The organism is Mycobacterium sp. NGS49 (assembly GCF_059812565.1).
Window position 1 is genome coordinate 114,007 of sequence record NZ_JCALCX010000004.1, and the last position, 111,759, is coordinate 225,765.

General features: G+C 66.9%; 103 protein-coding genes, 5 pseudogenes and 1 riboswitch (2 of these 109 cut by a window edge). Of the genes and pseudogenes, 60 read left to right on the forward strand and 48 right to left on the reverse strand.

Features of this window, described 5'->3' with window-relative positions; genetic code table 11:
• Together AC5Y7D_RS05315 and AC5Y7D_RS05320 are read left to right on the forward strand one after the other, a co-directional pair.
• Positions 1–218 carry the 3' portion of a Zn-ribbon domain-containing OB-fold protein gene (locus AC5Y7D_RS05315; RefSeq protein WP_499922269.1) on the forward strand. The gene continues 196 nt to the left of window position 1, outside the view, so 218 of the gene's 414 nt are visible here — the last part of the coding sequence; its start codon lies beyond the left edge, outside the window; it ends in the stop codon at positions 216–218.
• A pseudogene (locus AC5Y7D_RS05320) lies at positions 215–487 on the forward strand (MarR family transcriptional regulator); the annotation flags it as partial. The gene AC5Y7D_RS05315 and the pseudogene AC5Y7D_RS05320, both read left to right, overlap by 4 nt.
• 67 nt (positions 488–554) lie before the next feature.
• Here AC5Y7D_RS05320 and AC5Y7D_RS05325 read toward each other — a convergent pair.
• Positions 555–1,391: an alpha/beta fold hydrolase gene (locus AC5Y7D_RS05325; protein WP_499922270.1), complete on the reverse strand. Its 837-nt coding sequence runs from the start codon at positions 1,389–1,391 to the stop codon at positions 555–557.
• Between the two features lie 65 nt (positions 1,392–1,456).
• Between AC5Y7D_RS05325 and AC5Y7D_RS05330 the strand changes: the two genes are divergently transcribed.
• The gene (locus tag AC5Y7D_RS05330) at positions 1,457–2,062 is read left to right on the forward strand and encodes a TetR/AcrR family transcriptional regulator (protein WP_499922271.1); all 606 of its coding nucleotides are present in this window, start codon (positions 1,457–1,459) and stop codon (positions 2,060–2,062) included.
• Positions 2,063–2,077: 15 nt separating this feature from the next.
• On the opposite strand, the gene AC5Y7D_RS05335 is transcribed toward AC5Y7D_RS05330, so the two are convergent.
• Positions 2,078–3,013, reverse strand: a complete 936-nt coding sequence (locus AC5Y7D_RS05335) for a LysR family transcriptional regulator (RefSeq protein ID WP_499922272.1) — start codon at positions 3,011–3,013, stop codon at positions 2,078–2,080.
• A gap of 90 nt (positions 3,014–3,103) precedes the next feature.
• Here AC5Y7D_RS05335 and AC5Y7D_RS05340 point away from each other — a divergent pair, with 90 nt between their 5' ends.
• From AC5Y7D_RS05340 to AC5Y7D_RS05350, 3 genes are read left to right on the forward strand one after another with little or no spacing between them, the layout of a single operon-like run.
• Positions 3,104–4,216: a hypothetical protein gene (locus AC5Y7D_RS05340; RefSeq protein WP_499922273.1), complete on the forward strand. Its 1,113-nt coding sequence runs from the start codon at positions 3,104–3,106 to the stop codon at positions 4,214–4,216.
• Between the two features lie 19 nt (positions 4,217–4,235).
• Positions 4,236–4,799, forward strand: a complete 564-nt coding sequence (locus AC5Y7D_RS05345; RefSeq protein WP_499922274.1) for a UGSC family (seleno)protein — start codon at positions 4,236–4,238, stop codon at positions 4,797–4,799.
• The gene (locus tag AC5Y7D_RS05350) at positions 4,796–5,959 is read left to right on the forward strand and encodes a CaiB/BaiF CoA transferase family protein (protein ID WP_499922275.1); all 1,164 of its coding nucleotides are present in this window, start codon (positions 4,796–4,798) and stop codon (positions 5,957–5,959) included. Before AC5Y7D_RS05345 ends, AC5Y7D_RS05350 begins: the two co-directional genes overlap by 4 nt.
• A gap of 48 nt (positions 5,960–6,007) precedes the next feature.
• Here the strand turns inward: AC5Y7D_RS05350 and AC5Y7D_RS05355 are convergent, their stop codons facing one another.
• Positions 6,008–6,550, reverse strand: a complete 543-nt coding sequence (locus tag AC5Y7D_RS05355; protein ID WP_499922276.1) for a DUF3558 domain-containing protein — start codon at positions 6,548–6,550, stop codon at positions 6,008–6,010.
• On the reverse strand, positions 6,547–7,350 hold the full coding sequence (locus AC5Y7D_RS05360; protein ID WP_499922277.1) for a PaaX family transcriptional regulator C-terminal domain-containing protein: 804 nt from the start codon (positions 7,348–7,350) through the stop codon (positions 6,547–6,549). The genes AC5Y7D_RS05355 and AC5Y7D_RS05360 overlap by 4 nt, the downstream gene beginning before the upstream one ends.
• Positions 7,351–7,426: 76 nt before the next feature.
• Between AC5Y7D_RS05360 and AC5Y7D_RS05365 the strand changes: the two genes are divergently transcribed.
• Complete coding sequence (locus AC5Y7D_RS05365) at positions 7,427–8,635, forward strand: aromatic ring-hydroxylating oxygenase subunit alpha (RefSeq protein WP_499922278.1); 1,209 nt, start codon at positions 7,427–7,429, stop codon at positions 8,633–8,635.
• On the opposite strand, the gene AC5Y7D_RS05370 is transcribed toward AC5Y7D_RS05365, so the two are convergent.
• On the reverse strand, positions 8,622–9,434 hold the full coding sequence (locus tag AC5Y7D_RS05370) for a polysaccharide deacetylase family protein (RefSeq protein WP_499922443.1): 813 nt from the start codon (positions 9,432–9,434) through the stop codon (positions 8,622–8,624). The two genes, AC5Y7D_RS05365 and AC5Y7D_RS05370, sit on opposite strands and share 14 nt — an antisense overlap.
• A gap of 264 nt (positions 9,435–9,698) precedes the next feature.
• On the opposite strand from AC5Y7D_RS05370, the gene AC5Y7D_RS05375 reads away from it, so the two are divergent.
• Positions 9,699–10,172 carry an SRPBCC family protein gene (locus tag AC5Y7D_RS05375; RefSeq protein ID WP_499922279.1) on the forward strand — a complete coding sequence of 158 codons (474 nt, stop codon included), beginning with the start codon at positions 9,699–9,701 and terminating at the stop codon, positions 10,170–10,172.
• A gap of 1 nt (position 10,173) precedes the next feature.
• Here AC5Y7D_RS05375 and AC5Y7D_RS05380 read toward each other — a convergent pair whose 3' ends face one another.
• Positions 10,174–10,731 (reverse strand): pyridoxamine 5'-phosphate oxidase family protein, encoded by a 558-nt coding sequence (locus AC5Y7D_RS05380; protein ID WP_499922280.1) that lies wholly within the window; start codon positions 10,729–10,731, stop codon positions 10,174–10,176.
• A 122-nt stretch (positions 10,732–10,853) separates the two neighbouring features.
• On the opposite strand from AC5Y7D_RS05380, the gene AC5Y7D_RS05385 reads away from it, so the two are divergent.
• Complete coding sequence (locus AC5Y7D_RS05385) at positions 10,854–11,459, forward strand: TetR/AcrR family transcriptional regulator (protein WP_499922444.1); 606 nt, start codon at positions 10,854–10,856, stop codon at positions 11,457–11,459.
• Positions 11,460–11,465: 6 nt separating this feature from the next.
• On the opposite strand, the gene AC5Y7D_RS05390 is transcribed toward AC5Y7D_RS05385, so the two are convergent.
• From AC5Y7D_RS05390 to AC5Y7D_RS05400, 3 genes are all read right to left on the reverse strand, one after another.
• Complete coding sequence (locus tag AC5Y7D_RS05390) at positions 11,466–12,182, reverse strand: cutinase family protein (protein ID WP_499922281.1); 717 nt, start codon at positions 12,180–12,182, stop codon at positions 11,466–11,468.
• 106 nt (positions 12,183–12,288) lie between these two features.
• Positions 12,289–13,236 carry an LLM class flavin-dependent oxidoreductase gene (locus tag AC5Y7D_RS05395; protein WP_499922445.1) on the reverse strand — a complete coding sequence of 316 codons (948 nt, stop codon included), beginning with the start codon at positions 13,234–13,236 and terminating at the stop codon, positions 12,289–12,291.
• Positions 13,237–13,238: 2 nt separating this feature from the next.
• Complete coding sequence (locus AC5Y7D_RS05400) at positions 13,239–13,901, reverse strand: TetR/AcrR family transcriptional regulator (protein WP_499922282.1); 663 nt, start codon at positions 13,899–13,901, stop codon at positions 13,239–13,241.
• A 139-nt stretch (positions 13,902–14,040) separates the two neighbouring features.
• Here AC5Y7D_RS05400 and AC5Y7D_RS05405 point away from each other — a divergent pair, with 139 nt between their 5' ends.
• The 5 genes from AC5Y7D_RS05405 to AC5Y7D_RS05425 all read left to right on the forward strand — a co-directional run bounded on the left by AC5Y7D_RS05405 (position 14,041) and on the right by AC5Y7D_RS05425 (position 20,927).
• Positions 14,041–14,682, forward strand: coding sequence for a TetR/AcrR family transcriptional regulator (locus AC5Y7D_RS05405; protein WP_499922283.1), 642 nt, complete (start codon positions 14,041–14,043; stop codon positions 14,680–14,682).
• A gap of 66 nt (positions 14,683–14,748) precedes the next feature.
• A complete protein-coding gene (locus AC5Y7D_RS05410; RefSeq protein ID WP_499922284.1) occupies positions 14,749–16,548 on the forward strand; it encodes a flavin-containing monooxygenase in 1,800 nt (599 codons plus the stop codon).
• Positions 16,549–16,565: 17 nt separating this feature from the next.
• A complete protein-coding gene (locus AC5Y7D_RS05415) occupies positions 16,566–18,101 on the forward strand; it encodes a flavin-containing monooxygenase (protein WP_499922446.1) in 1,536 nt (511 codons plus the stop codon).
• Positions 18,102–18,180: 79 nt separating this feature from the next.
• Complete coding sequence (locus AC5Y7D_RS05420) at positions 18,181–19,902, forward strand: PE domain-containing protein (protein WP_499922285.1); 1,722 nt, start codon at positions 18,181–18,183, stop codon at positions 19,900–19,902.
• Between the two features lie 20 nt (positions 19,903–19,922).
• Positions 19,923–20,927: an FUSC family protein gene (locus AC5Y7D_RS05425; RefSeq protein WP_499922286.1), complete on the forward strand. Its 1,005-nt coding sequence runs from the start codon at positions 19,923–19,925 to the stop codon at positions 20,925–20,927.
• A gap of 6 nt (positions 20,928–20,933) precedes the next feature.
• Here AC5Y7D_RS05425 and AC5Y7D_RS05430 read toward each other — a convergent pair whose 3' ends face one another.
• Together AC5Y7D_RS05430 and AC5Y7D_RS05435 are read right to left on the reverse strand one after the other, a co-directional pair.
• Positions 20,934–21,755 (reverse strand): SDR family oxidoreductase, encoded by an 822-nt coding sequence (locus tag AC5Y7D_RS05430; RefSeq protein ID WP_499922287.1) that lies wholly within the window; start codon positions 21,753–21,755, stop codon positions 20,934–20,936.
• A complete protein-coding gene (locus tag AC5Y7D_RS05435; RefSeq protein WP_499922288.1) occupies positions 21,752–24,910 on the reverse strand; it encodes an ATP-binding protein in 3,159 nt (1,052 codons plus the stop codon). The genes AC5Y7D_RS05430 and AC5Y7D_RS05435 overlap by 4 nt, the downstream gene beginning before the upstream one ends.
• 68 nt (positions 24,911–24,978) lie before the next feature.
• On the opposite strand from AC5Y7D_RS05435, the gene AC5Y7D_RS05440 reads away from it, so the two are divergent.
• A complete protein-coding gene (locus AC5Y7D_RS05440) occupies positions 24,979–25,584 on the forward strand; it encodes a class I SAM-dependent methyltransferase (protein ID WP_499922289.1) in 606 nt (201 codons plus the stop codon).
• Between the two features lie 12 nt (positions 25,585–25,596).
• On the opposite strand, the pseudogene AC5Y7D_RS05445 reads toward AC5Y7D_RS05440, so the two are convergent.
• From AC5Y7D_RS05445 to AC5Y7D_RS05455, 3 genes and pseudogenes are all read right to left on the reverse strand, one after another.
• Positions 25,597–26,031 (reverse strand): annotated as a pseudogene (locus AC5Y7D_RS05445) (nuclear transport factor 2 family protein); the annotation flags it as partial.
• A gap of 46 nt (positions 26,032–26,077) precedes the next feature.
• Entirely contained in the window at positions 26,078–26,482 is a 405-nt protein-coding gene (locus AC5Y7D_RS05450) for a DUF302 domain-containing protein (RefSeq protein WP_499922290.1), read from the reverse strand.
• A gap of 21 nt (positions 26,483–26,503) precedes the next feature.
• Positions 26,504–26,776, reverse strand: coding sequence for a metal-sensitive transcriptional regulator (locus AC5Y7D_RS05455; RefSeq protein WP_499922291.1), 273 nt, complete (start codon positions 26,774–26,776; stop codon positions 26,504–26,506).
• 77 nt (positions 26,777–26,853) lie between these two features.
• On the opposite strand from AC5Y7D_RS05455, the gene AC5Y7D_RS05460 reads away from it, so the two are divergent.
• The 7 genes from AC5Y7D_RS05460 to AC5Y7D_RS05490 all read left to right on the forward strand — a co-directional run bounded on the left by AC5Y7D_RS05460 (position 26,854) and on the right by AC5Y7D_RS05490 (position 30,731).
• Complete coding sequence (locus tag AC5Y7D_RS05460) at positions 26,854–27,228, forward strand: carboxymuconolactone decarboxylase family protein (protein WP_499922292.1); 375 nt, start codon at positions 26,854–26,856, stop codon at positions 27,226–27,228.
• An 83-nt stretch (positions 27,229–27,311) separates the two neighbouring features.
• On the forward strand, positions 27,312–28,085 hold the full coding sequence (locus AC5Y7D_RS05465) for a DUF2127 domain-containing protein (RefSeq protein ID WP_499922293.1): 774 nt from the start codon (positions 27,312–27,314) through the stop codon (positions 28,083–28,085).
• A gap of 7 nt (positions 28,086–28,092) precedes the next feature.
• Positions 28,093–28,539, forward strand: coding sequence for a PaaI family thioesterase (locus AC5Y7D_RS05470; RefSeq protein WP_499922294.1), 447 nt, complete (start codon positions 28,093–28,095; stop codon positions 28,537–28,539).
• Between the two features lie 77 nt (positions 28,540–28,616).
• A complete protein-coding gene (locus AC5Y7D_RS05475) occupies positions 28,617–29,138 on the forward strand; it encodes a PaaI family thioesterase (protein WP_499922295.1) in 522 nt (173 codons plus the stop codon).
• A gap of 12 nt (positions 29,139–29,150) precedes the next feature.
• Positions 29,151–29,615 carry a winged helix-turn-helix transcriptional regulator gene (locus AC5Y7D_RS05480; protein WP_499922296.1) on the forward strand — a complete coding sequence of 155 codons (465 nt, stop codon included), beginning with the start codon at positions 29,151–29,153 and terminating at the stop codon, positions 29,613–29,615.
• Positions 29,616–29,739: 124 nt separating this feature from the next.
• Complete coding sequence (locus tag AC5Y7D_RS05485; protein ID WP_499922297.1) at positions 29,740–29,952, forward strand: hypothetical protein; 213 nt, start codon at positions 29,740–29,742, stop codon at positions 29,950–29,952.
• Positions 29,953–29,957: 5 nt separating this feature from the next.
• Positions 29,958–30,731 carry a 5'-methylthioadenosine/adenosylhomocysteine nucleosidase gene (locus AC5Y7D_RS05490; RefSeq protein WP_499922298.1) on the forward strand — a complete coding sequence of 258 codons (774 nt, stop codon included), beginning with the start codon at positions 29,958–29,960 and terminating at the stop codon, positions 30,729–30,731.
• Here AC5Y7D_RS05490 and AC5Y7D_RS05495 read toward each other — a convergent pair.
• Positions 30,719–31,237 (reverse strand): CGNR zinc finger domain-containing protein, encoded by a 519-nt coding sequence (locus tag AC5Y7D_RS05495; protein WP_499922447.1) that lies wholly within the window; start codon positions 31,235–31,237, stop codon positions 30,719–30,721. The genes AC5Y7D_RS05490 and AC5Y7D_RS05495 overlap by 13 nt on opposite strands.
• Before the next feature lie 123 nt (positions 31,238–31,360).
• Between AC5Y7D_RS05495 and AC5Y7D_RS05500 the strand changes: the two genes are divergently transcribed.
• Positions 31,361–32,053: an SDR family oxidoreductase gene (locus AC5Y7D_RS05500; RefSeq protein WP_499922299.1), complete on the forward strand. Its 693-nt coding sequence runs from the start codon at positions 31,361–31,363 to the stop codon at positions 32,051–32,053.
• A gap of 35 nt (positions 32,054–32,088) precedes the next feature.
• Positions 32,089–32,895 carry an SDR family NAD(P)-dependent oxidoreductase gene (locus tag AC5Y7D_RS05505; protein WP_499922300.1) on the forward strand — a complete coding sequence of 269 codons (807 nt, stop codon included), beginning with the start codon at positions 32,089–32,091 and terminating at the stop codon, positions 32,893–32,895.
• Positions 32,896–32,902: 7 nt separating this feature from the next.
• On the opposite strand, the gene sigC is transcribed toward AC5Y7D_RS05505, so the two are convergent.
• Entirely contained in the window at positions 32,903–33,469 is a 567-nt protein-coding gene (gene sigC, locus AC5Y7D_RS05510; RefSeq protein WP_499922301.1) for an RNA polymerase sigma factor SigC, read from the reverse strand.
• A gap of 103 nt (positions 33,470–33,572) precedes the next feature.
• Between sigC and AC5Y7D_RS05515 the strand changes: the two are divergent.
• Positions 33,573–35,862: pseudogene (locus AC5Y7D_RS05515) on the forward strand (heavy metal translocating P-type ATPase); the annotation flags it as partial.
• Here AC5Y7D_RS05515 and AC5Y7D_RS05520 read toward each other — a convergent pair.
• On the reverse strand, positions 35,812–36,519 hold the full coding sequence (locus tag AC5Y7D_RS05520) for a zf-HC2 domain-containing protein (protein WP_499922448.1): 708 nt from the start codon (positions 36,517–36,519) through the stop codon (positions 35,812–35,814). The pseudogene AC5Y7D_RS05515 and the gene AC5Y7D_RS05520 sit on opposite strands and share 51 nt — an antisense overlap.
• 56 nt (positions 36,520–36,575) lie before the next feature.
• Complete coding sequence (locus tag AC5Y7D_RS05525; RefSeq protein ID WP_499922302.1) at positions 36,576–37,385, reverse strand: class I SAM-dependent methyltransferase; 810 nt, start codon at positions 37,383–37,385, stop codon at positions 36,576–36,578.
• Positions 37,386–37,563: 178 nt separating this feature from the next.
• On the opposite strand from AC5Y7D_RS05525, the gene AC5Y7D_RS05530 reads away from it, so the two are divergent.
• The 6 genes from AC5Y7D_RS05530 (at position 37,564) to AC5Y7D_RS05555 (ending at position 46,685) form a co-directional block, all read left to right on the forward strand.
• Entirely contained in the window at positions 37,564–38,985 is a 1,422-nt protein-coding gene (locus AC5Y7D_RS05530; protein WP_499922303.1) for a PPE family protein, read from the forward strand.
• 233 nt (positions 38,986–39,218) lie between these two features.
• Entirely contained in the window at positions 39,219–40,088 is an 870-nt protein-coding gene (scoE, locus tag AC5Y7D_RS05535) for a (3R)-3-[(carboxymethyl)amino]fatty acid oxygenase/decarboxylase (RefSeq protein WP_499922304.1), read from the forward strand.
• A complete protein-coding gene (locus tag AC5Y7D_RS05540) occupies positions 40,085–40,648 on the forward strand; it encodes an FcoT family thioesterase (protein ID WP_499922305.1) in 564 nt (187 codons plus the stop codon). Before scoE ends, AC5Y7D_RS05540 begins: the two co-directional genes overlap by 4 nt.
• A gap of 26 nt (positions 40,649–40,674) precedes the next feature.
• A complete protein-coding gene (gene fadD10, locus AC5Y7D_RS05545) occupies positions 40,675–42,291 on the forward strand; it encodes a fatty acid--CoA ligase FadD10 (protein WP_499922306.1) in 1,617 nt (538 codons plus the stop codon).
• Positions 42,284–42,529, forward strand: coding sequence for an acyl carrier protein (locus AC5Y7D_RS05550; RefSeq protein WP_499922307.1), 246 nt, complete (start codon positions 42,284–42,286; stop codon positions 42,527–42,529). Before fadD10 ends, AC5Y7D_RS05550 begins: the two co-directional genes overlap by 8 nt.
• A complete protein-coding gene (locus AC5Y7D_RS05555; RefSeq protein WP_499922308.1) occupies positions 42,516–46,685 on the forward strand; it encodes an AMP-binding protein in 4,170 nt (1,389 codons plus the stop codon). The genes AC5Y7D_RS05550 and AC5Y7D_RS05555 overlap by 14 nt, the downstream gene beginning before the upstream one ends.
• A gap of 28 nt (positions 46,686–46,713) precedes the next feature.
• Here the strand turns inward: AC5Y7D_RS05555 and AC5Y7D_RS05560 are convergent, their stop codons facing one another.
• The gene (locus AC5Y7D_RS05560) at positions 46,714–47,343 is read right to left on the reverse strand and encodes a DUF5134 domain-containing protein (protein WP_499922309.1); all 630 of its coding nucleotides are present in this window, start codon (positions 47,341–47,343) and stop codon (positions 46,714–46,716) included.
• 126 nt (positions 47,344–47,469) lie between these two features.
• On the opposite strand from AC5Y7D_RS05560, the gene AC5Y7D_RS05565 reads away from it, so the two are divergent.
• Positions 47,470–49,377 (forward strand): cytochrome c oxidase assembly protein, encoded by a 1,908-nt coding sequence (locus AC5Y7D_RS05565; RefSeq protein WP_499922449.1) that lies wholly within the window; start codon positions 47,470–47,472, stop codon positions 49,375–49,377.
• Here the strand turns inward: AC5Y7D_RS05565 and AC5Y7D_RS05570 are convergent.
• From AC5Y7D_RS05570 to AC5Y7D_RS05585, 4 genes are all read right to left on the reverse strand, one after another.
• Complete coding sequence (locus AC5Y7D_RS05570) at positions 49,374–49,592, reverse strand: heavy-metal-associated domain-containing protein (protein WP_499922310.1); 219 nt, start codon at positions 49,590–49,592, stop codon at positions 49,374–49,376. The two genes, AC5Y7D_RS05565 and AC5Y7D_RS05570, sit on opposite strands and share 4 nt — an antisense overlap.
• A gap of 54 nt (positions 49,593–49,646) precedes the next feature.
• The gene (locus tag AC5Y7D_RS05575; protein ID WP_499922311.1) at positions 49,647–51,920 is read right to left on the reverse strand and encodes a heavy metal translocating P-type ATPase; all 2,274 of its coding nucleotides are present in this window, start codon (positions 51,918–51,920) and stop codon (positions 49,647–49,649) included.
• Between the two features lie 86 nt (positions 51,921–52,006).
• Positions 52,007–53,380 (reverse strand): bifunctional lipase/adenylate cyclase LipJ, encoded by a 1,374-nt coding sequence (gene lipJ, locus AC5Y7D_RS05580; RefSeq protein WP_499922312.1) that lies wholly within the window; start codon positions 53,378–53,380, stop codon positions 52,007–52,009.
• A 2-nt stretch (positions 53,381–53,382) separates the two neighbouring features.
• The gene (locus AC5Y7D_RS05585) at positions 53,383–53,967 is read right to left on the reverse strand and encodes a TetR/AcrR family transcriptional regulator (RefSeq protein ID WP_499922313.1); all 585 of its coding nucleotides are present in this window, start codon (positions 53,965–53,967) and stop codon (positions 53,383–53,385) included.
• Between the two features lie 118 nt (positions 53,968–54,085).
• On the opposite strand from AC5Y7D_RS05585, the gene AC5Y7D_RS05590 reads away from it, so the two are divergent.
• On the forward strand, positions 54,086–54,994 hold the full coding sequence (locus AC5Y7D_RS05590; protein ID WP_499922314.1) for an oxygenase MpaB family protein: 909 nt from the start codon (positions 54,086–54,088) through the stop codon (positions 54,992–54,994).
• Here AC5Y7D_RS05590 and rpsR read toward each other — a convergent pair.
• Genes rpsR through rpmB form a run of 4 tightly spaced genes read right to left on the reverse strand, consistent with a single transcriptional unit; the run spans position 54,991 to position 55,948 of the window.
• Entirely contained in the window at positions 54,991–55,197 is a 207-nt protein-coding gene (rpsR, locus tag AC5Y7D_RS05595) for a 30S ribosomal protein S18 (protein ID WP_499922450.1), read from the reverse strand. The genes AC5Y7D_RS05590 and rpsR overlap by 4 nt on opposite strands.
• 44 nt (positions 55,198–55,241) lie before the next feature.
• Entirely contained in the window at positions 55,242–55,547 is a 306-nt protein-coding gene (gene rpsN, locus AC5Y7D_RS05600; protein ID WP_499922315.1) for a 30S ribosomal protein S14, read from the reverse strand.
• Complete coding sequence (gene rpmG / locus AC5Y7D_RS05605) at positions 55,548–55,712, reverse strand: 50S ribosomal protein L33 (RefSeq protein WP_499922316.1); 165 nt, start codon at positions 55,710–55,712, stop codon at positions 55,548–55,550.
• A complete protein-coding gene (gene rpmB / locus AC5Y7D_RS05610; protein ID WP_499922317.1) occupies positions 55,712–55,948 on the reverse strand; it encodes a 50S ribosomal protein L28 in 237 nt (78 codons plus the stop codon). The genes rpmG and rpmB overlap by 1 nt, the downstream gene beginning before the upstream one ends.
• A gap of 82 nt (positions 55,949–56,030) precedes the next feature.
• Here rpmB and mrf point away from each other — a divergent pair, with 82 nt between their 5' ends.
• From mrf to AC5Y7D_RS05630, 4 genes and pseudogenes are all read left to right on the forward strand, one after another.
• Positions 56,031–57,227, forward strand: coding sequence for a ribosome hibernation factor-recruiting GTPase MRF (gene mrf / locus AC5Y7D_RS05615; RefSeq protein ID WP_499922318.1), 1,197 nt, complete (start codon positions 56,031–56,033; stop codon positions 57,225–57,227).
• Complete coding sequence (locus AC5Y7D_RS05620; protein ID WP_499922319.1) at positions 57,224–57,484, forward strand: type B 50S ribosomal protein L31; 261 nt, start codon at positions 57,224–57,226, stop codon at positions 57,482–57,484. Before mrf ends, AC5Y7D_RS05620 begins: the two co-directional genes overlap by 4 nt.
• A 107-nt stretch (positions 57,485–57,591) precedes the next feature.
• On the forward strand, positions 57,592–58,479 hold the full coding sequence (locus tag AC5Y7D_RS05625; protein ID WP_499922320.1) for an SDR family NAD(P)-dependent oxidoreductase: 888 nt from the start codon (positions 57,592–57,594) through the stop codon (positions 58,477–58,479).
• Positions 58,476–60,035 (forward strand): annotated as a pseudogene (locus AC5Y7D_RS05630) (AMP-binding protein); the annotation flags it as partial. The gene AC5Y7D_RS05625 and the pseudogene AC5Y7D_RS05630, both read left to right, overlap by 4 nt.
• Before the next feature lie 12 nt (positions 60,036–60,047).
• On the opposite strand, the pseudogene AC5Y7D_RS05635 reads toward AC5Y7D_RS05630, so the two are convergent.
• Both AC5Y7D_RS05635 and AC5Y7D_RS05640 read right to left on the reverse strand, forming a co-directional pair.
• Positions 60,048–60,508 (reverse strand): annotated as a pseudogene (locus tag AC5Y7D_RS05635) (DUF222 domain-containing protein); the annotation flags it as partial.
• 85 nt (positions 60,509–60,593) lie between these two features.
• Positions 60,594–65,417 (reverse strand): cation-translocating P-type ATPase, encoded by a 4,824-nt coding sequence (locus AC5Y7D_RS05640; protein WP_499922321.1) that lies wholly within the window; start codon positions 65,415–65,417, stop codon positions 60,594–60,596.
• A 322-nt stretch (positions 65,418–65,739) separates the two neighbouring features.
• On the opposite strand from AC5Y7D_RS05640, the gene AC5Y7D_RS05645 reads away from it, so the two are divergent.
• The 4 genes from AC5Y7D_RS05645 to AC5Y7D_RS05660 all read left to right on the forward strand — a co-directional run bounded on the left by AC5Y7D_RS05645 (position 65,740) and on the right by AC5Y7D_RS05660 (position 67,515).
• Positions 65,740–66,195, forward strand: coding sequence for a hypothetical protein (locus tag AC5Y7D_RS05645; protein ID WP_499922322.1), 456 nt, complete (start codon positions 65,740–65,742; stop codon positions 66,193–66,195).
• Positions 66,196–66,197: 2 nt separating this feature from the next.
• Positions 66,198–66,698 carry a hypothetical protein gene (locus AC5Y7D_RS05650; protein ID WP_499922323.1) on the forward strand — a complete coding sequence of 167 codons (501 nt, stop codon included), beginning with the start codon at positions 66,198–66,200 and terminating at the stop codon, positions 66,696–66,698.
• Positions 66,699–66,772: 74 nt separating this feature from the next.
• Entirely contained in the window at positions 66,773–67,018 is a 246-nt protein-coding gene (locus AC5Y7D_RS05655; protein WP_499922324.1) for an alcohol dehydrogenase catalytic domain-containing protein, read from the forward strand.
• Between the two features lie 266 nt (positions 67,019–67,284).
• A complete protein-coding gene (locus AC5Y7D_RS05660; protein ID WP_499922325.1) occupies positions 67,285–67,515 on the forward strand; it encodes a zinc-binding dehydrogenase in 231 nt (76 codons plus the stop codon).
• Between the two features lie 5 nt (positions 67,516–67,520).
• On the opposite strand, the gene AC5Y7D_RS05665 is transcribed toward AC5Y7D_RS05660, so the two are convergent.
• The 6 genes from AC5Y7D_RS05665 to AC5Y7D_RS05690 form a co-directional block, all read right to left on the reverse strand.
• Positions 67,521–70,256: a helix-turn-helix transcriptional regulator gene (locus tag AC5Y7D_RS05665; protein ID WP_499922326.1), complete on the reverse strand. Its 2,736-nt coding sequence runs from the start codon at positions 70,254–70,256 to the stop codon at positions 67,521–67,523.
• A 16-nt stretch (positions 70,257–70,272) separates the two neighbouring features.
• Entirely contained in the window at positions 70,273–71,196 is a 924-nt protein-coding gene (locus tag AC5Y7D_RS05670) for an NAD-dependent epimerase/dehydratase family protein (protein WP_499922327.1), read from the reverse strand.
• Positions 71,193–71,966 carry an SDR family oxidoreductase gene (locus tag AC5Y7D_RS05675; RefSeq protein WP_499922328.1) on the reverse strand — a complete coding sequence of 258 codons (774 nt, stop codon included), beginning with the start codon at positions 71,964–71,966 and terminating at the stop codon, positions 71,193–71,195. Before AC5Y7D_RS05675 ends, AC5Y7D_RS05670 begins: the two co-directional genes overlap by 4 nt.
• A gap of 193 nt (positions 71,967–72,159) precedes the next feature.
• Entirely contained in the window at positions 72,160–72,384 is a 225-nt protein-coding gene (locus AC5Y7D_RS05680) for a hypothetical protein (protein WP_499922329.1), read from the reverse strand.
• A 41-nt stretch (positions 72,385–72,425) separates the two neighbouring features.
• Positions 72,426–73,139: a hypothetical protein gene (locus AC5Y7D_RS05685; protein ID WP_499922330.1), complete on the reverse strand. Its 714-nt coding sequence runs from the start codon at positions 73,137–73,139 to the stop codon at positions 72,426–72,428.
• Complete coding sequence (locus AC5Y7D_RS05690) at positions 73,139–74,833, reverse strand: multicopper oxidase family protein (RefSeq protein ID WP_499922331.1); 1,695 nt, start codon at positions 74,831–74,833, stop codon at positions 73,139–73,141. The genes AC5Y7D_RS05685 and AC5Y7D_RS05690 overlap by 1 nt, the downstream gene beginning before the upstream one ends.
• A 184-nt stretch (positions 74,834–75,017) precedes the next feature.
• Here AC5Y7D_RS05690 and AC5Y7D_RS05695 point away from each other — a divergent pair, with 184 nt between their 5' ends.
• The 3 genes from AC5Y7D_RS05695 to AC5Y7D_RS05705 all read left to right on the forward strand — a co-directional run bounded on the left by AC5Y7D_RS05695 (position 75,018) and on the right by AC5Y7D_RS05705 (position 77,080).
• Positions 75,018–75,605, forward strand: a complete 588-nt coding sequence (locus AC5Y7D_RS05695; protein WP_499922332.1) for a hypothetical protein — start codon at positions 75,018–75,020, stop codon at positions 75,603–75,605.
• Positions 75,606–75,723: 118 nt separating this feature from the next.
• The gene (locus AC5Y7D_RS05700; protein WP_499922333.1) at positions 75,724–76,584 is read left to right on the forward strand and encodes a rhomboid family intramembrane serine protease; all 861 of its coding nucleotides are present in this window, start codon (positions 75,724–75,726) and stop codon (positions 76,582–76,584) included.
• A gap of 34 nt (positions 76,585–76,618) precedes the next feature.
• Positions 76,619–77,080, forward strand: coding sequence for an SRPBCC family protein (locus AC5Y7D_RS05705; protein WP_499922334.1), 462 nt, complete (start codon positions 76,619–76,621; stop codon positions 77,078–77,080).
• Between the two features lie 2 nt (positions 77,081–77,082).
• Here AC5Y7D_RS05705 and AC5Y7D_RS05710 read toward each other — a convergent pair whose 3' ends face one another.
• Genes AC5Y7D_RS05710 through AC5Y7D_RS05725 form a run of 4 tightly spaced genes read right to left on the reverse strand, consistent with a single transcriptional unit; the run spans position 77,083 to position 81,790 of the window.
• Positions 77,083–77,856, reverse strand: a complete 774-nt coding sequence (locus tag AC5Y7D_RS05710) for an SDR family NAD(P)-dependent oxidoreductase (protein WP_499922335.1) — start codon at positions 77,854–77,856, stop codon at positions 77,083–77,085.
• A gap of 1 nt (position 77,857) precedes the next feature.
• Positions 77,858–79,444: an AMP-binding protein gene (locus AC5Y7D_RS05715; protein WP_499922336.1), complete on the reverse strand. Its 1,587-nt coding sequence runs from the start codon at positions 79,442–79,444 to the stop codon at positions 77,858–77,860.
• Entirely contained in the window at positions 79,437–80,177 is a 741-nt protein-coding gene (locus AC5Y7D_RS05720; RefSeq protein WP_499922451.1) for a GntR family transcriptional regulator, read from the reverse strand. The genes AC5Y7D_RS05715 and AC5Y7D_RS05720 overlap by 8 nt, the downstream gene beginning before the upstream one ends.
• 8 nt (positions 80,178–80,185) lie before the next feature.
• Positions 80,186–81,790: an SMP-30/gluconolactonase/LRE family protein gene (locus AC5Y7D_RS05725; RefSeq protein ID WP_499922452.1), complete on the reverse strand. Its 1,605-nt coding sequence runs from the start codon at positions 81,788–81,790 to the stop codon at positions 80,186–80,188.
• Between the two features lie 119 nt (positions 81,791–81,909).
• Between AC5Y7D_RS05725 and AC5Y7D_RS05730 the strand changes: the two genes are divergently transcribed.
• The 10 genes from AC5Y7D_RS05730 to AC5Y7D_RS05775 all read left to right on the forward strand — a co-directional run bounded on the left by AC5Y7D_RS05730 (position 81,910) and on the right by AC5Y7D_RS05775 (position 94,725).
• Positions 81,910–82,773, forward strand: coding sequence for an SDR family NAD(P)-dependent oxidoreductase (locus AC5Y7D_RS05730; protein WP_499922337.1), 864 nt, complete (start codon positions 81,910–81,912; stop codon positions 82,771–82,773).
• A gap of 12 nt (positions 82,774–82,785) precedes the next feature.
• The gene (locus tag AC5Y7D_RS05735) at positions 82,786–84,147 is read left to right on the forward strand and encodes an aromatic ring-hydroxylating oxygenase subunit alpha (protein ID WP_499922338.1); all 1,362 of its coding nucleotides are present in this window, start codon (positions 82,786–82,788) and stop codon (positions 84,145–84,147) included.
• Positions 84,144–85,316 (forward strand): LLM class flavin-dependent oxidoreductase, encoded by a 1,173-nt coding sequence (locus AC5Y7D_RS05740; RefSeq protein WP_499922339.1) that lies wholly within the window; start codon positions 84,144–84,146, stop codon positions 85,314–85,316. Before AC5Y7D_RS05735 ends, AC5Y7D_RS05740 begins: the two co-directional genes overlap by 4 nt.
• Positions 85,313–87,154, forward strand: coding sequence for a flavin-containing monooxygenase (locus AC5Y7D_RS05745; protein ID WP_499922340.1), 1,842 nt, complete (start codon positions 85,313–85,315; stop codon positions 87,152–87,154). Before AC5Y7D_RS05740 ends, AC5Y7D_RS05745 begins: the two co-directional genes overlap by 4 nt.
• On the forward strand, positions 87,154–88,089 hold the full coding sequence (locus AC5Y7D_RS05750) for an SDR family NAD(P)-dependent oxidoreductase (RefSeq protein ID WP_499922341.1): 936 nt from the start codon (positions 87,154–87,156) through the stop codon (positions 88,087–88,089). The genes AC5Y7D_RS05745 and AC5Y7D_RS05750 overlap by 1 nt, the downstream gene beginning before the upstream one ends.
• A complete protein-coding gene (locus tag AC5Y7D_RS05755) occupies positions 88,082–89,272 on the forward strand; it encodes a CaiB/BaiF CoA transferase family protein (RefSeq protein WP_499922342.1) in 1,191 nt (396 codons plus the stop codon). The genes AC5Y7D_RS05750 and AC5Y7D_RS05755 overlap by 8 nt, the downstream gene beginning before the upstream one ends.
• 149 nt (positions 89,273–89,421) lie before the next feature.
• Positions 89,422–90,225, forward strand: coding sequence for an enoyl-CoA hydratase (locus AC5Y7D_RS05760; RefSeq protein ID WP_499922343.1), 804 nt, complete (start codon positions 89,422–89,424; stop codon positions 90,223–90,225).
• A 234-nt stretch (positions 90,226–90,459) separates the two neighbouring features.
• Positions 90,460–92,457 (forward strand): acyltransferase family protein, encoded by a 1,998-nt coding sequence (locus tag AC5Y7D_RS05765; RefSeq protein WP_499922344.1) that lies wholly within the window; start codon positions 90,460–90,462, stop codon positions 92,455–92,457.
• Positions 92,458–92,542: 85 nt separating this feature from the next.
• Positions 92,543–92,716: riboswitch (M-box (ykoK) riboswitch) on the forward strand.
• A gap of 213 nt (positions 92,717–92,929) precedes the next feature.
• Positions 92,930–93,061, forward strand: coding sequence for a hypothetical protein (locus AC5Y7D_RS05770; protein WP_499922345.1), 132 nt, complete (start codon positions 92,930–92,932; stop codon positions 93,059–93,061).
• Positions 93,062–93,084: 23 nt separating this feature from the next.
• Positions 93,085–94,725 (forward strand): NRAMP family divalent metal transporter, encoded by a 1,641-nt coding sequence (locus AC5Y7D_RS05775; protein WP_499922346.1) that lies wholly within the window; start codon positions 93,085–93,087, stop codon positions 94,723–94,725.
• A 69-nt stretch (positions 94,726–94,794) separates the two neighbouring features.
• Here AC5Y7D_RS05775 and AC5Y7D_RS05780 read toward each other — a convergent pair whose 3' ends face one another.
• On the reverse strand, positions 94,795–95,550 hold the full coding sequence (locus tag AC5Y7D_RS05780) for a L,D-transpeptidase (protein ID WP_499922347.1): 756 nt from the start codon (positions 95,548–95,550) through the stop codon (positions 94,795–94,797).
• Between the two features lie 182 nt (positions 95,551–95,732).
• Between AC5Y7D_RS05780 and AC5Y7D_RS05785 the strand changes: the two genes are divergently transcribed.
• Positions 95,733–96,668 (forward strand): LysR family transcriptional regulator, encoded by a 936-nt coding sequence (locus AC5Y7D_RS05785; RefSeq protein WP_499922453.1) that lies wholly within the window; start codon positions 95,733–95,735, stop codon positions 96,666–96,668.
• On the opposite strand, the gene oxc is transcribed toward AC5Y7D_RS05785, so the two are convergent.
• Entirely contained in the window at positions 96,665–98,350 is a 1,686-nt protein-coding gene (oxc, locus tag AC5Y7D_RS05790; RefSeq protein WP_499922348.1) for an oxalyl-CoA decarboxylase, read from the reverse strand. The two genes, AC5Y7D_RS05785 and oxc, sit on opposite strands and share 4 nt — an antisense overlap.
• A 182-nt stretch (positions 98,351–98,532) precedes the next feature.
• Between oxc and AC5Y7D_RS05795 the strand changes: the two genes are divergently transcribed.
• Positions 98,533–100,050, forward strand: a complete 1,518-nt coding sequence (locus AC5Y7D_RS05795) for a FadD7 family fatty acid--CoA ligase (protein ID WP_499922349.1) — start codon at positions 98,533–98,535, stop codon at positions 100,048–100,050.
• Here the strand turns inward: AC5Y7D_RS05795 and AC5Y7D_RS05800 are convergent.
• The 3 genes from AC5Y7D_RS05800 to AC5Y7D_RS05810 form a co-directional block, all read right to left on the reverse strand.
• Positions 100,038–100,514 (reverse strand): DUF2231 domain-containing protein, encoded by a 477-nt coding sequence (locus AC5Y7D_RS05800; RefSeq protein WP_499922350.1) that lies wholly within the window; start codon positions 100,512–100,514, stop codon positions 100,038–100,040. The genes AC5Y7D_RS05795 and AC5Y7D_RS05800 overlap by 13 nt on opposite strands.
• Before the next feature lie 12 nt (positions 100,515–100,526).
• On the reverse strand, positions 100,527–102,689 hold the full coding sequence (locus AC5Y7D_RS05805; RefSeq protein WP_499922351.1) for an elongation factor G-like protein EF-G2: 2,163 nt from the start codon (positions 102,687–102,689) through the stop codon (positions 100,527–100,529).
• 125 nt (positions 102,690–102,814) lie between these two features.
• Positions 102,815–103,216, reverse strand: coding sequence for a TIGR03668 family PPOX class F420-dependent oxidoreductase (locus tag AC5Y7D_RS05810; protein WP_499922454.1), 402 nt, complete (start codon positions 103,214–103,216; stop codon positions 102,815–102,817).
• A 292-nt stretch (positions 103,217–103,508) separates the two neighbouring features.
• Here AC5Y7D_RS05810 and AC5Y7D_RS05815 point away from each other — a divergent pair, with 292 nt between their 5' ends.
• The 4 genes from AC5Y7D_RS05815 to AC5Y7D_RS05830 all read left to right on the forward strand — a co-directional run bounded on the left by AC5Y7D_RS05815 (position 103,509) and on the right by AC5Y7D_RS05830 (position 108,569).
• Entirely contained in the window at positions 103,509–104,573 is a 1,065-nt protein-coding gene (locus AC5Y7D_RS05815) for a S1C family serine protease (protein WP_499922352.1), read from the forward strand.
• A 110-nt stretch (positions 104,574–104,683) separates the two neighbouring features.
• The gene (gene treS / locus AC5Y7D_RS05820) at positions 104,684–106,477 is read left to right on the forward strand and encodes a maltose alpha-D-glucosyltransferase (protein WP_499922353.1); all 1,794 of its coding nucleotides are present in this window, start codon (positions 104,684–104,686) and stop codon (positions 106,475–106,477) included.
• Positions 106,474–107,841, forward strand: a complete 1,368-nt coding sequence (locus tag AC5Y7D_RS05825) for a maltokinase N-terminal cap-like domain-containing protein (protein ID WP_499922354.1) — start codon at positions 106,474–106,476, stop codon at positions 107,839–107,841. The genes treS and AC5Y7D_RS05825 overlap by 4 nt, the downstream gene beginning before the upstream one ends.
• Before the next feature lie 47 nt (positions 107,842–107,888).
• Positions 107,889–108,569 (forward strand): YoaK family protein, encoded by a 681-nt coding sequence (locus AC5Y7D_RS05830; RefSeq protein WP_499922355.1) that lies wholly within the window; start codon positions 107,889–107,891, stop codon positions 108,567–108,569.
• Positions 108,570–108,652: 83 nt separating this feature from the next.
• Here the strand turns inward: AC5Y7D_RS05830 and ag85C are convergent, their stop codons facing one another.
• From ag85C to AC5Y7D_RS05850, 4 genes are all read right to left on the reverse strand, one after another.
• Positions 108,653–109,690, reverse strand: coding sequence for a diacylglycerol acyltransferase/mycolyltransferase Ag85C (gene ag85C / locus AC5Y7D_RS05835; RefSeq protein ID WP_499922356.1), 1,038 nt, complete (start codon positions 109,688–109,690; stop codon positions 108,653–108,655).
• A gap of 224 nt (positions 109,691–109,914) precedes the next feature.
• The gene (locus AC5Y7D_RS05840) at positions 109,915–110,739 is read right to left on the reverse strand and encodes an ABC transporter permease (RefSeq protein WP_499922357.1); all 825 of its coding nucleotides are present in this window, start codon (positions 110,737–110,739) and stop codon (positions 109,915–109,917) included.
• Positions 110,729–111,529 carry an ATP-binding cassette domain-containing protein gene (locus tag AC5Y7D_RS05845; protein ID WP_499922358.1) on the reverse strand — a complete coding sequence of 267 codons (801 nt, stop codon included), beginning with the start codon at positions 111,527–111,529 and terminating at the stop codon, positions 110,729–110,731. The genes AC5Y7D_RS05840 and AC5Y7D_RS05845 overlap by 11 nt, the downstream gene beginning before the upstream one ends.
• On the reverse strand, positions 111,526–111,759 hold the 3' portion of the coding sequence (locus tag AC5Y7D_RS05850) for a MarR family winged helix-turn-helix transcriptional regulator (RefSeq protein WP_499922359.1). The gene runs 222 nt beyond the window's last position; the window shows 234 of its 456 coding nt (coding positions 223–456); its start codon lies beyond the right edge, outside the window; its stop codon occupies positions 111,526–111,528. The genes AC5Y7D_RS05845 and AC5Y7D_RS05850 overlap by 4 nt, the downstream gene beginning before the upstream one ends.

Here is a 111,759-nt window from a genome sequence, read left to right on the forward strand (position 1 = left end):
GCGAAATCTACAGCTGGACGGTGGTTTACCGGCCGGTGACCGCCGATTTCCGACCGCCCTATGCGCCGGCCATCGTCACTTTGGACGAGGGTTACCAGATGCTGACCAACATCATCGGCATCGCGCCCGGCGAATTGGCCGTCGGCCTGCGGGTTCAGGTCCAATTCCATTCTGTTGAAATGGATTTGACCCTCCCGTACTTCACCGGGTCGCCGTGACTCCCCGGCGCACCACGAGCGGGCTCCCGGTGACCGCCTACCTGGTCCCGGGCGTACTGGCGGTCACCGACGAACAACTCACCGCCGGGGCGATCAAATTGCGTGGCGAGCTGTCCGTCGGCCACTTCTACTGGTCTCCATCGGTCAGTCACGTGCGGCGCGAACTGAACCGGCTGGTCGAGCGCGGAATGATCAACGAGATCGAGGCGCAGTCCGGCAAGAGATCCATCACATTGTTCGAGACCACAGATTCCGGGCTCGAGGCATTGGGTACGGCGAGCAGACGCAAAATCGCCCCATTTTGGCAGGAATTGGGGCGATTTTGCGTCTGCTCGCTCAGCTCGCCGTGCGCACCGCGACCGACGACACCAGATCGGCAAGCTGGTCCGGTCGATCCACCATCGAGAAGGTACGCGCTCCCGCGATGACCTCCAGCCGGGCATTCGGGATCGTCTCGGCAAGCCGTTGGCCGTCTTCGAGTTCGAAGATGACGTCGTCGCCCGACCACGCGATCAGTGTCGGCTTGCCGAATTCGGTGAGCCGGGCGGCGACACCGACCGTGACCTCGGTGCGCAGCGAGAGGGAGAACTGGCGCAGATCCTCGGCGACAGCGGCATCCGACAACGCCGGCCGCACCCACATCTCAGTCAGGTCGTCGATGTCCCGGTGCGCCAGGCCTTCGTAGGCCCGCTTGCGCGCCACCGGTGCCCGCAGGGCCTGGATCGCGGTGCGGAAAACCTTCTTCGACTTGGCTGCGAGGATGACCGGCTTGAGGATGGGCGGCGGAAAGTGCTCGAAGGCATCGCAACTGGTCAGTACCAGCGCTCCGACGCGCTCGGGGTGATGCACGGCGACGAGCTGCGTCACCACTCCGCCGGTGTCATTGCCGACCAGCACCACTTCGGTGAGGTCAAGCGCGGCAAGGGTATCGGCCACCATCCCCGCGACGCCGGTAATGCTCCGGTCGGCGCCCGGGCGCATTGGCTCGGGATGAGCGCCGAGCGGCCAGGTGGGCGCGATGCAGCGCAGACCGCGATCGGCGAGCCGTTCGCTGACCTGGCGCCACAGTTGGCCGCCCATCAGGTAGCCGTGCACGAAAACCACCGGCCTGCCGTTTTCGGGTCCGGTTGCTTCGTAATGAATGGTTCCGGCGCTAATGTCGATCGTCGGCATGAACGGCTCCTAGCAGAGTTATAGTTACAAACAGTCTGTCTGTTCGTAAATTACCAACAGGATGTATGGAAATCAAGAGACGTACCCAGGAGGAGCGCTCCGCGGCAACCCGCGAGGTGCTGATCGCGGCTGCGCGCAGGCTGTGGGGCCGGCGCGGGTACGCCGAGGTGGGCACGCCCGAGATCGTCAAGGAAGCAGGCGTCACCCGAGGTGCGATGTATCACCAATTCACCGACAAGGCAGCGCTATTCCGCGATGTCGTCGAGGCGGTCGAACGGGATGTGATGACCCGGATGGGTGCGTTGGTCGCCTCGTCGGGAGCAACGACGCCGGCCGACCTGATCCGCGCCGCGGTCGACGCCTGGCTGGAGGTATCCGGTGATTCCGAAGTGCGTCAACTGATCCTGCTGGACGCCCCCGCCGTCCTCGGCTGGAGCGCGTTTCGCGACGTCGCTCAGCGCTACAGCCTGGGTATGACCGAGCAGTTGATCAACGAAGCGATCGCGGCGGGCCAGCTGCCCCCTTTGCCGGTACGACCGCTGGCGACCGTGCTGATCGGCGCGCTCGACGAGGCGGCCATGGCGATCGCGACCGCCGACGATCAGGCCTTGGCGCGCGACGAGATCCGCCAGGTCCTGCACCGGCTCGTCGACGGGATGTTGCAGGGCTGACCCGGCGCCCCGAATTCACGGGTTCAGTTGCGGATAGTGCTCGGCCAGATCGTGCAGATAGCGCGGGGCCGCCTCGATCGCGACGTCGAGAAAGCAACGCACACTTGGTGACTGGTCCGCGGTGCGCCAGGCCAGCGCCAGCGGGCGGTTGGGGAGCTGCCCCTGCAGCGGGACGAACCGCACACCCTGGCGATTCAGGTTGACGAATGAGGTTGGCAGTAAAGCAATTCCGGCTCCAGCGGCCACCAGGGCGAGAATGGTCTGGATGCTCGCGACTTCGTCGACGATCGGTGGCTCGATGTCGTGCATCCGGAAGAGTTCGATGACGTCGCCGTAGGTGGTGGTGGCGGCGGCCCGGGTCCACAGGATCGTCGGTTCGTGCGCCAGTAGTGCCGGGGCGATGCCGCGCTGGTCGCATAGTGCATGGTCCTCGCAGACGACGGCCGCGAGCGGATCGTCGATCAGCGGCTGGATGGTCACCGACGGTTCATCGACCGGCCCCCGCAGCAGTCCCACGTCGATGCGGTGTTGGACCAATCGCTGTACCTGTTCGATGCTGCCCAGCTCCTCGAGCTCGAGTTGGACGTCCGGATACTGCCGCCGGTGCGCGCGCATCACCTGAGGCAGCACGCCGTCGACGGCCGCCTGCAGTGCACCGATGCGCAAGTGACCGAGCTGGCCTGCGGCGGCGCGGCGCGCCGCGGCAAACGCACGCTCGGCGTGGGTGAGCGCCAGGTGCGCCTCTTCGTACAGCGCGAGGCCCGAATCGGTCAGCTCGATGGGGCGCCGGGACCGGTCGATGAGCTTGGTGCCCAGCTGGCGCTCCAATTTCTGGATCTGCTGACTCAGCGGTGGCTGCGCAATGTGCAGCCGCTCGGCGGCACGGCCGAAATGGCGCTCCTCGGCAACGGTCACGAAGTAACGAAGCAGCCGCAGTTCCGGATCAGACATATACGAAGCATATAAAGTATGACCGTTTATGTCTTGGACGGTAATGATCCTGTCGATCTACGGTTGCCCAATGAACCAGGAGGCAACATCATGACCAGGGTCATTCCCACCGATGAGGATCTCGTCGAGCACTACTTCGATCAGCCGTGGAGTGACGGACTCCCGGTCGTCCCGCCTACGCCGGCGCGCATCGCCGCGATGCTCGACGTCCTGGGCGGGCAGGCCGATGACCTGGTGGCGCGCATCCCACCCCGGTGGGGCAGCCTGACCCTTGAACTGCTGGCCGTCAACATGGTGATGGCCGGTTGCAAGCCGCAGTACGCACCCGTGGTGCGGGCCGCTGTTCTCGCGCTGGCCGACCCCCGATTCAACCTCAACGGCGTGCAGGCGACCACGCACGTGGTCGCACCCCTGCTCGTGGTCAACGGACCCATCGGGCGGAAGATCGGAATGAACTCGGGCGGAAACGTTTTCGGCTCCGGCAACCGTGCGAACGCCACCATCGGCCGTGCGGTGCGGCTGATCCTGCTCAGCGTCGGCGGCGGCATTCCAGGCCAACTCGACAAGAGCACCCTGGGCCATCCCGGCAAGTACACCTTCTGCATCGCCGAGAACGAGGAGGCCAGCCCGTGGGCTCCGTACCACGTGGAGCACGGCTACGCTGCCGACGACAGCACGGTGCTGGTGATCGGTGCCGAAGCCCCGCACAGCATTACCAACCACATCTCCGATGATCCGCGGGGCATTCTCGACTCGGTCGCGTCAGCGATGAGCACGATCGCGCACAACAACGCCGTCCTCGGCGGATCCTGCGCGGTGGTCATCGGCGTCGAACATGCCCGCACCATCGCCTCCTTCGGTTGGTCGCGCGACGACGTGCGCCGCTATCTGTGGCTGAACGGCACCAACTCCTGGGACGACGTCAGTTACGGCAACCGTTACGCCCCACCGGGTGGACGCACGTACAACCGCAACCTGCCTAAGTGGTATCCACGTGAATCGGGCCGACAGGTGCCGATTGTCTTCACCCCGGACGACATTCACCTCTTCGTCGCCGGTGGATCCGCGGGCCGGTTCTCCGCCTTCCTGCCGGGCTGGAGCACGGCGACGACACCCGTGCTGCGGGCCGTCGAGGACGGTGTCTCCGGTATGAGGGGCGATGTCCGCGAACTCGACTGCTCCGACGGCGCCTGCCGGCTCTGAACCCGCGAAAGGAAATCCTATGACCAACTTGGCTTACGACCCCTGCGGTGTGGTCGACGCACAGGCAACACCGACGGCTCCGCGCCCCGGGCGCACCGAGGGCCTGCGTCTTGGCGTGCTGAGCAACACCAAGTGGAACGCCGCCAAACTGCTGCGTGCCACCGTGCGCCGATTGTGCGATGGTGGAAACGTTTTCGCGAGCGTCACGTACTACGACAAGCACCACTTCTCCTCGGATGCCAGTCCCGAGCTGATCGCGCAGATCGCCGGCGAGAACGACATCGCCGTCACCGCGATCGGCGACTGCGGCTCCTGCTGCTCGGCCTGCGTCAACGACGCGGTACGGCTGGAGCAGTCGGGGATACCGACCGTCGCGATCGTGACGACGGAATTCGAGCTCGAAGCTCGCCTGCAGTGTGAGGCGCGGGGCATGGCCGGCCTGGAAACCGCGGTGGCCACCCATCCCATCAGCAGCCTGACCCTTGAGCAGCTCGACGGCCGTGCCGCCGAGATCGCCCCGCAGGCAAGCCGAATCTGGTTCGGCGACCACGCCGACATGGCCGATGAAGCCGCGGTCTCATGAGCGATGCAGGTCCGCTGTCGTCGGTGGTGGTCGCAGATTTCTCCCGAGTCCTTGCCGGGCCGTTCTGCACGATGACACTGGGTGACCTCGGCGCTGAGATCGTGAAGGTGGAGCGGCCCGGTGGCGACGACACCCGCGCTTGGGGGCCACCGTTCCTCGACGGCGAAAGCACCTACTACCTGGGTGTCAACCGCAATAAGCGAAGCATCGTCCTCGACCTGCACGACGCCGAAGACCTGCACGTGGCAACGACGCTCGCCGAGCGCGCCGACGTCGTGGTGGAGAACTTCCGCCCCGGCACCATGGCACGATTCAACCTCGACGAGCCCACCCTCCGCCGGGCCAATCCGGCACTGGTGTATTGCAGCATCTCGGCTTTCGGGACCGGCGCCGGCCACCATCTGGCCGGTTACGACCTGCTGGTTCAGGCCCTCGGCGGCTTGATGAGTGTCACCGGACCAGATCCCGGGCAACCGACAAAGGTCGGGGTGGCGCTGGTCGACGTCCTGGCGGGACTGTTCGCGACGGTGGGCATCCTGGCGGCGCTACGCGAGCGCGACCGCACCGGACGCGGACAGCTTGTCGAGGTCAACCTGATGTCGGCGCTGTTGTCCGCACTCGCTAACCAGTCAGCCAGTTACGTTCTGGCACAGCAAATTCCGCGTGCGATGGGCAATGGGCACGCCAGCATTGCGCCATACGACACCTTCGCGACCGGTGAGGGGAGCATCGTGCTTGCGGTGGGTAACGACAAGCAGTTCGTCGCGCTCTGTGCGGCACTGGGGAGTCCCGGCCTGGCGCAGGATCGCCGGTTCCGCAGCAACGAACTACGGGTGCGTAACCGGGCGGCGTTGCGCGTCCGACTGGAAGCGGCGTTGGCGGCCAACACGGCCCGGCACTGGACCAGACTGTTGCCGTCCTTGGGTATTCCCGCCGGAGCGGTCAACACCATTGGCGAGGCCTTCGCGCTTGCAGATGAGTTGGGCCTGCGGCCGATTCGTGCCACCGACGACGGCGACGCCCGCGGCCAGGTCGCCAGTCCGATCACTCTCTCCGCAACGCCGGTGAGCTACCGCACCAGGGCACCCCGCCTCGGTGAACACAGCGCCGAGATCCGTGGCTGGCTGGGCGAGCTTGCACGTCGCCGCGAGACCGGGTGAGGGGGAACAGCGCCACGCCGAATCTTCGTCACTGGGTGGCCGTGACAGTTACTGCACCGCAGCGATAGTCTGGCGCGACAACTCGGTGGCTATTTCGCAGGGGTCCGGGAACGGCTTCTTCACGAATTGGATTGACCACTCGAAGAAATCGTCCTGGTACTGGATGGAGACGTCGCAGAGTCGGGTGCCCAGCCGGTCGGTGGCAACCGCGATGTACCCGCTGTGGCCGTCGATGGTGATGTCGTTGACGGCGGTCCGGGTCAAATCCTCGTTCTTGCGTTCGCGGCCGATGGGACTGCCGCGAAACCAGCTGAACGAGAACCACGGTCCGGAGATGCTGCCATTGACCAGCCACTGACACCCCACCGCGTTGCGGGCAGTGACCACAAGTCCGGCCACGTGGGTCAGCTGGGCGAGGGTTTGATCGCTGACGCCCCCACACTCGGGGAAGGACGGTCCGTGAGTGGCCTGCACCGAGGAGGGCGTTCTCGAGGACGTCGGCGAACCGCCGGATCCGGGCGAGCCGCCGGCGCACCCGGCCAACAGAGGAAGCACGGCCACCAGGACCGGTGCCCACCGACGCCCGCTCATCCGTCGAAGACCCTGTTCATCCGCTTCTTGAAGGCATCGTCGAAGCGGCGGTAGGTGGCGCGCAACGCGTTGCCCGGCCAGTGATCCGCCACGAGCTCTGCCGGAAGCAGCGGGTCGAGCTGCAGATGGCGCACCACGGCGATCGACAGCGCGAAGTCGAAGGTAAAGCTCTCGGCCGACTCGTCGTGGGCGGCGGCGTCGAGGGCGGACTCCATCGCGTCGATGAGCGCCCTGGCATCGTCTGCCCAGCCGTCGAGTGCAAACAGCGAGCGCATCTGCCCGGCGGTGATGTCGGTGGCCGCGCCGTGGAAGTGGGTGCACTGCCGGTCCAGGACCGCCCGGGCCGCCGAAAGCCGCTGCGGATCAAGGTTGTCCGGCCGAATCCAGACCCCTTCCCGGAAGTCGGCCAGGTGCAGCGCCGATGCCGCTTTCCGGAGTTCCAGCCGGTCGGCCGCGGAGCGCCGTTCCACGGAGACGATCGCGAGTTCCCAGGTGCCGTCCCATCCGTCGACACCGTCGGTTCGGTAAGCCTCGTCAACGCGCTGGCGGCGGTCGAGCAACCGGCCGGCCAGCGCGTAACTTCCGTCGTCCGCGGTGAGTTCGCCGTTACAGACCATGCGCCACAGACAGGTGCGGGCGGCGCCGTCGCTGATGCCGAACAGCGAAGCCACCGCGACGAGATTCGCCACCGGTAGCCGGGGTTCATCAGAGCCCAACAGCGCCGACGCGAGAACCGAGCGCGCGCTGAGCGGCCGGTCGCCGATCAGTTCGCGCACTCGGGATTCAGACACTGCGGGCACGCGTCCATCTTCCCCGATAACGCCACGTATCACGTATCCATTGACGTGTGATCTGGAAAGTGTGACACTGAACCGCGTGGCCGTGCCGACGAAGCCGTTGGTTGCCGACGCCTTGGTTGCAAGTGATGTCGAGATCGCCCGGCGCGTCCTGGCCCATATCGACGCCGGCACCACCGATGCGGGAGCCGCCTGGCGCGAGCCCGTCGAAAACTATCTGGATGCAACCCGATTCGCCCGAGAGATGCGGTTGCTCCGCGCCATGCCGAGCGTATTCGCGCCGTCCGCGGCGATCCCCGACCCAGGGGATCACGTAGCGCGAACGACGTTCGGGGTACCACTGTTCGCGGTGTGCGGGCGCGACCGCCGCGCCCGGGTGTTTCGCAATGCGTGCCGGCATCGAGGGTTCACTTTGGTCGAGGGCGCCGGTTGTGCGCACGCACTGGTGTGCCGGTACCACGGCTGGACATATCGGTTGGACGGGTCGCTCGCCCACGTACCGCACGGAGAGGCGTTTCCCGACCTCGACGCCGCCGCCCGGGGGTTGGTGGAGGTCGTCAGCCGCGAGGTGGACGGGCTGATTGTGATCGATGCACTCGATCCCGTCGGCCCCGCCGATTCCGACGACGACGCGCTGGCCTGGTTGACCAACGGAACACCCTGGCGCGACAAACTCCTTCCCGCGCAGCGACTCGTCTACGTCGACACCGCGCTGCGACCGATGAACTGGAAGGTCCTCGTCGAACAGTTCCTGGAGGGCTACCACATCCGCTCGGCTCACCAGGACACCTTCTACCCATTGCAGTACGACGACCTCAACGTGGTCGAGATGTTAGGTCCGAATTCCCGTATCACGTTCCCGTACCGCAACATCGAACGGCTGCGCACCCGACCGGAGAGCAGCTGGACGACCGACGCGCGGGTGACCTATCTGTATCAACTCTTTCCGAATGTGATGCTGGCGACGTTCCCCGACCTTATGTTGATGATCGTGGTGGATCCGGTCGATATCGACCACAGCGCGGTCACCACCTATTCGATGGCCCGCCCGGATGCGGCCCGCCAGTCGAAAAACCTTATCGCGCAACTTAATCCCGTCGCGGCCAGCACGCTGATCGCGCGCGGCGCGGTGGAGGACAACGAGATGTCAGAGGGCGTCCAGCGGGGCTTACGTTCTGGGGCGAACGCTTTCGTCGAGTTCGGCCGGCACGAAAGTGCGGCCGGGCATTTCCACGCCGTGCTCGACGAACGCCTCGCGCGCCAGGCGGGCGATGCTACGGCGTCTTGAGGAACACGTCGTTCAAGGTGACGGTGCGCAGACTGCGGCTGCGGATGATGTCGACCAGCTGGGGATAGACGTGGGTCACCGGCAGATGGTTGAGATGGCCGATCACGATGGCCTGCGGCGTGAAGTACTGGTCGGCCATTTTCACGATGTATTCCTCGGTGATCAACGTTGAATCCGACAGCGAACCCGACCACAGCACCGGGACGCTGTAGCCGAGGTCGCACGCCACGGCATCGACGTCGGCGTTGTGTTTCGCATACGGTGGGCGCCAATATGGTTTGGCGCCAACGCCGTACGTCTTCTTCAAGAACTCGTCGTTGCGCATGAGCTGCTTGGCGACGTCACCTTTGGGCAGGGTGGTCAGGTCGGGATGCGACCAGGTGTGGTTGCCGAGCTCGATCTGTCCGGACTCGACCAATGGCCGAAGCAGCGCCAGGTTGTCGGTCCAGGAGTCGTAGGTGCCGTTGACGAAGAACGTCAAGCGGATCCCGGTGTCCTTCGCGAACTGTGTGTACGCCCGCACCACCTCGCTGTTGGTGCCGTCATCGACGGTCAGCGCCAGCAGATCACCGTCGCCGGGAAGCTGGCTGAGCACGCCGCCGCCGGGCAGTCGCACCCGGGCACTCGGCGGTGGCGGCGGCAGCAGGCCCGCGACTGTCGGACCGGCGGGCGGCGCGCCACCGGCGGCTGCCGACGTCTGGGCGAAAGTCCGGGGCTGAGGATCGACCATGCATCGGGCCAGGCCCACGCCGGCAACGGTGGTGACCGCGAGGGATCCAAGGAAACGGCGGCGACTCAGTTCTGACATTCGACGGCCGCAATCGATCCACAGGTGCGCCACCGTCCCGACGCGCCCGAATCAGGGCGGCAAACCAGGCTGACCAGCAACGACACCACAGCAGCGAACCGTATCATGACCAGCCGGGATATACCCGGCGCAGCGCCGCAGCCGTGGCCAAGTGTTGCCGCTATCACAGCCTGGCGTTGTGGAACTGAGTCGATCGTCCGACGATAGGGTTGCGGCCGCGCCTCCAGGAGCCCGGCGGTACCAGAAGGAGTCGGGATGAACGTCATGGTTGTCGACCGGGGCCCCCGCAGGGTGAGTCGGCGGGTCGAGGTGCAGGCGCCCGCGGCGGAGTTGTTCGCGATGGCCGCCGATCCGCGTCGGCACAGTGAGCTGGACGGATCGGGCACGGTGCGGGCCAACGTCAAGGCACCGGCCGTCCTCGTCGAGGGAGCCAAGTTCTCGACGAACATGAAGATGTTCGGGTTGCCCTACCGCATCACCAGTACGGTGACCGCCTTCAAACCCGACGAGCTGATCGAATGGCGCCACCCGCTCGGCCATCGATGGCGGTGGGAGTTCGAGGCGCTCTCACCGACCCGCACCCTGGTCACCGAGACCTTCGACTATCACGATGCCGGGGCGCTCAAGAAGAACCTGAAGTACTACGAGCGACTGGGATTCGCCAAGGCGAACGCATCCGGCATCGAGGCGACGCTGACCAAGCTGCACGACCGCTACGCGACGGGCTAGCCTATGCCGCCGAATCGGCGGCGTCCCACGGCACCACGCCCGACACCCAGTGCGACAACTCTTCGACCTGGTCGTTGCGGTGCAGATGCCGGGGAGGCGTGGCGAAGGTCGAGTAAGGGCGGCACCGGATCACCACCCGGTTCTCCCGCTCGCACATCGCTTCGATCGACGGCCGGGCGTCGGCGCCCAATGGCTGGCCCGACATCCGCCCCGCCACCGCCATCATCACGTCGACCGCCAGATCGCGATCCTCATCCAGCGTCGCATCCGTGTAGACCTGCAAATAGGTGAACGGCCAGCGCTCGTCCAGCACGCACAGGCTGACCTTGCCGTCACGTTCGATGATCCGGGCCTTGCCCCGGCCGGCCATCGTGGAAACCAACAGCTCGTCGTCGTCGGTCGGGATGTAGTAGACGATCGACATCGCCGGCCCGTCGTTGCGACGTCGGTAGCCGAACACCGCGGTGCGGTGGGTGCGGACGAATTCCCGTCGCTCCGAGGGAAGCATGTCGCGGTCGGTCGGAGCCGTGAACGGCTCCGCTGCAAGGGGCAGGAGCATGCCGGAACGTCCTTCATGACAGGAGGATTGACCTACGGTCGATTTATGGATACAGTGTGCCCATAAATATCGACAATGTCAACCCCGGCCCCGGACGCCCGCGTGGGCGTCCGGCCCTTGCCCTGGATCGCATCGTCGGCGCTGCCCTGGAACTCGTCGACGAAGAAGGCGCAGCAGCTCTGTCCATGCGGTCCCTGGCCCAGCGACTGGGATCCGGCACCGCGACGCTGTACCGGCACTTCGCCGACCGGGCCGAACTGGTGGCCATGGTGGTTGATCGATTGCTCGGCGAGGTCGCTGTCGAGGATGCCGCCGGCTTGCCGTGGGACCAGGCGTGCGCGGCGTTCGGGCACGGCATGTTCGAAGCTCTCGTGCGGCACGGCAACGTCGCGCCCTTGCTGATCGGTCATGTTCCGCTGGGTCCCAATGCCATGGCTCACCGGGAGCACATGATCAGCGTGCTATTGGCCGACGGGTTCCCCGCGCAGACTGCCGCGCACATCTACGCCACGCTGTCGCGCTACACGCTCGGCTTCGCGATGCAGGCGTCGGCGTCGGGGTCGGCCGGGCAACACGACGCCGCGGTATCCGATGCCTTCCGGCGGCTCGACCCCGGTCGTTACCCGGCGACCACCGCGGTGGCCGAACACCTGCCGGTGCCGCTGGTCGACGAGTTCAGCTTCGGACTGCAACTCATCACCGCCGGGCTGCGCCGGCAGCACTCCTGACCTGCGTCAGTCGCCGAAGCCGGCCGGGGCCGGCACGGGCGCCGGCGCGCCGCCACCGAGGCGGCTGGCCGCGAACGCCGCGCCCTGTTCGATCATCGCCGCGTCATCCGCGTAGGAATTGTGTGCGGCGAAGTTCATCCCCTGAGAGCACACGGGGTCGTCCGGGGCGCAGATCTTGATCGTCTTGGCTTGATAGAGCGGACCGATCGCCACCTGCGGCTGGCCGAGAAATTCCATCGCCCGGCTGTTGGGCGTTCCGAACAGGACGACCGACGAGACATGGTCGGCGACTGCGGGATCGAGCGGCCTGGGCACGGTCGTCGGGTCCACCCCGTCCGGAACCCGGGCCGACGTGACGAAGCCCATCACCGCCGCGCCCTGCGAGAAGCCGGAGAGGACCATCTTGGTCTTGGGGCAGGCGGCGGCCATGGCGTTGACGTGTGCGCCGGCATCCCGGATCCCGTCCACACCGGTCGCCCACTCCTCGCTGGCGGGATAATTCACCGAATACACCCCGAGTGACTGCGCACCGAGACGCGGCCGAAGCGAGTCGACGAAGGCCTGTCCCGTTGCACCAAGACCTTCCTCACCCGTACCCCTGGCGTACACCACCTCGACATCCGGGCAGGGTTCGGCCGATGCGACGGGCACGGCAGAGGTCAGGACAGAGATACCGGCGCCAGCAGCCACGGCTGCGGCGCAACCAAGAAGACGCGTGATCATGCCGCTTATTTTGCCCCTCTATCCGAAGTTCCAAACCATCAGCATGCCTATTGTCACCGAGAATTTCCGTCCACGCATTCTTGTTTCTGGCGTGGCGTGCCCCGCCTCACACGTAGGGGAGCACTTCGTCGACCAGTCGGTGCAGGCTGGCCCAACCGTCATCGATGGGAAGCCCCCCGACCAAGGGGTTCATCACCACCGAATCGCGGCCGCCGCGCAGCTGTGCCAGCAACTGCCCGGGAGTCAGGATCTCGACGCTGCCGAGTCGACGCAAATCCTGGGCCGACGCGGCGGCGGTCTCGTTGGGCCGGGGGACCCCGGCCCTTCTCCAGCCGGAGTACTCGACCGCCTCGTTCATGATGAAACCGCCGTATCGGGACCAGGCCTCGTCCGGGTCGGGGTGCACCAAGGTGACCGTGCTGCCGTTCTCCGGGCAATAGGCGAAACCGGTCTTGCCGTGCTTGCGCAACTCCTCGGTGTACACGGTCACCAGGTCGGGCATGGCCATCGGCGGGGAGAACGGCAAGCCGAACCGTGCCGCCCGGCGAGCCGCCGCCACGGTCATCCCGCCGACGAAGAAGAGCGGGTGGGGACGGGTATGCGGCTTGGGGGTGACGTTGATCACCGCGCCGTCGTATTCGAACGGCTCATCGCCCCACGCCTGCAGCAGCACCGACAGGCAGTGGTCCATGAGGGCGCCGCGTTGCGACCAGTCCTTGCCGAGAGCGTGGTACTCCTGCGGGCGATAGCCCATTCCGGCCACGAAACTGAACCGGCCGTGGGCAAGGTTGTCCAGCACGGCAATGTCCTCGGCGAGCCTGATCGGATCGTAGAGCGGCACGATCAGCGCGTTGATGCTGATGCGCACCGCACGCGTCCGGCCGGCCAGCGCGGCGGCCAGCATCAGCGGTGACGGCAGCCAACCGGTGGCGGCCAGATGATGCTCCTCGCCGCTGATCGCCGTGAATCCGTTCCTGTCGGCGAACTCCGCCATCTCCAGCGCGGCGTGGTAGCGATCGCCGTGCCGCCCCGCCGGATCGGCGACATTCGTCATGTTCAGTCGGAGCGCGGTGAGCAAAACAAATTCCCTCTGATCATTCGCTTGGCCGCATTCAGCGTCGCGTCGTAGGCCTCCGGCGACACCCGTGCGGCCGGTTCCGTCAGGCCACGCGTCAGCGCGCAGATGGCGTCAATGGCCGCGACAGTGCCGGTAGCCGGCGCTAACGCGCCCCGCCGGTGCGCATCCTCGACGATCTCGGTCACGATCTCGCGCAGCGCCTTCGAGCCGGGATATGGCGGGCCACCCTGCCTCGACTGTGCGGTGCTGTCGGAACGCACCGCTCGCAGGAAGGCGGCCAGGTGCGGATAGTCACGCATCAACCGCTTCGATTCGTCCAGCACCGCCTCGAGTTGGGCGGCGACGTCGCCGGACCCCGCGGCGGCGGCCCGCAGCCGGGGCCGGACTATGTTCTCGATCTCCTCTGCCGTTGCCGTGAGCAGCTCGGACTTGTTCGCAAAGTAGTGATAGAGGCTTCCGCTGGTCATGTCGGCAAACCGGGCGATCTCGCGGATCGTCGTCTTGGAATAGCCGACCTCTGCCACGCAGCGCATCGCCGCGGTCATGATCCGCCGCCGGGTCTGCTCGCCATCGGCGCCGACCGGGCGGCCGAGCGCAGGACCCGGTGCGGAGGACCCGGAAAGGGATGAGCTGACAGTCATGCCGCGTTGCCCCCGTTGAGAATCGCCCGCCACCGCGCCTGCCCAGATGCAGGAACTAATCGATCGGTCGAATATATTCGACCACGTCCCCACCGGCTTGCCAGCCGGACAGATTCCCAAGTGAGGTACACGTCCCACCATGGCCCGAACGCAGCTGGGCCGACCCGTCGGTGCAAGTGGTGAAGGGACTCGCCGCCGGATCATCATCGCGACGATGAAGTGTGTGGCGCAGGTCGGTTACGCCAAGGCCACCATCCGGGAGATCGCCCGGATGGCGGACGTGACCAGCGCGAGCCTGTACAACTACTTCCCCAACAAGGCGGAGCTACTCAGGGCGACGATCGAGGCCAGGGCCGATGCCGCCATTCCGCGGTTGCGGAAGGCGGCCACGGTCCCCGGCGATGCCGTCGATCGAATCGAGGCCGTCCTCGACGAATGCGGAGCCTTGATGCGCGAGTTTCCGGATCTGGCCGCGTTCGAATGGGCGATCCGGGCAGAGCACCTCCTCGATCGGGGGGTGCCGCCGGAATCCGGTGACGCGCCGGCAGCCGAACCTCGGTTCGAGACGTTCCGCGAGATCATCGCGGGTCTGGTGGCGCAGGCCGGGCGCAACGGCGAACTCGGTGCCGATCCCGACCTGCATGGGACCGAAGAGGCGATCTACGCGCTGATCTACGGCCTCACCGAGCTGGCTGCCGCCCTGCCGCCGGAGGAGTACCAGGCCGCGTTGAGTGCGGCCAAAGTCATGGTCAGAGGGGATTTATTCGCGACCGCGAGCTAGCATCGGCTAGATGCGATCAAGCGATCGATTAATAACGCCGGGCTCACAGGGAGTGGGGTCGAGGGTTTGACCGAAATTGTCGGGCGCACGTTCGACGTCGAAGCGCTGCGCCGGAGGTACGCACAGGAACGCGGGCGGCGGCTGCGACCCGACGGGATCGCGCAGTATGTGGAGATCGCGGGCGAGTTCGCCCGGTTTGCCGATGACCCGTGGGCGGACAAGAACTTCACCCGCGAGCCGATTACCGACGAGGTCGACGTGGCGATAGTCGGCGCCGGATTCGGCGGCTTGCTCACCGGCGTGCGGTTACGGCAACTCGGGGTGGAAAGCATCCGGCTGATCGATAGGACGGCCGACGTCGGCGGCACCTGGTACTGGAACCGTTATCCGGGGATCGCCTGCGACGTCGAGTCCTATGTCTACATCCCGCTGCTGGAAGAACTCGGCTACGTCCCCGAACAGAAGTATGCGAAGGGTTCGGAGATCTTCGCGCACTGCCGGCGCATCGCCGAACACTTCGATCTGTACCGGGACGCGTGCCTGCAGACCGATGTGCATGAAATCCGCTGGAATGCCGACACTTCCCGCTGGATCATCAGAACAAACCACGGTGACGAAATGCGGGCGAAGTTCGTCACGATGGCCAACGGCTACCAAGCCAAACCCAAGTTGCCCGGTATCGACGGGATCAACGAGTTTCGTGGCCACACGTTTCACACCAGCCGCTGGGACTACGGATACACCGGCCGCGACCTGGAGAATCTGGCGGACAAGCGGGTCGGCATCATCGGTACCGGCGCCACCGCGGTTCAGTGTGTGCCACACCTCGGCGCGGCGGCCCAACGACTGTATGTGTTCCAGCGCACTCCGTCCTCGGTCGACATCCGTGCCAACGGCCCGACAGACCCCTTGTGGGCCAACGCTTTACAACCGGGATGGCAGCGCGAACGGATAGAGAACTTCCAGATACTGACTTCCGGTGGCCGGGCGGAGGAGGACCTGGTCGCCGACGCCTGGACGAGCATCACCCGCAAGCTGCCGGTGATGCGCCACGACACTGATGCGACCATCAGTCCCGAGCAACGCACCCGGGATATCGAGATCGCTGACTTCGCCAAGATGGAGGAGATCCGTTCGCGCGTCGACGAGATCGTGGTCGATCGGAAGACGGCCGAGGCGCTCAAGCCCTGGTACGGCTACTTCTGTAAGCGGCCCTGCTTTCATGACGAATATTTGCAGACGTTCAACCGCGCCAACGTGACGCTCGTCGATACGCGGGGGCGAGGCGTGGAACAGATCAACGAGGCGGGCGTGGTGGTCGACGGGGTGACCTACGAGCTGGATTGTCTGATCTTCGCAACGGGATTCGAGGTGGGCACCGATTACTGCCGTCGTACCGGGTTCGAATTGATCGGCCGCGACGGCGTCACGCTGACCGAGCGGTGGCGCGATGGGGTGCGCACATTTCAGGGTCTGTGCACCAACGGTTTTCCGAACTGCTTCATCGAGAGCATCGCCCAGGCCGGGCTCACCGTGAACTTTCCCTACCTGCTCGACGTGCAGGCCACCCATGCCGCGTGGATCATCGCGTGGGCGCTGCAACACGGTGTCGACGAAGTCGAGGCTTCGGCGGGTGCCGAAGCCGAGTGGGTCGAGACGGTGGTCCAACGTTCGGCGGGCACCGCTGAGCGGGCCAAGACCTGCACGCCGGGTTACTACAACCGAGAAGGCAAGGCGGACGCCAAGACTCGGCAGGGCAGCTTCTTCTTCGGTGGTCCCACCGAATACGCCGACCTGTTGGCGGCGTGGCGGGCGGACGGGGACCTTGCGGGCTTCGAGGTACACCGCACGCGGGACGTTCCGTGAGATACGTCGTCGGGCGGATGCGGGCAGCGACCAGACGGCGTCCCTCCCCCAAGGTGGCGATCATCGGCGCGGGGTTCGGCGGCCTGGGCGCCGCGGTGGCGCTGCGCCGCGCCGGCATCGACGACCTGGTGATCATCGAGGCCGGTGATGGTGTGGGGGGCACCTGGCGGCGCAACACCTACCCGGGGGCGGCCTGCGACATTCAGAGCCACCTCTACTCGTTTTCGTTTGCGCTCAACAGGTCCTGGAGCCGCACCTACGCCCGTCAGCCCGAGATACTGGCCTACCTGGAGTCGGTGGTCGACGATTTCGATCTCGGCCGCCACCTGCTGCTCAACACCAGGGTGCGATCCGCGCGCTGGGACGGGGATGCCCGGCGGTGGAGCGTTCAGCTGGATCGCGAAGGCGCAGAACAGAACCTGGTCGCCGACGTCGTCGTCTGCGCCGCGGGGCTTTTCGGATCGGTGCGACTGCCCGACATCGCTGGACTGACCGAATTCGGTGGCACCCTAATGCACACCGCGCAATGGGATCATGCGGTGGACCTCGCGGGTAAACGGTTGGCTGTGATCGGCACCGGGGCCAGCGGCGTACAGGTCATTCCAGAACTCGCCAAGACCGCCGGACATGTCACGGTGTTCCAGCGGACACCGCCCTGGATGGTGCCCAAGGAGGACCGCCCTTACCGCGCAAGCGAATTGGCGCGGTTCCGGCGCAACCCACTGGCCGCCCGGCGCGCGCGTTGGCAGATCTGGAAGTTCCAGCACGACAACACCGCGACCATGGCCGACGATCCGGTGGTCACGGCGCGGTCGCAGTTCGCGACATCGTTCTTGGAGCGCACGGTGTCCGACGGGGCCCTGCGCCGCGCTCTGACGCCGGACTATCCGTTCCGCTGCAAGCGCGTGTTGCTGGGCGACGATTTCTACCGGGCGTTGCAACGGGACAATGTCACTCTCGTCACCGATCCCGTCGAGCGGTTCACCAAAACGTCGGTCGTTACCGCCGCAGGAGCCGCGGTCGACGTCGACGCCGTGGTGCTGGCCACCGGGTTCGAGACTTCGCGCTACCTGTCCGGCATCGAGGTGATCGGCGCGCGGGGACAACGACTGCACGAACGCTGGGGTGCGGACCCCAGCGCGTACCTGGGGGTTGCCGTGTCGGGATTTCCCAACTTCTTCATGCTCTACGGACCCAACACCAACCAGGGGGGCAATTCGATCGTCTACATCCTCGAGGCGGGCGCCAGGCTGGTGGCCAGCGCGGTGTCGCGCATCGCCCGCCGGGGCGGCTACCTCGATGTGCATCCGGAGGCAGAGCGCCGGTACAACGACCGGCTCTCCGCGGATCTGGATCGCACCATCTGGACACAGTGCGACAGCTACTTCCGCTCGCCCAGCGGGCGCATCGTGACCCAGTGGCCCTACACCGAGTTGGAGTACGCGCGGCGTACCTGGCGGGTCCGGCCGGGCGACTGGGTGCACGAGCGGGTCGCGTCGCCGGTCACTGCCACTCAGAGCGCGCTAACCGGACATAAATCATCAACTGACTGATTCTTTGTGAAAAACTGCCCGCGCCGGCCCGTGCCATGCATACGATCAATTGATTGATTATATAGCCGGAAGGTCAGCGATGTCGTATGTGGTAGCGGTCCCGGAATTGTTGTCGTCGGCGGCGTCGGATCTGGCGGGCATCGGCGCGGCGCTGAGCGCCGCGAACACCACCGCGGCGCTTCCCACGACGACGATATTCGCCGCGGCCCAGGACGAGGTCTCGGCGGCGGTCGCTGCGTTATTCGCCGGTCACGCCGGCGAGTACCAGGCGCTCAACACGCAGGTCGAGGCGTTCCACCGGCAGTTTGTGCGGCTCCTGTCATCCGGCGCGGGCTCGTACTCCGCGGCTGAGACGGCCAACGTCAACCCGCTGCAGCAGGCACTTGACCTGATCAATGCGCCCACCCGGGCGCTCACCGGCCGTCCGTTGATCGGCAACGGTGCCGACGGGAGCGCCGGCACCGGTCAGGACGGCGGAGCCGGGGGATTGCTGTACGGCGATGGCGGAAGGGGTGGATCTGGCGCGGCCGGTCAGGCCGGCGGGGCCGGTGGCAGCGCCGGGCTGATCGGCAACGGCGGTGCGGGTGGTCAGGGCGGCGTGAGTATCGATGCCACCGCGCCGGCTCCGGCGGGCGGCCGCGGCGGCAACGGCGGGGTGTTGTGGGGCAGCGGCGGGGCCGGGGGGATGGGTGGATCCGGCGCAATCGGCGGTTCCGGCGGCGCCGGGGGCGACGCCGGGCTGGTCGGGGACGGCGGCAGGGGCGGTGCCGGCGGGTCTGGTCAACAACCGGGTGCCGGCGGGGCCGGCGGCTCCCGCGGACAACTCGCCGGCAACGACGGCGCGCAGGGCACGGCGGGTGCCAAGGTCAGCGGCCCGTCCGACCCGGGCACTCCGACCGACCCGGGCACTCCGACCGACCCGGGTAACCCGCCCGGGCAGAACGCCGTCGACGCGGCCCGCGACGGCAACCTCGACTCCGAAAATGGCGGGACCGTCAGCGACGCCAATCTGCGCGAGATCTCCGGCATCGACGCCGGCATCAACAACCCGGATGTCTATTGGGTGCACAACGATTCCGGCGACTCCGCGCGCATCTTCGCCGTCGACGCCAAGACCGGTCAGACGCTGGCCACCTACAAACTCACCGGCGCGACGGCCAGGGACTGGGAGGACATCGAGGTCGCCAGAGGGCCGGATGGCAGGTCATACATCTACGTCGGGGACATCGGCGACAACGGTTATTCGCGCAACGACGTCGTCGTCTACCGCGTTCCCGAGCCGATCGTCACCGGCACCGCAGCCAACCCGACGAGTGGTTCGCTGTCCGGGGTCCAGGAACTCCGCGTGGTCTATCCCGGCGGCGAGAAGCTGAACTCGGAGGCGTTGGCGGTCGATCCCAAGTCGAGCAACCTGGTGCTGGTCGAGAAGACCGACGGTGATATCTCGCGGGTGTACGCGACACCCGACAGCGGGTGGAGCAACGCCGGCAGCGGCGCGGCACCACGGCAGCTGAACCAAGTTGCCACGCTGGACCTCTCGGACTCCGGGTCACAACTCGTCACCGGCGCCGACTTCTCCCAGGACGGCTCCCAACTGGCGGTTCGCACCTATCGCGACGTCCTGCTGTGGGATCGTGCGCCCAGCACCAGCGCTTGGTCGCCGTTCAGTCAGCGGCCGGTCGACGGGCCGGTGGTGAGCGAGACCCAGGGCGAGGCGATCGCCTTCCACCACGACGGCCAGGGTTATGTCACCGTCAGTGAGGGATCCGGCCAGAGCTTGCACGAGTACACCATTCGCTGATCCTGGTGTAAGCAAGCGTGATGGACGCTTCGCTGCTCACCAGGACAAGAGGCACCGGCCGGCTGGCGGTTCGTCGTCTGGGCGACGTTTTCTGGGCGATTGTGCAGGCATCGGGCGCCGCCGGACTGGCGTGGTATCTCGCCCACGACCTGCTGGGGCACCCGGATCCGTTCTTCGCACCCATCACCGCGGCGGTCACGCTCTCGGCCAGCAACGTCTTTCATGCCCAACGGGTGCTGCAGAACATCTGCGGTGTGGCCCTGGGAATCTGCTTGGGTGCTGCGGTGCAACTGCTGCTCGGCAGCGAATGGATCGCGATGTCCGGGGCGGTGCTGATCGCGCTGTGCATTGCGGTGTTGGTGGGCCACGGGTTCCTGGGCGAGGGCCTGACATTCGCCAATCAGACCGCCGGGTCGGCGATCCTGGTGATGGCGATCAGCGGTGGCGACCGCCTCTTCGAGCGTCTGCAGGAAGCCATGATCGGCGGAGGTCTGGCCTTGGTGCTGAGTCTGGTGCTGTTTCCGGCCGAACCGGTATCCCTCATCCGCGACGCGCGGGCCGGCGTGCTGGAGGCCCTGAAAGAGGTTCTACTGCAGCGAGATCGACTGTTGCCGGCGGCCGATCAGGTGCATGAGCGGCTGGACGACCTCATCGAAGCCCGTTATCACGCGCGCTTGTTGGCGCGGTTCGCCCCACTGCGCCGGAAGGCCCGCGCCGCCATTGAAAGCGCGGATCGACAGGCCGCGCAACTGACTCTGCTCGCCGGCTCGGTGCTGCACCTGGCTCGCATGGCGGCGGCCGGTGACGGGCTGCCCGAACCGGTGCATGCGGCGATCGGTGAGCTTGTGGCAGGTCTCTCGGAAGTCGAGCGCGATGCCGGCGCCGCGACCGCCCACGCGGATGCCGCCTGCGGATGTGCATCGTCCGCGGAATCGACGGCCGCCGATCTTGCAGGCCTGGAGTTGGCCAACGTCGTGCAGGCGTGCGCCGACGATCTGCTGCGGGTGATCGATCTGCGACAGTGACCCCCCCTACGGCGTCCCCGCCTTCACCGCGGCGATGACACCGCCGTCCACCAGCAAGTCGGTACCGGTGATGAACGTGGCGTCGGGGCCAAGCAGGAACGCCGTCGCCGCCGCAATGTCGTCCGGGGTGCCGATGCGCCCGGTACCGGACATGGCGATCATGGCTCGCATGCCGTCGCCGACGGGTGAGGCGAGTTCCTGCCGGCCCATCGGGGTGGAGATGATGCCGGGGCTGACCGAATTGATCCGGGCACCGCGGCGTCCCCATGATGCGGCGGCGGCGCGGACACGAATCAGGTTGGCTTGCTTGGCAATCGGGTAGGCGAAGGCCGGTTCGTCGATCTTGCTCAGGAAGTCCAGGGTGAGCAGTTCGGCGGGTGGATGGTGCGCCAGCGCCTTTTCCTGTTCGGCGGACAGCGGCGGGAACATGTGGCCCGCCATGCTGGCGATGACGACGCCCGCGCCGCCCGGCGCGATGACGTCGCCGAATTCCTGCAGCACCAGGGCAACGCCGAGCAGGTCGACCGCCAGGATCGCTTCGGCGGAGGCTTGCGCCGGCGACAGTCCGGCGGTGTGGGCCAATTGGGTGAGGTGGCCCAGTGATCCGGCGAATTCGGCAAGCGCGCGCACCGACTCGGCCGAGGAGACATCGATCAGCTCACTCCGGACGTCATAGCCTTCGGCGGAGAGCGCCTCGGCCACCGAGGTCAGCAACTCCTCGTTGTTGTCGGCCAGCAGCACCGTCTTGGACGAACCCAGGCGCCGGGCGATCGCCCGGCCCATGCCCCCCACGCCGATCACCGCCAGGACTTCTCGACGCGCCGTCACGCCATCTCCTTTGCCCAGGCGATATGTCCTTCGAAGCCAAGCGAATTCGCCATCTGGCGATATCGGTCGCGGTAGTCGCGATACGCCGCGTCGTCACCGGTCGCCTGCGCCAGCAGAGCCCGCATGCGCAGCACCCAGATGTCGTTGATGACAAAGCCGGGCTCGGTCGGCACCGCCGCCAGGCGGTCGACGGCCGCTTGCGCTTCCTGCACGTCGGCTGGACCCCCTCGGCACAGTAGGACTGCAACCAGGTGGGCGGTCGCCGCCGCCAGATACATCATGTCGGCGCAGGCATATTCGTGTTCAACGGCCGCGCGCGCCATTTCGATCGCTTCATCGACTTCGCCGGCCCGCGCCTTCTCCGCAGCAACCATCAGATTCGCCCAGGTGGCCGCCAGCAGAGTGAATCTCTCTTGCAGTGCGGTGTCACGGGCCGCGGCCAGCAGCGGAAAGGCCGCCTGGCGCTGTGGTTCGGGACAGGCCATGAGCGCGATAGCTTGCGGAAACCGGGCACAGGCCAGGGTGAAATCGTCACCGGATCGTTCGGCGAGTTCCAACACCTCGCGTGTTTCCTGGACCGCCGCCGCACTTGGCGCCCACAGCCCGTTATTAACCAACATGTACTTGAAGAAGATCATCAAAGCGCGCGACGTCGCATCTAACCCACGCGCCATGGTGACGGCTTGCTCGACATCGGCCGACCACCCCGGATTGCCGAGGTAGGCAAGCGCGAAACCGCGCAGCAGGGTGGCGGCGAGCAACGGGGATCCGATGATTAGATCGCCCATGGTGGGGTCGCCGTCGGCGAGGTCGATCACGCGTTGCGCCAATCGCAAGGCATCAGCGACCTCAGCGCGTTGAAGCTTGGCGGTGATCGCGCTGTAGAGCAGCCCCACGGTCAGCGTCGGGTCACCGAGGGATTCAAGGAGGTCTGCGAATTCGGAAGCCAGTCCCGAAGCTTCGACGAATCGGGCGTGGACGATCAACGCCGGCAACCAGCCCGCCATTGCCATGGCCAGCGAGACTTTGTCACCCGACGCGGTGGCAAGATCACGAAGCTCCTCGAAGCCGGTGTCTTCCAGGCTGCCACCGGCGAGCCAGCCACTGGCGCACAGCAGTGTTCGCGGGGTGATACGCATCGTCGCGCGCTGCGGATCCGCTGGGGGCAATCGGTCAGCCACGTCTCGTGCCTGCTGCCAACTGGCGCGTGCCGCTTTGCGGTCGCGGCGGGTCAGCCAGGCCCCGGCGCGCATGTGCCAAGTGAATGCGGCATGCAGATCGCCTGCGGCTTTGTGGTGCTCGGCGATCAGCGCGGCGTTTTCGTCAGCCGACTCAGGCGCGCCGGTCTCGATCGCGCCGGCTAATCTACGGTGCAAGTCGCCGCGGTCCGCCTTGAGCTGGGACTCGTAGGCCACCGTACGGACCAGGGGATGCCGGAACGCATACTCTGCCCGGGGCGTGAATCCGACCTGATCGATCAGCTCGGCGTTGACGAGCTCGTCGAAGACCGGCTCGGTCCCCAGTGCTGCTACCAGTTCGGGGTTGAACCGGGACCCGATCACGGCCGCGGCGCCCAGCGTGCGCTTGGCGGCCGAACTGAGACGGTCCACCCGCGCCGCGATAGTCGCGTGCAATGTGGGCGGCACCGTGATGTCGTTGACCGCTCCGTCAAGTTGATAAGAACCTTGGACGCCCCGAATCGCCCCGCTTCCGGATAGGTCCCGCACGATCTCCTCGGCGAAAAAAGGGTTACCGCCGGCGCGTTCGGCGATCACCTCGGCAAGGGCTTGCACGGAGGAGTCGGTGCCGAGCAACTCGCCGATCAGCGCGGCGGTTTGTCTGGTGTTCAGTGGACGCAATGCGATGGTCTGCGTGCCGGAGATCGTCGCCAGCGCGCCGCGGTACTCCGGGCGGTAGGTGATCAGCACCAGCGACGGCGTGTGCGGGATGACCGCCAGGAAATCGGCCAGCATCGACTCGCTGACCTCGTCGATCCAGTGGGCGTCTTCGATCACATACAGTGCCGGCTCGTGCCGCGCCAGGGATGCGGCATTGACCAGTGCGGTCAACCGCCGCCGCCGGGCATCGGCCTCGATATCGGGAAGGCCGACGGCGGGGTCGGCGATGCCCAGCAGGTCGTCGAGTAGCAGCAAGTCTTCAGGATCGGCTCCCTGGATACGGGCGCGGACCTGGGCGCGTGCGGTGCTGTCGTCGCTGTCGTTGATTCCCATCGCCGAGCGCAGCAGGCCGGTCACCGCGTGGAAGGGGATGTCGCTGGTGTGGGATTCGCAGTAGGTGGCGAACGTGGGAATTCCGCGGCTTGCGGCCAGCGTGGTGGCTTCGCGCACGATGCGGCTCTTGCCGATGCCCGGTGGCCCCATGACGCCGATCACGCAGCCGGCGCCGCCGATCGCCTCTTCCAATAGTCCGGTCAGAGTGTTCAATTCCCAGATGCGACCGACCAGTTGCGGGCCGCTGCGCCCGCGATGGGCGCTGGTTGTCGCGACCAGCCGTCGTGCCCGCACCGGCTCGGTGGCGCCCTTGATGTGCACCAGCTCCGGTTCGGCCAGCACCGCGGCGTCCTCGACGAGACGCGCGGTTGACTCGCTGAGCATCACCCCGCCCGGCGGGGCCCCCGATTCCATCCGCTGGGCCATCCCGACCTGCTCGCCGATGGTGGTGTAACCCAAAGCGCCAGAACCGATTTCACCGGCGATCACCTGACCGGAGTTCAGGCCTACCCGCACCAGCAGCTGCACCCCATCACGGTCGGCCACCGCAACGGCCAGCCGCCGGGCCTCGTCCTGAATCCCCAACGCCGCCAGGCACGCGCGAAACGCGTGGTCCTCCAACGCAACCGGCGCGCCGAACACCGCCATGATGCCGTCGCCGGTGAACTTGTCCACCGTGCCGCCGAACCGTTGCACCGCCGCCGCCGCGGCTGTCACCAGGTCGGTCATGATTTCGCGCAACCGCTCCGGCCCCACCGCGGTGGCGATGTCCATCGAATGCACAACATCGGCGAACAACACCGTCACTTGCTTGTACTCCGCCGGACTGCGGACCGTCACGGGCGACCCGCAATCGTCGCAGAACTTCGCGGCGGGTCGTAGCTCGGTACCGCACGTCACGCAGGTGTGAGCCGCGTCCGTCATGCCTGCACCACCGATCCGGGTTGCTGCGTCAATCGAAGGATAAGGGTCCGACGGTTACGTTGGATCAGATGTCGGCGCAACCACCCTGGAATATCAACATCCACTACGACGCGCTGGTCGATGCCCAGGTCCCAACCGGCGCCCAGCGGGTTCTCGACGTGGGTTGCGGTGACGGCTTTCTGGCTGCCCGGCTGGCCGAGCGGATTCCCCGGGTCGTCGCTCTCGACATCGACGAGCAGGTCTTGCAGCGCGCGAGCGCCCGGTTTGCGGGGACGCGGGTCCAGTGGACCTGCGGCGACGTCATCACGGTCGAACTGCCCGAATTCGACGCCGTGGTTTCCAACGCCGCGCTGCACCACATCGACGACACTCGGGCGGCGTTGGCGCGGCTGGCCGGCCTGGTGCGACCCGGCGGGACGCTGGCGGTGGTGACGTTCGTCAAACCATCAGTGCGAGAAACCGTTTGGCACGCAACATCGTGGATCGCATGCGGCGTCGTGAATCGGGTCAAAGGCAAATGGGAGCACAGCGCTCCCATCAAGTGGCCACCACCGGACAACTTCTCTCAATTGCGCGCTCACGTCCATGCGGTGCTTCCCGGAGCCCGCATCCGGCGCCTGCTCTACGGACGTGTCTTGATCAGCTGGCAGTCCGTGCCCGAGGCGCCGGAGTGATCGGCAGGCGAGTCAGCGCGTCGCTTCGGGCGCAAGCATGAACTCTTGACGCGTGATCACCTCGTACCCGTGAGTGCTCAGGGTGGGCAGACACAGCAGCGCCGCGCGGGAAGACGTGCCACTGGCCTTGAGTGCGATCTCGTCATCGTAGAAACCGATGCCATTGACACCACGGCCGCCGCTTCGGTTGTCCACGGCCATGATCAACGCGTCGACGTAGGTACGGGCCACCGCGCTGTCACCATTGACGGTGATCTGCTGAGTGCTCAACCGGTGCAACGTATAGCCGGCCAACGCGTGCACCTTTTCCGTGAAGTGGGTGACTTCGTCGACTCCGGTCCAGGAACCGATTTCGCCGTAGTCCAGTTCGCAATTTTCGGTGAACAGCGTCCAGTCGCGACAGTCGATGCCCGTCGCGTAGCGTACCAGCAGCTCGGAAATGTCCTGGCGATCTTCACGTTTCCGTCATTGCCGCGGCACCGGGCCGTGTGGACTAGTCCTCGTTGAGTGCGCCGATGGCGGCCTGCAGCTTGGCGGCAGCCTCGTCGGCGATCTCCTGCAGCCCCGGTTGGTCGACGACGCGGACCATCAGCTGGGGGTCCATCGCCTCCACCAGGACACCGCCGTCCTGGGCGGCGCGCACCACCACGTTGCACGGCAGCAGCTGGCCGATCTGGCGGTCCACGTCCAGGGCACGATGCGCAAGCTGCGGATTGCAGGCGCCGAGGATCAGGTAGTCCTCCATGTCCTTGTCGAGCTTCTGCTTGAGCGTCGCTTTGACGTCGATGCGAGTCAGTACGCCGAAGCCCTGTTCGGCAAGTGCCTGCGTGGTCTGTTCAACGGCATCGCCGAACGACGTGTGCAGCGTAGCGGTCAAACCGGCTGTTCCTAATGTCATGACTAAATCCTCTCTTTCGGTTCAGGCCAGCGCCAGGAAGAGTTTTTCCAACTCGGCTTCGCTCAGGGGTGGCGCGTCCCCGTGCTGGGTGGTGCCGTTGATGCAGTCACGCAAGCCGCACGCCACGATCTTGAAGCCGGCCCGGTCGAGTGCCTTGGATACGGCGGCGAGTTGAGTGACGACGTCTTTGCAGTTGCGGCCCTGCTCGATCATCGCGATGACGCCGCCGAGTTGGCCCTGCGCGCGTCGCAACCGATTGAGCACCGCGCCCATCGTGTCTTCGTCAGAGTTCATCGGATGCCTTCCTGTGACTTGCGTGGGTACTCTCCACTATAGCCATACCCCTACCGGTATTGGTATACACTGAGGTCATGGATCAACAGCACCGTCACCACGACGTTCACCAAGGCGTTCTGGATGACCTAAACCCGCAACATCGTGCGCTGCGCCAGATGATCCCGGGCGTGTACGCCGGATTCGGCGAGATGAGCAAAGCGGCCATGGCATCGGGCGCCCTGGATGCCAAGTACAAGGAGTTGATGGCGCTGGCGATCGGAGTGGTGCACGGATGCGACGGCTGCATCGCCTCCCACGCCAAAGCGGCGGTCCGCGCCGGAGCCTCCAAGGAGGAGGCCGCCGAGGCGGTCGGTGTCAGCATCATGATGCACGGCGGGCCGGCCACCATCTACGGCGCCCGCGCCTACGCCGCGTTCTGCGAATTCGCCGACGCCGGGTCCGCAACATAGTTTCAGCTCATCGAACTGCGTCGCCTTGCGCGGTGCGCTGCCTGCGTTGAATGATCGGCGTCAAAATCGCCGAAGGAGCGCACGTGGGGAAACGCAAGAATCGCGCCGTCAACCGGTGGGAATTGGTCACCTGCGCGGTATCGGGCCACGCGACCTATGCCCCGGACGACGAGCAGCTGGCCGAGCGGCTGAGTGCCAAGACCGAGCTCGGCGAGGTGTGGCGCTGTCTGCGGTGCGGTGATTTCGCACTAGGCGAACCGCACGGCCGCGGGCATCCCGAGGATGCGCCGATGATCATGCGCGGCAAGGCATTACGGCAGGCCATCATCATCCGGGCACTGGCCGTCGAGCGGCTGGGACGGGCCGTGGTGTTGGGGCTGGCGGCGTGGGCGGTGTGGACGTTCCGCGGGTCGCGCGGGGCTATCCAGGCCACCCTCGACCGCGACCTGCCGGTCTTTCGTGCCGCCGGATTCAAGGTCGACCAGATGTCGGCGATCCACGAGCTGGAAAAGGCCTTGGCCGCAAAACCGTCCACGCTGACGTTGATCACCTGCCTGCTCGCCGCCTATGCCGTGCTGCAGGTCGTCGAAGGCGTCGGCCTGTGGCTGATGAAACGCTGGGGAGAATACTTCGCTGTCGTCGCCACCTCGGTCTTCCTGCCGCTGGAGGTCCACGATCTACTCAAGGGCATCACGACGACCCGGTTGGTCACCCTTACCATCAACATCGCCGCAGTGCTGTACCTGCTGATCTCCAAACGCCTGTTCGGGTTGCGGGGCGGCCGAACCGCCTACGAAGAAGAACGGCATGGTGAGCAACTTCTCGACCTGGAACGCGCGGCGATGACAGTGGCCTGAGCCGACCATGTCCTCCGCTTTCGAACCGCGTGATCCCGACTACCGGCGGCGAGTTCGGGAAAGCTTTGCGCTGCAGGGGCTCATGGCTACGCTCGGTGCTGACCTGCGCATCGTCGAGCCGGGTTCCGTAGAGATCGAGTTGCCTTACTCCCCAGGGCTGACCCAGCAGGACGGGTTCTTCCACGCCGGCGTCAGCATAGCCATTCTCGACAGCGCGTGCGGCTACTCTGCGCTGACGCTGATGGCATCGAGGCAGCGGGTGCTGACGGTGGAACTGAAGGTCAACCTGCTTGCCCCGGCAGTCGGGGAGCGGCTACGGGCACGCGGCCAGGTCCTGCGTCCCGGCCGGAATCTCACCGTCTGCCGGGGCGACGCCTATGCCGTGTCCGGGGACAACTCCAAGCACGTGGCCACCATCCTCGCCACCATGACAGCGGTGGCGGAGGCCGGGTAGTCGAGGAGACGCAGGTGACCGAGGCGACCCCGGACGCTGACTTGACTAGAGTTTAGTCAGCTAGCACGATGCCCGGTATGAGCGAAACCACGTGCGCTCCTGACAGCGGGCAAACCGAACGACTCCGGACCATCGAGTGGTCAGATCCTCTCGGCCCCGCTGAGGCCGCGCGAAGCCGCAGCGGCCTGGAGTTCCTGCAGGCCATGGTCAACGGCGAGATCCCGCAGCCGCCGGTGATGAGCACCATCGGTGGCCGGCTCGAACACGTTTCCGCGGGTACGGCGGTGTTCACGCTGACGCCCGCCGAGTTCCACTACAACCCGATCGGATCGGTGCACGGCGGAATGTATTGCACGCTGCTGGATTCGGCGGCGGCCTGCGCCGTCCACAGCATGCTCCCGGCCGGGGTGGCCTACACCAGTCTGGATCTGTCCGTGCGGTTCATCGGGGCGATCAGCGTCGAGACCGGGCCCGTCCGGTGTACCGGCACGGTCACTCACCTGGGCCGGCGCACTGCGCTGGCCGAAGCGAAACTGACTACCGGCGCCGGCAAATTGCTGGCCACTGCCACCAGCAACTGCCTCATCTTGAATCCGTGACATCGAGGCACTGTGAAACTGTCGGGACGGCTCAGTGATCGGGACCGGTGGACGGCGGCCGACTGGTGCCCGATGGAGTACGCGCTCCAATTCATCGGCACCCATTCGGCGATGGTGCTGTTGCGCGAAGTATTCTGGGGCGGAAGGCGTTTCGACGAGTTGGCGCGCCGCGCCGGGGTCACCGAACAGATCGCGGCCAAGCGGTTGCGGCAGCTCGTGGACGCGGGACTGCTGGAAAAGCAACCCTACCGAGAACCCGGTCAGCGCACCCGCTACGAGTACGTGCTCACCGATCGGGGACGCGACTTGTTCCCGGTGCTTATCAGCTTGATCGAATTCGGCAGGATGCTGCGGGCAGAATCCGGAATGGAACTGGTGCACGAGGGCTGTGGCGCGCCCGTGGTGCCACAGGTTCGATGTAACGCCGGCCATGGTGTTTCGCTTACCGACGTCACAATGCGAATTGCGAAGCCGTGAAAGGCAACTGCTGTGACACCGTCGGCGTACCCACCCGGCTGTGGCAAAGCGCACAGCCCGAATCCGGGTCGCTTTCCTCGCTGTTCACCGTGTCGCGGTGTGTAGGTAAAAAGAGTGCGCTGAAATGTCACCAAGCGATTTCCCCGAAGTCGCTCCGATAAAGGACAACACCGTGACAGCACTGCAGAACTGGATCGGCCCGAGCCCCGGTGGCTCCGACGTCGCCACACCCATCCGGGTGCGCGCCTGCCACGCCTGGCACGCCATGCTGCGCGGACGGCGGCCGAAGACGGTCAGCGGCCCGAACCTTATGCGGCGCGGCGCCGAGCGCTGCTGACAACGGTGACGATCGGCGTCATCTGCGCGCTTCCGCAAGAGCTGGCCCACCTGCGCGCGGTGTTGGCCGGAGCGAGACGCCTGGAGATCGCCGGCATCGCCTTCGACAGCGGTGAATTGGCCGCCAGTCCGGTGGTACTGGCTGCAGCCGGCATGGGTAAGGTCAACAGCGGTCTGGTCAGCACGTTGCTGGCAGACCGTTTCGATTGCCGTGCAATCGTTTTCACTGGTGTGGCAGGCGGGCTGGATCCCCGGCTGAGCATCGGCGACATCGTGATCGCCGACCGGGTGGTGCAGCACGACTCCGGACTGCTGCAAGACGAGCGGTTGCATCCCTACCAACCCGGCCATGTCTCCTTCATCAACCCGACCGATCGGTTCGGCTACCCGGTCGATCCCGAACTGCTCGCGCTCGTGCAGCGCCGACTCAACGGCGTCGACCTGCCTACCCTGTCCGCCGCCGCCGGCGGCAGTGGCCGGCCTCCGACCATCAACTACGGCACCATCCTCAGCGGTGACCAGTACCTGCATTGTCAGAGCACCCGCGAGAGGCTGCACCACGACTTCGGCGGTCTGGCCGTCGAGATGGAGGGCGGCGCGCTCGCCCAGGTCTGTGAATCCTTCGGCATTCCATGGCTGGTCGTGCGGGCGCTGTCGGACCTGGCCGGCACCGACTCCAGCATTGACTTCAACAGGTTCGCAGGTGAGGCGGCGACCGCCTCCGCCCGCATCCTGCTGCGCGTGCTACCGGTGCTGGACTCCCGGTTTCAGCCCGGCTGACCGTGCTTGCGACGTGCCCGGGATGCCCGCAGATTCGCGACATTCCCGCATGTCTTCACGTCATGCCATACGCCGCTGTTGTTCTTGGACCGGTCATAGAAGGTCGATGCGCAGTGCGGATTGCGGCACTGCTTGAGCCGACGCCAGGTGTCGCCCTGCTGGCTGTGCAGGATCTCTGTCCACAGCGCGGCCGCATACCAACGCCAGCCATTGCCAATGGGTTTCAGGCGCACCTGGCCGCTTTCGGACACGGCGAAGGTGGCGGCAACCGAGCCGGCTTCCCAGGCCGCCGGTGCGCGGGTGACGAGTTTGGCAATGGTGTGGCGCAAGATGCGAAGCCGTGCCACATCGGCGTCGCTCAGTGCGGGCGGTGTGACGTCGAGGCCGCGCTCGGCCGCCCAGGTACGCGACGCATGAGCCGCCCAGGTACGGGCCAGGGCCGGGTCTGCCAGCAGATCCGGGCCATAGTCGCCGATTCGCACCGTGTTGAGGAAGTCCTGCACCAGGGCGAGACCGCCGGGCGCCGGGGCAAGTCGATAGCGCTGTGACGCAGGCCACGGAATGGACATAACCAAAGCATAGTTGTCTATGTCATCAACCCCTCGACAACGTACGACAAGGAGCCGAACATGGTCAGCATCAACGGGGCGACGGTGGTGGTCACCGGCGGGCAGCGTGGGCTCGGCAAGGCGATCGTGGATGAGCTCCTGCAGCGCGGTGCGGCCAAGGTGTACGCCACCGCGCGGGCCCCCCGGCCCAGCGCCGACCCGCGTGTGGTGAGTCTGCCACTCGACGTCACCGATCCCGAATCCGTTGCGGCCCTTGCCGATAAGGCCCCCGACGCTCAGATCGTGGTGAACAACGCGGGCATCATGGGCGGCCACAGCCTACTGGACACCGGCATTGCGGAGATTCGAGGAATCTTCGAAACCAACTACTTCGGTGCGGTCCGGATCGCTCAGGCGTTCGCGCCGATCCTGGCCCGCAACGGCGGTGGGGCGCTGGTGGACATCCACTCGGTGCTGTCCTGGGTGGGCGGTTTCGGTGCCTACGGCGCCTCCAAGGCCGCGCTGTGGTCGGCGACCAATTCGCTGCGTATCGAACTCGAGCGGCAGGGCACCTCGGTCACCGGCGTCCACCTGGCCTACACCGATACCGACATGGTCGCCGACGTGGACGCCCCGAAGAACGACCCGCGCGACGTGGCCCGTGACATCGTTGACGGCGTCGAGCGCGGGGAGGCGGAAGTACTCGCCGACGACATCACCCGCTACGTCAAGTCGGTACTGTCCGGACCGGTCGAGGCACTGCGCGTCGGATGAGGCCCCGGGACGGTGCTCGCGGGTACGGTCACGATATGGCTCTCCCACCGGCAGTTACCAACAGCGCCGCCATCGTGACCGGCGCATCCTCGGGCATTGGTGAAGAGATCGCCAAGATCCTGGCGAAACTGGGCTACCAATTGGTTCTGGTCGCCCGCAGCGCCGATCGGCTCGAGGCGCTGGCCGGACGGCTCGGGTCCGCCGCGCATCCACTGCCGGCCGACCTGTCTCAGCGCAGCGATCGCGCGGCTCTGCCCGATCGGGTGGGCGACCTCGGCCTGACCCCCGACATCCTGGTCAACAACGCGGGCCTGTCAACGCTGGGAGTCGTCGCGAAATCCGATCCGGAAAAAGAACTCAACCTGGTTGAGGTCGACGTGGCGGCGGTGGTCGACCTGTGCAGCAGATTCCTGCCCGGCATGGTGGACCGCCATCGGGGCGCGATCCTGAACGTGGCGTCGGTGGCCGCGTTCGGCCCGTTGCCCGGGCAGGCGGCCTACGGCGCCGCCAAGGCATTCGTGCTGTCCTACACCCACAGCCTGCGCGGCGAGCTGAAGGGCACCGGGGTCTCGGTGACGGCGCTGTGCCCCGGACCGGTGGACACCGGATTCGGCGAGGCGGCCGGGTTCTCCAAGGAGGAAGCCGACGCGGCGCTTCCGCGGGTCATGTGGATACCCGCCGAACAGGTCGCGCAGGCCGGGATCGACGGGCTGAAAGCCGGCAAAGCCGTCGTGGTACCCGGCTTGGCCAACCGGGTCTCGTCGGCATTGTTCCGGGTGGCGCCACCCGAATGGATGCTGCCGCTGCTGACTCGCAGTCACCCCGCGATGAAACGCAGGTGAGCGTCCGCTAGCCTGCGCAGTGGCCTTGCGCGGCCGCCCGCAGTAGATCGTCACGAGCCCGGGCCACCCGCGAGCGGATGGTGCCGACCGGACACCCGCAGACCTCGGCCGCTTCGGCGTAGGACAGCCCGAGAACCTGGGTGACGATCAGCGCTTCCCGTCGTTTCGGGTCCAGTCCGTCCAGCAGGATGCGGATCTCCACCATGTTCTCAATCCGGCTGCCGCGCCGGTGAGCTCCGAGCACCTCGTCCAGGTCGCTCACCTGTGCCGTACGCGGCCGGCGCGTCTTGGAACGGAAGTGATCGGCGACGACACGACGGGCGATCGACAGTAGCCAGGTCCGGGCGGTCGAACGGCCGGTGAATCCGGGCAGCGAACCCATGGCCCGCAGGAACGTCTCCTGGGTCAAGTCGTCCGCACTGGCCGGATCGGCGAGATAGGCCACCATCCGCCACACGTCGCGCTGGGTGAGTCGGATGAATTCGGACAGCGCGGCCCGGTCACCGCGCCCCGCCGATCTGGCGAGATCGGTAACTTGGTCGTCGAAAGTTTGTCCGTCACTGCCCGGGGCCACGGGTTTCGAGCGTAGGGCATGCGGATTACGAGAACGCAGGGAACTCTTGAACCGGCTGGAACGACTTGTCCAGGGGACGAGTCAGCAGGAGGCGAGGATTTTCGTGACGACGGCAACAACGGAGGCACGCCCGGATGTGCAGCGAATACAACTCGACATCACCGGGATGTCCTGCATCGCCTGCGCGCACAAGGTGAAGTCCACCCTCAACAAGCTGCCGGGGGTCCGGGCTTCGGTCAATCTCTCCACCAGGGTGGCAACGCTCGAGCTCACCGGCGATCTGACCACCGACGAGTTGTGCGCCGCCGTGCAGCGCGCCGGATATCAGGCCGAACCGCGTAGTGCCGGTAGCGACGGCGCCGACGACCCAGACGCCGAACATGCCCGCTATCTGCTGGTCCGGCTGGCCGTCGCGGCCGTCTTCTTCGTACCGCTGGCACACCTTTCGGTGTTGTTCGCGGTGGTGCCGAGTTCCCGGTTCACCGGCTGGGGATGGGTGCTCACCCTGTTGGCGCTGCCGGTGGTGGTCTGGGCCGCGTGGCCGTTCCACCGCGTTGCGCTGCGCAACGCCCGGCACGGGGGCGCGTCCATGGAGACGCTGATCTCGGTCGGTATCACTGCCGCCACGGTGTGGTCGCTGCACACCGCGTTCGGCAGCCACCAGTCCGTCGAACGCAGGGGAGTGTGGCAGGCGCTGCTCGGCAGTGACGCCATCTACTTCGAAGTGGCCGCGGGTGTCACGGTATTCGTACTGGCAGGACGGTATTTCGAGGCACGGGCCAAGTCGCGGGCCGGGGGAGCGCTGCGGGCACTGGCCGCCTTGAGCGCCAAGGACGTCGCGGTGTTGCAGCCCGACGGATCCGAATCGGTGGTCCCGGCCGACCAGCTCAAGGAACAGCAGCGCTTCGTGGTACGGCCCGGGCAGACGATCGCCGCCGACGGCCTGGTTGTCGACGGCTGCGCAGCGGTGGACGTGAGCGCGATGACCGGCGAGGCCAAGCCGGTGAAAGTCCATCCCGGTGCCCAGGTGATCGGTGGCACCGTGGTGCTCGACAGCAGACTGATCGTAGAGGCAGCCGCAGTCGGCGCCGACACGCAATTCGCCGGCATGGTCCGGCTGGTCGAGGAAGCTCAGGTGCAGAAGGCCGACGCGCAGCGCCTGGCCGACCGCATCGCCTCCGTGTTCGTCCCGTGCGTATTCGCCATCGCCGGCATCACCGCCGCTGCGTGGTTGGTCGCCGGCGCCGGCCCCGAACGGGCGTTCTCGGCGGCGCTCGCGGTCCTCGTCATCGCCTGCCCCTGCGCGCTCGGGCTCGCGACCCCGACCGCGATGCTGGTGGCCTGCGGGCGCGGCGCCCAGCTGGGCATCTTCCTCAAGGGTCACCGAGCTCTGGAAGCCACCCGCGCTGTCGACACGGTCGTCTTCGACAAGACCGGCACCTTGACCACCGGCACGCTGGCGGTCAGTGCGGTCACGGCAGCCCCGGGCTGGGATGCCGACGAGGTACTGCAGCTGGCCGCGGCGGTAGAGGCGGCTTCCGAGCACGCCCTCGGCCTCACCATCGCCGCGGCCGCGCCGCACCCGGATTCTGTCGCCGACTTCCGGGCGGTGCCCGGGCGCGGCGTCAGCGGCACCGTGCGGGGCCGTGCGGTGCGGGTCGGTAAGCCTTCCTGGATCGGTGCTCCCGATGGTTCGGCGGAACTGAACGCCGCGCGCCGTGATGCCGAATCACGCGGCGAGACAGCGGTATTCGTCGAGGTTGACGGTGCGTCCGGTGCGGTGATCGCGGTGGCCGACGCGGTGAAGGACTCTGCGGTGCACGCCGTGGCGGCGCTGCACGAGCGTGGTTTGCGGACCGTCCTGTTGACCGGCGACAACCCGGGTTCGGCGGCCGCGGTGGCCGCCCGTGTCGGCATCGACGAGGTGATCGCCGATGTGTTGCCCGAAGGCAAGGTCGACGTGATCGAGCAACTGCGGGAACGCGGGCATGTGGTCGCCATGGTCGGTGACGGCATCAACGACGGTCCGGCCCTGGCGCGCGCCGATCTGGGAATGGCCATCGGACGCGGCACCGATGTGGCGATCGGCGCCGCCGATGTCATCCTCGTCCGCGACGATCTCGAAGTGGTTCCGCTGGCGCTGGGCCTGGCCGCCGCGACGATGCGCACCATCAAGGTCAACATGGTCTGGGCATTCGGCTACAACATTGCGGCGATTCCCATCGCCGCCGCCGGCTTGCTCAACCCTTTGGTGGCCGGAGCTGCGATGGCGTTCTCGTCGTTCTTCGTCGTGTCGAACAGCTTGCGGCTGCGCGACTTCGGGGCCCGCCGCTAGCCGACGTTCAGGCCGCCGAGCCGTCGGTGGGCCACAGGTGGCCGCGGCGTCGCCCGCGGGATGCGTTGTGCGGCAATACAATATCTGGTTCGGCCGCTTGCGGCGCCGGGTCGGGCGCCGACGTGGTCCGCCACACCATGGTCGCCAGGACCGCGCCGATGACCACCGGGAGGTGGGTCAGAATCCGCCCGGTGGTGACCGCACCCGAGGCCGCGTCCGTGACGAGGTAGAAAGCCAGAACGGCACCGAAGACCGTCAGAACGCCGGCGAGCCCCGCGGCCGCGGCCGGCCACGACGCGGCGGTCACCATGATCACGCCGAGCGCTACCGACCACGCCGTGGATTCGTTGAGCAGATGGCTGGCGCTGTCCATCGCATTCTGGTGGTCCAGACCCATGTCGAGGCCCACGCCCTGCCCGACCGCCAAGGCGATCTGCGCGACTCCCACGCCCAACAGCGCCCAGCGTCGCCAACTGAGCCCGAAGCGTCGTCGAGGTGCCGCGGTCCGGGGAACCCCGGCCGACCCGACCGGCGCAATGACCGGTCGCGACTCGACCAGGCGACGCAGTTGGCGGGCTTGGTGATCCACCTTTTCGAACCAGTCGCGACAAGCGCCGCACTCGTCCAGGTGTTGATCGACCCGGGCGGACGGCACGGGCTCCCGCTCGCCGTCGAGTCGGGCCGACAGCGCTTCGCGCGCCACCTCGCAATCCATGCCTTAATAGTCGCCCATGAGCGCGGATTTGTTCCCGCTCGGCCTAAGGCCGGAAATCATGCGAACTCGACGAGGGTGTTGGGGGCCCGGAGCCGCTCGAAGGCGGAAAGCCGGTAGGTCAATGCGACGACCTTCGGGAGAAGCCTGCCGCGGGCCCGCGGTGGCGGCAGCTCGCGCACCGCGCTGACGCCCGGGATCACACGCAGCTCGGGGTACTGGTTGGCGGTGAACCAGAACGGCATCGGCGGGGCCGTGTAGAACTCACTGAGCCGGAAGCCACGTCGGCGCGAATACACACTCAACAAACGCGGGATGCTGTCGAAAACCAGCCAGCCACCGGGGAATCGCCTCGCGCAGGCTCCAATCAGGTCGAACACCGTATCCCGTTCGAAGTACTGCAGCAGACCTTCGGCGGTGATGAGCACACCGTGGGTGTCGTCAACCTGGTCCATCCACGAGTAGTCGAGCGCGGACTGGGCGCAGTACCGCAACCGGTTCGATGCCGGGAGCAATTGTCGGCGTATCTCCACTATCGGCTCGAGGTCCACCGAAAGCCAGCTGAGTTCTCCGTTGTCGAGGCGCCAGAAGCTGGTCTGCAGCCCTTCAGCCAGCGCCACGATGGTCCCGCGCGGATGAGTGGACAGGAAGTCGCGGGCGGCGTTGTCGAACGCCAGCGCCCGCAGTGCGGTGGCTTGGTGGGTGCGGCCGAAATGGTGGTAGTCGTAGGCGATCTTGTCGCGCAGAGCGACGGCCATCGGGTCGTCGATGACGCCGTCCGGCCGGGCGGCCTCGGTCGCCCGCTGATGCAGCGTCAGCAGTGCGGTCTCGGATACCCCGGCGAGGTGACGGGCGTCGAAGACTGGCATAGGTCAGACAGTACTGATGACCCGACCGTGCCGAGCCGCACGAGGGGGTCCGGGAACTTTCCACCTACCCGAGACGACTAGAACACGACGGGCCGGAGCAGAGACGCTGTCCGCCCCGCTGCAATACCCGCGCCAGCGATCCCAGCGAGGAGGTGGAGGCCTGACCGCCCCGATATGGATGGCCCTGCCTCCAGAGGTGCATTCGGCGCTGTTGAACGCCGGCCCCGGTCCGGGATCACTGCTGCTTGCTGCGGCACAGTGGCGGGAGCTCGGCGGCCAGTACGCCGTCGCGGCCGCCGAGTTGAGTCGCGTGCTGGCCGAGGTGGCAGCCGGCAGTTGGCAGGGCAGCAGCGCCACCAAGTACGTGGCCGCACACGGCCCCTACCTCGCGTGGCTGGAACAAGCCGCGATCGACAGCGAAAGCAGCGCCGTACAGCACGACACGGCGGCCGCCGCACACGGCAGCGCCGTTGCGGCCATGCCGACGTTGGCGGAACTGGCCGCCAACCACGTTGTGCACGGCGTGCTGACCGCCACCAACTTCTTCGGTATCAACACCATTCCGATCGCGCTCAATGAAGCCGACTACGCCCGAATGTGGGTGCAAGCCGCTGAGACGATGGCCGTCTACCAGGCCGTGACCGCGGCGGCGATGTCGGCAGTACCGACGACCCAAGCGGCACCACCCATCCGCGCCAACCCTGCCGAAGCCCAAGTCGCCCCGCCGGCCGAGTTGGGTTCGATCGCGCAACTGATCACCGACCTGGAGAATTTCCTCGCCAACCCGTACCAGTACTTCCTGGAATTCTTCCAGCAATTCGGGTTCAGTCCCGCCACCACAGTCGCTCTCGCGCTCATCGCGCTGTTCCTGTACGACATTCTCTGGTACCCGTACTACGCCTCGTACTCCCTTCTGTTGCTGCCGTTCTTCACCCCTGCCCTGAGCGCGCTGAGTGCGCTGCGGTTGTTGGCCCCGTTCCTGAACGGCGCCCCGCCGGCCGGGCTGCTGCCGGTCACCGCCGAACCCGGCACCGCTGCCGGGATGCGATCACACCCGAATATCGTTCTCGCTCCCGCTATTTCGCCGCTGTCCGGTCCAGGAGCACCGGTGAGCAATCCCGCTCCCGGTGCCACCACCGCACCGTCGGTCGCCAGCCCGCCGCCGGCATCCGTCGTCGGCTATGCCGTGGCGGGCTTCGCCCCGCCCGGGGTAGGTTCCGGTCCCAGGACCGGGGTGACCGCCTCCGACACCGTGCCGGGCGGCATCGGCGCGGCTGCCCCTGCCCGAGCCGTCGCCGGCCGGGCGGCCAGTCACCGCCGCCGGCGGGCCAAGGCCGGGGTGCGGGGCCACCGCGACGAATTCCTCGACTTATCAGCCGAATTGGACGAGTCTCCTGATCACGAGGACGACAGTGACGCCGACCGCCCGACCGCGAGCGGTCTGGGCGCGGGCGCCCTCGGCTTCACCGGAACGACAGCGACGACCACCGGAGTACCCGCCGGACTGGCCCACCTGACGGCCGACGGAACCAGCAGCACGGTTCCGTTGCTTCCCGCCACCTGGCCCGCCGACGCCGGCGCAACACGGGGACGCCGATGATTCGCACTCCCCGGATTGCGCTTCCAAGGATTACGCAAGAAACGGGCAAGCGGCTGCTGACACCCTCGGTTTATCCAAAAGCCGGGCCGGGGGGCGATACGGCGACAGCATCGGAAGAATTCACTTTAAGGGGGTTGGACCATCACGGCTGAGGACGCCGGAAGACGTGTTTGTGGCGCACCCCGAAGGCGGCATGAACGACCTATCAATCGACCAGACAAGAAAGACAATCGATGACACTCAATGTAAAAGGCGAAGGACTCGGTGCGCAGGTCACCGGACTGGACCCCGCAAACCTGGACACCGTCTCCACCGAGGAAATCCGCGAGATTGTTTACAGTAACAAACTCGTCATACTCAAAGACGTCCACCCGACGCCCGAGCAATTAATCACCCTCGGCCGAATCGTCGGAGAGATAGTTCCCTACTACGAGCCGGTTTACCATCACAAGGATTACCCGGAAATTTTCGTCTCCTCCACCGAGGAGGGGCAGGGAGTCCCCAAAACCGGTGCCTTCTGGCATATCGATTACATGTTCATGCCGGAGCCGTTCGCGTTCTCCATGGTGCTTCCGCTGACCGTGCCGGGACATGACCGCGGCACCTACTTCATCGACCTCACCAGGGTCTGGGAGTCGCTGCCGGCCGCCAGGCAGGACCCGGTTCGGGGCACGTTCAGCACTCACGATCCTCGACGTCACATCAAGATCCGCCCGCGCGACGTCTACAAGCCGATCGGGGAAGTCTGGGACGAGATCAACCGGACCACGCCCCCGATCAAGTGGCCGACGGTGATCAGGCACCCCTACACCGGGCAGGAGATTCTCTACATCTGCGCGACCGGTACCACCAAGATCGAGGACAAAGAGGGAAATGTGCTCGATCCGACGGTGCTGCACCAGCTCATGGAAGCGACGGGCCAACTCGACAACGAGTACAAGTCGCCATTCATTCACACCCAGCACTACGAAGTAGGCGACATCATTCTGTGGGACAACCGTGCCCTTATGCACCGGGCGAAACACGGCACCACAGCAGGTCATTTAACCACCCACCGTCTGACAATGCTGGACGGTCTCGAGACACCAGGATTTGCAGCATGAGCACCATCACCCTGTCCCCTTCCACACGGCCGCGTGCGGAATTCACCGATATCAGCGACACGGCTCCGATCGAGGAGAATCTCCTCGTCAAGGTCCTTGACCCCTACGAGTACAAAGGATGCCGCTATCTGATCGATGCCAGCTATAAAGCCACCGCCGATTCGGTGCTGGCGTACGGCAATTTCAGTATCGGCGAGCCCGCCTACATTCGCAGCACGGGGCATTTCAACGCAGCCGAATTGATTCTGTGCTTCAACCAGCTTGCATACAGCGCATTCGCGCCGGCGATTCTCAACGAGGAGATCCCGGTGTTGCGGGGCTGGTCGATCTCGGACTACTTCGACCTACAGCTGCCCAGCATGTTGATCAAGAACACGGCATCCCGCTTCAAGAGGATGATCCACGCCCAGAAGTTCTCCGCACGCCTGCTCTGCCAGGACTTCGAGGTGATCGAGCGAAGCCTGCGCTACCTCTCGATCAAGTGCGCCATCGAGTTCTGGGACGAGTACGGCGGAGCCGCGTCCGGCGAAGTCGAGCTGGCAGCCCTCAACATCCCGTAGCGCAACAGAGGAAAGCGCCGACAGCTATGTCTCATTTTCCGTCCACGTCTCAATCGCCGGCCACCGTTGCGGAACGGATCTTCGACCAGGCGCGGCAGCGGCCACAGGCGATCGCGCTACGCCGGTGCGATGGCACCAGCGCAGTGCGCTATGGCCGGCTCGTCGCAGAGGTGAACAGACTTGCCGCGACGCTGCGTGCGCAATCGGTTCCGCCGGGATCCCGGATACTCGTCCTTTCGGACAACGGACCCGAGACGTACCTGTCGGTGCTGACCTGTGCGAAACTGGGCGCGATCGCCGTGCTGGCCGACGGCAATCTGCCGCCGGCCACCATCGACCGCTTCGGGCAGATCACAGCCCCGAGCGCGATTCTCATCGCGCCCCGGAGCAGGACCGACGCTCGCGCACTGCCACCCGGGCTGCGCTCCATACCGGCGATCACGGTCGACCTGAACGCCGAAGCGCCGGCCGACGCGGCAACCGCCACCGAGGCCGCCCGCCAATGCCCGGATCTCGGCGCCGACGACCCACTGGCGATGATCTTCACCAGCGGAACGACCGGGGAGCCGAAGGCCGTGCTGTTGGCCAATCGCACCTTTTGCGCGGTTCCAGACATCTTGCGCGACACGGGCCTGAACTGGGTCAGCTGGGTCGAGGGTGAAACCACCTACTCACCGCTGCCCGCCACCCACATCGGCGGATTGTGGTGGATACTCACCTGTTTGATGCGCGGCGGCTTGTGCATCACCGGCGGTGAGAACACGACGTCCCTGCTGGAGATCCTCGCCGAGAACGAGGTCGCGACGACGTGCGTGGTCCCGACGCTGCTGTCCAAGCTGGTTTCCGAGCTGAAGTCCACCGAACAGAAGCTTCCGGCGCTGCGGCTGGTCGGGTACGGAGGCTCGCGGGCCATAGCTACCGACGTCCGGTTCATCGAAGCCATGGGCATTCGCACCGCACAGGTATACGGGCTCAGCGAAACCGGCTGCACGGCTTTGTGCTTGCCCACCGACGAAGGCTCGATTGCCAAGATCGAGGCCGGTGCGGTGGGGCGTCCCTACCCCGGCGTGGAGGTCTACCTGGCCGGTCCCGACAGCGCGGGCGGCCCCACCGCGCCGGATGCCGCACCGAGCGCCTCGTTCGGCACGCTCTGGATCAAGTCGCCGGCGAACATGTTGGGGTACTGGAACAATCCCGGGCGGACCCGGGAGGCGCTGGTCGACGGATGGGTCAACACCGGCGATCTGCTGGAGCGCCACGACGACGGCTTCTTCTACATCAAGGGAAGGTCCTCGGAGATGTTCATCTCCGGCGGCGTGAACATCGCACCGGACGAGGTCGACCGGATCGCCGAAGGAGCTTCGGGTGTCCGCGAGGCCGCGTGTTACGAGATTCCCGACCCGGAGTTCGGAGCCTTGGTGGGCCTGGCTGTGGTCCCGTCGACAGATCTGGACGAGTCGGCGGCGCGAAAGCTCAAGCAAGCGATCGCGGCGCGCTTCCGGCAAGAGTCGGAATCGATGGCGCGACCCTCGATGATCGCCATCGTCGCCGAGATTCCCCGCACCCAGTCGGGCAAGGTCATGCGGGCCTCGCTGGCTGCTTCGCTGAGTGGCGGCAGAGCCGAAGCGACCGCTCATGGTTGAGACGCTGCGGGAGAAGGTATTCGCCGCCGTCTGCGATGTGCTGTACATCGACCAAGCGGATCTGACCGAAGGTGACGCCACCGACCTTCGCGACCTGGGGCTGGACTCGGTGCGCTTCGTACTCCTGATGAAAAAGCTCGACGTGGACCGGGAATCCGAAGTGCCCTCGCGACTGGCGGATAACCTGTCGATCGCGGGATGGGTGCACGAGCTGGAGAACCTCCGTGAGCGCGCCTGAAACCGACCGGATCCCGCTGAGCCGGTCGCAACAGAATGTCTACAACGGGGTGCTCCAGGACGGTGATCCGTCGTTGTACCTGATCGGCAAGCGATATCGCTTTCACCCGTTGCAGCTGCCCAGATTCCTGGCGGCCCTGGAAGCCACCGTCCGCGGAAATCCCATACAGCTGTGCGTTCTCGAGACGCCGGCAAACCAGGCCGAGTATCCCGAGCTCGTACTTGCCCTACGCTTCGACGACATCGTACGCGTGCGGCCGGGTGATTCCGCAATGGCACCAAACGATTTCCAGCTGCAGCACACCTGGTCCTCCGGCATCCTGGATACGGCGCTGGTGCGCTACACGGTGTGGACCGACGAGAACGGCGACGTGTCCGGGCTTGACGTGCACGCGCACCACCTCGTGGTCGATGGCGGCGCCACCGGGATCATCGAGGAGGACCTGGCGCGTCACCTCACCGCCGGCGATGGTGTGCAAAAACGCTGTCTCACCGATGGTTTGGCCAGACTGGCCGAAGCCCACCGGCGGGAGAAGGCCAAGGTGGACGATTCGCTGCAGCGCGTTGCGAAGGCGGTCCAGCGCGAGCTCGCCGAAGAAGCGCGCCGCGGCGGTGCCGGTCAGAGCTCGCATGCGACTCCGGAAACCGCCGCCAAAGGCGTCCTGCAGGAATCCGTGTCCATCTCCGGCACCGCCTTCGATGCGATCGTTGACCTCTCGGAGGCGCAGCAGGTCCCGCTCAATGTACTGGTGGCCGCCGCGGCCGTGGCGGTGGACGCCGCAATGCGGCAAAGCACCGAGAGTCTGCTCGTCCACGCGGTGGACAACAGGTTCGCTGACCCGGCACTGAATGTCACGACTTGCCTTGTCAATTCGGTGGCGCATCCGGTCAGATTCGCCCCATTCGCGTCGGTAGAGGACGTCGTGCGAGCGGTTGACCGCGGCTATGTCAAAGCGGTGCGACGCCGGTGGCTCCGCGAGGAGCACTACCGCCGAATGTATCTGGCGATCAACCGAACTACTCACGTGCAGGCCTTGACGCTCAACTTCATTCGCGAGGCGTGCGCACCAGGCCTGCGCCCGTACTTGAGTGAAGTCCCGGTCGCAACCGATATCGGTCCGGTCGAGGGCATGACCGTGGCGAGCGTGCTGGACGAAACTGAACGCACTCTGCAGCTGGCCATCTGGGACCGGGCGGATCTGCCCGGGAGCGGCACCCACCAGCCGGTCGCGAAGCGGATTGCCGCGGCACTCGAATCGATGGTGGCCCGGTGGGATCAGCCGATGGCTATGGCCGTCAACGAGTGGTTCGAGGTCGGCCCGGACGGCACCGTCGCCCGGGCCCATGCAACGATCGATCCGCCCCGACCGCCCGCGCCGGCGTGGTTCCTGACGGACGCCGCAGGTGTCGAGAAGACGCTGGCGAGCCGTCCCTCGGTCCATCAGTGGGTGGCGTGGCTGGCGCAGAACGGAACCGTGCCCGGTGACGTCATGGTGCTCACCGACGACAACACCGGCAAGACCGTGGATTGCTTGATCGCCTGTCACCTTGCGGGCTGTGGATACAGCATCTGCGATACCCCCGAACAACTCCGCTCCCGGGCGGACGCGATCGCCAAGGACGTCGAGGGTGTGACAGCCCACGTCGTCGACGTCACCACCGTCCGGCTGCCGGTGACCTCGGACGACGACTTGAGCTCGTTGGTCAGGAGCCGCATTGAGCAAGTGGCGCAGGATATCTCGCTGTGGACGAAGACGGCATACGTCATGCCGACGTCGGGCTCGACCGGGGCGCCCAAGCTGGTGCGCATCGACCACGGATCGCTGGCGCTGTTCTGTGCCGCGGTCACCAAGGCCTACGGATGGCGGCCGCAGGACACCATCCTGCAATGTGCGCCCCTGACGTCGGACATCAGCGTCGAAGAGGTTTTCGGTGCGGCCGCAGTCGGATCGCGGCTGGTGCGAACGACGGCGATGCAGTGCGGTGACCTCCCGCGGCTGGCACACGATCTGGTGACCACGCGGGCCACGGTCGTCGACTTGCCCACCGCGATATGGCATCTGCTGTGCGAGGACGGCGAAGCGATCGATGCGATCCGGCGTTCGCGCCTGCGCCAGATCGTCATCGGGGGTGAAGCCGTTCGCCCAGGGGTTGTCGACAAGTGGATCGATTCCGCTGCGGGACAACACGTCTCGCTCGTGTCGAGCTACGGACCCACCGAGACCACGGTCGTGGTCACTACGCTGCCGATCGCCCGGGACGGCAAGACTGTCGGGGCCGGCGCCCAGTCGCGGCTGGGGCGACCGATAGTGCCCAACTCGGTCTTCATCGCCTTCGGCGAGGTTGTGATCGTCGGCGACTTGGTGTCCGCCGGATATCTCGGGACCGACGACCGCAGCTTCGGCACGGTGGCCGCGGCTGACGGTTCACGACGTCGAGCGTTCGCCACCGCCGACCGCACCGTCGTCGACGCCGGCGGTTTCCCCGTCTTCGCCGGCCGCAAGGACGACGTCGTGAAGGTTTCCGGCAAGCGCATCGACCTTGCGGAGATCACCAGGCGCCTAACGGCGGACCCCGAGTTGACCGACGTCGCCGTCGAGGTGCACGACGGAAGTCTCGGAGTGTGGTTCGAAACCGCGCTGACCCGCGAAGCGGGCGAGGATGCGCCGGCCGCCGCACGCATCCGCCACATTCTGGTCGGCTTCGGAGTATCCGCCTTCCTCGTCGTCGGCGCGCCCAGTATCCCGAGGAAGCCAAACGGGAAGGTGGACAGCCACGGCTTGCGGACGATGCCCGAGTTCACGGACGCGGTACACGACGATGACGTGATCGACGAGACAGTAACCCGCCTCGCTCAGGCATGGAGCGGCCACCTAGGGACCGTCATCGGGCCGGACTCGTCGCTGCTGGGCGAGGGCATCGGGTCGCTGGACCTGATCAGAATTCTGCCCGACACCAGGCGGGTTTTGCGGCGTCAGGTGTCGATCCTTGATCTGATCAGTGCCGACACCGCCGCCAATCTGGTTGCCGACATCTCCACTGCCGCAACGGCGCCCGGCGCCTGGATGGACCGGGCCACGGCCCGGGAGATCGCGCGCGACCTCGCGGAACTACGGACACCGGGTTGCAGCGCCGTGTCACGCCGCGCCGGCGGCGAGGCGATCATCGTGCTCGGCGCGTCGGGAATTCTGGGCACCGGGTTCGCCGGGGCCATCCTGGACCTGAAACGGTCCGGGGGCCGTTGTCCCGATGTGATTCTGGCGACCCGGTCGCGGCCCGAGCACGGCCCGTGGGCCGCCCTGCGGGATGTCGAAGGTGTTCGGATTGAACAGCTTTCGGCCGATTTCGGTGCGGCGGATCTGCACGAGTTGGTCCGGGACAGCGGCGCCGGAACCGTGATCAACTGCATCGGCAACACCAACGTGCTGACTCCCTATCGCGAACTTCGCACGGCGAACGTGGATTTGGTTCGCGCCGTCGTCGAGGTGTGCGCGAACCGCGGCGTCAGGCTGGTGCACTTGTCGACGTTCGTGGTCAATGCCGATGTCGTCGCGCCGGACGTCACCGACCCCAGCGTCGCGCCCTATCCCTACGCGGCATCGAAGTCTCTCGCGGAATTGGTCGTGGCGGGCGCACCGGCCGGGCTCGACTTCACCATTGTGCGGTTGCCGCGGGTGCTTGCCGAGGACCGTCGGTTGCGGGACTCGACCGACATCCTCGTCTCGGTGGTCGACGCCTGTGTCGCGCTGGGAGCCTACCCCGCCGTGCAATTGACGGAGGAGGTTACCACCGGCCGCGCCGCCGCTGCGGCGATCCTGCGCCTGCTGGACGCCACGGACCTGGGGCGAGGGATCACTGTGGCGCGCGGCGAGGCCGTCGAATATGCCGGTCTGCTCGGCGAGTTCACGCTGGACGAACTCGAAGTGGCGGAGTGGAAGCGACGGCTCGATGACAGCGACTGGGCCAAGGAGAACCCGCGCAGATGGTCGGTTGTCGATGCGTGGGTGAGCCTGGGCATGAGACTGGGCGGGCGCTCCTACGCCGAGTATCTGGCGGACCACCCCACCATCGCCCTCGGGGTCGGACGTGTCGCCGAACTGGCCGCGCCGCCTCCGTCGGTGCGGACCCTGCTGGCACACCAATTCCAGGGCGTCTGAGCCGGAATTCCAGGGCGTCTGAGCCGGGTCAAACCTGAAACACCATCACGGCGAACATGATCGCCATGCCGGCAGCTGTCATCGCCTGAACGGCGCTGCCCATCCGGGTGCGCCACACCCGGACGCCGCGCCGGCGCCGCAGCGTGATGAAGCGGTAACCCCACAGGAAGGTGGCGAGCACGAAGACCGCGGCCCAGATCCAGTTGACCGTGGTGACCCAACCGTGCGAAGCGTCGGCCGGCGCTGCCTGAATTCCGGCCATGTTCATGTCGGCCATGTCCGGCCGAGTCAGGTCCGTGGACGGCAGGTGGTGTTCGGGCGTCAGATGTCCGCCCATCGCCGCATACATCCATGCCATCGCCACCATCTTCACCGCGTGGTAGCCGCGCACCAGGCGCGCCCCGACCAGCCGGGCCGCGAGCACGGCGGTGATCAGAAACCACAACGCCGCGGCCAGGAAAAATGCCTCGGCCGGCGTCGGCGGCAAGCCGAGGGCCTGCGGCCAGGCCATCGCCGCCATCGCGATCGCCATCGTGAGGTGCAGGCCGTGGCTGACCACCGAGGTCCAGGATTTGCGGTCGGTGACCAGCGCGAAACCCACCGCGCTGGCCAGGAACAGCCCCGTCACCAGCCAACGGAGCGGCAGATCGTCAATCATGCCGGAGGTGCCTTTTCGGCTGCGGGACCCACAGTCACCGAACACTAGGCGTTATGGCCGACGAGGCGCTACGACGCACGGTCGTAAGCTGCAGGGGTGGATAGTGACGCTGCCCGGTCGGCCTTCATGCGGAGGGCGGCGCTGGTCGGCGGATTTCTCGCCGTCGCCACTGCGCTGGCCGGCTACGGGCTGATCTCCGGGCCGCGTCGTTACGCCGAAGCCGGCAACCCGTCCCCGGGTGCCTTCGTCAGCGCCGCCGAACCGGCGGGCTATTTCGTCGCCTCGGTGCTGGGCGCCTTCTGTCTTGGCGCGCTGATCATGGTTGTGGTGACGGCGCGGCCGGAATCGGACGGATTGATCGACCCGCCGGCGTTCCGAATCCATCTGGTGGCCGAACGAGTCTCGCTGGCCTGGGTGCTTGCCGCCCTGGCGATGGCCTTCGTCCAGGCGGCGCATGACACCGGGGTGCGGCCGGGTGCGCTGCTGAGCGGCGGGGCGGTCTTCGGCGCCATCGGCGTCTCGGAGGTCGCCCGCGCCTGGATCGTGGTGGCTGTATTCGCCTTGCCCGTGGCGGTGACGCTGCGGTTGAGCACCCGCTGGCTCGGCCACGCGGTGCTGCTGGTGCCGACCGTGATCGGGGTGGTGGCTACCGCGGTGACCGGTAATGCCGGCCAGGGTCCCGATCACGACTACGCCACCAGCGCCGCAATCGTCTTTGCGGTCGCCGTGGCCGGCTTGACCGGGCTCAAGGCGGTCGCGGCGTTGACCGCGACGACCGCCAACCGCGCGGTGCAGGTGCTGCAGGTCGGCTTCGGCGCACTGGCGGTGACCTACGGCGGCGTCCTGCTCTCGCTGTTCGTGGTGTCGTTCGGGTCGGACTTCGCGCGACTGGGCCTGGCCGCAGGTGCTCTGTTGACGGTGGTGTGGTTGTTCGACTGCTGGGCGTTGTTCGGCTCAGCGCCGCGATTCGCCCGCGACAGCGCGGGTGGCGCGCTGGCGATGGTCGCAGCAGTGGGTGCGATGGCCGCGATGGCCTCTCAGGTCGCGCCGCGATTCCTTTCTCATCAGTTCACCGGCTGGGACGTGTTCCTCGGGTATGAACTGCCGCAACCACCGACGGTCGCCAGGGTCCTGACGCTGTGGCGCTTCGACAGTTTCGTGGGAACGGCCGGCGTGGTGCTGGCGGTCGCCTATACGACGGGTTATGTCCTGTTGCGACGCAAAGGAGACGCCTGGCCGGTGGGCAGGCTGGTGTCCTGGCTGGCGGGCTGTGTGTCCCTGGTGGTCACCAGCGGCTCGGGTGTGCGTGCTTACGGATCGGCCATGTTCAGCATGCACATGGCCGAACACATGATCCTCAACATGTTCGTTCCGGTGCTGCTGGTGCTGGGCGGACCGGTGACCCTGGCGCTGCGGGTGTTGCCCGCCGCCGGCAAGGGCCAGCCACCCGGTCCGCGGGAATGGCTGACCTGGCTGCTGCACTCCCGGGTCACGGCCTTCTTCTCCCACCCGATCATCGCCTTCGTGCTGTTCGTGGGGTCGCCCTACGTCGTCTATTTCACGCCGCTGTTCGACACGTTGATCCGCTACCACTGGGGCCACGAGTTCATGGCGGTCCATTTCCTGCTGGTCGGATATCTCTTCTATTGGGCGATCATCGGTATCGACCCGGGGCCGCGCCGACTGCCCTACCCGGGCCGGATCGGACTGTTGTTCGCCGTCATGCCATTTCACGCCTTCTTCGGCATCGCGCTCATGACCATGGCAGAACCGGTGGGCGACAGGTTCTACCGCTCGGTCAACCTGCCGTGGTTGTCCAGCATCATCGCCGACCAGCATCTCGGTGGTGGAATTGCTTGGAGCCTGACCGAAGTGCCGGTCATCATCGTTATCGTCGCGCTGGTCACCCAGTGGGCGCGCCAGGACCGCAAGCTCGCCTCCCGCGGTGATCGGCACGCCGACAGCGACTATGCCGACGACGAGCTGGAGGCATACAACGCGATGCTGCGGGAACTATCTCGGATGCGGCGCTAGCCGACGACGGTGAAGTTGCCCTCACCGCGCAGCGCGGCCTGAACCTGCTCCCGGGTCAGCTCGACATTGCTCGAAACCCGAACTGCCGAAGTGCCTTCGGTGTTCAGATCGATGCTGACCGCAGTCACCGGCTTCAATGCGGTCAACGCGGCGGTGATGGTGTCAACGCATCCCGCGCAGTGCAGCCCGGTCACGGAGAATGTCTGTTCGGCCATCAGCGGATCCTATCGGGGTGTCGGCGGCGCCGCCGAGCGTGATGCTTATGACGCTCAATCAGCTTGTCGCGCCGTGGAATTCCCACTCGGCGGCAGGGAAGCGCCAAAGTTGCGTAGCCGCAGGCTGTTCGACACCACGAAGAACGACGAGAACGCCATCGCGGCGCCGGCGATCAAGGGATTGAGCAGGCCGGCGGCCGCAATGGGAATGGCCGCCACGTTGTAGCCGAACGCCCACACCATGTTCATCCGGATGGTCCGCATGGTCGCCCGCGCCAGATCCAGCGACTGCGGCACGATGTCGAGGTCGTCGCGCACCAGGATGATGTCGGCCGCTCCGATCGCGACGTCGGTGCCCCGTCCTATCGCCAATCCCAAGTCGGCTCCGGCCAACGCGGGACCGTCATTGATGCCGTCGCCGACCATCGCCACGGTCCGTCCTTGCTCCCGTAGCCGCTGAATCACCTCGACCTTGCCTTCCGGCAGCACCTCGGCGACCACGGTCTCGATGCCCACCCGCGCGGCGACGGCGTCGGCGGCAGCCCGGTTGTCGCCGGTGAGCAACACCGTGTGCATCCCGCGACGGTGCAGGGCAGCGACGGCCTCGGGGGCTGAATCCTTTACCGAGTCGGCGATCGAGACGGCGGCGCACGCCGCACCGTCCACCGCGACGAAGATCACGGTTTCTCCGCGCGACTCACCGTCGCGCCGCGCCGAGTCCAGCAGGTCGTCGGCCGGCGTGCCGCGGGTGATCCACGACGGCTTGCCGACTTCGACGAAGCGGCCGCCGACGGCGCCGGAAACACCACAGCCGGCGACGGCCACAAAATCCTTGACCGGCTTCGGATCCGGCGATGCGGCGAGGATTGCGGACGCGACCGCATGTTCGGACGCCGCTTCCACAGCCGAGGCCAGGGCCAGCACTTCCTCGCGATCGTGCCCGCCGGCGGTCGTCACCGCGCTCACGCTCAGGTGACCCACGGTCAGTGTGCCGGTCTTGTCGAACACCACGGTGTCGATGCCGTGCACGGTCTCCAGCGCGCGGTATCCCTTGATGAAGATGCCCAGCTGCGCGCCGCGCCCGGATGCGACCATCATCGCCGTGGGCGTCGCCAGGCCGAGGGCACACGGGCACGCGATGACCAGCACGCCGAGCATCACCGAGAAGGCGCGCTCCGCGCCGGCGCCGCTGACCAGCCAGGCCGTGCCGGCGAGTGCCGCGATGGCGAACACCACCGGCACAAAGACCGCCGAAATGCGGTCAGCCAGGCGTTGCGCGCGTGCTTTCTGGGCCTGTGCGTCCTCGACCAGCCGGACCATCGCGGCGAACTGGGTGTCGGCGCCGACGGCGGTGGCTTCGATGATCAGCCGGCCGTCCAGCACCTGGGTGCCGCCCACGACCTCGGTGTCCGGGTGGGCACGCAGCGGTGTGGCTTCACCGGTCATGGCGCTGACGTCGACAGCCCCGGTTCCCTCGATGACCACCCCGTCCGCGGCGATGGTCTCTCCCGGCCGCGTCACGAAGCGCTGGCGCTTCTTGAGTTCACCGGCCGGGATCACCAATTCCGCGCCGTCGGCCAGTAACACGGTCACGTTCTTGGCGCCCAGCGCGGCCAGGGCGCGCAACGCGCCGCCGGCTTTGGACTTGGCGCGCGCTTCGAAGTAACGACCAGCCAGCACGAAGACGGTGACACCGGCGGCGACCTCGAGATAGATCGCGTCGGTGTGCAGAATCGCCTGCCACACCCCGTGCGTCTCGCGAGGCTGCTTCGGGACGAAGACGGTCGCCAGGGACCAGACGGTCGCCGCCACGACGCCCACGGAGATCAACGTCTCCATCGACGCCGTCCGGTGCCGCGCATTGCGCAACGCAACCGAGTGGAACGGCCACGCCGCCCAGGTCACAATGGGGGCGGCCAGCGCCGCCAGCAGGTAGCCCCACCCGGGGAACCGGGCGCTGGGCATGACCGCCATCATGCTCGACAGGTCGGCCAGCGGCACGAACAACACCGCGGCTACCAGCAGTCGCCGCAGCAGGCTGCGGGCGTGCCGGGAATCGGGGTCGTCACCCGGTGCCGCCGGCGAGGTGGATTCGGTGTGCGGAACCGCCTGGTAACCGGCTTGCGAAACCGCCGCACACAGTTCCTCGACGGCAACGTCGACGGTGTCGATGGTCGCGACCCGGGTGGCGAAGTTGACCGAGGCCCGCACTCCGGGCAGCTTGTTCAGCTTCGTTTCGACCCGGCTTGCGCACGCCGCGCAAGACATCCCGGAAACGTCGAGTCGGACCCGGTGCCGCTCGGAGTCCGCCACAAGCGGAGTCGCCACTGTATTCCTCGGTATCCGTTCAGTCGGTATGGGTTTCAAAGAGGTATGCCCAGCGTACAAGCGGTGTGCCGGGCGGCGGCCCGGGCTCAGGAACTGACCGTCGCCCGCTCACGCATCAGCGCGCACAGCCGCCACTGGCCCGGTACGCCCTTGAGTTCACGCTCACCGCGGCTGGTGAACCGGTGCCGCGAGCCGGTGACGATGTCCCGCACCGTCGAGGACACCAGCACCTCGCTGGGACCCGCCAGCGCCGCGACGCGTGCGGCGATGTGCACGGCCATGCCTGCGACGTCACTTTTCTGGGCGCCGCGCACCTCCACTTCGCCGGCGTGGATGCCGACGCGGATCTCGATGCCCAGGACCCGTACCGCGTCGATGACCGCGTCGGCGCAGGCGAGGGCGGCGCTCGGGCTGGTGAAGGTCGCGACGAAACCGTCGCCGGCCGTATTGACCTCACGCCCGCCGAACCGCTGGATCTCGTGACGGACGATGGTGTCGTGGTTGTCCAGCAGGTCGCGCCACCGGTTGTCGCCGAGTAGGGCGGCCCGTTGCGTCGAGCCGACGATGTCGGTGAACACGATCGTGGTCAGCACCCGTTCGGCATCTCCGCCGCCCCGCACCCCGGTGACGAATTCTTCGATCTCGTCGAGCATGGCCGAGGCGTCGCCCACCCAGTAGAGCGAGTCGTCGCCGGGTAGCTCGACCAGTCGTGCTCCGGCGATGTGATCGGCCAGATAGCGGCCATGCTCGATCGGGCTGAACTTCCGGTTGTCGCGATGAAGCACCAGCGTGGGCGCGGTGATGCGCGGCAGAGTGTCGCGCACGTCGGAATGCCGGACGGCGGTGATGATGGCCCGGGCCATGCTCGGTGAGGCGGCCCGATTGCCGGCCATGTCCCACCAGGCCCGGAATGCATCGTCGGTGGCGACGGACGGAGCGATGATGCGCAGGATGTCGAAGCCCTGCTCGAGGGCGTCCGGTTCGATGGCGATCGTGGTGAAGGGGTCGATATCCGTGATCTCGTGGCCGATCGGGTAATCGGGTGCCCGCAGCGTTCGAGCGGCACCGTCGATGCACACCAGGCTGCTCACCCGGTCGGGGTAGTCGGCCGCGAGCACCAAGCCGGTCATCGTGGTGAAGCCGGGAGCCAGAATCGTCGCGCGTTCGCACCCGAGATCGTCCATCACGGCAATCGCGTCCTGGGCCCAGTGCTTCGGTCCGATCGCGTCCGATGACACCCGCGAGGACAGGCCGATGCCGCGCTGGTCGTAGCGGATCACCCGCGCGAACGACGCCAGGCGCCGGTGGAAGCGGTACATCGACGGCTCGGCGTCGACGGTGTCGATCGGGATAGACGGGCCGGGCAAGACGAGCAGATCGATCGGGCCGTCGCCCAGAACCTGATAGGCGATGTCGACGTCGCCGCAGGTGGCATAGCGAGTCCGCGGAGCCTGCGCCACGACTACAGGTTAATGATCGGGACCAGGTACCGCGCGGCGTAGTCCCGGACCGCGGCCTGATCCGAGGTGTCCAGGCGATCGGTCGGAAACACGATGATTCCCAGGGCGACCCGCAGCAGAACGTCGGCGATGTTGGCCAGGTCGGCGTCGGCGACGTCGGCGCCGCAGCGCCGCAGCGTGTGGGCGATGCCGTCGGCGAACTTGCCGATCGGGAAGACGTCTGAGCGCGAGAACATGCCGAACAGCTCGGGCTCGCTCTCGGCGATGCGCGAGTACAGCGGTGAGTCTCCGATGAGGCGCACGCCCAGGGCGAAGGTCTCGATCACCGCCTCCTGCGGGTTGCGGCCCGTGGTGGCCTGGTCCAGTGTGGTGAAGAACAGCTCCGCCTCGCGCCGTACGACGGCCTCGAACAGTTCGTCTTTGGTGGGGAAGCGTCGGTAGACGGTGCTGCGGCTGACGCCCGCCCGGGCGGCGACATCTTCGATGTTCGCGCGGCGCACCCCGTAGGTCTCGAACACTGCGCGCGCGGTGTCCAGAATGACGGCGTCGAGGGACTCGGTGCCGGTTCCCGAACCTCTCGCTGCCATGTTGCGCTGATTCCCGCCTCGATAGCCGATACGGCGACTGAACGCGTCGATGCTATCGTGACACAAAAGAACGATTTTGTGTCTTCGCTTCAGCGCGGAAGTGCCACAGGGGGTGGTGATGACGGCGAGTTTCGACACCGGCGTACGGGAGGCGACGCCCGTCGTCGTCGACGAGGTCGACCAATCGGCGCCGGTGCTGGGTCCGGATTCGCTGATCTGGAAGTTCTACGGCGACTACCGCACCCAGCTGTTCGGATTTCAGCGCGTGGCCGGCACCGAGAACTGCATCGAACAGCTCGGCCAGGGCGTCCTCGACCATTCGGTCGTCTTCAGCGACACGCTCGGCCGGGCCAAGCGCACCGCGCCACCGCTGATGAAGACCGTCTACTCCGACGATCCGCACCAGTGGGGCCGTACCGTGCGGGACTTCCACAAGCCGATCAAAGGCACCATCAGTGACGGCTCCCGGTATCACGCGTTGAACCCGGAGTTGTTCTACTGGGCGCACGCCACTTTCGTCGACCAGGTCCTCTACACGGCCGACATGTTCATCCGGCGACTGTCCCGCGCGGAGAAGGAACAGATCTTCGCCGAAAGCAAGGTCTGGTACAGCCTTTACGGGGTCAGTGACCGGGGTCAGCCGCAAACCTACGACGAGTTCGTGGAGTATTGGGACGGCATGCTGGACCGGTTCATGCCGCACAAGACGGTGCTGTACGGCACCGGTTACATCCGCAAAGGCATCCCGGGCCCGCGCCGAATTCCCCGGCCGGTCTGGAAGTTACTGTCCGCGCCGCTGAACGCCTACGCCCGCCTGGTGATCGCGGGAACCTGCCCGCCACAGATGCGCCAGGTGTGCGATCTGGCGTGGAATGACAAGAAGGAGAAGCGATTTCAGCGGTTCGCCGCCATCGTGCGGGCGCTCAATCCGCTGATCAACCGGTTACCGTTACGGCTTGTCTACGCCTCCTGGGCAGCCGACGCCTGGATCCGTTCGGGTGTCGATCCGCGCAAGATGCACAACTAGCGGACAGCGGTGTACGGCAGCAGGGCCATCTCGCGGGCATTCTTGATCGCGGTGGCCACCTGGCGTTGTTGTTGGACGGTCAGCCCGGTGACCCGCCGGGAACGGATCTTGCCGCGTTCGGAGATGAAGAGCCGCAACGTCTGGGTGTCCTTGTAATCGACGATGTCCAGGCCGAGGCTGCGCAACAGGTTCTTTTTGGCCATCGGCTGTTGGACCCTGCGGAGCTGCCGCTTGGGCCGCTGCGCTGTCACCAGCTCCCCTTGCGTAGGCCGGGGAGTTGGCCCTGGTGGGCCAGCTCACGTACCCGCACCCGGGACAACCCGAACTTGCGCAGGTGCCCACGTGGCCGGCCGTCGATCGAGTCACGGTTCCGCACCCGGACCGCGCTGGCATCACGGGGTTGACGGGCAAGCTCCCGCTGCGCGTCCACGCGCTGTTCGGACGTGCTGCGCGGCGATCGGATGATCTGTTTGAGTTCGGCACGTCGCTCGGCGTACCGGGCCACCATCAGGCGGCGCTGATCGTTCTTGACGATCTTGGATTTCTTCGCCATTCAGCGTTCCTCCCGGAACTCCACGTGCCGCCGCACCACCGGGTCGTATTTCCGCAGTGTCATGCGGTCCGGGTCATTGCGGCGGTTCTTGCGAGTGACGTAGGTGTACCCGGTACCGGCAGTGGAGCGCAGCTTGACAATCGGTCGAATCTCGTTGCGCGCCATCAGAAACGCTCACCTGCCCGGCGTAGCCGGGCCACCACCGCCTCAATGCCGTCGCGGTCGACGACCTTGATCCCCTTTGCGCTGACCCGCAGCGTGACGCGGCGGCCTTCCGACGGCAGGTAGTACGTCTTGTTCTGCAGATTGGGCGACCATCGGCGCCGGGTGCGGCGATGCGAGTGTGAGACCGCGTTGCCGAAACCGACAGTGCGCCCGGTGACTTGGCATCGCGCGGACATTGCAGGCTCCTAAAGGTATTTCGACAAGTTCCGCGTCGGACTGTAGCCTTAATGAAAATGATTTTCAATAAGGAGCCGATGGATGCGAACTCCCGTAGTACTGGTGGCCGGCCAGGGCGCCGGCGACGAGGTGACTGGGACACTGTTGCGCCAGCCGGGTACGGCGGTGGTCGAGCACCGGTTCGACGGCCAGGTGGTCCGACGGACGATCATCACGTTGGAGCGCGGCGAGCTGAGCAGCATCGAGGAAGCGCTTGAGTTGGCGCACGGCTGCCTGTCCTGCACCATCCGCAACGACCTGCTGGTGTTGCTGCGCAAGCTGCACCGGCGCTCCAACGTGAACCGTGTCGTCGTCCGCCTGGCGTCCTGGCTGGAACCTGAACCGGTCTGCTGGGCGATCAACCATGTCCGTGTCCGGGTCGGTCCCGGCTACCCGGACGGACCGGCGGCGCTGGATGTGCGCATCGCTGGGGTGGTGACCTGCGTGGATGCCGCCAAGTGGCTGGAGCAGGCGCTCGGTGACGACATCCTTGCGGACGGACGCACGGTGGCGCAGGCGGCGGTCGGACAAGCCGAGTTCGCCGACGTGCTGGTGCTCACCCGGCCCGACCCGGTCACGTTGGCAGTCTTGCGCCGCCTCTCGCCCCGGGCACGGATCACCGTCGGCAGCGATCGCGTCGAGTTGGCCCTGGCGAACCTGGACGAGCAGTCGCGCCGGGGTCGAAGCCACCACCCACACGCGCCACTGCTGGCGGGACTGCCTCCGCTGACCGCGGACGGGGCGGTGTCGATCGTCGAGTTCAACGCACGCCGCCCTTTCCGTCCGGAACGCCTGCACGATGCGGTCGACCTGTTGCTTGACGGGGTGGTTCGTACCCGCGGTCGGCTGTGGCTGGCCAACCGGCCCGAACAGGTCATGTGGCTCGAATCGGCCGGTGGTGGTCTCAGGGTCGCGTCGGCCGGCAAATGGCTGGCGGCCATGACAGCCTCGGAGGTCGCCTACACCGACCCGGAGCGCCGGTTGTTCGCCGATCTGCTGTGGGAATACCAGCACGGCGACCGGCACACGGCGATGACGGTACTGGTCTGCGGCGCCGACCCGGCCGACATCACGAAAGCCTTGAACGCCGCTCTGCTCACCGATGCCGAGATGGCCGACCCCGGCTCCTGGGCGAGTTATGACGACCCGTTCGGCGACTGGCACCAGGACCCCTGCTACGAGCTGCCCGACGCGTCGGGCGAATTCTCGGCGCATCGCAACGACGGGCAACGCGGATGAAGCCCGGCATCCATCCCACGTACCACCCCGTGGTGTTTCAGGACGCCAACACCGGTGCGATGTTCCTCACCCGGTCCACGCTGACCAGTTCGCGCACCGTCGAGTGGGAGACTCCGACCGGCCCGCAGACCTATCCCCTGGTGGTGGTCGAAGTATCCGCGGATTCGCACCCGTTCTGGACCGGCAACCAGCGGAACCTCGATGCCGCCGGCCGGGTGGACCGCTTCTACCGGCGATACGGCCCTCGACCGCGATAACGGCCAAACCCCTGACGCGTCGGCCCTACGAGTGACATTGTGACCATGGGTCACACCTGTGTTTCGATGGGTGAAGACGGGTCGAAAGCGATCGAGGGATGCAGCCGATGAATCTGGTTTCGCAGGCGATTGATTCGGCTGCCAGCAGGTGGGCGAACCCCGCGCGCGAACCCGATCCCGACAAGCTGCGCAATGCCGTCGCCGGCAAGACCGTGCTGGTGACCGGCGCGTCCTACGGGATCGGTGAGGCGAGCGCACGCAAACTTGCCGCGGCCGGAGCGACCGTCTTGATCGTGGCCCGCTCGGCCGAGCGCCTGGAAGACGTCGCGGCCTCGATCAACACGGGCGGGGGACAGGCCGTCGTCTACCCGACCGACCTGAGTGACGAGGCCGCGGTCAGCGAGCTGACGAAACAAATCAACGAGAACCACGGCCCACTGGACATCATCGTCAGCAACGCGGGCAAGTCACTGCGACGGTCGCTGCACGATCAGTACGACCGGCCGCACGATTTTCAGCGGACCATCGACGTCAACTACCTGGGTCCGATCTGGCTACTGCTGGGGTTGCTTCCGGCGATGCGCGACACCGGCCGCGGGCACCTGGTCAACGTGTCCAGTGTCGGCGTGCGAGTGGTGCCCGGTCCGCAGTGGGGTGCCTATCAGGCATCCAAGGGGGCGTTCGACCGTTGGCTGCGCAGCGTGGCGCCCGAACTGCACGGCGACGGCATCGACGTTTCGACGATCTACTTCGCGCTGGTCCGCACCCGCATGATCGAACCCACGCCGCTGCTGGGCCGGCTCCCCGGCCTGACGCCCGACGAGGCCGCCGACGCTGTCGCGAAGGTCATCATCGAGCGCCCCCGCACCAACGAGCCGCCCTGGGTGTGGCCGGCCGAGCTGGCGTCCGTCCTGCTGGCCGGTCCGGCCGAGCACGCCGCCCGGCTGTGGCATCGCCGGTTCTTCGCCGAATCCGCCAAGGATGGCCGGTCATGACGGGCGGCGTGCTGGGTACGACGGCGCGCGCGGTGCTGTCGTCCGGACTGCTGGGGCCACCGAGTCCCGGCGCGGCGTTGCGCCTGGCCCGTGAGGTCTGCCGGGGTGGGACGAATCTTTCCACTTTGCTGGCGATATCGGCCGCGCGCTGGCCGGAGCGCACCGCGATCATTGACGAGGACGGCGCGCTGAGCTATCGCGAGCTGCAGTCGCTCACTGAGTCGCTGGCCCTCGAACTGCTCGACACCGGAGTGCGGGCCGGGCAGCCGGCGGGCGTCATGTGCCGCAACGGACGCAACTTCGTCACCTCGGTTTTCGGCACGGCGCTGGTGGGCGCCGATGTGGTGCTGGTGAACACCGAGTTCCGCGCCGACGCGCTGGCGGGCGCCCTGGGTGCACACCAGATCCGCACGATGTTCTGTGACGAGGAGTTCACCGGCCAGATCGCTGCGACCGCAGAGTCCATCCGGGTCATCGATCCGGCCAACGTCTCACCGCGACACAACGTTCCGCGGCCCAAGGTCGCCCCGTCGGGCCGAATGGTGCTGCTGACCTCGGGCACCACCGGGATCCCCAAGGGGGTGCCACGCACGCCGCATCTGAGTTCGGGGGTCGGCGTCAGCATGACCATTCTGGAGCGCACCGGTCTGCGGGTCGGGTCGCGAATTTCGTTGGCCGCGCCGATGTTTCATGGTCTTGGCTTCGGCATCCTGATGATGGCGATTGCGCTGGGTGGCACGGTGCTGACACGCCGCCGCTTCGACGCCGAAACGGCACTGGCGCAGGCGTCGTTGCACCGCGCGGAGGCGATGAGTGCGGTGCCGATCATGTTGGCCCGCATGCTGGATCTGCCACAGCGGGTGCGGGCGCGAAATCCGTTGTCTTCCTTGCGGGTTGTCATATCCAGTGGTGACCGGCTGGATCCGGGCCTGGCCCGCCGTTTCATGGACACCTATGGCGACGTCCTGTACAACCTCTACGGATCCACCGAGGTGGGCATCGGGTCCCTGGCGACGCCGCAGGAGCTGCGCCGCTTTCCGGAGACGGTGGGCAAGCCGGTCGCCGGATGTCCGGTGCGCATCTACAACCGCAACGGCCGGCCCGTCGGGCCGCGGGTGACCGGCCGCATCTTCGTCGGCGGCGGGCTGGCTTCGGACGGTTACACCGGTGGTGGCGGCAAGACCGTCGTCGACGGGATGACCAGCACCGGGGACATGGGCTACCTGGACGAGGCCGGCAGGCTGTACATCGTCGGTCGCGAAGACGACATGATCGTCTCGGGTGGTGAGAACGTCTATCCACGCGCCCTGGAGAACGCGCTGTCCGGGCATCCGGAGGTGGCCGAGAACGCAGTTGTCGGCGTCGAAGACGAGAAGTTCGGCAAGCGGTTGGCAGCGTTCGTGGTGTTGCGGGAGGGCAGTGTCGCCGACGCGGCGGCGCTACGAGAGTATTTGAAGGGCAGGGTTTCTCGCTTCGAGCAGCCCAGAGACATCAACATCGTCGACAGCATCCCGCGCAACCCGGCAGGCAAGGTCGTGCGCCGGGAGTTGTCGGGTCCGCAAGCCAGGGTGAGAGGCGAGCCGAATGACGTCAGACATGGGCAGCAGGGTGCCCCCGGCGGTCAACCCGCGTCCGGCGTCGGCTTCCAGGTCGGCCAGGGTGGTGGCGACGATGACGGAGGTTGGCAACCCGTGGTGCTTGCCTAACGCTTTGGTTTCCGGCAGCTTCGCAGTCCCGCCGCGATGGCGTCGTGGTTGCGCTGGGGCTGGTTACGCGTGTCGCGGTCGACCGCTTCGGCGGGCGCGCGCCCGCGGATCAGCGGGGCTGGGTCGTTGGGGTTGCACATCCCGGGTGTGCCGAGTTTGGCCAACACGGGTTCCACGATGGCGCGGAACTCCGGGGTAATGTGCCCCTTGATCGCCGACATCCCGTCGGGCTGTTGGGCGCCGATGGCGATGCCCCGCGAGCGGGCGTGCTGTTCGTCGGCGAAGTCGCCATCAGGCACCAAATAGTTCTGCAGGAGCCTTGCCTAGCAGGCTAATTCATCGGGCTGATGCCCGGCGGGGCCCGGGGACTCGGGCACCTCGCCCGCCAGAAGGCGGGAGTCTCGCTCGCTACTCGGATTCCCCTGATTGCGGCGCGGGCTGCACCGCTCCGACGGCCTTGTTCAACCACTGGGGTGCCAGCACCGAGATCGCGGTGGTTCCCGCCGTGGCGCCGATCACTCCGGTCCAGGCCACCGGACCCAGCGGTGTGCAGCCGAAAAACTGGCTGACGACCGGTGTTTGGATGATGCCGACCAGGACGCCCGCACTGCCCAACGCCGTCGCCACCACCAGCGGGCTGTGGCTGCGGCTCTGCAGGGTCTGCGCCAGCTGCATGGTGACCAGAGCGGTCAGGCCCATTGTCGCAGTGCGCCTTTCGGAACCCGGCGTCCAGCGTCCGATGGCCCAGGCGGTGGTCGCGGCGGCGGCCGTGATGACACCCCGGTTGACGATCTGGCGCATCAGCGGCTCGTCCAAGGACGGGGGCGGTTGGGTCAGCAGCTCGCGCTGCAGTGTCCGGCGCGCTTCGTCGATCTGCTCGTTGGTGAGTTCATCGTCGTCTTCGGGGTCGTCGTACTGGGACGTGACGGCGACCGCCAGGGCGGGGAACATATCGGTGAGCAGGTTCACCAGCAACAGTTGACGGGTCCCCACCGGCGCCCGGCCCTGGCCGAATGCGGTGCCCAGAATGGTGAACAGCACCTCGCCGACGTTGCCGCCGACCAGGATCGTGACCGCATCCCGCACGCCGGCCCACATGTTGCGGCCCTCGACCAGGGCATCGATCAGCACGCCCAGATCGTCGTCGGTCAGCACGATGTCGGCCGCACCCCGGGCGGCCGAGGATCCGCGACCGCTCACCCCGATTCCCACGTCGGCCATCCGGATGGCAGCGGCGTCGTTGGCGCCGTCGCCGACCATGGCGGTGACTCGCCCGGCGCGCTGCAGCGCCGCGACGATCTGCACCTTCTGCTCGGGGCTGACCCGCGCAAACACCTGGACGTCGGCGGCGAGCTTGGTGTGCCCTTCGGCGTCGAAGCTGGCGAACTCGGCACCGGTGACCACCCGCACGTCCGCGGGCAGGCCCAGCTGCCGGGCGATCGCGCGGGCGGTGATCGGGTGGTCACCGGTGATCAGCACCACGTTGCGGTCGGCCTCGACCAGCGCCTCGATCAGGGGCCGTGCCGACGCACGGGCGGTATCGGCCAACCCGACGTAGCCGAGCAGTTCGAGGTCATGCGCGGCGGCCTCGACAGCGTCGGCGTCGGTGTCCTCGTCGCCGGTGCCGTGCTCCCAGGTGCGCTGGGCGACGGCCAGCACCCGCAAACCCTGCGCGGCGAGGGTGTCCACCAAAGACCCGGCGTCGGAGTCGGCGGGCCGGCAGCGCGGCAGGATGGTCTCCGGCGCACCCTTGAGCATCAGCATGGGTGTCGTGTCGGCGACACCTGCGCCGATTGAGGCGGCGTAGCCGCGGCTGGATTCGAACGGTACCTCGGCCAGCACTGTCCATTCCGAATCACCTTCGACGGCAAGCGAATTCGCAGCCGTGATGATCGCCTCGTCGGTCGCGTGGGCGTGGCCCTCGCCGTTCTGTGGCTGCGTCGACGCACGGGCGGCGGCCCGCAAAACCGCAATCGCCTTCGGATCCTCGGGATCGGGGAACGGCCCCTCCGGACCGATACCCTGGGGCACACAGCGCACCACCCGCAGCCGGTTCTCGGTGAGAGTGCCGGTCTTGTCGAAACACACCGTGTCGACCCGCCCCAGCGCCTCGATGGCGCGCGGCGAACGCACCAGCACCCCGCGCGTGCTGAGCCGCTGCGCGGCGGCTAGCTGGGACAGGGTGGCCACCAGCGGCAGGCCCTCCGGAACCGCGGCCACCGCGATCGCGACGCCGTCGGCGACCGCCTGCCGCAGCGAGGTGCGCCGCAGCAACGACAAGCCGGTCACGGTCGCGCCTCCGGCCAGGGTCAGCGGTAGCACCTTGCTCGTCAACTCGCGCAGCCGGGCTTGCACGCCGGCCGACGTCTCGACGTTGGCGACCGCCGAGATCGCGCGTTGCGCGGCGGTGCCCACCCCGGTGGCGACGACGATCGCGCGGGCCCGCCCCGCGACGATCGTGCTGCCTTCGAACAGCATGCTGGCCCGTTCCGGGTCGTTGACCGCGACGGGGTCCACCCGCTTGTCGACCGGCAACGACTCACCGGTGAGAAACGATTCGTCGACCTCGAGGTCGTCGGCGACCAGGATGCGGGCGTCGGCCGGCACCACCTCGGGGGCGGCCAGGTCGATGACGTCGCCGGGCCGGAGCTTCTTGGCCGACACGGTGGCCGTCCGGGTGGCGTGCTGGGCGGCTTCCAGCCGGCGGCGTGTGGTCGCCACGGCCGGCACCACCACGCGGCGCACCAGCTGATCCTGTTCGGCGAACAGTTCCGCGGCCGCGGCCTCGGCGCGCAGCCGTTGCACGCCACCGGTGAGCGCGTTGACCGCCATGACACCGGCGACCAGGAGCGCGTCGACGTTGCTGCCCACGATCGCCGAGGCCGCCGCGCCCACCGCCAGAATCGGAGTCAGCGGATCGCGCAGCTCGACCCGGGTGGCGGCCGCCAGCCGGGCCAGCGTCTGCGCCGGCCCGCGCAGCGGAGCCACGACCGGTTCGTAGGACAAGTCGTCCAGGCGCCGCCGCCAGGTGGGGGTGCCGGATTCGACCGCCAGCGGACGCGAACCGCCGGCGAGGCGCGAGTAGACGATCTCGGGGTCGAGCGCGTGCCACGCGGTCAGCGGTTGCGGCGTGGGGTCGGGCATCCGCAGCACCCGGGCGGCCGAGAGGGTCCCGCCCACCAACGCCGTCGCCGCGGCGGCATTGACCGGGTTGAGCCAACGCCGAAACGACGTCGGGTTGGTTGTCCTGCGGTCTTCGCCGGTGACCAGCAGCAGCCCGGCCAGGGTGGTTCCGCCCTGGGCAAGGTGCACCGCGGATTCACTGACCGCGCGGGCCACCGGGAGGGCGGACAGAATCCGTACCGCGGCGGCCAGATCGGTTCCGGTGATGATGTCGGCGGTCCACGGTGTGGCGGCGCGCGGGTCGTCGAGGGCGACGCCGACGTCGGCGATGGCCAGCGCGGCCAGGGTGTCGGTGGACGCGAAGTCCCGGTGCAGGGCCGTGATCAGCAGCACCGGTCCCCGGTCGGACCGCAGCTCACGGACCAACTTCAGCAAAGGCGTCCCGGGCGGATGGGTAGAACCGACACTGGCGGACAGGTCCTCGGTGCCGGCGACGTGGCGCAGCACCACCCGCGCGCCGGTGCGGTGCGCGGTCTGCAGCAGCGGGATGGCGTAGGGGTCTACCTCCCACCCCACGTCCACGCTGCCCACCCGATCGCCGTCGTTGATCAGTTCGGCATGCTCGAGTCCCTGCGCCGGAGCCGCCGACGGCCCCGTTGACCGAATCCATTTCAGCCGCGCTCCGATGGCCGGCAGTTCATCGGGGTCCGGCTCGGGTGCCTCCTCGCCATGCAACAGCGCGTCGGCGACCTCGTAGACGCGGTCGTCGTCCCAGCCCGGTTCGTCGCCCTGCGCGCGCAACACGGCCCGGTGGTCACCGCGCAGCGCGGCGCCGTCGATAACGACCACCTGCACCCGGTCCAGCCGGCGCAGCGCACCAGGATCGAGCACCAGCAGACCCGCGTTCGCCAGTCCCCGCCCGAGTACCGTCGCGAATGACTGCCGGCCGAGGTGTGCTGCCTTCGGAACCCCGGCCAGGATCGCTTCGGCGGCTTCGGCGGCACCACCGCCGGCGAACAAAGCGCCCGCCGCGGCAACGACGGATCCGCTGGCCGCCTGATCCACATAGTTCTCCACCGGGCCCTTCATCGAGCCCTTGCCCGTGTCGATCGCGGCGTCGATGGCGCCGTCGACCACGACGTGCGAGGCTTCGCCGGCGGCCGCCGCCGCCCAATTGTGCCGAGGTGTGTGTTCGTCTGCCGCCGACGACAGGATCGGGACGACGGGAGACTGGGGCCGGGTGGGCGACGCAAGCTCGGGTTCCCGTTCCCGCCACCGTTGACGATGCGCCGCGGCCTCAGAGAGCTGGAGCGCCCGCTGGGTAAGGTCCAGCAGCGGTGTGCCCACGGACTGGCTCAACCCGTACGCCAGCGCCGTTGAACCGCTGAGCGCAATGTCGGTGCCGACACGGCCGAGCCGGGATTCCAGGACGGCCACCACCCGGGGTTGGTAGTTGATCAGTGCCGCCGCGGCCCGCGCGCTGCGCGGCGCCATGGGTAGCCGGGTGAACCAGCCGGTGACGGCGGCCCCCACCGCCACCACGTCCATCGCCGCCGCCGTCAGTGGGACAAGGATCGCCAAGGGGTTGCCCGGATCGGCGAACGGCGCGGAATGGGGTGTAGCACCCGTTTCGGTGGCGGCAAGGTCGGCGGCCACCGAGGCGGCTGTCTCGCGCACCTCGTCCAGCACGTCGTCGGGGTCGGCGTCCACGGCGATCTCAATGACGAGTCGGCCCAGTGCGCCCTCGACATGGGCCTTTTCCACCCCGGGGATGCGGCGGACGGGCTCTTCGATGACCGGGGCGTATTCGTGCCAGCGCGGGAACGGCAGCAACGGGTCGAGGTCCAGGTGCAGGCGCCGCCCGCTCTGCCAGCGCACCGGAGGGGTGACCGATTCCGGCCCGCCTGCGGCTGACCCGCCCAGCCCGATGGCCCGGCCGGTGGTGTGGGCCACCGTCTGCACTACGGGCCCGACCAGCTCCGTCATGGGGCTGGTCAGGGTCTGCACCGCGCCGACGGCGCCCACCGCGCCGTTGACCCCGGCCTGCAGTGCCTGAACCGCTCCACCGGTGAGAGTGCCGACAACGTCGGCCACACCCGGGATCTTCATCCATCACCCTTCAATCTGCCTACCGCGCCAATCCTCCCGGCGCCTTGCGGACCTGTCCACACGGCCCTCGAATGGGGGCGGATTACCGCGGACTTACCTTGTCCGTGACAACCCAAACGCGGAGAACGGCAGCCATGATGCTATCGGCGACGCGGCGGTGTTCCGCGACCGCGCGCTGCGCGTTGGCACCATCTTGGCCACGATCGCCTGAATCCCGGCAATTTGACCGGTCCGATCCAGGTAAGCCGAGACCGACGATATCCGGGACATGCCATCCAAGGAGGAAGGTCGTCCAAGGAGGAACGTCGTCCAAGGAGGAACAATGCGCTTCGCCGTCAAACCGTTGCTCGGCTGGTTCACCGTCTATCTGTTGGCCACCGGCACCTGGCAACAACTCGCACCACGCTCGTTCTATGACCACTTCCCCGGCTTCGGACTGCACTGGGTGGACATCGACGGCCCCTACAACGAACACCTGTTGCGCGACGTCGGGCAGGGCAACATCGGCCTTGGTGCCCTCGCGCTGACCGCGTTGTTGATCGGCGGGGTGTGGCTGGCCCGGGCCACCGGGCTGAGCCTTGTGGTGGCGAATGTGCCGCACCAGGTCTATCACCAGGCCCACCTCGCTACCCTGCCCAGCGTGTCCCAACAGATCCTGCAGACGTGCACGTTGTCGTTTGTGTCTGTCACCGCGATCGCGTTGGCGGTAATTGCCTTCCGGCAACCCGTGTCCGAGTCGGCCGATTCGGGCACCCTCGACTACGCGGTCCGGGCTTGACCATGGCCGGCATCGATCTGATGGAGTGGGCCTGGCAACGCCACCACAACATACTGAGCTGGTATGTCCGGCCGCTGTTCCTGTTGCCGCTCGGCTGGTTCGCCTACCGGCGCAGCGGCTGGGGCATCGCCGCCACCCTGCTGGCCCTGGCCACCAGCATGTTCTGGTTCCCCGCCCCCGAGACGCCCGACCCCCGCGTGGCAGAGTTCCTCGAGTTCGAACGGACCTGGCTGACCGGGGACTGGACGCTGATCAAGGTGGCATTGACCCTGCTGGTCCCCGCCGCCCTGGCCGGCTACTGCGCGGCGTTCTGGCAACGCTCGCTGTGGTGGGCCTTGATCGTGCTGAACCTCATGGCCGTGGGGAAGCTGACCTGGGGTGCGATCGCCGGCTCGGGCACCGGGTGGGTGATGACGCTGCCAGCGCTCAGCGGTCTGTTACTGGGCAACCTGACCGTGATCGCGATATTGCATCATCGGTCACCGGCACGCAGGAGCGTCTGATGAACCACACGCGTCGCGCCGTTGTGCTCTCCGACTTCGGCGACAGCAGCAAGCTGGAACTCACCTGATTGCCGATGCCGCAGGTTCGTCATCCCGACGAGCTGCTGATCCGTGTCGCCGCTACGAGCGTCAACCCGATCGAGTGGAAAATGCGCAAGGGCATCGGGATCCCGAAGTGGCTCTGGCGCAGGGCCATTGGCTCACCGATGGTTCTCGGGCTGGACTTCTCGGGCGAGGTGGTGGCCACCGGAGACGACAGTGCCCCGTTCCGGCCCGGTGACGCCGTAATGGGCGCGCTGCCCCTGGCGGGAAGCTACTGACGGAGCCCTCGCCGGGCGCCCGCATCCTGATCGTCGGCGCCTCCGGCGGCGTCGGACACCTGGCGGTTCAGATGGCGGCGAATGCGCTCAGGGCGAGTTTGGTAGCAGCGGTTTGTAGCGCGCGCAATGAGGATTTCGTCACTTCACCGAGCTGGCGCCGTGGTTGTGGAGACCGGGCGGGCGATTCGTCACGGCCGCGCTGCCGTCGTTTCGTCCCGGCCGCCCCGGAGAAGACGTCGGACGTCGGCGCGCTCGAAGGTGCGCGGTTGCTCGGCCGGTTGTTGCGTCGGTGGGCGAAGGGCCACCACCGGTTGATTCCGGGGCTGGCCGTTGGGCTGCCCGCCAAGGCCGGGCTACCGACCATTGTGCGCTGGATAACCGAAGGCAAGCTCGCCCCGCATACCGCCGCGACCTATCACCTCGCCGATATCGCCGGGGCGCACCGGGAAAGCGAGCGGGGCCGAGCGGTCGGCAAAATCGCCGTCACCGTGACCTGAGTGCCCTACGGTGTGGCGAGTTCGCCGCCCCCCTGCGCAACGATTCGGGCCAGTTCGGTCCGCGACGTGATCGACAGCTTGGTGAAAACGTTGCGCAGGTGGAAGTCGATGGTCCGTCTGGACAAGAACATCTTGGCGGCGACCTCCGCGTTCGTCAGGCCCTGTGCGACGAACCCGGCGACCTGAGTCTCCTGCGGAGTCAGCTGATCCCAGCCGGTATCGCTACGCCGGCGGACACTTTGGCCGCACGCGCGCAACTCCGCCCGGGTCCGTTCGGCCCAGGGGTCGGCGCCGAGCGCGTCGAAGGTGTCGAAAGCCGCTTGCAGGTGTGAACGGGCGGCGGTCCGGCGTCTGGCGCGCCGCAACCACGCGCCGTACTCCAATTCGGTGCGGGCCCGCTCGAACGGCCGCTTCGCCCGCCCGTGATGCTCGAGCGCCTCGGCGAACCAGCGGTCGGCCCGAGACGCGTCGTCGAGCAGCGCGTGGCCGTGCGCTGCCCGGGAAAGGGCCCAGGGCTGACCCGACGCGCCTGCCGCGTCGTCCAGCTCGGCAAGCCATTGCCGGGCAAGGTCCGAGTCGCCGGTGCGGTGAGCACTTTCGATCCTGTCCAGGGACGCGAAAACGATGACGACGGGGTGCCGGATCTCGCGGAGCCGGCCGAACGCCGGCCCCGCCTCATCGCGTGTCAGGTCGCGCAGCGCCAGTGCCCATTGGACCCAGTCTTCGATGAAGTTCATCGGCCGGCCCGCCGCAAGTGCGCGCGCCCGGTCGGCATAGCTCTGGCATTGCTCGAAACTCCCACGCAAGGCCGCGTGCACTGCCAGGCAGGCCAGGCCATGGCCGGAAAGGCCCGGCTGTCCGATGGCTTCCGCCAATCCGACCGCTTCGGTCGCCGTGGCCTCGGCGGTGGCCCAGCGGCCGGCGAAGATATCGGCCAGCGCCGCCCGTGCTCCGGCGATGGGAACGACGCCGACCTCGCCGGCGTCCCGGCCGAGCGACACGGCCGCCGCGCTGAAGCGATGGGCGGCCTCGTCGTCGCCCAGATAGAACGCCGCCCGCCCGGCCACCATCAGCAGCGTGGGCTCGGAAAGCTGGCCGGCCGCGGCCAGCGCCCGGGTGAGCGGTTGCACCGCGCTCGTCGGCCGGCCGGCGAAATGCTCCGCGGTTCCGGCCAGGACGTCGGTCAAGAACCGTTCGCGCACAGCGTCGCCCGCGTCCAGCCGGACCGCGAGCTCGGCCAGCGAGACGATGGAGTCGGTATCGGTCGAGTTCGAGGCGGCTTCGGCGGCGAACACCAGAAGTTCCAGTGCGCGCGCCGGCTCTGTGGTTACCAAGCCGTCGGCCGCTTCACGCACGATGCGGTAGGCCGCGTCGGACATCCCTGCGGCCAGCTGAGCCATGCCGCGCAGGTAGTCGACGTGGGCACGCATGGATGGCGACATCGCCGGCGACTGCGCGCGGTCGAGCAGAGCTGCGGCCCGATCGGGTTGCCTTGCCCGCCAGGCACGCTCGGCGGCCTGCGCAAGGCGCCGCAACCGGACCTCGGAATCGCTGGTCAGTTCGGCGGCCCGTTCCAGGGCGGCTGCGGCGGCCGCGAACGCGCCGCGTTGATCCGCCCGAACGGCGGCGTTCTCCAGGTCGTCGGCGATCCCGGCATCGGGGTCGACCGCCGCCGCGGCCCGGTGCCACGCGCGCCGGTCGGGATCGGTTCGTTCGTCGAGCACCCCGGCAAGCGCCCGGTGCACCGCCTGCCGCTCACCGAAGGTGGCTCCCTGGTACACCGCGGATCGCACCAGCGGATGTCGGAACTCCACCTCCGCGCCGGTAACTCGCACCACACCGGTCCGCTCGGCAGCAGCCAGCGCCGTCTGGTCGACACCAAGTGCGTCCGCCGCGGACAGGATTGTCGACAACCGGCCGGTGTCGTCGGCGGCCGCGACCAGCAGCAGCCGTTGCGTAGCTTCCGGCAACCGCCGAACCTGTTGCAGGAAGGCACTTTCCATCTGCGAGGTGAGTGGCAGCGGTGCGGGCAGCGGCTGGCGGCCGGTCAGCTGGTCCCGCGACAGCGCGCGGGCCAGTTCCACCAGGGCCAGCGGGTTGCCGGCGGCCGCGGTTGCGAGGCGTACGCCCGCCTCGGGATGCACCTGCGCGCCCACCTCGGCGGTGAGCAGTTCGACAGCCGCCGATACCCCCAACGGCGCCAGGCGAAGCACCGGCAGATCGTCGATCGCCAGCCGATCGGCCAACCCGCTGCGCACGGTGAACACCATGGCCACCGGCTCGGCGTCCAAGCGGCGCGCCGCGAAAGCCAGGGCTTCGGCTGATGCCGTGTCGAGCCAGTGCGCGTCGTCCACCGCGCAGAGCACCGGCCCGGGATCCGCGAGTTCGGCGAGCAAGTTGAGCACTGCCAGCGATATCAGGAAGCGGTCGTGGCTGCGGCCGGACTGCATGCCGAACGCCCGCCGCAGCGACTCGGCCTGTGGCTCCTGCAGGCGGTCGACGAGGTCGAGCGCGGGCCGCAGCAGCCGGTGCAGTGCGGCGTAAGGCAACTCGGCTTCCGATTCCACCCCGCGGGTGCGGACGACCGTCATGTCGGCGGCCCCGGCGATGATCTCGTGCAGCAATGCCGACTTGCCCACACCGGCCTCACCGTGCAGTACCACCACCCGGCCGACGGCCGCGCGCGCATCGTCGAGAACGGCGGTCAGGTGTTGCAGCTCGTGTTCGCGACCGGCCAGCACGCCCCGATCGTAAGGTCTAGGAGACCAACGCCTTACGGATCCGGCCCAGTCCGACCGTGGCGTCGGGCACCTGCGGCTGCCAGCCGGTGACGGCCTTGAACCGCCGGTTGGACACCCGCTGGCTGCGCAGCAGGAAGCTCATGCGCGCGCCGAGTCCGGCCCGGACCAGCCAGGCCGGCGGCCGACGCACCGACTGTCGCCCCACCGCAGCGGCCAGTGCCGCGGCGAGATCCGCGCGGGTCAGCGGTTCGTCGTCGGCGACGTCGTACCCGCCGGCCAGTCCGTCGGTGTGCAGCGCCGCCACCAGCGCGGCCGCGGCGTCCTCATCCCACACCATCGGCCAGAAGGCGTCGGCGGAACCGGCGAAGCCGCTGATTCCGTTGTCCGCCAGCGTCATCACCTGCTGGGTTGCGGCCGAATGTGCTCCATAGACACCGGCGATGCGCAGCACGATGCCGCGCCCGCCCTTGGCGGTGAACCAGTCGACCATGTGTTCGGCCGCCACGGTCGAGGCGAGAATGTCGGTCGGTGCGATGGGATCGCCGAACTCGAGCCACCGCCGGCCGCCGTCGGCGTAGATGGGCGCGAAACTCGGATAGATCACGGTTCCGACGTCCGAGGCGAGCGCCGCCTTGATCAGCAAAGAGGTGCCGACACGGCGAATCGCGTCGTTCTCGCGCCAAGCCGCCCGGCGGCGAGCCTGCCCGAACGGCACGATCCTGGTCGCCAGATGCAGGATCGCGTCCGCCCCCCGGACGGCTGCCGCCAGCGAGGCCGGATCGAGCAACGACGCGGATACCGGCTCGGCGCCCAGCTCACGCACCTTGGCGGCGGAGGCGGCATTGCGGGCCAGCCCGCGCACCTGGTGGCCGGCTCCGGTCAACAGCGAAACGGTAGGGACGCCGAGGGCGCCGGTGGCGCCCGTCACGAACACGATCACCGGACTACCTCCGGCGCGCGTTCCGCGAGGAACTCGGCGAAGGTGCGGCCGGCTGACGGCTGCGCCAGTGCGGCACCGGAGCGCCACGCGGCCGAAAACCGGCCGGGCACGGGCACATTGACGATTCGCACACGATCCCGGCGGGCAGCCGCAATCGCGCGCACCGCGTCGGCCCACGTGATGACCTCAGGTCCGGCCAGGTCGGGCAGTCGCCCGCCGGGGCCGGCGGCGACGGCATCGACCAGGCGAGAAGCGACCACGCCGACGTCGACGGGCTGAATGCGCCAGCCACGCGGCGCCACCGCGACGGGCAGGCGGCTCAGCCGACCGAGCATGTCCACCGTGAATTCGTGGAACTGGGTGGCCCGAAGGATCGTCGCAGGCAGCCCGGACTCCTCGATCAGCTGCTCCACAGCCAGCTTCGCGCGGTAGTACGGCCACGGAATCCGGTCGACGCCGACGATCGAGATGTAGACCAGGTGGCGCACACCGGCCTGCGCTGCCGCGGCGATCAACCGCTTCGTGCCGTCGACGTCGACCTCGGCGAAGTGCTTCGGGTCTGAAGCGGTGTGCACGATGACGTCCACACCGGCCAGTGCATCGGGCAAGCCGTCGCCGGTGCGCAAGTCGCCGGCGACCACGGTGACGCCGGACCGCGGCGCAACCCGGCCGCTGCGGCTGAGAATCCGGACGGCGTGGCCGGCCGCGAGCAGTCGGTCAACTACCTGGCGGCCCAGCACACCCGTGCCGCCGGTGACGAGTACGTTCATCGATTGGCTCCTCACGTTTCGGGAATGGTCCGAAACTATGCCCGGCATGTGCTGGTTTGCACCGGTGATATTGCCGGGTTCCGGGGACCCGATACGGCTGAGTCGGTGAACGGCAACCTGTCTATGCAATAACCGAATCGCGCGGTGGCCAGTGAGCGGCCACGCGTCGAATGAGGGCTATGAGAAGAATGCCCTACAAATATCGGTGGTTTGCCCGGCCGACGTGGTAACCGGCCGGGAATGACTTTTCGATGACCCGTAGGTGGTGGTCCACCCTGGACTCCAGCTCAAGGACCACGCAACCGTCGCCGACAGCCTTGGATTCCAGAACGATGTACCGCTGACCGCCATCGGTGATCGGGTCACCTGAATGCAAACTCTCGACGGGCACCAATTCGGGGGTTCCGTGTGACTCCACCTTTGACACAGTAGGTCAACTCGGCAGGCGAAGAAATAGTCTCAGGAACCTGGCGGGCCGTCCGGCTCGAGGTGCACCTCCGGCGGCAGCGGAAGCGGGGTGGGTGGCAGGCCGCCCCCGAACGACGCCTGGCGCACGCCGACGACCAGTGTCAGTACGTAGGTGGGCGGCGTGTCGGGCGGAAAGCCCAGCACTCTCACGTCCTCGGGTATGGGGTCGGGACGCAGGCAGATCGTCGCCAGACCCCTTCCCGCCCAATAGTCGTCGGGCGGCCCGGGCAGTAGGCGGTAGTCGAAGATGGTGATGGTCGAGCTGCCGATCACCCGCTTCTCGAACGGGATGTAGACCCCCGGCAGTTCGTACGGGTTTGCTGACTCCCGATAACGGTTCTGGTTGGGGACGGTTCGTTGTCCTTCGAGTTCCACGGCCACCCGCTGATGCCTGGACGGGCCGTCCGGGTACCAGGAACCGCTCAATTCGGCCCAGTCCCAGCCGGGGCTCGGTTGACACTCCGGTTCGCCGTAAGGAACCCACTGGATCGGGTCGCTGGGCAGTTGCACCTCCAGGAGCGCGCCCTTGGGGATCAGCTGGGGAACCCACGTCCGGTTCCACCAACTGAGGTTGTCCCGGTGTTGCTGGTTGAAGCTGTAGCGGCCCTGGTTCTGCATCGGTTGCCCAGAGGGATCGGCGGTGGCGATACCGATGGCGGACAGCGCCGCCAGCGTGAAGGCGATGAACAGTGGACGGCGCATCATCACCCCATCGTGTGGTGTTCGTGCTCGTCGTGCTGTTCGTGCTGCCCGGGCGGATCGATCTTGAGCAGACCCATCATTCCCCTGTCCTCATGCGGCAATATGTGACAGTGGTAGACGGTCGTGCCCGTCACGTCCGGGCGGAAATACATGCGCAGGGTGTAGCGGCCGAACGGCGGTAGCCGGAAGGTGTCCCACCAGACGTCTGGTTCCGTTTGCCAACTCGTGTCGCCGGCCGGGATGCCGTGGATGTCCACAACCTGAAATGGGTTGACATGTATATGGATTGGGTGTTGAAAGACGTCCTCGTTGATGAGGGTCCACTCCTCGATCGTGCCGGCCTCCACCTCGGCATCGACCCGGTGGTGATCGAACTCCTGACCGTCGATGAGGAACTGCACACCCATGCCCGTCCGGCCCGTGATATCACCGGAGAACACCATGGTGCGGCGCCGGGCCACTGGCAGGTTCGGCATCCGCGGCGGTTCCACCAATGTGGTGGGCAGTCGACCGGCGACGGTGTTGCCACGCACCACTAACGTGCCCAGCGGCATGCCCGGGCGGGGTCCTCCGGGATGGCCCTGGTCGTACGCCGCCGCGTAGACCCGGTACCGGCCGGGCTCACCGCCTTTGACGATGAATTCGGCGCGGTTGCCCGCGGCCAGCATGATGTTCTGCCGGGGTCTGGGGGCGGCGTAAGGCACCCCGTCGGTGCCGATCTGGTGCAAGGTGTGTCCTTCCACGTGCAACCAGATCGACCGGTGCGGGCACGCGTTGAGAAACCGCCAGCGCTGCGTCTCGCCCGGTTTGATGCTGATATCCGGCAGTATCTGGCCGTTGAGCGGGAAGTACATCGACGACGGCACCGCGGGAATCGACTCGAACGGCGCGTGACCCGCCATGGGAACCACTACGGCAAAAGGGACCTCAGCGCTGTCGTCAGCGATCCACATCTCGTTGACCACGATGGTTCGCTCGCGCATTTCGGCAATCTCGGGTACCCGATCGATGTCGCCCTCGACGATGATGGGGCCGCACAGTCCGTTCCACAGCTGATGCGCTGTGGCCGTGTGGAAATGGGGGTGATACCAGTGCAGCCCAGTCGGTTGGTTGGTGGCGATGTTGTAGCTGTACTGGTGGTCCTGCAGCGGGCCCAGCTGAAGTCCGACATTGTCCCCGGGGTCGTCCGGCGACACCTGCAACCCGTGGGTGTGCAGATTGGTGTCGATCAACTCCTGCAGGATGGTTTGCCTTCTCTCCCAACGGTTCCAGAAATCGTGGACACAGGCTCGCCGGGTATCGAAGCGCGGGTCGTTGGACTTGGAGGCGCAGTACGGCACCATGAACACGTTGTTCGTCGGAATACCCACCGGAACGATGCGGTTCTTGAGCAGCAGCCGGAGGTTGTCCCCCTGCCGTATCCGCAGGATTGGTCCCGGAAACTGGCCGTTGTAGGTCTCCAGCGTTACCTGACGACCACCGAGGTCGACAGGATTGGTCACCACCTCCAGCGTGTAGTCCAGTACGCCGTCTTGGCTGGAGACCTCGGTCAGATCGCGGAGTTCCTCCGCGCCGGCCCGCGCCGGAGCGGCACTTCGTATCAGGCCCGCGCCGGCCATGGCGGCCGCCAATGCCAAGAATGTCCTGCGGTCCACCGCACTTTCCCGTAGGCGACGCTGGAGAAAGGCAGAATCCATTGTCGATCCTCGGTTTGTCGGAGAACGTCGCGCAGAGCGTAACCCACCGTGCCGATGGGAAAAAGCCTGAAATTATTCAGCAATCAAGCGATTAGTACCGGGTAGTGGCGCAGTTCTTCTCTAGTGGCGCTCGCGTCAACAACGGACTAGTCATCAACGCAGGTGGAGCGTAGAGTTTGCCGTCATGTTTTCGCGGTCGCGGGAATGGTTTGCGATCGTCGGTGTGGCATGTGCCGCCGGCAACCCACTGCTGTCTCCTGCCGCGGCGTCGGCCGACCCGCACCGTCCGCACAACGTGACATATGTAGTCAAGGTTGATGCACCCATTTCCAGCGCCCGGGTGATTTACATGGTCAACGACATGTACACGGCGACTGCCCCGTTAAGCGCGACGGGGCGCGAATTCACCACGAACACGATGCTGGCCGATTCGGCGAGAGCGGGCATGCAAGTGAGCATCCCGCCGCCGTTCTCCGGGAATGTCCACTGCGAGATCGACATAGACGGCCAGGTCGCAACCCTTATCGATCAGTTCGTGGCATCGACGTCGGGTAATGGCGACGGCGACCCCAATTCCTACGGCATGCTGGGCTGCGGCGCTTCCCCGCTGCCTGTGCCGCAATGGTGGGCCAAGCTGTGCGACGCATGGTGGTGTGTCGATGCCTCCTATCCGTCCAACGCGCGTGACCAGGCTCGCGTCGACGCGACGCGAGACTCCGATCCCGATCGCAGTCCGAGCTACCCACGTCGCTCGACCGAACCGGGCAACTAGCGCGCACTATTGGCTGATCTTCTGCAGCACAACGCATTTGATGGAGCGGCCCGCTCGTCAGCACCATCTGCAGGGTTGTCCGCCGATTTCAGTTGTAGGTGGCTAAGGTGGGTAACCAATGGAAGGACACGAGACGCAGCTGCCGGCCGACGCGCCGACTTGTTACCGGCATCCCGGACGCCAGACGTACGTGCACTGCACCCGGTGCGAGCGGCCGATCTGTGGTGACTGCATGCGCAGCGCCGCCGTCGGGCACCAATGTGTGGAATGCGTGCAGGCCGGCGCCCGCACGATCAGGCCTCAGCAGACTCCTTTCGGTGGCCGGGAGAGGTCCGGAAGGCCGGTCATCACCATCGCGCTGATCGCGATCAATGTGCTGGCATTCGTTGCGGAGATGGCGATCCCGGATGTGCAGCGGCAGTTCGCCCTGTGGCCCCCGGCCGTCGCGGACGGGCAGTTCTACCGGTTGGTGACCTCGGCGTTCCTGCACTACGGCCCCACCCATCTGCTGTTGAACATGTGGGCGCTCTACGTGGTGGGCCAGCCGCTCGAAACGTGGCTGGGACGTCTGCGGTTCAGCGCGCTCTACGCGCTGAGTGGGCTGGGCGGTTCGGTGCTGGTCTACCTGTTGTCGCCGCTGAACACGGCCACCGCGGGTGCGTCGGGGGCGGTGTTCGGCTTGTTCGCCGCTACCTTCGTGGTCGCCAAGCGGCTCACCCTTGATGTCCGCTGGGTGGTGGCCGTGATCGTGATCAACCTGGTGTTCACGTTCGTGGTGCCGTTGATCAGCGCACAGCAGATCAGCTGGCAGGGACACGTGGGTGGGCTGGTCGCCGGTGCGGTGGCCGCAGCGGCCTACGTCTATGCGCCGCGGCAGCGACGGGACCTGGTCCAGGCCTCGGCGACGGTCGCGATGTTGCTCTTGTTCGGGGCGTTGACCTGGTGGCGCACCGCCGAACTCGTCGCACAGTTCGGCTGACCGGTCGACACCGCCGCAGAGTACGTTGACGGCCATGAGCTGGTGGATCGCGCACACTGAGCGCACGGTGACCGAGGAGATACCGGCGCCGCCGGCTCAGGTCCGCGACTACTATGTGAACCTGGACAACATCCGGCTGGTGCACCCGCTGATGGTGTCGGTGGAGTTGTTGTCCCGCACCGACACTGCGGACGGTTACCGGGTGAGCTATCGGGTGGTGGACCGGATTCCGTTGGGGCCGGCCACGATGAAGGTCACCTACCGGGCACGCCTGTATGTGCCGGTGAACGGTGCTGTGCAAACCGAGGCGCAGCAGTCACCGGCCGTGCGACTGCGCGCGACGGTGTGCTTCGAGCCCAGCGAAACCGGCACCCGGATCACCGAGCGGATACACTTCGCCGCGCCGCGGCCCCTGGCCGCGTTCACCGTTCGCGAGGCTGTGAAAGCGCACACCAGAATGCTTTACGGCATCAGGCATCATTTCGAATCCCGGTGACGTCACGGCGTTTTCCACTCCGAACTCAGCGCCCGCTCGGAAAGATACCTGGTGGCGCTCCACCCGCCGTCCACCACGATCGTCTGTCCGTTGATGAAGGCGCCGCCGGGCGAACACAGGAACGCCACCGTGTTCGCGACGTCATCGACCGTGCCCAGCCGTTGATGCGGCGTCATCTCGACGTTGATGCGCCGAAACCGCTCATCAGCCAGGCGGTGCGCGGTCATGGCGGTCTGGATGACGCCGGGAGCCACCGCATTGCAACGGATGCCCGCCGGCCCGTACTGGCAGGCGATATGTGTGGTCATGGCCGTCAGCCCGCCCTTGGCCGCCGAGTAGGCGCCACCGCGCATGCCGCCCACGACCGCGAAGGTCGATGTGATGTTGACGATCCCCGAGCCCGGCTGCAGGTGCGGCAGCACCTCGCGCACCAACCGGAAGGGTGCGCGCAGCATCAAGTTGAGGAAGTGGTCCAAGGATTCGTCGTCGGTCTCGTGTAGTGGCTTGGGGCTGCCGATGCCGGCGGCGTTGACCAGGAAATCGACGCGCCCCCACCGGGCGAGTGCGGCGTCGACGATCCGCCGGGGCGCGTCGTCGCCGACGAGATCGACGGCCACGGTGACCACTCGGTCGGTACCGCCGATAGCAGCGACCACCTCGGCCAGTTTGCGTTCGTCCCGTCCCGTCGCCAGCACGGCCATGCCGGCCTCGGCAAGCTTTGCCGCGCAACCGGATCCAATGCCACCGGTGGCTCCCGTCACGATCGCAACCTGCATGTCAGTGCTCCGCCTGCATCAACGCCGCCTTGATCCGGTGCTTGAGCACCTTGCCGGCGTCGTTCTTGGGAAGGTTGTCCCAGATCTCCACCTGCTCGGGGACTTTGAACCGCGCCACGCCCGACTCCCCCAGGAACGCGAGCAGGCTCGCCACATCCGGGCCCGGCGCCGCGGTCGGAACCACCACTGCGCAGGCCCGCTCGCCGGTGCGCTCGTCCGGCAACCCGACAACGGCCACCTCGGCAATGCCGGGATGGTCGGCCAGGATGTCTTCGACTTCCTTGGGTGAGATGTTCTCGCCGTTGCGGATGATGATGTCCTTGGCACGTCCCGTGACCACGAGGTACTCGCCGTCCACCCAGCGCCCCAGATCGCCGGTGCGGAAGTATCCGTCGGCATCGAAGGATCCGTCCTCGTCTTCCGGGTGCAGGTAGCCGACCAGCATCTGCGGTCCCCGAACCCGGATCTCACCGCAGACCAGCTTCACGTCAGCCACACCGGGCCTGCCGTCGGTGTCGGCGGCGTGGTCGAGGTCTGCGGTCGAACCTACCGTGGTCACCGGGACTTCTGTCGACCCGTATACCCGGGTCACCACGGTCGTCTCGAAATATGCTGCGGCCCTGCGCATCAGCGATGGTGACACCGACGCACCGCCGCAGATGAACACCTTCAGGTCGGGCAACCGGGTGGCTGCGCGCCGCGAGGCTGTCAGCAGCTGATCCAGGAACGGTGTCGCACCGGCCATGTGCGTGCAACGTTCGGCCAGCATGAGCCGCACCGCCTCGTCGGCCTCCCAGCGTTCGATCAGTACGGCGGTGGCGCCAAGCAGCAACGGGGCTTCGAAGGCGTAGATGGACCCGCCGATATGCGCGACGGGTGAGGCCACCAGGAACACATCGCCCGGTTCCACCAGCCAGTGACCGCCGATCTGGCGCAGCAACGCGTGGATGGAATTGTGGCTGTGCAGAACACCTTTCGGGTGACCGGTGGTGCCAGAGGTGTAGAGGATCATGCGCACCGCATCGGGGTTCAGACTGGGCAACGGTGCACCGAACCGGGTGTTGAGTGACTCGAAGGCGATCTGTCCCGGCTGGCAATCACCGCGCACCACAACGACATCCGGCGGCGACTCCAGCTGCGCTGTCACCCTGTGCAGCATCGCCGCAAAGTCGTGACGCCCGAACACCGATGGAATGAAGATCATCCTGCTGTCGGCGTCTTCGAGAATGAACCGAAGTTCTCGGTCGCGCAGGGAGGGCAGGATCGGGTTGGCCACCATCCCGGCCAGCGTGGTGGCCAGGTAAATCACCGCGGCCTCAGGCCAGTTGGGCAGCATGAACGACACCACGCTGCCCGGTGGCATCCGCGAATACAACGCGTGCGCCAGTGCCGTCGCCTGCCGGTCGAGTTCCGCACATGTCAACCGGATATCGCCGTCCACAAGCGCTACCCGCTCGGGCGTGTGCCGGGCGGCGCCACGCAGGGCATCCGCCAACGTGCCCTCGGTCCACAATCCTCGCGCGTACGCGTCGGCGGCCAGGTCGTCGTCCCGGCGAATCCAGCGCCCGCCGACCAGTTTCCTACCCACGTACTCGTCGCATCGTCATCGAATGCCGAAAGCGGGACGCGGGGTGCGTGTTGATCGTCACCTGGGCCACCCGGTCGTCGGAAGCGCGATAGGTGCGTCGCACCTGTAACGCGGGGGTGCCGGGTTCGACGTCGAGTCCCGCGGCCACTTCGGGGGACAGCAGCACCGCGACGATCTCCTGTTGCACCTCGACGATGCTGAGTCCGAACAGGTCTTCGATCAGCGGAAAGATGGGGCCGTCGTGACGGTGCAGCAACCGGCCGACCGCGGCGAACGCACGGTTGATGTAGTACTCGGTTCGGCACAGGTCCGAGTTGGAGTCGACGGCCTGGCGCGCCCCGCGCACCGAGAGCCATTGCTCGCCGACCGTCAGACCCGTCCGCACGGACAACTCGTCGTCGACCATGACCATCGCAACGGACTCGATGGCGAATCGGGTGCCGGCGGCGAAGGCGAGCAGGTCGTTGATCGACATGACATGCTGCACATAGGAATCCGCCGAAGGTCGCGGTACCACCAGTGTTCCGGTTCGCGGCCGTGAGGACACCAGGTTGTCGTCGCGCAGCCGGCGCAGTGCCTCCCTGACGGTGTAGCGGCTGACGGCGAACCGCTCGCACAGCTCGTGTTCGGTCGGCAGCTGAGATCCCACCGGATAGACCCCGTCCACGATCTCCTTGCGCAGCGTGCGAGCCACCTGAAGGTAGCGGTGGTCGGCCACCTTGGCCTCGGACATTTTGTCGCTCATCGGTTTTCCCGCCGCAGCGCCAACACGCTGCCCTCGGCGTCGGCGGAGAGGTACAGCGTCCCGTCGCGTCCGGCGGCGATGCCGGCGAACGGACCCTGCGGTCCGGAGAACGGCGGCATTCCGCGCAGCGGCTTGGGCGTGACGCCCGGCGGCGCACCGATGGGCAGGTCGGCCGCGACGGTGCTGCGGGTGCCGCCGTCCAGGTCGATCGCAACCAGTTCCTTTGCGCCGGCATCGACTACATAAACACGGCGGTCGAGCACCAGCAGCCCCTGCGGCCGCTGCAGACCCTCGATCAGGGGCCTCCCGCCCAGCCGCAGCACCCGCCCGGCGCCGGCCTCGGAAACCAGGCAGGTTCCGTCGGGAGCCATAGCCACGCCGACGGGCTCGTGCAGACCGGCCGCCAACACCTCCACCTCACCCGAGGTGATGCTCAGCACCCGGCCGGCACCCAGTTCGGCCACCACGATGGTGCCACCGGGGGCCACCGCCACGCCGTATAGCTGATCGAAACCCGTTGCCAACGGGTCGCTTTCGTGGTCTGCCGGCCGATACCGGGTGACCTCCCCGTTGGCGGTGGTGACGACGAACCCGCCCGGTCCGGCCGGGGCCAGGCCGCGCAGAAAGCCTGGATAACCCGGACTGAACAGCATGCCGGCGGTGTGCATGGTGCCGTCCGGATGCAGGACGTAGCAGTAGGTTCCGTCGGCGATATAGAGGTTACCGTCGGCGCCCACCGCGAGGTCCAATGGCCAATTCAACCCGCCGGCCAGCACCGTCCGGGTCCCGCCGTCGCCGAGCACTTCGGTGATCTCGCCGGTGAAGTTCGACACGAACAACCGGTCGCCCACGAAAGTCAGATTGTCCAGGCCGGGATTGAGGTCTGCCAGCACCCGTTGTTCCCCGCTGCGGGGGTTGATGCGCAACACCTGGCCGCTGTGCACCTGCGTCGACACCAGGTAGCCGTCGCTGTCGAACTTGACCGCGTCCGGGACACCGAGGTCGCCCGCCACCCGTTGTGGCTCGCCGCCATCGAGGGCTATACGCCAGATCTCGTTGGCGCCCATCACCGGAAAGTACAGGTAACCGTCCGGGCCGACCTCCATCGCGTTCGGCGACGGGACGTTCTCCAGCAGCACCCGGGGTGGTCCGCCGCCGCGGTCGAGTTCCACCAGGCGTCCCCCCGCACGACATTCGCCGACGAACACCCTGTCCTGAAACACGGTGATGCCATTGGCCGACGGGAGGTCGTCGCGCAGCACCCGGGTGCGGCCCGCCGCGTCGCGCACGCTCACCCGTCCGTCCATCACCTCGGTCGCATACAGGTTGCCCTGCTGATCGAATGCGACGTCGTCGGGCGCAATGATGTCCCCGCCTTTGGCGCTGACGGTGTCGAGTTGGCCGGTCTGCAGCTCGAGTGCGCTGATCTGGCTGCCGGTCACCTGGGCGATGTAGATGCGTCCGTCCGGGCCGGTGCGCAGGCCATTGGCGCCGAACAACCGGCTGGGCTCGGTGAGCCGGGTCAGGGCCCAGCCTTCGGCAACCCTCGGTGGCCGTGCTGCGCTGTAGCGAGCAGCCTTCACCGCTCGGACGATAGCAATGCGGCCTTGGTCCAGACAATAGTGACGTGCCGGGGCTCTGCCGGTCTTGACGGGGAGGGCACCGCAAGAGAATTATATTCTCCAATGGATGCACGTCATTATCTTGTCCGGACAAATCGGTGAAGCAGGCGCAGCTCGATCTGACGGGGCGGGTTGTCGTGGTGGCCGGCGCCGCCGGTGGGGGGATCGGCACCACGGTTACCCGCGTCGTTGCCGATGCCGGGGCGACCGTGATCGCGGTCAGTCGTGGCTGCGACAACCTCGACCGGCACATCGGGCCGCTGATCGCCCGGGGGCTGGCGGTGGTTCCGGTGGCGGCCGACGTGTCCACCGACGCCGGTGTGGCCACCGCCATGCGGGCCGCCACCGCCGCCGACGGTCAGTTCTACGGTCTGGTCAATGTCGCGGGTGGCGCCGACCCGTCGACATGGATGCCGTCTACCCGGGTGAACCGCGACGACTGGCGCGAGTTGTTCGCGCAGAATCTGGAGACGATGTTCTTCATGAGTCAGGCCGTGGCCGCCGAACTCAAACGCCGCACGCTGCCGGGCTCTATCGTGTCCATATCGTCGATCAGCGGGATGAACACCGCGCCGTTCCACATCGCCTACGGCACAGCCAAAGCCGCGATCGTGGCCGCGACTCGGACCATGGCGGCCGAACTGGCCTGTCCGGACGGGGCGCAAGCCATCCGGGTCAATGCGGTGGCCCCCGGGGTCACCGCGACACCGGCATCGCAGACCTACACCGACGACGATCCGGACCGCGATCGCCGGGCGATCGCCATGGGAAGACGCGGCCGCCCCGACGAGGTCGCCGGAGCCGTGCTGTTCCTGCTGTCAGATCTGTCGACCTACATCACCGGGCAGACGCTGCTGGTCGACGGCGGCCTGAATCTCAAGTGGGGACACCTGGATGCCGACAACACCTCGCTGTTCCTCAAAGACGAGTCGTTCCGCGCGGCGATCAAGAGGTGGGACTAAGAGGGAGTGCACATGGACGACGGGTTGACCGAACCTGTCACGATCGGCGTCGAGGCCTACATCTCGCAGGACTATGCCCGCACCGAACGTGACAGACTGTGGCGCAGGGTATGGCAGCAGGTGGGCCGTGTCGAGGAGCTGCCCAGGGTCGGCAGTTACCTGACGTACGACATCCTGGACGACTCGATCCTGGTGGTGCGCACCGGTCCCGACACTCTCCATGCCCACCACAACGTGTGCTCGCATCGCGGTCGCCGACTGGTGGACACTCCCGCGGGAGCCAGGAACGCCTGTGGGCACGGGAAGTCGTTCGTCTGCGGTTTCCACGGTTGGACCTACGACCACCACGGCAGCTGCATCCACATTCCTGAACAGGCGGACTGGCAGGGCGCCCTGACGCCGGCCAACACCCGGCTGGCCCCGGTCCAGGTCGACACCTGGGGCGGCTGGATCTGGATCAACATGGACCGCGCCGCCGAGCCGCTGCGCGACTACCTCGAGCCGGCTGCGACCATGCTTGATCCGTTCAACCTGCAGGCGATGCGCTGCAAGTGGCGAAAGTGGCTGCATTTCCAGTGCAATTGGAAGGTCGCGATGGAGGCCTTCAACGAGACCTACCACGTCGCCACCACCCATCCGCAGTTCAACAGGTTCGGCAACTTCCGGGGCTGGGCGGCGGCGCACGGAAAGCACAGCAACATCGGCTATGACGCTCCCGAGGATCTGGCCGAGACCAAGTCCAAGATCCGGCTCGGGACGGGCGCGGATCCTCGGGTATCTACCGCCGAGATGCAGTTGTACACGCTCGAGGAGACCAACGCGACCACCACCAGGACCCTGGTGGACGCGGCGCTGCGGCTCGTCGACGAACTGCCGGAAGGCGCACCGGCCGATCAGGTGCTCAGTCACTGGATGTCGTCGGCGCGACGCGACGACGAAGCGCGCGGCGTCACCTGGCCGACCATCGACCCCGAACACCTGGCCAGCAGCGGGACCGCCTGGCAGATCTTCCCGAACTTCCAGATCGGCCAGGGCCTCACCACCGCGCTGTGCTACAGCGCCCGCCCGCACGGTTACGACCCCGACCAGTGCATCTTCGAGGCCTCCTGTTACGAGCTGTACCCGAAAGGCGAAGAGCCGCAGACCGAGTGGGTGTATGCGCCGCCGGACGACCCGAACTGGCGCAGCGTGCTGCCGCAGGACTTCTCCAACATGGCAGCGGTACAGCAAGGGATGAAGTCATTGGGCTTCCACGGCCCCAAGCCCAATCCGTACATGGAACGCAGCACCGCGAACCTGCACCGCAATCTCGCCCAGTACATGGGGACCGGGGCGCCGCAGCAACTCCCAACAGAGACGGAGATCCAACGATGAAGGTCAATCTCGGCTTCGGAGCGCACAACTCGTACGACTGGGAGCGTGTGCTCGCCGAAGACTTCAGCCGGCCACCGGCCACCCCGGACTGGGAGTGCGTGCAGAGCACCCTGGCGATCGCCGATCTGGCGGAGCCGCTCGGGTTCGACGGGATCTGGATGCCGGAGCATTGCGGAACACCGTATGGCATGACGCCCAACCCGATCCAGGCGCTGAGCTACTTCGCCGGGCGCACCGAGCACATCGGCCTGGGTACCTTCGTGGTCGTCGCCCCGTGGTGGCATCCGGTCCGATTGGCGCACCAGATCGCATATCTCGACATCATCTCCAACGGCCGCTACAACACGATCGGAATCGGGCGTGGGGTGTCCAAGGGAGAGTTCGACGCGGTCGGCGTACCTCGTGAGGAGAGCCGCCAGCGGTTCAACGAGACGCTGGACATCCTGAAACTGGCGCTGTCCGGGGAGCGGTTCTCCTATGCAGGAGAGATCTTCACCGTCCCGGAGATGTCGCTGCGGCCCGAACCGCGCAGCAGCGACCTGTTCTCGCGCATCTACAGCTCATCCTCGACCGCTGAGTCGCTGGAGATTCTGTCCCGCCGCGGCATGGTGCCACTGTTCGTGGGCAACAAGCCCATCGAGGACGCCGGTCGGGAGGTGCAGCAGGTGAACATCTTCCGCAAGGAGGAGGGGCTGCCGCCGTGTCAGCCGAAGAACGTGATGTTCATGTATTGCACGGCCGACGACCCGGGCAGGTCCGAAGAGTGGATCTGGACGGCCAACCGGGACGTGACCGTGCACTACGGATTCGCCGACGCGTCGAACTTCAAGGGCGTCAAGGGGTATGAAGCGTATGCGGCACGGGAGGCCACCGCCACCGCCGTGCTGGCGTCTTCGGTGACGGCGGACGCCAAGGGCGCCCCCAAGACCCCCGGCTACCACGCCTCCAATCTGTTGATCGGCACGCCGGAACAGATCTACCAACGGATCGTCGCAGCCCAGGAAGCCTGCTCATTCGCCGAGCTGACGATCGTTCCCCAGTTCGGCACCATGCCCTACGACGAGGCGATGGACTCGACCAGGCTGTTCGCCCAGGAAGTGCTGCCCGCCGTACACGACATGGCGGCACCCCTGCATCCCGCGGCGCTACCCGAGAACGCGTTGGCATGACGGGTATCTCCGAGTGCGCCCCGACCGCGACGCCGGACGACATCGACCTACCCGCACTGCGCGAGAGGTACCGGCGGGAGCGCGAAAAGCGGTTGCGCCCGGAAGGCTCCCGGCAGTACATCGAATTGGTCGACGAGTTCGCCGGGTTCTATGAGATCGATCCCTACTCGCCCGATCTGGTTCGTGATCCGATCTCGGCCGACATGGACGTGGCGGTCCTCGGCGGGGGCTTCGGTGGTTTGTTGTGTGCCGCGCACCTGAAGAAGGCCGGCGTGCAGGACGTCCGCATCATCGAGCTGGGTGGCGACTTCGGTGGCGTGTGGTACTGGAACCGCTACCCCGGCTTGCAGTGTGACAACGAATCCTATTGCTACATACCGCTGCTGGAAGAACTCGATTTCATTCCGAGCAAGAAGTTCGCCGACGGCACCGAGATCTACGAGCACTGCCGGCGCATCGGGAAGCATTACGGCCTATACGATTCCGCTCTGTTCTCCACCCAGGTGCGGGCACTGCACTGGGATGAGCAGATCAAGCGCTGGCGGGTCGGCACCAATCGTGACGACGACATCCGGGCGCGGTTCGTGGTCATCGCGTCGGGGCCTTTTCACCGGCCGAAGCTGCCCGGCATCCCGGGCATCAAGGACTTCCGGGGGCACAGCTTCCACTCGTCGCGCTGGGACTACGGGTACACCGGTGGCGACGCCAACGGTGGGCTGGACGGGCTGAGCGACAAACGGGTCGCGGTCGTGGGCACCGGGGCGACCGCCGTGCAGATCGTGCCATTTCTGGGCCGTTATGCCAAGCACCTGTACGTATTTCAGCGCACACCATCGTCGGTCGGCGCGCGCAACAACACGCCGACCGATCCGGAATGGGCGCGATCGCTGCGGCCGGGTTGGCAGAAGGAACGGCAGCGCAACTTCCACGCCTGGACCTTCGAAGGCATGGCGCCGGGCCAGCCGGATCTGGTCTGCGACTTCTGGACGGAACTGGGCCGCAACACGGCCGCCCGGGTTCTCGCGCTGCCGGATCCGGCGTCGATGACCCCCGAGCAGTTCATGGCCATCCGCGAGGAGGAAGACTACAAGCTCATGGAAGGGCTGCGGCGCCGGATCGAGGACCTCGTCGAGGACCCCGCGACCGCCGAGGCGCTCAAGCCCTACTACCGCTTCCTGTGCAAGCGGCCGTGCACCAACGACGACTATCTTCCGACGTTCAACCTTCCGAACGTGACGCTGGTCGATGTCTCCGGTACCAAGGGAGTGCAGCGGGCCACCGCAAAGGGTTTGGTGGCCAACGGCATCGAGTATGAAGTCGACTGCATCATCTATGCCAGCGGATTCGAGATCACCACGGAACTGCGCCGCCGCTATTCCATGGAGGCGATCGAAGGGCGTGATGGCCTGTCGCTCTTCGAGCACTGGCGCGACGGGTATCAGACGTTGCACGGGATGACCAGCCGCGGTTTCCCCAATCAGTTCTTCACCGGGTTCACCCAGGTCGGGATTTCGGCGAATATCGCCGCGAACTACGAGTTGCAAGGCGAGCACATCGCCTACATCATCGCCGAAGCGTTGGCGCGCGGCGCGGCGACGGTGGAACCGACCCAAGAGGCGCAGGATGCATGGTGCCGGACCATCCGGGAAACGGCGATCGACAACAGCCAATTCGACTTAGATTGCACGCCAGGCTATTACAACAACGAAGGGGGTGGGACCGAGGGCATCCGGTCGCACCTCGGCGAACCTTACGGGCCGGGCTTCTACGCCTTCGGTGACCTGCTGGCCGAGTGGCGCGCCAGGGGTGACCTCGACGGCCTCGACCTGAGCTCGTGATGACCGAACTCAGATACGACGATCGCGTTGCCGTGATCACCGGTGCAGGAAGGGGCCTCGGACGTGCGTACGCCCTGATGCTGGCGGGCCGGGGCGCCAAGGTCGTGGTGAACGATACGGGCGGCGCACTGACCGGCGAGGGGCGCAACGCGATTCCGGGCCAGAAGGTCGTGGCAGAGATCGAGGCGGCCGGTGGTGCGGCGGTCGCCTGCGACGAGTCGGTGACCACGCCCGCGGGCGGCCGAGCGATCATCCAGACCGCGCTGGAGCGTTACGGGCGAATCGACATCCTCATCCACAACGCCGGCATCGTGCGCCGCGGATCACTGAAACAGCTGAGCTACCAGGATTTCGACGCCGTCCTCGACGTGCATCTGCGCGGTGCATTCCACGTGGTCCGCCCGGCCTTTCCGCTGATGTGCGAAGCCGGTTACGGCCGTATAGTCCTGACCTCCTCGATCGGCGGTATGTACGGCAACAAGGGCGTCGCCAACTACGCTGCGGCCAAAGCCGGCTTGATAGGTCTGTCCAATGCCGTCGCACTCGAAGGTGCAGCCGAGGGGGTGTTGTGCAACGTCATCGTGCCGTCGGCGGTGACGAGAATGGCTGAAGAGCTGGATGTTTCGTCATATCCACCGATGGGACCCGAACTGGTGGCCCCCGTGGTCGGCTTTCTGGCGCACGAGTCCTGCCCGGTCAACGGTGAGATGTTGATCGCCATCGCGGGCCGGGTGGCCCGGGCGGTGATCGCCGAGAGTCCCGGCGTGCAGCGGTTGGCGTGGACCGTCGAGGATGTCGCCGAACAGCTCTACGCCGTCCGGGATCTGAGCGCACCTCTGGTCTTTCCGGTGGTTCCGGACGGCCATGCCGACCACATCCGGTACAGCTTCGAGTCGGCGGCCTGGGCGATCAGGGAGAATGCGCACCATGTCTGATTGGAGCTCCGGTCCACTGGCGGGCGTGCGCGTCGTCGACTTGACCGCAATGGTGATGGGCCCTTACTGCACCCAGATCATGGCCGACATGGGCGCCGACGTCATCAAAGTCGAGCCCCCGCAAGGCGACGACACCCGTTATGTCTCGGTCGGTCCGGCGCCCGGGATGAGCGGCGTGTTCGTCAACGTCAACCGCGGCAAGCGCGGCGTGATCCTGGATCTGAAGTCCGATGCCGGCCGAACCGCCCTGCGATCCCTGATCGAACGCGGCGACGTCTTCATCCACTCGATGCGCGCCGCCGCGATCGGACGGCTCGGTCTCGGCTATAGCGAGGTCGCCGCCATCAACCCGACGATCGTCTACACCAACTGCTACGGCTACGGCCGGCGTGGACCCAACCGGGACCTGCCCGCCTATGACGACACGATTCAGGCCGCCTGCGGGTTGCCGTCCGTGCAGCAGCAACTCACCGGTGAGGCCAACTATGTCGGGACGATCGTGGCCGACAAGGTCGCCGGCCTGACGGCCCTCTACGCGACGATGATGGCGCTCTTCCACCGGGAACGCACGGGCGAAGGGCAGGAAGTGGAGGTCGGCATGTTCGAGGCCATGGCCTCGTTCATGCTGGTCGAACACGCTAACGGCGCCATCTTCGATCCGCCGCTGGGCCCGGCCGTGTATCCGCGCGCGGTGGCGCCGAATCGGCGGCCGTACCGCACCAGAGACGGCTACATATCGGCTCTGATCTACAACGACAAGCACTGGGCCGCCTTCGTCGACGCCGTGCGACCGGACTGGACCAGCGACCGGTACGCCACGCTGGCGGGCCGCGCGCGCCAGATCGACACCGTATATGCGCTGCTGGCCGAGACGTTTGCCCAGCGCACCACCCAGGAGTGGCTGGACCTGCTGCGCGTGCTGGAGATCCCGGCGTCGGCGTTGTCCAGTCCGGCCGCGCTGTTCGACGACCCGCAACTGGAAGCCGTCGGATTTTTCGAGACCGTGGACAGTGCGCATGGACCGGTGCGCTTCCCGGGCGTACCGACGTGGTTCTCCCGGACTCCCGGGGGTGTTGCTGGCCCGGCTCCGGAGCTGGGTGCGCACACCGCCGAGGTGCTGGACGAACTGGGTCTGAGCTGCGCCGACACCTCAGCCGACGGACACCCGGCCACCCACCGGTAGAACCGACTCGATGGGCGCAGCCCATTCGCTGCGCTAATGCATCGTATGCACTTATGTATCATTTGGGTGTTCTACCCGAGCCGACGGCGCCACGCAGAGCTGAAACTCCGACGTCACGGTCCGCCGCTGGAGCGAAAGGATGGATCCCAATGAGCTACTACGAAGTCGAATTCCCGACGGTGAAGGGGCTGTCGGTCAGTCGTGTCGACGGTGTGCTGTCCGTGACCATCGATCGTCCGGAAAGCCTCAATTCGCTCACGGTCCCGGTGCTCGCGGGGCTGGCGGATCTGCTGGAGGTGGTGGCGACCGACTCCGGCGTGAAGGTGCTGCGCCTGAGCGGCGCCGGTCGCGCCTTCTGCGCGGGCGCCAGTATGAACGTCGACGATTGGCACGGAGTCGGCTCGGCCATCGATATCGCCAGGCAGGGCAACCGCGTGGTGCGGGCGATCACCGCGATGCCACAGCCGGTCGTCGCGGTGGTGCAGGGAGCTGCGGCCGGTAGTGGAGTATCGCTGGCCCTGGCGTGCGACCTCGTGTTGGCCTCGGAAAACGCATATTTCACGCTGGCGGTCACCAAGGTGGGCCTGATGCCCGACGCGGGCGCGTCGGCGTCCCTGGCGGCGGCGGTCGGACGCAGCCGGGCGCTGCGGATGGCGCTGCTCAACGAACGGCTGTCCGCGGCCCAGGCCCTGGCCTGGGGCCTGATCTGCGCCGTTCATCCCGCCGAGCAACTCGAATGGGAGACGAACAAGGTCATCCACGCGTTGCTGGCCGGTCCGACGGCCGCATTTGCAGAGACGAAGGCCGCGATCAACGCAGCCAGTCTGCGTGAGTTGGAGCCCGCACTCGAGCGCGAACTGCAAGGTCAGGCGGTGCTGGTGCAATCTGGTGACTTCGTCGAGGGTGCCTCGGCATTCCACCAGCGCCGGGCGGCCACGTTCACCGGCAATTGACAGGGGGCACGGGAAAACCGTTGCGAGTCATCGGCACTCCGCGTGTCGCAGCCGGAATCCGCCCCGCCGTCCGCCTAAGCTGGATCGGATCAAGAGGAGGGGCAGCGACGTATCGGCATCAAATTCGGCGCCGGACGAGGCAGTGGTCAGGGCGCGCTAACCGCGAGCACTGAGCCGGGCGGGAGGGGTCCCGCGCCGGCACGTTCTGCACCCAGATCCCGCTGGGTCGCCCCGGTGCGCAGGGTCGGCCGGCTGGCGACCTGGGACCGGGGGGACCGGCCCAGTGGTATTCCAGCGTTGGACGGCCTTCGCGCGATAGCCGTCGCGCTGGTTCTGGTGGGGCACGGCGGCATTCCCGGCGTCGGCGGCGGCTTCATCGGCGTCGACATCTTCTTCGTCCTCAGCGGCTTCCTGATCACCTCGTTGCTGCTCGACGAACTGGGTCGCTCCGGCCGAATCGGCTTGACCGGCTTCTGGATTCGGCGTGCCCGCCGGCTGCTGCCGGCCCTGGTGCTGATGGTGCTCACCGTGGGTGTGGCCCGCGAGTTCCTGCCCTACCAGTCGCTCGACGGTTTGCGCGGCGACGCGATCGCCGCCTTCGCCTGGGTGGCCAATTGGCGGTTCGTGGCCGCCAAGACCGACTACTTCACCCAGGGTGCGCCCTCGCCGCTGCAGCACACCTGGTCACTCGGGGTGGAAGAGCAGTACTACATCGTCTGGCCGGTGCTGCTGATCGCGGTGACGCTGTTCCTGGCCGCCCGGGCCAGGCGCTACTTCGCCAAGATCACCGTCGGGCATGTTCGACTGGCCGCCTTCGTGATTGCCACGCTCGGGGCGGTGGCTTCGGCTGTTGCCGCCATGGTTCTCACCTCCGACGGCACCCGGGACCGGATCTATTTCGGCACCGATACCCGCGCCCAGGCCCTGCTGGTCGGCGCCGCGGCATCGGCCTTGCTGGTCCGGGATTGGTCGTCGCTGAATCGGGGATGGTGCCTGATCCGCACCCCTTGGGGACGTCGGGTCGCACGGTTGCTGCCGATCGTGGGCGCGGCCGCGCTGGCGGCACTGGCGCATTACGCGACCGGCAGCGCGAGCGAGTTCCGGCACGGTCTGCTGATCGCGGTCGCCATGGCCGCGGTCTTCGTGGTTGCCCCGGTGGCGCTCGAGCAGCGCGGCATGCTGGCACGCGCACTGGCGTGGCGTCCACTGGTGTTGCTGGGCACCATTTCCTACGGTGTTTACCTCTGGCACTGGCCAATCTTCCTGGTACTCAACGGAGAACGCACCGGATGGACCGGGCCGGGCCTGTTCGGTGCCCGCTGCGCGGTCACCCTGGCGGTGGCCGGAGTCTCCTACTGGGCGATCGAGCAACCCATTCGGCGTTGGCGGCCGCAACGGGTGCCGCTGTTGCCGCTGGCCGCAGCCACCGTCGCCAGCGCCGCCGCGGCAACCATTCTGGTGGTGCCGGTCGGCACCGGGTTGCACGAGGTCGGACTACCGCCCGGGGTGTCCGCGGTGGCGGCGATCTCTCCGTCACCGCCGGGCGACAACCGGCCCGCCCCGGGGCCGCGAGATCCCAATCAGCCGTTCACCGTTTCGGTGTTCGGCGATTCGATCGGCTGGACGATGATGCACTATCTGCCGCCGACCCCGGGTTTCCGGTTCCTCGACCACACGGTGATCGGGTGCAGCCTGGTGCGCGGCACGCCCTACCGCTATATCGGCCAGACCTTGGAGCAGCGGGCGGAATGCGACACCTGGCCGGGACGCTGGGCCACCCAGATCGCCCAGGACCGACCGGATGTCGCGTTACTGGTCATCGGGCGCTGGGAGACGGTCGACCGGGTGAACGAGGGCAAGTGGACCCACATCGGCGACCCGGCCTTCGACGCGTACCTCAACTTCGAACTGAACCGGGCGCTGGATATCGTCGGATCGACCGGGGTCCGGGTGATGGTCGCTACCGTCCCGTACAGCCGCGGCGGTGAGAAGCCGGACGGCCGCCTCTACCCGGAAGACCAGCCGGATCGGGTCAACCAGTGGAACGCCATGCTGCGCAATGCGGTTGGGCAGCGCCCGAATGTGGGAATCGTCGATCTCAACAAGAAGCTCTGTCCGGACGGCGTCTACACCGCCAAGGTCGACGGCATCAAGGTGCGCAGCGACGGCGTACACCTCACCCCGGAAGGGGTCAAGTGGATGCTGCCGTGGCTGGAGGAATCGGTCCGCTGATCGGCCGGGCATTGGGCGGCGCGCGCCGGTCGCCCGGGAGACTGCGTTTGACGTGCCGGGATCGCGGTGCCAACATGGAAGGCTGCAAGCACCTCGGTAGGTGAGGCGTCTGCACGGATACAGGCCACTGACCCCCAACGTCGAAAGACGCCCCGGGTCAGGACAGCTCCTCCCGGCCTAAGGGTTGAGCCCAAGTGGCTTCCGGTCCTCCGGCCGGATACGCCGTGCAGTGTCAAAGCTCCGACGAGAGGGGTGTGCCCGATGATTCGGGTATTCGCTTCTTTGTGCTGCATGTGATGGTGACACCCCCGTGTGTCCCGGCCGTGAGGAGGTGAGGGCGAGATGAGTAGTCCGGGCGATAGTCCGTATCTGAAATCCATCCTGTCCCGATCCGGCCCCGGCAATTGCGCTGGTTGAGCCATGCTGCGCTGATTGATGCGAGCCGGTCGGGCTTTCCGTCAGGAGTAGTGCGATGACCATCATGAACATTCGCAGCCTCGGCCGCCGCTTCGCCGTCAGGTGGAGCGCATCGATGCACATGACCGCCCAGCAACGCGCCGACGCATACGTGGCACGGTCCCCCATTGCGGTGATCGTCGGCTAGGCCGGCGGGATTGAGAGAACCCGATGACCTCGATCTCCTCGCCCCGCCCGATGCTGCCGGTGGTAGCCGAACCGGCGGTGCTCGACGGTGCGCACTGCGGCGACATCGTCGGCGCCTTCGGCCGCCTCGGGCGGGACACCGACGTCAGCGGTCGTTGGCGGCGGCTACGGACCCTGCTGGTCATCAGTGGGCCCGGCCTGATCGCCATGGTCGGTGACAACGACGCCGGCGGCGTAGCGACCTACGCACAGGCCGGCCAGAACTACGGCATGGCCCTGTTGTGGACGCTGGTCCTGATGGTTCCGGTGCTCTACGTCAACCAGGAGATGGCGCTGCGGCTGGGCGTGGTTACGCGGGTTGGCCACGCGCGGTTGATCTTTGAGCGATTCGGCCGGTTCTGGGGGATCTTCGCCGTCGGTGACCTGTTGCTGCTCAATGCATTGACCATCGTCACCGAGTTCATCGGGGTCTCGTTGGCACTCGGATTCTTGGGCTGTCCCAAGATCGTCGCCGTCCCGGCGGCCGCGGTGTTGCTGTTCGCAGTGGTGGCCGGTGGGTCTTTCCGGCGCTGGGAGGCAATGATGTTCCTGCTGATTGCGGTGAACGTCATCATCGTGCCGCTGGCGCTGCTCGTCCATCCGACCTGGACGGCGACGGTCGGCGGCTTGATGCCCACCTTCCCGGGCGGGCTCAACTCGACCGTGCTGTTGCTGGTTGTCGCTATAGTGGGCACCACGGTCGCGCCCTGGCAGTTGTACTTCCAGCAGTCCAACGTCGTGGACAAGCGCATCACGCCGCGCTGGATGCCTTATGCGCGAGCCGATCTGGCGTTGGGCATCGTTGTCGTGGTGGTGGGGGCGACGGCTCTGATGGCGGTGACCGCGTTCGGATTGGCGGGTACCGCCGCCGGCGGCAACTTCACCGACGCCGGTGCGGTGGCCGCCGGCCTGGCCGAGCACTGCGGGACCGTAGTCGGGGTGCTTTTCGCGATCATCCTGCTGGATGCGTCGTTGATCGGCGCCAACGCCATCGGACTGGCCACCACGTACGCGGTCGGTGACGCACTGGGCAAGCGGCATTCGCTGCACTGGAAGATCACCGAGGCGCCGTGGTTCTACGGGGGCTACTCGCTGCTGCTGGCGGTCTCGGCAGCGGTCGCGTTCAGTCCCGACTTCATGCTGGGTCTGATCACCCAAGGCGTGCAGGCACTGGCCGGCGTCGTGCTGCCGTCGGCCACCGTCTTCCTGGTCTTGCTGTGCAACGACCGAAAGCTGTTGGGGCCGTGGGCCAACACCCTGCGTCAGAACATCGTCGCGTGGGCGATCGTCTGGATCCTGGTACTGCTTTCACTGGCGTTGACGGCGGCCACGCTGTTTCCGCAGCTGTCCACCGAAACGATCGCGACCGGGTTGGTGGCGGGGACTCTGATCGGCGTCGTGGGCGGGACCCTCGCCCTGCTCCCGGGTCGACGGCACCGCGTTGCGCGTCTGACCCGGACCGAGCGGCAACAGCAAATCGACGCATGGCACACAACGGATCTCGCCGCCATCGAGCGTCCGACGATGTCGACGGCGCGGCGCGTGGGCCTCGCCGCCATGCGCGCGTACCTGCTGCTGGCGGTCGTGCTGCTAGTGGTCAAGATCGTCCAAGCCGGTATGGCCTGACCGCTGAGACGGGTTCGCCCGCAACGGGTTACGCGATGCCGAGCGACCGCAGCTCGGTGTGGTGGCGGATCAGGCCACCACGTTGATCGGGTCGCCGATGGTGACCATGTTGAAATACCAGGCGGCATTGTCCGGGCTCAGGTTGATGCAGCCATGGCTGACGTTGGCGTAGCCCTGGGAGTTCACCGACCAGGGTGCCGAGTGCACGTACACCCCGCTGCCGGTGACCCGGACCGCGTACGAGGCGGTGATCAGGTAGCCGTCCGAGGAATTCAGCGGGATGCCGATGGTCCGCGAGTCCATAACGACGGTGCGTTCCTTGGACATGGCGTTGAAATTGCCGATCGGCGTGGGACGACTGGGCTTGCCCATCGACGCCGGCATGGTGCGCAGCACCTCGCCGTTTCTGCTCACCGTGAAGGTGTGCGCGGAGATGCTTGCCACACCGAGCAGCGCGTCGCCGGTTTCGAAGCCTTCGGTGAGCGCCTGCACTCCGACCGATATGTGGCTGTGCGCGGGCCAGTACCCGTCCGGGACCCACTGCACGATATTTCCGTCGAGCCACTGGAAGTGACCTGTCATGTTGTTCGGTGAGCTGATGCGGATGGACCGCTCAGCGGCGCGGTGATCGATCACCGGGGCGGTGAACGTCACCTCCACCGGGGCGCCTACCCCGACCACCGCACCGTGGGACGGGAATATCGACGCGACGCCGGGCAATGGGTGCGGGACGGGGACGGCGCCGGTGGCCGGACTACCCGACCCTGCCGCAGCCATCGTCGCAATGGCCACCAGAACGAACAGAGAACGAACCGCTCGACGCATGGCCTTTACCCTTCGGGACGGTGCGATGAACACAACACCGCATTCTAGTGGCAGTATGACCGCTACGGGCCATAGCAAACATTTCCGGCGTAGCGGGCGCACTTCCGGCGCGGGACTGGCCTGCCCGGGATCGACGCGTTAGCCTCAGCGGGATCGTGCCCCACGGCCCGGAGGAGGTGCGGGTGCTCTTCCGTCAGCTGGAGTACTTCGTCGCGGTCGCGCAGGAGCGTCATTTCGCCCGCGCCGCGGAGAAGTGTTTCGTCTCACAACCTGCGCTGTCGGCGGCGATCGCCAAGCTGGAACGCGAACTCAACGTCACCTTGATCAACCGCGGGCACAGCTTCGAAGGCCTGACCCCGGAGGGGGAGCGATTGGTGGTATGGGCCAAGCGCATTCTGGCCGAACACGACGCCTTCAAGGCCGAAGTGCATGCCGTACAGTCCGGCATCACTGGGACGCTGCGGCTCGGCGCCGTGCCGACCGCGTCGACGACCGCCTCGCTGGTGCTCTCGGCGTTTTGCTCGGCCCACCCCTTGGCAAAGGTCCACATCAGCTCGCGGCTGGCCACCACCGAGCTGTACCGGCGGCTGCACGAGTTCGAACTCGACGCCGTCATCGCGCACCCGACGGAGGGAAAGGACGGCCAGGATGTGGCTCTCCTGCCGCTCTACGAGGAGCAGTACGTGCTCCTGTCGCGATCGGACATGCTGCCGGCCGGCGCGTCCACGTTGCGCTGGCCGGATGCGGCGCAACTGCCACTGGCGCTACTGACCACCGACATGCGCGACCGGCAGGTCATCGACGCGGCTTTCGCCGAGCATGACCTCACCGTCCACCCGCAAGTCGAAACGGATTCCGTCGCATCATTGTTCGCACAGGTGGCGAACGGTAACTGGGCGACCATCGTGCCGCACACCTGGCTGTGGATGACACCGACGCGGGGCGAGATCAGGGCGGTCGAACTGGTCGATCCGGCTCCCCGGGCTTTGATCGGGCTGGCCACCAACGCATCTGGTCCGGGATCTCCGGTGGCGCGTGCCCTGGTCGCCTCGGCGCAGCGGCTCGACCTCGACGAGTTCTTCGCCGCGCAGCTACGCAATCTCACGTCGGGCCGTTAGCCTTTCGCCGCGCTCGTCGGGTTGAGGCCGGCCAGATGGCCGCTCTCGACCCCGGCGGCCGGGTCGAGTTGACAGTCGATCAGGGCGGGCCGCTGCGACGCCACCGCCTCCGACAGCGCCGCCAGCAGTTCGGTGGCCGTAGTCACGTGATATCCCTTACCGCCGAACGCTTCCGCGAGCAGTTCATGCCGTGCGCCCGAGTTGAGCACCGTGGGTGCCGGGTCGGATCCGGCGACCGATTCGTCGCCCCGGTAGACGCCGCCGTTGTTGAGGATGACGACGGTGACCGGCAACCGGTAGCGGCAGATCGTCTCGATCTCCATGCCGCTGAAGCCGAACGCGCTGTCACCCTCGATGGCGACCACGGGCCGGCCGGTCTGGACCGCGGCGGCGATGGCGTAACCCATGCCGATGCCCATCACGCCCCACGTTCCGGTGTCCAGCCGGTGCCGGGGCAACTCCATGTCGATGACGTTGCGGGCCAGATCGAGCGCATTGGCGCCCTCATTGACCACGTAGACGTCCGGGTTGCGTTGCAGCACGGTGCGAATCGCGCCGAGTGCGTTGTAGAACCGCATCGGGTGGGGATCTTCGGACAGCCGCTCGCGCATCTTGGCGTCGTTGCGCGCCTTGCGCTCGGCGAGTTCGGCGGTCCAAGCCTGCGGCACGCTGACTGGGCGGGTGGCCAGGCCGTCGCGCAACGCCGACAGCACCGAGCCGATGTCACCGGCGAGCGGTGCGTCGATCGGCTGGTTGCTGTCGAACTCCGAGGCGGCGATGTCGACCTGGATGAACTTGGCGCCCGCCGACCATTGCGGTGACTCGCCGTGTCCCAGTAGCCAATTCAGTCGCGCCCCGACCAGCAGCACCGCGTCGGCGCGGCCGATCGCCAGCGAACGCGCGGCGGCCACCGACTGAGGATGTGAATCGGGCAGCAGGCCCTTGGCCATCGACATCGGCAGGTAGGGCATCCCGGCACTCTCGACGAATTCCCGAATCACGTTGTCGGCCTGCGCATATGCTGCACCCTTGCCCAGCACGATCAGCGGCCGCCGCGCCCGCGCCAGGATGCCGAGCGCCCGATCCACCGCATCGGGTGCCGGCAGTTGCCGGGGCGCCGGGTCCACGACGCGCCAGATCGACTCGGCCGCCGCGGAAACCTCCATGGCCTGCCCCAGCACCTCACCCGGTATGTCCAGGTAGACACCGCCCGGGCGGCCGGAGACCGCGGTGCGAATCGCGCGCGCGACACCGCGGCCGATGTCCTGCACCCGTCCGATCCGGTAGGCCGCCTTGACGAAGGGTCGGGCCGCATTGAGCTGGTCGATGTCCTGGTAGTCGCCGCGCTGGAGGTCCACGATCGGCCGGCCGCTGGATCCCGAGATCTGGATCATCGGGAAGCAGTTGGTGGTGGCGTTCGCCAGTGCGGGCAGACCGTTGAGAAAACCGGGGCCAGATGTGGTCAGGCACACACCGGGCCGCGCAGTCAGGAACCCGGCGGCGGCCGCGGCGTTACCGGCTGAGCCTTCGTGGCGGAAGCCGATGTAGCGGATCCCCGCGCACTGGGCGGTACGCGCGAGATCGGTGATCGGAATGCCCACGACGCCGTAGATGGTGTCGACGTCGTTGGCCTTCAATGCGTCCACCATCAGGTGAAAGCCGTCGGTCAGCGGTTGGCTCATGGCGGCTGCCCCTTTCTCGTCTCGTCTGCTGGACCTCACTGTTGTCCGGTTCGGCGGCAGTGTCCAAGACCCGGTCGCTATCCGGTGATTTACGTCGTTTATCGACCGGTAGCGGATCGGTATTGGACAGCGGTATGCGGCACCGGCAAGGTTCTGGGTAAGTCCGGACAAAGGAGCGGCTGATGACATCCGTGCAGAACTCGCGCGTCACCGATCTGATCGAGGCCGCGGCCACCCGCATGCCGGACGGTCACGCCCTCGTCGTCACTGCGGACCGCATTCCGGTCACCTACCGTGAGCTGCTGCGTCTCGCCGACGACCTGGCCGGCCGACTGACCCGCGCCGGTCTGGCACCCGGCGACCGGGTGGCCTTACGCGCCGGCAGCAACGCAGAGTTCGTCATCGCGTTGCTTGCGGGACTGCGGGCGGGGCTGATCGTGGTCCCGCTGGACCCGGCCCTGCCGGTCGCCGACCAGCGCGCGCGCAGCGAGGCGGCAGGCGCCCGTGCCGTGCTCGTCGACGGCGAAGGGTCCGGGTGGTGGCAGGTGGCCGTGAGTTTCGAGGACGGCGCCTGCTCGGCGCGTCTGAAGGCGGCCACCGAGCCCGCCCCGCCGACGGACTCGCCGGCGGGCCTGCACGACGACGATGCGATGATCATGTTCACCGGCGGCACCACCGGGCTGCCCAAGATGGTTCCGTGGACGCACCACAACATCGCGAGCTCGGTGCAGGCGATCGTCGCCGGTTATGGCCTGGGGCCGCAGGACGCGACGGTCGCGGTGATGCCGCTGTATCACGGCCACGGTTTGATCGCCGCCCTGCTGTCGACGCTGGCATCGGGCGGGACGGTGCTGTTGCCCGCCCGCGGACGGTTCTCCGCGCACACCTTCTGGGACGACATCCAGACCGTCGGGGCGACTTGGTACACGGCCGTGCCGACGATCCACCAGATCCTGCTGGAGTGGGCGTCAGCAGACGAAAGCCCGAAATCCGCTTTGCGATTCATCCGCAGCTGCAGCGCGCCGCTGACGCCGGAGGTTGCTCGGGCGTTGCAGGCGGAGTTCTCCGCGCCGGTGCTGTGCGCCTTCGGGATGACCGAAGCCACCCACCAGGTGGCCAGCACCGGTATCGACCAGGAAGTCAACCCCGCCGTTTCCGCCGGTCTGGTCGGCCGCTCCACCGGGCCGCAGATCCGCATCGCCGGCAACGACGGAGCGCCCGTCGCGCCGGGCGCCGTCGGGGAGGTGTGGTTGCGGGGCGCCACCGTGGTGCGCGGTTACCTCGGCGACCCCAAGATCACCGAGGCCAATTTCACCGACGGCTGGTTGCGCACCGGCGATCTGGGCACCCTGTCCGAGGCCGGCGACCTCAGCATTCGCGGACGGATCAAGGAACTGATCAACCGCGGCGGCGAGAAGATCTCGCCGGAGCGGGTCGAAGGCGTGCTGGCCACCCACCCCAAGGTGATGGAGGTCGCCGTGTTCGGGGTTCCGCATCCGATGTACGGCGAAGCCGTCGCGGCCGTGATCGTGCCCCGCGGTGCGGCGCCCACCGCCGATGAACTCACCGAGTTCTGCCGGGAACGGTTGGCTCCCTTCGAGATTCCGGGCAGCTTTCGGGCGGCTGACGAGTTGCCGCACACCGCCAAAGGTTCACTGGATCGTCGCGCCGTGGCGACGCGGTTCGGTCAGCCGGGTTGACTTGACCCGGTGATGCCGCCCCACGCCGCGCGCGCACCCGAATCACCGACGCGGTAGGTCTGCACCAGCGTGCCCACGGCCGCCGCCACCACCAGCACGCCGACCGCGACATGCGCAACCGCTCTGACAGGGCGCCCGCGCGCCAGGCGCAGCTGCACGATGCCCAGTGCCGTCACGGTAATCGCCAGTGCCGCAACGAAATAGATCAGAGTCTCACCGAGCTCGGCGTGCTTGCCGATGGCGGGCGAATCTCCCACCTTGCCGGCCAGCCAGGCGCCCGAGCCGGTGGTCAACGGCGTCGCGGCCAGGGTGGCCACCGCCAGCGTCAGGGTCAGCCAGATCAGGCGCCGGCGCGCTTTCGGCCACACCGCACACAGGATCGCCAGGATTGCCGCCAGCGGACCCAGTACGACGACCAGGTGATTGAACAGGATGTGGGCCGGAAGTCCATTTACCGTCGACATGTATCGCGACAATCAGACCGTCGACTGCACCCGGGCGGCCACGGATTCGGGCATCGGTTCGTAGCGGGCGAAGGAGCGGGTGAACGACGCCGCGCCGTGCGCCAGGGAGCGCAAGTCGATGGCGTACCGGGTCAGTTCGACCTGTGGCACTTCGGCTTTCACCAGGGTGCGTTCGTGCCCCGCGGTGTCGGTGCCCAGTACCCGGCCCCGACGGCCGGACAGGTCGCCCATCACGGCGCCGACGTAGTCGTCGGGCACCAGCACAGAGATCTCGTCGATCGGCTCGAGCAGGACCACCTTGGTCGCCGCCGCGGCCTCGCGCAGCGCCAGCGCGCCGGCCATCTGGAACGCGAAGTCCGACGAGTCGACGCTGTGCGCTTTGCCGTCGAGCAGGGTGACGCGGATGTCGACCATCGGATAGCCGGCGTGTACGCCTTTCTCCATCTGCGCCCGGACGCCTTTTTCCACGCTGGGAATGAACTGGCGCGGTACCGCCCCGCCGACCACCTTGTCCACGAATTCGAACCCCGCGCCCTCCGGCAGCGGCTCCACCTCGATGTCACATACCGCATACTGGCCGTGACCGCCGGATTGCTTCACATGTCGACCGTGCCCTTTGGACTTGCCGCCCAACGTTTCCCGCAGCGGCACCCGCAACTCGACGGTGTCCACGGACACGCCGTAGCGATTGGACAACGCGTCGAGCACCACGCCCACATGGGCCTCGCCCATGCACCAGAGCACCACCTGGTGCGTCTCCGGGTTCTGCTCGATTCGCAGCGTGGGGTCCTCGGCCGCCAACCGGCCCAACCCGACCGACAGCTTGTCCTCGTCGGTTTTGGCGTGTGCCTGGATGGCGACCGGCAGCAGCGGCTCGGGCATCGTCCACGGCTTGAGCACCAGCGGCTCGGACTTGTCCGACAGCGTGTCGCCGGTTTCCGCGCGGCTGAGCTTGCCGATCGCGCAGATGTCGCCGGCCACCACGGCGGCCGCGGGCCGTTGCTGCTTCCCGAGCGGGAACGACAGCACGCCGATGCGCTCGTCTTCGTCGTGGTCGGGGTGCGTAGTGCCGTGCCCGTTGCTGCCGTTGCCGAAGAACGAGGAAAAGTGGCCCGACACATGGACCGTCGCATCCGGCTTGATGGTGCCGGAGAAGACACGGACCAGGCTGACCCGCCCGACGTAGGGGTCCGACGTCGTCTTCACCACCTCGGCCAGCAGTGGTGCGTCGACATCGCAGGCGAGTTCGTCGTGGGTGGCGCCCTGTGGCGTGAAGACCTCCGGCAGTGGGTGTTCCCGCGGCGAGGGGAAGCCGCGGGTGGCGACCTCGAGCAGTTCATGGGTGCCGACGCCGGTGCTGCTGCACACCGGGATCACCGGGAAGAACGACCCGCGGGCCACGGCCTTTTCCAGGTCCTGGATCAAGACCGCTTCATCGATCGTCTCGCCGCCGAGGTAACGCTCCATCAGTGACTCGTCCTCGGACTCCTCGATGATGCCTTCGATCAGGGTGCCGCGCGCCTCCTCGATCTGCCCGGCTTCGGCCGGGTCCGGCGCCGACTCGGTGCGCTTGCCGTCGGAGTAGGTGTACTGGGTCTGGGACAGCAGCCCGATCAAGCCCTTGCAAACGGGTGAGCCGGTCGGCAGGTACAGCGGTAACACCTTGTCGCCGAAGGCGTTCTGGGCAGCATCGAGAGCCTCGGCGTAGTTGGCGCGGGCGTGGTCGAGTTTGGTGATCAGCACCGCGCGCGGCATATTGACCTGGCTGCACTCCTGCCAGAGTGATTTGGTGGGCTCGTCGACGCCTTCGTTGGCCGCGATGACGAACAGGGCGCAGTCGGCGGCCCGCAGCCCGGCCCGCAGTTCACCGACGAAGTCCGCGTATCCCGGTGTGTCGATCAGATTGACTTTGATCCCGCCGTGCGCCAGGGACGCCACGGCGACGCCGACGGATCGTTGCTGCCGGATCTCGGCGTCGTCGAAGTCGCAGACGGTGCTGCCCTCGGTGACCGAACCCGGCCGCGACAACACGCCGGCGGCCACGAGCAGCGACTCGACCAGGGTGGTCTTGCCGCCTCCCGACGGCCCGACCAGCACGACGTTGCGGATCCCGTCAGGACCGGTTGCGGTGGGAGCCGATCCCGCGCCCTGGGAAGCACTCACTCTGTCGGCCATGACATTCCTCCAGTTCTCCCGGGGTGCCGCCGACTCCCGCACGCGGCGTGATCCAGCCCACAGGACGCATTAGCAACTTTTCCCCCAACCGCGGCCCAGCACAAGAGCCGGCCGGCAGCCCGGTGTCAGGCGTGCCAGCCCGACCAGCGGGTCGCGTTGATCGCGATCACCGGGCCGTCCAATGGGACAGATTGATATTGCGGGTATTTGGCGCGCAGCAACCGGTAGCCGGTGCGCACGATGTCGCCGTCGGTGGCGATGCCGGCGGTGCCGTCGACCCGCACCCACCACAGTTGCGTCCAGTCATCGGCATAGTGATCGACCAGCAGGCTGACCGCCGAATTGTGTTCGATGTTGGCAAGGCGGCGCAGCCGCCGGCTTTTCTTTGGTTTGGCGTCCACCGCGGTATAGACGACATCGCCGTCCACCGCGAACACCACCGGCACCAGGTGCGGCGCCCCGTCGGGGGTGACGGTGGCCATGCGCGCGACGGGCGATCGGGCGAACCAGTCCCGGGTGTCCACCAGGCCAGCCTAGAACCGGCCCGAACCCGCATTGCCCGGTGATGTGAGTCACCATTCGACCTGCCCGATTAGGCCTTCTGACGACGGGCGCGCCGGGTCCCTCGGCTTAGGCTGGATTTACGCGGTGCCCATTCGGCTCGGATGCGATCCGGGATTTAGCCGAATTGGTGCCTGTCCACCGTTTAAATGGGTATCTGGATTACGGTGGTCGAGACAGTAAGTATCTGGGCCCAACCAGCCCCGGACCTTACGGCTGGGATAATTGACTTTTCATCCGACGCAGGAGGTTCACGGGATGAGGAAATCGCACCACCGTTCTTTCACGTGGTCATGGCTGGTTGCCGTCATGGCCGTCTTCGGAATGGTCTTCGGATCGGGGCTGGCAACTCCACCGGCGCCCGCGCTGGCGTCGCCGTTCAAGCAATTCCCTTCGGTCCCGCTGGATCCGTCCGCGCTTGTCGGTCAGGTGGGACCGCAGGTGGTCAACATCAATACCAAGCTGGGCTACAACAACGCGGTGGGAGCCGGCACCGGGATCGTCATCGACCCCAATGGCGTCGTGCTGACCAACAACCACGTCATCTCGGGTGCCACCGACATCAGCGCCTTCAGCGTCGGCGACGGCCGTACCTACGGGGTCGACGTGGTCGGTTATGACCGCACCCAGGACGTCGCGGTGCTGCAGCTGCGTGGTGCGGGCGGGCTGCCCTCCGCCGCCATCGGCGGCGGCGTCAGCGTCGGTGAGCCGGTCGTGGCCATGGGTAACACCGGCGGCCAGGGCGGCACGCCCCGCGCAGTGGCCGGCCGGGTGATCGCGGTCAACCAGACCGTCCAGGCGTCCGACGCCTTGACCGGGGCCGCGGAGACGCTGAACGGATTGATCCAGTTCGAAGGAGCGATCCAGCCGGGCGACTCGGGCGGACCGGTGGTCAACGGCGCGGGCCAGGTGGTCGGGATGAACACCGCGGCCACCGAGAACTTCCAGATGTCGCAGGGCGGCCAGGGCTTCGCGATCCCGATCGGCACCGCGATGGGGATCGCAAACCAGATTCGCTCCGGCGGCGGGTCGCCGACCGTGCACGTCGGCCCGACGGCCTTCCTCGGCCTCGGTGTCGTCGACAACAACGGCAGTGGCGCCCGGGTCCAGCGCGTCGTGGGCAACGCTCCGGCAGCGGCCGCCGGCATCTCCACCGGCGATGTCATCACCGCGATCGACGGTGTCCCGATCAACTCGGCGACCGCGATGTCCGATGCGCTCAACGGACACCACCCCGGCGACACGGTCTCGATCAGTTACACCTCCAAGTCTGGTGTGGCGCGTACCGAAAACGTGACACTGGCGGAGGGGCCCCCGGCCTGATCGAGTCAATTCGTTTGGTGCTGGCCGTAATTCGGGGTCATGTTCGCAGATTCACTGCCCTCGGTGATTCTTAACCAGGTGCGTCGGGTACCCGTGGCATCGTGGATTTGATGAATGACGCGATAAGCGCCGCAAGGCAAGATCCCGTGCACCATCCAGCCGCGGGCAGTCACGTCGAAGGGGGTGTGGTCGAACACCCGACCGCCGAGGACTTCGACAACGCGGCTGCCCTGCCCGCCGATCCGACCTGGTTCAAGCACGCAGTCTTCTACGAGGTGCTGGTGCGGGCGTTCTTCGATTCGAACGCCGACGGTGCGGGTGACCTGCGCGGACTCATCGACCGTCTGGACTACCTGCAATGGCTCGGGGTCGACTGCCTCTGGCTGCCGCCGTTCTACGATTCGCCCCTACGCGACGGCGGCTACGACATCCGCGACTTTTACAAGGTCCTGCCCGAGTTCGGCACCGTCGAGGACTTCGTCGCGCTGATCGACGAGGCGCACGCGCGCGGGATCCGGGTGATCACCGACTTGGTGATGAATCACACATCCGAGTCGCACCCGTGGTTCCAGGAGTCCCGGCACGACCCCGACGGACCGTACGGCGACTACTACGTGTGGAGCGACACCAGCGAGAAGTACACCGACGCGCGAATCATCTTCGTCGACACCGAGGAATCGAATTGGACGTTCGATCCGGTGCGCCGCCAGTTCTACTGGCACCGCTTCTTCTCACACCAGCCGGACCTGAACTACGACAACCCCGCCGTTCAGGAAGCGATGATCGACGTCCTGCGGTTCTGGCTCGAGCTGGGCATCGACGGGTTCCGCCTGGACGCGGTGCCCTACCTGTTCGAGCGGGAAGGCACCAACTGCGAGAACCTGCCGGAGACGCACGCCTTTCTCAAGCGGGTGCGCAAGGTGGTCGACGACGAATATCCCGGGCGGGTCCTGCTGGCCGAGGCCAACCAGTGGCCGGCCGACGTCGTCGAATACTTCGGCGATCCCAGCACCGGGGGCGACGAATGCCACATGGCGTTCCACTTCCCGTTGATGCCGCGCATCTTCATGGCGGTGCGCAGGGAGTCCCGGTTTCCGATCTCCGAGATCCTGGCCCAGACGCCCGACATTCCGGACCTGGCCCAGTGGGGAATCTTCCTGCGCAATCACGACGAGCTGACGCTGGAGATGGTCAGTGACGAAGAGCGCGACTACATGTACGCGGAGTACGCGAAGGATCCGCGGATGAAGGCCAACGTCGGTATCCGGCGCCGGCTGGCGCCGCTGCTGGACAACGACCGCAACCAGATGCAGCTGTTCACCGCGCTGCTGTTGTCGCTGCCCGGTTCGCCGGTGCTGTACTACGGCGACGAGATCGGCATGGGCGACGTGATCTGGCTCGGTGACCGCGACGGAGTGCGGACTCCGATGCAGTGGACACCGGACCGCAACGCCGGATTCTCCACCGCCAACCCGGGTCGGCTCTACCTGCCGACCAACCAGGATTCCGTGTACGGCTACCAGGCGGTCAACGTCGAGGCCCAGCGGGATACGTCGACGTCGTTGCTGAACTGGACCCGCACCATGCTGGCGGTGCGCCGCCGGCACGACGCGTTCGCCGTCGGGTCATTTCACGAACTCGGCGGGTCCAATCCGTCGGTGCTGGCTTATGTGCGGGAAGTGCCGCGCGAGAACGCCGAAAACGACGTGGTGTTGTGTGTCAACAATCTGTCGCGGTTCCCTCAGCCGATCGAATTGAACCTGCAGCAGTGGAACAGCTACATCCCAATTGAACTCACCGGACAGGTGGAATTCCCGCGGATCGGGCACCTGCCCTATCTTCTGACGCTTCCAGGACACGGGTTCTACTGGTTCCAGCTGTCCGCATCCGAGGAGGACCGATGACCCGCTCCGCGACGATGATGCCCGCCAAACTGCCCTGGGCCGACTGGCTGCCGCAGCAACGCTGGTACGCCGGACGCAACCGCCGGCTGTCCACCGCCGACGCCGCCCTGGTCGTCCCGTTGCGCGACAACCTGGACCTGGTGCTGGTCGACGTCGGCTATGCCGACGGTTTCACCGAGCGCTACCAGGTGATCGTGGGCTGGGACACCGAGCCGGTCACCGAGTACAGCACCCTGGCCACCATCGGTTCGGTCGAAGACCACACCGGCTTCGACGCGTTGTACGACCCGTCGGCCGCGCAGTTCCTGCTGGCGCTGATCGACTCCGCGGCCGTTTCCGGCGAAGCCGAAACCCAGGTCAGGTTCTCCAAAGAGCCCGGCGCGCAATTGCCGCTGGACGCCTATCCCCGGGTGTCAGACGCCGAGCAGAGCAACACCAGCGTCATCTTCGACCGGGCCCCGAGCGCCATCTTCAAGGTGTTCCGCCGGGTCAGCCCCGGCGTGAATCCCGATATCGAACTCAACCGGGTGCTGGGACGGGCGGGCAACCCGCACGTGGCCAGACTGCTCGGCGCTTACGAGGTGGGACCGCCCGACGATCCCGACGCGTCGTCGCCGCTGGGCATGGTCACCGCGTTCGCCGCCAATGCGGCCGAGGGCTGGGCCATGGCCACCGCCAGCGTGCGCGACCTGTTCGCCGAGGGTGACCTCTATGCGCACGAGGTCGGCGGCGACTTCGCCGGCGAGTCCTACCGGCTCGGCGAGGCGGTGGCGTCCGTACATGCCAGCCTGGCCGAGACACTCGGGACGTCACAGACCGCGTTTCCGCTGGACCACGTGCTGTCGCGGCTGACGGCGGCCGTTGTCGCGGTTCCCGAACTCGAGCCGTACGCGGCGACGATCGAAGAACGATTCGGCAAGCTCGCCGAAGAGCAGATCTCCGTGCAGCGCGTGCACGGCGACCTGCACCTGGGGCAGGTGCTGCGCACCCCGGAGAGCTGGGTACTGATCGATTTCGAAGGCGAGCCGGGTCAGCCGCTGCAGGAGCGGCGCGCGCCCGACTCACCGTTGCGCGACGTGGCGGGGGTGCTGCGGTCCTACGAGTACGCGGCCTACGGGCCGCTGGTGGAGAATGCCGCCGACAAGCAGAAGGCGGCCCGGGCCCGGGAATGGGTCGAACGCAATCGCACCGCGTTCTGTGACGGGTATGCGGCCGCTTGCGGAGTCGACCCGCGGGATTCGGCGCTGCTGCTGGCCGCCTACGAGCTCGACAAGGCGGTCTACGAGGCCGGTTACGAGGCACGGCACCGGCCGACCTGGCTGCCGATTCCGCTGCGGTCGATTGCCCGGTTGACGGCGGCCTGATCCACGCTCGGTGAGCCGTAACCCCCAGGTTCTGGAAGCATGCTGGTGTGCAAAAAGAGATGTACGACAGCGAGGCCAGACTGGCGTGGGTTTTGGCTGCCCTGGCCGGGGTGCTCGGGGCCACCGCGTTCACCCACTCGGAGGGATACTTCGTCACGTTCATGACCGGCAACGCCCAGCGTGCGGTGCTGGGGGTGTTTCGTCACGACGTGACGCTGTCGTTGAGCGCCGGCGCGCTGCTGCTGTGCTTCGTCGCGGGTGTCATCGTCTCCTCGGTGTGCCGGCGCCGGTTCTGGGCGCAGCACCCGCACGGCCCGACCGTGCTGACCACGTTCTGTCTGATGTTCGCCACTGCACTTGACATCGTCCTGGGCGGGTGGGAGGAGTCGCTGCTCGACTTCGTGCCGATCATGTTCGTGGTGTTCGGGATCGGAGCGCTCAACACCTCTTTCGTCAAGGACGGCGAGGTGTCGGTGCCGTTGAGCTACGTGACGGGCACCCTGGTCAAGATGGGTCAGGGCATCGAGCGTCATATCGCCGGCGGGAGAATCGAGGACTGGTTCGGCTACTTCATGATGCTCGCGACCTTCATGCTCGGTGCCGCGATCGGCGGTGCCATCAGCCTGCTGGTCAGCGGTACTCAGATGCTCGGCGTCGCCGCGTTCGTGTGCGCGGTGACGACCTGCTACACGTACCTGCACGCCGACGAGCGCGGGTTGATGGGGTAGGCGGGCCGGCCGAACAGAAACATCGGCAGCAGCGCTGGCCGTTGCGCTGCTGCCGATGTGGTCCTGGTGGGCGATCGCCCGGTTCAGGCGCCGGTGGGGTTCCCCGGTGCCGGTGCCGGTGCCGGAGCCGGAGCCGGCGCGTTGACCGCGTTGATCACCTGCAGCATGTCGGGCTTCATGGCCATCAGCTGCTGGTTCCAGTAGTTCCAGGAGTGAGTTCCGTTGCCCGGGAACTGAAACACCCCGTTGCGTCCGCCGCTGGCCGCGTAGGTCTGCTGGAACTGCTGGTTGGTGCGCAGCGTCAGGCCCTCCAGGAATTTGGCCGGCATGTTGTCGCCGCCCAGGTCACTGGGTGTGCCGTTGCCGCAGTAGACCCAGATCCGGGTGTTGTTCGCGACCAGGCGCGGGATCTGCATCATCGGGTCGTTGCGCTTCCAGGCCGGGTCGGTGGACGGCCCCCACATGCTGTTGGCGTTGTAGCCGCCCGCGTCGTTCATGGCCAGTCCGATCAGGGTCGGCCACCAGCCCTCGGAGGGGTTGAGGAAGCCCGACAGCGACGCCGCGTAGGGGAACATCTGTGGGTAGTACGCCGCCATCACCAGTGCGGAACCGCCCGACATCGAAAGGCCTACCGCCGCATTGCCGACCGGTGACACTCCCTTGTTCGCCTGTAGCCAGGCGGGCATCTCGCGGGTGAGAAAGGTCTCCCATTTGTAGGTGTAGCTTTGGCCGTTGCCCTGAGAGGGCTGGTACCAGTCGCTGTAGAAGCTGGACTGGCCGCCGACCGGCATGATCACCGAGATCCCGGATCCGTAGAACTCCTCGAAGGCGGGCGTGTTGATGTCCCAGCCGCTGAAATCGTCCTGGGCGCGCAGGCCGTCCAGCAGGTACACCGAATGTGGTCCGCCGCCCTGGAATTGGACCCTGATGTTGCGGCCCATGGCCTGCGACGGGATCTGCAGGTACTCGACCGGCAGGCCCGGCCGGGAGAATGCGGCCGCGGTTGCCGAACCGCCGACCGCGCTGACCAGACCGGTCAGCAGCGCTGCGCCGATAGCGGCGATAGCCAACCTGCGAGGCATGGTTGTCGCTGCGCCACGCAGCTTTTCAACGAACTTCATCGTTTCTACCCATCCCAACTCTCAGCTGCCGCTTGTGCGGTGGAATCTGTTCTTGGGCGAGTGAAACACAGCCGGTCCGGCCGGCAGGCCCGTCGCGGCCGTAGCGGTTGGTCGCGGTTGGCTAACGATTAGGATTCGGGCCGGACACTCGTTGACCTGGTCGCATTCGGGTAACGACCGGTCACGATGATGTCACCGGGTCTGCTGTGGTGACGACGAACACGCTATGCGACCAGTCGGCGCAGAACCGTTGACGCCGTGATGATTCCGATTACCGGAGCCACCAGCAGCACGATGACGTCCACGATGTGGAACGGACTGCCGACCAGCAGCGCGCGTAGTACGTCGACCTCGTAACTGAGCGGATTGACCGTGCTAAGTGTGCGCAACCACCCGGGCATCACGTCGACCGGATACAGCGCGTTGGACGCGAAGAACAGGGGCATGGTGATGGCCTGACCGATGCCCATCAGGCGATCACGGTTACGCACCAGACCGGCCAAAGTCATTGATAAACAAGCAAAGAACGCCGCCCCGAGCATGACGGCAACCATCGCCGCCACAATCCGCAGCGGGTTGACGGTCAGCCCGATACCCATCACGTAGGCCAGTGCCAGCACTCCGACGACCTGTGCCACCGACCGCACGCCGGCTGCGAACGACTTGCCGGTGATGAGGGCTGACGCCGGCGCCGGTGTCACCAGCAGCTTGGCCAGGACGCCGGCGTCGCGGTCCCAAATGATTTGGATGCCATAGAAAATCGAGATGAACAGCGCCGACTGGGCGATGATTCCCGGCGCCAGGAATGCCTGATAGCTGACGTTTCCGGTGTCGATGACGTGCAGATGGCTGAACGTGGTGCCGAAGATCAGCAGCCACAGCGCGGGCTGCACCATCCTCATCACCAACTCGGTCCGGTCGTGCCGCAACTTCTGCAGTTCCACGATCGCGAATGCACCGACGCGACTCAACGTCGCTCTGGCCCTGTCCAATCCGTGCGGAGCCCGGATCAGGTCGACGGTAGGTGAGTAGCTGCGATCAACCGACACGGCGAGCAACCCTTCTGATGGAACGAATTTCGTGAATGTCGGACGCGTCTTCGGTGAGACTGGATGCCGAGTAGTGGCGGAACACGTCTTCCAGGGTGGCCTCCGGTGACAGCGCCGCCTTCAGTTCCTCGGGTGTCCCCACCGCCTGCAACGCGCCGTGATGCATCAGCGCGACCCGATCACACAGGGCATCCGCCTCTTCCATGTAATGGGTGGTCAGCAGCACCGTCATACCGAATTGCTCCTGCATCTGCCGGACCTGGCGCCATACGCCGTCGCGCGCGATCGGGTCCAGACCCACGGTCGGTTCGTCCAGCACGAGCAGCGAGGGCCGGTTGACCAGGGCTTGAGCCACTTCCAGGCGCCGCACCATGCCCCCGGAGTAGCTCGATGCCGGCTTCTCGGCGACGTCGAGCAGGTCCATCGCGGCCAGCGCCTGATCGACGCGCTCAGTGCGCTGGGCACGCGGGAGGCCGTACAGGCGGGCGAACCACGTCACGTTCTGCCGGCCGGTCAGCGCTGTTTCGATCGACAGCTGTTGCGGCACGTAGCCGATGTTGCTGCGGATGTCGATCGTCTGACTGCGCGCGTCCAGCCCGAAGATGCGCAGTTCGCCCTGCTGGACGGGCGCCAGTGTGGTCAGTACCCGAACAACGGTGGTCTTGCCGGCGCCGTTGGGACCCAGCAGGCCCACCGTCTCGCCGGGCCGCACCGAGAACGTCACATCGTCGACCGCGGTGTGCTGGCCGTAGCGATAGGTCAAGTGCCGGCAATCGATCGCATCGGTCATCTGCTTCGCTCCTGCAGCTTCTTGGTCATCCCCTCGAGCACCTCCAGCCCCTTGGCCAATACCCCGATCTGGTCGTCGTCAAGCTCGTCGAGCAGCTCGCTGAGCACCGCACGCCGGGTTGCCGCCGCCGCGTCCATCACCTGCTGAGCCGATTCGGTGAGCCGAAGCCGGCTCACCCGCCGGTCGGCCGGATCGGCGGTCCGTTCCAGCAAGCCGGCGCAGGACAGCTT

Excerpts from the sequence above, each read along its gene's own strand:
- AC5Y7D_RS05325 (WP_499922270.1), bottom strand. The coding sequence starts at position 1,391 with ATGCCGACGATCGACATTAGCGCCGGAACCATTCATTACGAAGCAACC.
- AC5Y7D_RS05330 (WP_499922271.1), top strand. The coding sequence starts at position 1,457 with ATGGAAATCAAGAGACGTACCCAGGAGGAGCGCTCCGCGGCAACCCGC.
- AC5Y7D_RS05335 (WP_499922272.1), bottom strand. The coding sequence starts at position 3,013 with ATGTCTGATCCGGAACTGCGGCTGCTTCGTTACTTCGTGACCGTTGCC.
- AC5Y7D_RS05340 (WP_499922273.1), top strand. The coding sequence starts at position 3,104 with ATGACCAGGGTCATTCCCACCGATGAGGATCTCGTCGAGCACTACTTC.
- AC5Y7D_RS05345 (WP_499922274.1), top strand. The coding sequence starts at position 4,236 with ATGACCAACTTGGCTTACGACCCCTGCGGTGTGGTCGACGCACAGGCA.
- AC5Y7D_RS05350 (WP_499922275.1), top strand. The coding sequence starts at position 4,796 with ATGAGCGATGCAGGTCCGCTGTCGTCGGTGGTGGTCGCAGATTTCTCC.
- AC5Y7D_RS05355 (WP_499922276.1), bottom strand. The coding sequence starts at position 6,550 with ATGAGCGGGCGTCGGTGGGCACCGGTCCTGGTGGCCGTGCTTCCTCTG.
- AC5Y7D_RS05375 (WP_499922279.1), top strand. The coding sequence starts at position 9,699 with ATGAACGTCATGGTTGTCGACCGGGGCCCCCGCAGGGTGAGTCGGCGG.
- AC5Y7D_RS05380 (WP_499922280.1), bottom strand. The coding sequence starts at position 10,731 with ATGCTCCTGCCCCTTGCAGCGGAGCCGTTCACGGCTCCGACCGACCGC.
- AC5Y7D_RS05390 (WP_499922281.1), bottom strand. The coding sequence starts at position 12,182 with ATGATCACGCGTCTTCTTGGTTGCGCCGCAGCCGTGGCTGCTGGCGCC.
- AC5Y7D_RS05395 (WP_499922445.1), bottom strand. The coding sequence starts at position 13,236 with ATGACGAATGTCGCCGATCCGGCGGGGCGGCACGGCGATCGCTACCAC.
- AC5Y7D_RS05400 (WP_499922282.1), bottom strand. The coding sequence starts at position 13,901 with ATGACTGTCAGCTCATCCCTTTCCGGGTCCTCCGCACCGGGTCCTGCG.
- AC5Y7D_RS05405 (WP_499922283.1), top strand. The coding sequence starts at position 14,041 with ATGGCCCGAACGCAGCTGGGCCGACCCGTCGGTGCAAGTGGTGAAGGG.
- AC5Y7D_RS05415 (WP_499922446.1), top strand. The coding sequence starts at position 16,566 with ATGCGGGCAGCGACCAGACGGCGTCCCTCCCCCAAGGTGGCGATCATC.
- AC5Y7D_RS05420 (WP_499922285.1), top strand. The coding sequence starts at position 18,181 with ATGTCGTATGTGGTAGCGGTCCCGGAATTGTTGTCGTCGGCGGCGTCG.
- AC5Y7D_RS05425 (WP_499922286.1), top strand. The coding sequence starts at position 19,923 with ATGGACGCTTCGCTGCTCACCAGGACAAGAGGCACCGGCCGGCTGGCG.
- AC5Y7D_RS05435 (WP_499922288.1), bottom strand. The coding sequence starts at position 24,910 with ATGACGGACGCGGCTCACACCTGCGTGACGTGCGGTACCGAGCTACGA.
- AC5Y7D_RS05440 (WP_499922289.1), top strand. The coding sequence starts at position 24,979 with ATGTCGGCGCAACCACCCTGGAATATCAACATCCACTACGACGCGCTG.
- AC5Y7D_RS05450 (WP_499922290.1), bottom strand. The coding sequence starts at position 26,482 with ATGACATTAGGAACAGCCGGTTTGACCGCTACGCTGCACACGTCGTTC.
- AC5Y7D_RS05455 (WP_499922291.1), bottom strand. The coding sequence starts at position 26,776 with ATGAACTCTGACGAAGACACGATGGGCGCGGTGCTCAATCGGTTGCGA.
- AC5Y7D_RS05460 (WP_499922292.1), top strand. The coding sequence starts at position 26,854 with ATGGATCAACAGCACCGTCACCACGACGTTCACCAAGGCGTTCTGGAT.
- AC5Y7D_RS05470 (WP_499922294.1), top strand. The coding sequence starts at position 28,093 with ATGTCCTCCGCTTTCGAACCGCGTGATCCCGACTACCGGCGGCGAGTT.
- AC5Y7D_RS05475 (WP_499922295.1), top strand. The coding sequence starts at position 28,617 with ATGAGCGAAACCACGTGCGCTCCTGACAGCGGGCAAACCGAACGACTC.
- AC5Y7D_RS05485 (WP_499922297.1), top strand. The coding sequence starts at position 29,740 with ATGTCACCAAGCGATTTCCCCGAAGTCGCTCCGATAAAGGACAACACC.
- AC5Y7D_RS05500 (WP_499922299.1), top strand. The coding sequence starts at position 31,361 with ATGGTCAGCATCAACGGGGCGACGGTGGTGGTCACCGGCGGGCAGCGT.
- AC5Y7D_RS05505 (WP_499922300.1), top strand. The coding sequence starts at position 32,089 with ATGGCTCTCCCACCGGCAGTTACCAACAGCGCCGCCATCGTGACCGGC.
- AC5Y7D_RS05520 (WP_499922448.1), bottom strand. The coding sequence starts at position 36,519 with ATGGATTGCGAGGTGGCGCGCGAAGCGCTGTCGGCCCGACTCGACGGC.
- AC5Y7D_RS05525 (WP_499922302.1), bottom strand. The coding sequence starts at position 37,385 with ATGCCAGTCTTCGACGCCCGTCACCTCGCCGGGGTATCCGAGACCGCA.
- AC5Y7D_RS05530 (WP_499922303.1), top strand. The coding sequence starts at position 37,564 with ATGGCCCTGCCTCCAGAGGTGCATTCGGCGCTGTTGAACGCCGGCCCC.
- scoE (WP_499922304.1), top strand. The coding sequence starts at position 39,219 with ATGACACTCAATGTAAAAGGCGAAGGACTCGGTGCGCAGGTCACCGGA.
- AC5Y7D_RS05540 (WP_499922305.1), top strand. The coding sequence starts at position 40,085 with ATGAGCACCATCACCCTGTCCCCTTCCACACGGCCGCGTGCGGAATTC.
- fadD10 (WP_499922306.1), top strand. The coding sequence starts at position 40,675 with ATGTCTCATTTTCCGTCCACGTCTCAATCGCCGGCCACCGTTGCGGAA.
- AC5Y7D_RS05550 (WP_499922307.1), top strand. The coding sequence starts at position 42,284 with ATGGTTGAGACGCTGCGGGAGAAGGTATTCGCCGCCGTCTGCGATGTG.
- AC5Y7D_RS05560 (WP_499922309.1), bottom strand. The coding sequence starts at position 47,343 with ATGATTGACGATCTGCCGCTCCGTTGGCTGGTGACGGGGCTGTTCCTG.
- AC5Y7D_RS05565 (WP_499922449.1), top strand. The coding sequence starts at position 47,470 with ATGCGGAGGGCGGCGCTGGTCGGCGGATTTCTCGCCGTCGCCACTGCG.
- AC5Y7D_RS05570 (WP_499922310.1), bottom strand. The coding sequence starts at position 49,592 with ATGGCCGAACAGACATTCTCCGTGACCGGGCTGCACTGCGCGGGATGC.
- AC5Y7D_RS05585 (WP_499922313.1), bottom strand. The coding sequence starts at position 53,967 with ATGGCAGCGAGAGGTTCGGGAACCGGCACCGAGTCCCTCGACGCCGTC.
- AC5Y7D_RS05590 (WP_499922314.1), top strand. The coding sequence starts at position 54,086 with ATGACGGCGAGTTTCGACACCGGCGTACGGGAGGCGACGCCCGTCGTC.
- rpsR (WP_499922450.1), bottom strand. The coding sequence starts at position 55,197 with ATGGCCAAAAAGAACCTGTTGCGCAGCCTCGGCCTGGACATCGTCGAT.
- rpsN (WP_499922315.1), bottom strand. The coding sequence starts at position 55,547 with ATGGCGAAGAAATCCAAGATCGTCAAGAACGATCAGCGCCGCCTGATG.
- rpmG (WP_499922316.1), bottom strand. The coding sequence starts at position 55,712 with ATGGCGCGCAACGAGATTCGACCGATTGTCAAGCTGCGCTCCACTGCC.
- rpmB (WP_499922317.1), bottom strand. The coding sequence starts at position 55,948 with ATGTCCGCGCGATGCCAAGTCACCGGGCGCACTGTCGGTTTCGGCAAC.
- mrf (WP_499922318.1), top strand. The coding sequence starts at position 56,031 with ATGCGAACTCCCGTAGTACTGGTGGCCGGCCAGGGCGCCGGCGACGAG.
- AC5Y7D_RS05620 (WP_499922319.1), top strand. The coding sequence starts at position 57,224 with ATGAAGCCCGGCATCCATCCCACGTACCACCCCGTGGTGTTTCAGGAC.
- AC5Y7D_RS05625 (WP_499922320.1), top strand. The coding sequence starts at position 57,592 with ATGAATCTGGTTTCGCAGGCGATTGATTCGGCTGCCAGCAGGTGGGCG.
- AC5Y7D_RS05640 (WP_499922321.1), bottom strand. The coding sequence starts at position 65,417 with ATGAAGATCCCGGGTGTGGCCGACGTTGTCGGCACTCTCACCGGTGGA.
- AC5Y7D_RS05645 (WP_499922322.1), top strand. The coding sequence starts at position 65,740 with ATGCGCTTCGCCGTCAAACCGTTGCTCGGCTGGTTCACCGTCTATCTG.
- AC5Y7D_RS05650 (WP_499922323.1), top strand. The coding sequence starts at position 66,198 with ATGGCCGGCATCGATCTGATGGAGTGGGCCTGGCAACGCCACCACAAC.
- AC5Y7D_RS05655 (WP_499922324.1), top strand. The coding sequence starts at position 66,773 with ATGCCGCAGGTTCGTCATCCCGACGAGCTGCTGATCCGTGTCGCCGCT.
- AC5Y7D_RS05675 (WP_499922328.1), bottom strand. The coding sequence starts at position 71,966 with ATGAACGTACTCGTCACCGGCGGCACGGGTGTGCTGGGCCGCCAGGTA.
- AC5Y7D_RS05685 (WP_499922330.1), bottom strand. The coding sequence starts at position 73,139 with ATGATGCGCCGTCCACTGTTCATCGCCTTCACGCTGGCGGCGCTGTCC.
- AC5Y7D_RS05690 (WP_499922331.1), bottom strand. The coding sequence starts at position 74,833 with ATGGATTCTGCCTTTCTCCAGCGTCGCCTACGGGAAAGTGCGGTGGAC.
- AC5Y7D_RS05695 (WP_499922332.1), top strand. The coding sequence starts at position 75,018 with ATGTTTTCGCGGTCGCGGGAATGGTTTGCGATCGTCGGTGTGGCATGT.
- AC5Y7D_RS05700 (WP_499922333.1), top strand. The coding sequence starts at position 75,724 with ATGGAAGGACACGAGACGCAGCTGCCGGCCGACGCGCCGACTTGTTAC.
- AC5Y7D_RS05705 (WP_499922334.1), top strand. The coding sequence starts at position 76,619 with ATGAGCTGGTGGATCGCGCACACTGAGCGCACGGTGACCGAGGAGATA.
- AC5Y7D_RS05710 (WP_499922335.1), bottom strand. The coding sequence starts at position 77,856 with ATGCAGGTTGCGATCGTGACGGGAGCCACCGGTGGCATTGGATCCGGT.
- AC5Y7D_RS05720 (WP_499922451.1), bottom strand. The coding sequence starts at position 80,177 with ATGTCCGAGGCCAAGGTGGCCGACCACCGCTACCTTCAGGTGGCTCGC.
- AC5Y7D_RS05735 (WP_499922338.1), top strand. The coding sequence starts at position 82,786 with ATGGACGACGGGTTGACCGAACCTGTCACGATCGGCGTCGAGGCCTAC.
- AC5Y7D_RS05740 (WP_499922339.1), top strand. The coding sequence starts at position 84,144 with ATGAAGGTCAATCTCGGCTTCGGAGCGCACAACTCGTACGACTGGGAG.
- AC5Y7D_RS05745 (WP_499922340.1), top strand. The coding sequence starts at position 85,313 with ATGACGGGTATCTCCGAGTGCGCCCCGACCGCGACGCCGGACGACATC.
- AC5Y7D_RS05750 (WP_499922341.1), top strand. The coding sequence starts at position 87,154 with ATGACCGAACTCAGATACGACGATCGCGTTGCCGTGATCACCGGTGCA.
- AC5Y7D_RS05755 (WP_499922342.1), top strand. The coding sequence starts at position 88,082 with ATGTCTGATTGGAGCTCCGGTCCACTGGCGGGCGTGCGCGTCGTCGAC.
- AC5Y7D_RS05760 (WP_499922343.1), top strand. The coding sequence starts at position 89,422 with ATGAGCTACTACGAAGTCGAATTCCCGACGGTGAAGGGGCTGTCGGTC.
- AC5Y7D_RS05770 (WP_499922345.1), top strand. The coding sequence starts at position 92,930 with ATGACCATCATGAACATTCGCAGCCTCGGCCGCCGCTTCGCCGTCAGG.
- AC5Y7D_RS05775 (WP_499922346.1), top strand. The coding sequence starts at position 93,085 with ATGACCTCGATCTCCTCGCCCCGCCCGATGCTGCCGGTGGTAGCCGAA.
- AC5Y7D_RS05780 (WP_499922347.1), bottom strand. The coding sequence starts at position 95,550 with ATGCGTCGAGCGGTTCGTTCTCTGTTCGTTCTGGTGGCCATTGCGACG.
- oxc (WP_499922348.1), bottom strand. The coding sequence starts at position 98,350 with ATGAGCCAACCGCTGACCGACGGCTTTCACCTGATGGTGGACGCATTG.
- AC5Y7D_RS05795 (WP_499922349.1), top strand. The coding sequence starts at position 98,533 with ATGACATCCGTGCAGAACTCGCGCGTCACCGATCTGATCGAGGCCGCG.
- AC5Y7D_RS05800 (WP_499922350.1), bottom strand. The coding sequence starts at position 100,514 with ATGTCGACGGTAAATGGACTTCCGGCCCACATCCTGTTCAATCACCTG.
- AC5Y7D_RS05805 (WP_499922351.1), bottom strand. The coding sequence starts at position 102,689 with ATGGCCGACAGAGTGAGTGCTTCCCAGGGCGCGGGATCGGCTCCCACC.
- AC5Y7D_RS05815 (WP_499922352.1), top strand. The coding sequence starts at position 103,509 with ATGAGGAAATCGCACCACCGTTCTTTCACGTGGTCATGGCTGGTTGCC.
- treS (WP_499922353.1), top strand. The coding sequence starts at position 104,684 with ATGAATGACGCGATAAGCGCCGCAAGGCAAGATCCCGTGCACCATCCA.
- AC5Y7D_RS05825 (WP_499922354.1), top strand. The coding sequence starts at position 106,474 with ATGACCCGCTCCGCGACGATGATGCCCGCCAAACTGCCCTGGGCCGAC.
- ag85C (WP_499922356.1), bottom strand. The coding sequence starts at position 109,690 with ATGAAGTTCGTTGAAAAGCTGCGTGGCGCAGCGACAACCATGCCTCGC.
- AC5Y7D_RS05845 (WP_499922358.1), bottom strand. The coding sequence starts at position 111,529 with ATGACCGATGCGATCGATTGCCGGCACTTGACCTATCGCTACGGCCAG.